This is a genomic window from Cytobacillus sp. T106 (assembly GCF_040492155.1).
GTDB lineage: Bacteria > Bacillota > Bacilli > Bacillales > Cytobacillaceae > Bacillus_AB > Bacillus_AB infantis.
The window spans coordinates 57,672-169,626 of the sequence record NZ_JBEUMK010000004.1 but is presented as its reverse complement, the minus strand read 5'-3'; the positions used below and the strand labels follow the sequence as shown (position 1 = coordinate 169,626).

Here is a 111,955-nt window from a genome sequence, read left to right as displayed (position 1 = left end):
GCATCCATCGACGACATCGTTGCAGAATCAGGCATCAGCAAGGGTGCCATCTACAACTATTTTAAAAGCAAGGATGATATTTATATCACCCTTATGATGGAGCAGACGGAGGAAGCTAATGACCGCCTCCTGAAGGAAATCGAGGCACTTGATTCCGCCGGTGCCAGGCTTTCTTATCTTTTTGACCGCTACAGCCGCTCAAGGCCGGATAAAGACATGAAAGATTACATCGTCGTCCATTATGAATTTACACTTCATTCTTCGCGGAATGAAGAGATCAGCAGAGTGCTGAAACAGCGAGGCAATCAATTCTTTATTGACCTTATCCTCAAAATTGTAGAAGAAGGCAAGGAGTCGGGAGAATTTGCAGCTGAAACCGATTCCCGTCTTATCGCCAATATGTTCTGGGTGGTGGTTGACGGAACGAATATCCAGCGCATCCTCTTTGATGATTTTCCTTCAGATAAAGTTTTTCAGACGTTTAAGCAGTTTATGATGTCGTATATTAAGAGTGGATGAGGCTGAGAATTACCTCACCGGTATATCCCTGAAAATCTGCCGCCGGCAGGTTTTTTATTTTTTCAGCAGCTGATGCAGAGAGAGGATAATTATCGCCAAAAGGGGTATAATGCCAAGGTGCATAATCGAAAAAATTAAGGGTAAAATTATGCTTTTCAAACTGTATGGTGTTAAAATTATGAAGGAAGCTTATTTCCTATATTAAGGAAAAAGTAATGGACAGTTTTGAATTGAGCGTCAATTTTATTAATAGGATGATGGGTATGAAAAGAGCAAGAATCATTTATAATCCAACCTCTGGACGGGAAATTTTCAAGAAGAATCTGGCAGAGGTGCTGCAGAAGCTGGAGGAAGCGGGCTATGAAACCTCGTGCCATGCTACAACCTGTGAGGGTGATGCCACTAAGGCGGCACGTGTAGCAGTGGAACGGAAATATGATTTGGTCATAGCAGCCGGGGGAGACGGAACGATCAATGAAGTGGTCAATGGGATGGCCGAGCAGGAGTACCGGCCGAAGCTTGGCATCATTCCGTGCGGCACGACCAATGACTTTGCCCGTGCGGTCCATATTCCCCGCGATGTACAGGCTGCAGTTGATATCATCATACAGGGCGATACGATTCCTGTTGATATCGGCCGGTTCAATGATAAATATTTCATTAATATAGCCGGGGGCGGAAGGCTGACCGAGCTTACGTATGAAGTGCCGAGCAAGCTGAAAACCATGCTGGGGCAGCTGGCCTATTATCTGAAGGGCATTGAAATGCTTCCTTCGATCAAATCCACGGAAGTCAGCATTGAATACGATGGGAAGCTGTATGAAGGTGAAGCCATGCTCTTTTTGGTCGGGCTTACCAACTCGGTTGGGGGCTTTGAACGCCTGGCCCCGGATGCGTCGATCAATGACGGGCTGTTTTCCTTGCTGATCCTGAAAAAGACGAATCTCGCCGATTTCATCCGGATTGCATCCATGGCAGTAAGAGGAGAGCATATCCATGATCCCCATGTCATCTATACACAGGCCAACCGGATAAAAGTTACCTCCAAAGAAAAAGTCCAGCTGAACCTGGACGGAGAATTCGGCGGATTGCTTCCTGCTGAATTCGTCAATCTTTACCGCCATCTTGAAGTATTCGTGCCAATCGATAAAATCCGCAAGGAAGACCGGCCGTACGAAACTGTGGAGGAATAAGAAACAGGGAAGAGAGCTGGTGTCTCTTCCCTGTTTTTTTTGTTTTACAAAAGGCGCGGAAAAGCTCCCGCGCCTTGTCTCATCTTATTTATGCTTTATGCTTAATCAAATCAGTAATTGCGTGGTAAATCTCCATTCCCTGGTAAAGAAACAGAGTAGACGCCGTTAATGAAAAAGCGCCGATCATTAAGAATCGAATCCACATAATATTGTCCTCCTTATTGTTTGTTTAGCTTTAGCTGAACAATGCAGGAGAACGGTCCACATAGTTGGACTGATAAAAGACGCTTTTCAGGAAAAAATGATGAAGTGCGAAAGCAAGATGGCGGACAGCCAGGAATACCATGATAGCTGCCAGCAGGATAACAGTGGAACTGCCGGGTAATGCGGAAGGTTCGTGCTTTTCATCCGCAGTCAGCTGGAATGATTCCCCGGTTTCTCCGAGAAGGGCTGCCTTGCTTTCATGGACGGGCTGGTGATCCTGATGGATTGGCTGATAATGAACGAACAAAAATGACAGGATTGTCATTAAAAGCAGTGCTGAAACAGCTCTCGCCTTTCTCATCTTCTCACACCCCTTCGCCAAATAGAATATTACCATCATATCGCCTTTGTTCATGTTTTAAAACAAAAAAGTTTTGACAAAATCCCCAGTTTTGACGCGATTTGGGGATGAAAAGGTTTACTTTGCTGCTGTATCAGGGGTGGGGAAACTTTGTGTGTTTTTCATGTGCATGCGGTTGGTTTCAGCTAGTGAGAATGTGGCAGGGGAGGCGGTTATTTGCGAGTTTTGGGATTTATTTGCGGGATATGATTTTTATTTGCGAGTTTTCAATAATATTTGTGACTTTCGGCATATATTTGCGACTGTCCTTAGATCGGGGGACTCTGCAAGCAGGCCGCACATTCCGGTTATTAGCAACTTTTCAAGTTTATTAGCAACTTTCCCGTTTTATTAGCAACTTTTCCCATATACTAGCAACTTTCCGATTTTATTAGCAACTCCTTCAATATATTAGCAACTCCATTCCGCCTATCCCTCAAACCCAGCCCAGCTCACTGCTAACCCCACTCTCCCCAAAATCTCCACCACCTTCGCTTTCCCCCACCCTTTGTGGTACAATCTTGCTAGTCAATAGAGCCACGGAAATTAACACAGCAAAGGACGAACGTGATGAAGGGTACTGTTCCAGTTCAGAAGAATGATTATATAGATGTAATGTTTGAAGATTTGACGCATGATGGGGCGGGAGTCGCGAAGGTGGATGGCTATCCGCTGTTTGTGCCGAATGGCCTGCCGGGCGAGAGGGCCCAGGTGAAGGTGACGAAGGTGAATAAAGGGTACGGGTTTGGGCGTTTGATGGAGATTTATGAAGAGAGCCCGCACCGTGTCGTTGCTCCCTGCCCGATTTATAAGGAGTGCGGCGGCTGCCAGCTGCAGCATCTCAGCTATCAGGGCCAGATGCTGGCAAAGAAAAAGCAGGTGCGTGATGTGCTTACAAGGATCGGAAAGCTTGAGGACGTGAAGGTTCATCCGGTTCTCGGGATGAGTGAGCCGTGGAGATACCGGAATAAGGCACAGGTGCCGATAGGCGAGCATGAAGGCGGTCTGATCGGCGGCTTCTACCAGCAGCGATCCCACCAGATCATCGATATGAAAGAGTGTCTGATCCAGCAGGAAAAAAATGATGAAGTCGTCCAGACAGTCAAAGAGATCTGCGCCAAGTATGGAGTCAGGGCTTATGATGAAGGGCGCCATAAAGGTGAGCTCCGCCACATCATGGCGCGGCATGGACTTGTAACCGGAGAAGTGATGGTCGTGCTGATTACAAGGACCAATGAGCTTCCGAACCGGAAAAAGATCACCGAGGAAATTGCAGCGAGCATAAAAGGAATCAAGTCGATCGTCCATAATGTGAACCCGAAGAAAACGAATGTGATCTTTGGAGACGTCACCCGTGTCATCTGGGGCGAAGAAGTGATCTACGATTATATTGGCGATATCAAGTTCGCCATCTCAGCCCGCTCTTTTTACCAGGTCAATCCGGAGCAGACGAAGGTGCTTTACGAGAAGGCGCTTGAATATGCAGATCTGTCAGGCGAAGAAAGCGTCATAGATGCTTATTGCGGAATCGGCACTATTTCTCTTTTCCTCGCTCAAAAGGCAAAGAAGGTCTTTGGAGTGGAAATCGTGCCTGAGGCAATTGAGGATGCCAAACGCAATGCGGCTCTTAACGGGATAACAAATGCGGAGTTTGCGGTTGGGGAAGCGGAAAAGGTCATCCCTGATTGGTATAAGGAAGGAAACCAGGCGGATGTCCTGGTTGTCGATCCGCCGCGCAAAGGCTGTGATGAAGCCTTGCTGCAGACGATTCTAAGCATGAAGCCGAAAAAAGTGGTCTATGTTTCCTGCAATCCTGCCACGCTTGCCCGCGATTTGCGGATCCTTGAAGACGGCGGGTATAAGACAGAGGAAGTCCAGCCGGTTGATATGTTCCCGCAGACGATGCATTGTGAAGCAGTGGCAAAAATCACCCTAAAAGATCAATAATCCATAAAACTGAGGCAGCCCCAACCAGGCTGCCTTTTCACATACTTCCAAACACTCTGACCAATACTAAAACGGGTGATGAAAATGGCATGCCGTTCTAGTGATGAATTAAAAAAACTGGTTGAGGAAGCGCGGAAGGAGACGGTGCACGGAAGGGTGGCCGATTATATCCCTGCGCTTGGTAAGGCGGATCCGGGGGATTTATCCATTGCGATCCAATATCCTGGCGGCGAATGCGTCTCTGCCGGTGATGTTGAGGAAAAGATTACGCTTCAAAGTGTGTCAAAAGTAATCAGCCTGGCCTATGTTTTAATGGAAAGGGGCCCTGATTATGTGTTCGACCGTGTGGGGATGGAGCCGACGGGCGATCCGTTCAACTCGATTGCCAAGCTTGAGACCATGGCGCCTGCCAAACCGCTGAATCCCATGATTAATGCAGGGGCGCTTGTCGTTACACACATGGTGGAAGGAAGTTCTCCTGATGAGCGTTTCGAGAAGCTTCTTGGTTTCGTCCGGCTGCTCGCAGATGATGAAACGATCGGCTACTGCCGGGAAGTAGCAGAGTCCGAATTGAGGACAGCCGACCTGAACAGGGCGCTTTGCTATTTCCTGAAGCAGCATGATGTTATCCAGGAAGAAGTAGAACATCTGCTCGACTTATATACGAGGCAGTGTGCTATTGAAATGAACTGCCTGAACCTGGCGAGGATTGGCCTTGTTTTTGCGCTGGATGGAAAAGACCCGCGGACAGGCGGGGAAATCATGCCTAGGGACATCGCGCGGATCTGCAAGACCTTTATGGTAACCTGCGGCATGTACAATGCTTCAGGCGAATTTGCGATCAAAATCGGGATCCCGGCGAAAAGCGGTGTTTCAGGAGGGATCATGGGTGCGGTCCCTGGCCGTTTTGGCATTGGCATCTTCGGGCCGGCCCTTGATGAGAGGGGAAACAGCATTGCAGGGATCCGGCTTTTGGAACTGCTGTCGAAGAATTACAGTTTAAGCATGTTTTAATCCAATCATAAAACCCGCTGCAATTACAGCGGGTTTCTGGCTTATGCCGGTTCCTTGATCTGGTCAAAAAATGCCGAAATAAGCTGTTCAAGTTTGTCGGTATCCATCGGTTTGAATAAGCCGCTTGCCTTAATGGTTGCCAATGTGCTCTCAATCAAAAACCTTCTCGGATTCTTGGATCTTAGAAGCTCTTCCTGTATAAAATCAAGAAGCTCCACATATTTAGGCTCTTCTTTGTTGATTGCTTTTTTCAGCGTTAGGACCGTGTGGTGGAGATCCTTTTGGAAGCCGGGATTTGGGTGTCTGCAGTCTGGCGCCCATTTATCCAGAAGTTCAGGCTGAAACAGCTGGTCTTCTGTACTGGATACCTCTTCAACCATTTTCACAATTCTCTTTACACTGTACTGTACCACCTGGTGGATGCTGGCATTCACTTCATTCGCAATTGTGTGATATTTCAAGTTCTGATTAAGGATCCCGAGAAATATGATCGAGCAGTCAAGAAGATAGTATTTCTTGCTTTCGCCGAACAGGTCGATGAACCGCTGATACAGCCAGCGCAGCATGCGGAGCTGTCCGCGTTTGATGAATTCCTTCAGGTCTTCATCATTTAAGATGTAGACTTCTTCGAAAAGGGCGATCAGCTTATTCGCTCGGTTCGTTATCAGCTGAAGCTCGATCTGCTGGATGAATATATCTATATCGGCAGGATCCTGGCCAATGAGCAGTTCATTGCGTTCTTTTTCCAGCTGGGAATAGATGCTTCTGACCATTTCAATCAGGAGTTCATTCTTAGATGGAAAATAATTATAGAAGGTTCCTTTGGAGATGCCGCTGTACTCCAGGATATCCTGAATGCTGGTGGCCTGGAAGCCTTTATCGATAAACAGCTGGTGTGCCATTTTGATCACATGCTGTTTCCTGTCATTCATAAAATCACCTTTTTTAAGTAGTATACTGCCTGTATAAATTTTATAGTACACCATTTATTATGCCAAAACAAATCCAGTTATTTCAACGGAATTTAATGATTGCAATCTTTGTACCGATGGTATATGATATGTTTTGTGAAACAGGAGTCCAATATATTGGACTTAAAGTATAGGAGGAAAAAATGGAACAAAAAATAAATAATACAGGCAGGCCGCCGTACGGTATGATCGCGGTTCTGATGATTGGCGCCTTTATTGCTTTCTTGAATAATACGCTCTTGAATATCGCGCTGCCTTCTATCATGAAGGAGCTTGAAATCGGCGCATCAACCGTTCAATGGCTGACTACCGGCTTCATGCTCGTAAACGGAATTCTAATCCCGACAACTGCTTTCCTTATTCAAAAATATTCTGTACGCAGGCTGTTCCTTGCAGCCATGCTTTTATTTACAGCGGGGACTGTGCTGGCCGGAACTGCGCATATTTTCCCGGTATTGCTGGCTGGAAGGATGCTTCAGGCATCAGGTTCGGCTATTCTTATGCCGCTTTTGATGAATGTTATGCTGATCAGCTTCCCTGTTGAAAAAAGGGGAACGGCGATGGGTGTATTTGGACTGATCCTCATGTTTGCACCTGCAATCGGCCCTACGCTGTCAGGATGGATCATTGAGCACTATGATTGGAGAATGCTGTTCCACTTCATTACTCCGATTGCGGCAGTAGTTCTGCTTGTCGGATTCTTCCTGCTGAAGGATAAGAAGGAAAAAGTGAACATCCGCCTGGATATGCTGTCTCTTATCCTGTCCAGCATCGGTTTCGGCGGAATCCTTTACGGGTTCAGCTCCGCGGGGGACAAAGGCTGGGACAGCCCGCATGTGTATGTAACCATTACAGTGGGTGTTATCTCGCTGATTATTTTCATCCTGCGCCAGACAAAGCAGGAGCGCCCGATGCTGAACTTCGGGGTTTATAAATATCCGATGTTTGCTTTATCATCAGCCATTACAATGGTAGTCAATATGGCACTGTTCTCAGGGATGATCCTTCTGCCGATCTATGTGCAGACCCTTCGCGGAATCTCGCCTATGGATGCAGGGCTTCTGCTTCTGCCTGGAGCCATCATCATGGCATTCATGTCGCCTATTACCGGCCGTTTGTTCGATAAATTCGGAGGCCGCGTGCTTGCGATCATCGGACTTGCGATCACTGTAGTAACGACTTACCTGTTCTCAAAGCTTACTCTTGATACAACTTATACAAATTTGATCATTCTTTACTCTGTCCGTATGCTTGGGATGTCCATGGTTATGATGCCGGTATCAACTAATGGCCTTAACCAGCTGCCAGCCCAGTACTATCCGCACGGAACAGCGATGAATAACACTTTGAACCAGGTATCTGGCGCGATTGGAACAGCGTTGCTTGTGACAATCATGTCAACGCGGACCAAAACCCATGCTGAAGAGATTGCTGCTGATGCATTGCAGCAGTCGGCAGGGTCAAATGCCGGCGTCCAGCCGACAGAAGCTGCGCTTGCCCAAATGGAGCAGCAGATCGGCATGCAGGCTATGCTTGAAGGCATCAATGATGCTTTCCTTGTGGCAACCTTCATTGCTGGTGTTGCCCTTGTGCTTGCCTTCTTCATCAAGCGTGCCAAGCCGGCTGAAGAACCATCTGAAGCAAAATCTTCACAGGAAAAGACTGCACCAAAGCTGGCTGAAAACTAATAGAGAAAAGGAGAATGTCCATGGGGCATTCTCCTTTTTACATTAAAAAAAGGAAGAGCAGAATCTTCCTTTTCCCTTTTAATATGTTTTTACCACATCATCGAAAGCCCTTCTTGATTTCGGACGCGGATCTTTTGTACGGTAGCCGAATGCAACCATGACGGATATGCCGAAGTGGCCGTCCTCGAGGATGCCTTCCTCCTGGAGCAGTTCATTCATTTTTTCAATATTAAAGCCTTCGATCGGACAGGAATCGATGCCAATCTGGGCAGCAGCTGTCATCATATTAGCAAGGGCGATGTAGGTCTGCTTGGAAGCCCAGTCATACAGCGGACGGTCTCCTTCAAGAAGCTTGAAATCATCTTTCTGGAATTCCTCAACCCGGCCAAGGTATTTTTCGAGTATATCAGAAGGCATATTCAGAACATTGGTGAATTGGTCTTTTAAATAATCCGAGTCATACTTAGTATCCATTTTGGTCCGCGCCAGAATGACGACGAAATGGCTCGCATCAGGCAGCTTGCTGTAAGCACCCCAGGAAGCGTTTTTAATTTTTTCCCGAAGTTCCGGGCTTTCAATGACAGCAAAGCGCCAAGGCTCAAATCCGAATGAGCTTGGAGAGAGACGGCCGGTTTCCATGATGAAGCGGAAGTCATCCTCCGGGATTTTTTTATCTGGATCAAATTCCTTTGTTGCGTGGCGGAAATGGTAAGCGTCCAGAATCTCCTGCTTTAATTCTTCTTTATTGCGCATCTCGTCAACTCCTTCTATTTTACTCTCATTAAAATTACCATAATCCATTTTTTAATTCATGAAATCGGCTCGGCGGGAAATGGTAATGGAAAAATCTGTTTGATATTCCTCTATTTCCATAAATTATTTGACAGGCAGTGCGGGTACATAACAACTACACCTGAATAATAGAACATCTTGGAAAGGCTGGATGAGGCAGAACTTTTTTTGTATGTTTCCAGCAGAGTCCATCGGGTAATTAAAAAGCATATTAAAATCTAAAAATACAGGAGGTAATCATGATGAATGACAACAAAAAGTTCATTGGAGTATTCGATACACAGGAAGAAGCAATCAAGAAGATTGACGACTTAAAACTCCAGGGCTACGGAGAATCGGATATTTATGCGGTTGCGAAGGATGCCGATGATATCTCTATGGTAAGAGGGCGAACCGGTGCAGAAGTGGAAGGAACGGATGCAGACGGCGGTTCATGGCTGGACAAGTTCATGTCATTCCTGACCGGTGAGGATGAGGTCCGCGGAGGAATGCAGAATATGGGACTGACAGATGCAGAGGCTGACCGCTATTACAGTGATATTCAGGCGGGAAAAATTCTGCTGTACGTTGATAAGGATTATGATCAATACTATGGAGACCGGACACTTGCTAATGAAGCAAACCCTACGAGCCCTGCTGCTCCGACCCTTGATGCCACAGGCTATGGGGCAGTAACCGGTCCGAATAATACAGCAGGTACAGCCGGCATGGCAAACACTGCAGGAATGCGTACAGGCAGACTGACCGACGAGCCGGACGGCTATGTAGAGGGCGTCAAGGCAGATGAATTGACCGGCTCTGCTGATGTAGAGGGTGTCAAGGCAGATAAATTGAACGGCTATGCTGATGAAGATGACTTGACTGACGAACAGCGCCTGCGCCTGCGTGAGGAGCGCCTGCAGGTTGACAAAGAGCGCGTCCAGACCGGTGAGGTTCACGTTGAAAAAGACGTTGTAGAAGAAGAGCGTTCAGTTGATGTGAATGTCAGCCATGATGAAGTATATGTAGAACGGCGCAAAGTTGACGGGCAGGCCGTTGATGGAGATGCCGGACCGATTGTCGATGACAATGACGATATAAGAATTCCCATTACTGAAGAGCGTCTGGAAGTTACGAAGAAGCCTGTCGTGACTGAGGAGCTTGTTGTCGGCAAGCGGAAGGTTGAGGATACAGAGACTGTCAGGGATACAGTCAAGCGTGAAAAAGCCCATGTGGATGGTGCGGATGATTACGATGAAGATGACCGTGATTCCGGCACAGCCTATCTGGGCAGCGATCAGGACGACAGCCTGGCAGACCGTATGGACGATCGCGGCCGCTTCTAATCTGAATAAAGACGAAACAGCCAGCATCATGCTGGCTGTTTTTTCTGTGCAGAATTTTATTTACATTCACATATCGGTGGTATAAATTGGTATATAAAAAGAAAGCGGGTAAGCGTATGGTGAACTTCTATTTATTTGCTTTGATGTGCATTTTTCTGATCATCCTGCCAGGGCCTGATACAGCGGTTGCTACAAGAAATACACTCTCTGCAGGCAGGATGGGCGGACTCAAAACGGTGGCAGGTACATGCTCTGCGCTGGCAATCCATACACTTGCTGCGGTTGCCGGGCTTTCCGCCCTGATTGTCAAGTCGGCTATGCTTTTTTCTGTATTGAAATATGCCGGTGCTGCTTATTTGGTCTATCTTGGAATCAAAAGCCTGCTATCAATCAGGAATGGCGGACAGGAAAAAGATAATAGCAGCGGGCCGTTGATAAAAGGGAAAACGTTTTTCAGGCAGGGCTTTCTGACGAATTTGCTTAATCCAAAGGTCGCTGTATTTTTCCTGACCTTTCTGCCGCAGTTTGTTGAAGAGGGGACCGCGCCATTTTTCCCATTCCTCCTTATGGGAGCGCTCTATACCATTTTGACTGCTGTCTGGTTTTTCTTATATGTACTCTTAATCCAGCAGATTAGTTCTTTTATGAAAAAACCGAAAACTCAGAAGGCAATCGAAGGGCTGACCGGGACCATTCTCATTGGATTCGGTGTTAAGCTTGCTCTGGAGAAGGCGCGGTAGGCTCCTCATTTTCATTAAAACATGCTATTCTGTAAATAAGATCAGAACAGAAGGGCTGAGTCCATGTATTTAACCATTGAAGAAACGGCAGAATATCTGTCAATGCCAGCTGCTGCTGTCGAAAAGCTTGTGCAGCAGAAAAAAATCCGCGCCATTTTTGACGGCGAGCAGTATCTCATCTATAAAGAGCAATTCAAGACTCATTTGGAACAGATGGAGAAGTATAAAAGGCTGGTCGAGGAAGTACTGAATGAACCAATTCCGGAAGATCGGGATATAAAGGATGAAGACTAACACAAAGCGCCTGGGCTGCCGGGTGCTTTTCTATTTTTTAAAAGCTCTGTTAAAATCTGTTGTTGATAATTTGATTACATGGAGATATAAAAACAGGAAGTCGCCTTATGGAGTGGCCAGCAAGCTTTAAAATAAGCGGAAATTTTCCGGTTAAGCTGCTAAATATGGCACGAGTGGGTATAAATAAGCGGAGAATTTCCGTTTAAGCGGAGCAAAGTTGCCCATTTTCCTGTTTTTTGAGTTGATAGGCGGAATTTCTCCGTCTATTTGAGCTGTTTTTAGAGGTTTTAAGAAATTAGGGGGAATTTCTCCGCTTATTTTTCAGCCGGTCACTGATTCCCTCATATCAGGTCAAGGAAGGTTCACTCTTTTATGGCTGGAAATGAAGACCTGGGTGAAAATCACTTTAATATTGATATAAGACCACTAAAGAATAAGATTGAATTCAGGAATAAAGGTGGTCAAAAAATATACAGACTTCAAAATGGAGAAGAAGCTATTTACATTGTTGATAGGAACCATACATTGCTTGTCTTTGAAAAGGACCATTGGCAATACATGCTCGGTGTTTCAAAGAGGATTGCCGATAGAGTACCACCAGAAATGAAATGTTGGTTTCGATTGCTAACTCAACTTTTCTAGACTAATAAGACCTCTTTGTTATTAATAGCGATCACCGAAAAGGGACGCTTTTTTTCTTGGTAATTTGCCTTGTCAAAGTGATATTTAGTTTGTGTAAATAAAGAGTGCCTGTGTCTAATAGAAGCTGCCAATAGCATTAGGCGGCTTTTTTTTATTCTAGAAAAGGGGCAGGTTAGTATTGGAGGATAAGCCGATATAGAAACAATGAAACTTTTGTTTTATATAAGCGTATTAGTGTGTAAGAGGAACACATTAGGTTTTGTCAATGGCATTATTGAAGGAAATTGAGAAATAAGGGGATATTATATGTCACCATTTTCGTTAGGATTAATACTAGGTGCCTTTTTAGTTATAGGGGTACAACAAATTATTTACACTTTAATATGGGTATATACAGGGGAAAATATGGGGATGTTGCGAAACATTAGAACAGCTATAAAGATTCTAAAGAATAAGGAAAAAGAGAAAAGTGGAGAAAGTTATTAAGAAATTGTTGAATGACAACAAAGTCGGGAAAGACTTGAATTTGTCAATCAACTACCGTGTAAAAAAACGTTCAATAAAGACTCGTTACAAATTTAGGATTGAGTCTTATTTAATGAGAATTTGGAACAAAAATTGTAGATATTGTATTATTAAAATGCAATAGTTATTTATGTTAAGATAAACAATTGTGAAAATGCACTTAAACAAACGGGTGCTTTAGTCTACCAAGCAATTATTACAAAATGGAACTTCCAAAAATGAGGAAGTTCCATTTTTATTTATAATCTCAACATTGAACTTTAACAGTCTTATTTAAAAAGCAGAATGATACACCGATTAAACGGCCATGATTCCGGCCTATCAATTATGCACCAGCCTGGTGAGACAGAAAAAAGAGAAACTGTGACATTTCGGATAAGTTTATTGTTGTGCTGGAGGGTAAAAAGGAGTATATTTAAATGAGAATGATAATCAATTCTATTGGTTATGAGGAGTGAGCGGAATGAATCAGCAGGAGATTTTTGATGTCACCATTATCGGCGGGGGGCCAGCAGGCCTTTATTCAGCCTTTTACAGCGGCCTCAGGGAAATGAAAACAAAACTGATTGAATTTCAGCCGCAGCTTGGCGGAAAAATACATGTTTATCCTGAAAAGATGATTTGGGACGTCGGCGGCCTGACGCCAACTCCAGGTGCAAAGCTGATTACACAGCTGGTAGAGCAGGGGCTGACCTTTGATCCGGAGGTTGTGCTTAATGAAAAGGTGGAAGCGATCTCCCGCGGGGAGGATGGAATTTTTGTCCTTTCCGGATCTTCGGGAAGGCTGCATTATTCAAGGACAATCATTGTCGCTGTAGGCAGCGGAATTCTGAATCCTCAGAAGCTGAACATAGAGGGCGCTGAACGGTTTGAGGTTTCCAATCTGAATTATACGGTAAAATCACTGCAGCATTTCAAGGATAAAACGGTCATCATTTCAGGCGGCGGCAATTCTGCGATTGATTGGGCGAATGAGCTGGAGCCGGTCGCACGCCAGGTGTATATCGCTTTCCGGAAGGAGAACTTTTCCGGACATGAGGCGCAGGTGTCCCAGCTTCTTGGGAGCTCGGCCATCTGCCTTGGCTGCACGTCGATTACAAAGCTGATTGCAGGTGAAAGCCATGAGATGATTGAAAAGGTCGAGCTGACCAATTGTGAAACAGGAGAAGTTTCTTATCTGGATGTGGATGAAGTCATCATCAACCATGGCTATGAGCAGGATGCTTCATTATTGAAGAATAGCGGATTGAAGATTGATATTGCCCAGGATTTCTATATTTCCGGGAACAGTTGCAGTGAGTCATCCATTGAGGGTCTCTATGCAGCAGGGGATATCCTTCAGCATGAAGGCAAGCTCAACCTGATTGCAGGCGCGTTCCAGGATGCTGCCAATGCGGTGAACAAAGCAAAGCAATACATCCAGCCGGACGCCGGCAGGGCCGCGATGGTCTCGTCCCATAATGATGTATTTAAGCAGCGCAACCGCAAGATTGTCCAGCAGATGATTAAATAATAGACGTAAAGGCAGGTACCCTGATTTGGGCGCCTGCCTTTTTTTAGTATTCTTGATACTTGATTTCCGTTCCTCTTCCCACATACCATTCATAGAAGTCTGCCGCCATTTCTTTCGGCACATCATCAAGGCTGGAATGGAGGACCGGCTTGGCTCTGTTGACGGTTTCAATTGAAGCAAGTCCGAGCCACTTTTGAAAAAGATTGCTTGTTACGCTGACCTCGATCACCTTTTCCCGCTTAGAAATGAACAGTGAAGTGGATAGGCTTCCGGATTTCATCTGGATGAACTGGCTGTTCAGAGTGTATCTTGTATTCCAGTAATCCAGGATTCTTAACAGGGCTATGATGATTAGGAGGCCAGCAGAAACGAACAGCCAGGCTCTCTCTGTATCAAGGATTTCAGGCTTGAACCATGCCAGCCCTGCAGTGGCCAGAATCCACACCCAGCTTGGCTTTAACAGGCGGATCCAGAAAGACTTCCCTGGCAGCCGCTTCATTTCCCTGGTGACCTCGTATTGCGGCAGGATTTCAGAAATCATTTCATAGGCCCTTTTAACAGGGAGGAACGGATACAATGTGCTGATTTCAGGCGAATCCTCACCGAGGCTTACACCGCCTGCGCTTGTCAGCTTTACTTCTGCAAGCCCCAGCAGCCTTTTGATGGGCGGCTGTTTCACCTCAATAGCCTGCACCCTCTCTTTTAAAATGGAAAATCTGGATTCATCGAGCACTCCCTGGACGATATAGATCCGTTCCTGATCTGAGGAAATTTCATATTTCCCGTATTTAAGATAAGTCCTTGCCACTCCGATCCCGGTCGAAACGAGCAGCAGAAGGATTAGGATGCCAGCAAGAAGAAGACTTGAACCCATCAATGCGGCAAAAAGACCCTGGGCCTGCTCATCCAGGTCGAATACTTCATCGATTTTAAAATAAATGGACACAATGGCGGAAAAAAGGACAAGAAAGCTGAAGGAAGTGAATGATGCTTTAAGGATGTCCTTTTTTCCAGGGGTAAAATGGACGATCCTCCCGGCAGGAAGCACAGGCTGTGCAGTTTGCTCGTTTCCGGCTTCCTGGCCAGCCGGAGGAGCGTCCGCCGGATCCACAAGTGAAATGCCTTCCTCCTGCGGACGGGAAACATGTTCTTCCAGCTTTTCAGCTTCTTCCTTGCGGATGACCTTGAATTCAATCGCTGAATCTGCGCCTGTCATTCCTGTTTCAAACCGGATTGAAGTCAACCCGAATATCCGGTGAAAAAGGGAGGTGCGGTAATTCACATTCTGTACCTTTGAAAAAGGGATGGTCTGATTCGATTTGGTAAAAATCCCTTCTTTTAAATGAAAGGAACTGCCGTCCAGCTTATAGGTGCTTGTCAGCCATTTCAGGACAATTGAAACAGCGGAAACAGCCATGAAAAGGAAGAATACCAGCCTTCCGTATTTAACATACGCAGCATCAGAGCCAAATTTGATGACAAACAGAAAGAAAACGATGAATATGGAACCCTTCACCAGCTGGTAAAGATTCATCAGCATGATAAGCGGGTGATGGCGTTTTTCCTCGATCATTGTTCCACTTCCTTTATTTTGGCGAAACGGGCAATCGTATCCCGCAGCTGCATAGCCACTTCGTCAGGCAATGCAGGAATAGTGTGGGAAGAGCCCATCGTTTCAATCGAGATGGAATAGAGGCCATATCTCCTCATCAATGGTCCCTGGCTGGCAGATACAGATTGGATTTTTGTCATAGGGACCAGCTGGTGCTTCTCGGTAATCGCCCCGAACTTCAGCTTCAGGAATTCCTCGTCCACTCCATACCGCCAATTTTTATAAAGCAGCATCGGCCTGATGATCGACCAGGGAATAGAGAGAACTGTAATCACCACTAACCCGATCAGAATCCAGCCGATCCACTCTTTCCATGCAAAATAATGATCCAGATACAATAGTATGCCGAGAACGGTGAAGGCAATAATGTCGCCGATCATATCGGCCGTAATCCAAACTTTTACCGCGTTTTTTGATAATCTGTTTTGAGGCGGTGCGATCCGCGATTCCAAAAATACCACTCCTGAAAACAATTTAATAGAAAGATTAAGTCCTTATGTTACTTACGTCGAAGGTTCTCATAAAGATTCATTTAATTTTGCGGATAAGAGGGGGATTTCTAGTTTACAGCCTGTTTCACACGAAAAATGGAATGTATCTGTTTTCAAAAGATGTTTCACTTGTAAAATACGAACATTATTATGAGTTGACTTTTTATCGTTCGTATATTAAACTCTTTAATGGGTTGGGGCAATAAATGCCCGCCGAATAATAATAATAATAATAATAGTTGACTCTGGATGCTTCCGAGGAAGCAGGACTTGATTTTATACACATATAAGGAGTGTTACTCATGGATAATGTATTTGATTACGAGGATATTCAATTAATTCCGGCAAAATCAATTGTGAACAGCAGGACTGAGTGTGATACAACGGTTGAGTTTGGAGGACGCACCTTTAAGCTGCCGGTTGTGCCTGCCAATATGCAGACCATTATTGATGAGCGCATTTCCATTCAATTAGCAGAAAAGAATTATTTTTACATCATGCACCGCTTCCAGCCTGAGAAGCGCCTTGCATTTGTAAGGGATATGAAATCACGCGGATTATATGCGTCAATCAGCGTCGGTGTTAAAGAGGAAGAATACACTTTCGTTCAGCAGCTGGCTGAGGAAAATCTGGTTCCTGAATATATTACAATCGACATCGCCCATGGCCATTCCAATGCAGTGATTAAAATGATTCAGCATATCAAGCAGCTCCTTCCGGGAAGCTTTGTCATCGCAGGAAATGTCGGCACGCCTGAAGCAGTCCGTGAGCTGGAGAATGCGGGCGCTGATGCAACGAAAGTTGGAATCGGGCCAGGGAAGGTCTGCATTACGAAAATCAAAACCGGCTTTGGAACCGGCGGCTGGCAGCTGGCGGCATTAAGATGGTGCGCCAAGGCAGCAAGCAAGCCGATCATTGCGGATGGGGGCATCCGCACACATGGCGATATCGCCAAATCAGTCCGTTTCGGCGCTTCCATGGTCATGATCGGTTCCCTTTTTGCGGGACATGAAGAATCCCCTGGAGAAACAGTCGAAGTCAACGGGAAGCTGTACAAAGAATACTTCGGATCTGCTTCCGAGTTCCAAAAAGGCGAAAAGAAGAATGTTGAAGGCAAGAAAATGCACGTAGAATACAAAGGTGCTTTAGAAGATACACTGATCGAAATGGAGCAGGATCTTCAGTCCTCCATCTCCTATGCGGGAGGAAACAAGCTGTCCGCCATCAAGAATGTGGACTATGTGATTGTCAAGAACTCCATCTTCAATGGAGATAAAGTATACTAATCAGCAAGCCGCCTGTCCTGGATAGGCGGTTTTTTGCTGCATTCTGAGGATAAAAATAAAATAAGAGGGACTTTTTTGAAACCAAAAACGGTTTGGAATTGTCTAACTGCCAGGAAGAAGGGGGGAAGGAATTGGAGAAAAAAGAAAGAGACCAATTGCTGACAGAAGCCATGGATGAATATGGGCATTACCTGACCCGGCTCGCTTATGCTTTTGTAAAAGACGAAGCGAAAGCGGAGGATATCATCCAGGAGGTCTATATCCGCTATTATCTGAAACTGGAACAATTCGAAGGCCGGTCCAGTGTTAAAACCTATTTATACAGAATGACCGTGAATGAATGCAAAAACTACCTGAAAAGCTGGGGTTTCCGAAAAATAGATTTTTTTAATAGAAAAAGTGTGATGCCTTCATCCGATTTTACGCCTGAAGAGGAAGTGCTGAGGCGGGAAGAGGAAAGCAGGACTTTCCGGCTGATTGACAGGCTGCCGGTCAAATATAAGGAAGTTCTTTGGCTTCATTATTATGCAGAGCTTTCTGTAAAGGAGATCGGGGATATTTTGAAGTGCCCGGCCAATACGGTGAAAACCAGGCTGGCCAGGGGAAGGAAGATGGCTCGTCTGACAATGGGAGAGGAGGAGATTGATGATGCCAAAGAATATTAAACAGGAACTTGAGGACAGCATCCCGGATCATATCACCATGTCAGGCAGGCAGAAGCAGACAATTTTAACAGAGGCAGCCAAACGCTTCGAACGCAAGCCCCGCCGCACCAGCAGGCTCATTCTGCCCCTTGTCAGTGCTGCCGCTATCCTCGGGCTGTCGGGCATACTTGCCGCACCCTATGTCCAGGAGGAGTTGAAAGAGAGTGAAGTCCGGCAGCAGCTTGACGCCTCTTTAGAAAAAGTGACGGTTCCAGACGCAAGCTATCCTTCTTTAATCAACTCTCAATATATTGGGGACACCAAAGAGCTGGTCTACACAGACGGAAAAGGGTTCTATTCCTTTAATAAGGAAACGAAAACAACCGAGATGCTGGTCAAGCCGGAAGAGGGGGCGGGTTTGTATGAATTTGCGGTGAATGGAGATTGGCTTGTGTGGGACAGCAGGAACAAGCTGTACGCCTTTGACCGTCATACTAAAGAAATTGAAGAGATTCCTGGTAGTGCTGCTGCAGGCGATTTTCAGATTGAAGAGGATAGACTAAGCTACCTTTCGGCTGATGGCCAATCATGGGGATATAAACTGCTGGATTTGTTTACATTTTCTGAATCTAATTTCCATGAGATTACAGGAGAAGGCACAAACAGCCAGGCATCCTTAAATGAAGGATATATTGTCATACCAGAAACCATTGTGGAAAATGATAAAAAAAATATTCTTTTTACACTCTATAACTTGAAAAGCGGGGAAGAGAAAAGGGAATTCACAGTTCCTTATGATCGGGCTGCAAATGTTACACTGACGGATGACAAAGTCTATGCGGAGCTGTCAAATGACGGGAAAGCTTCGGTTTTGGCGTATATCAGTCTGGATGACGGAAAGCTCCACAAAGTAAAGACTCCTCCCTTCGATGCTTTTGCTGTATACGAAGATTACCTGGCTTTAAGTATACCGGAAAAAGAAGATTCAAATTCGGTTAAACTGTACAGGATCATTGATAATCGTGCAGTGGCCCTGCCTGCCTTCGAGCATGTAGAAGAACGGCTGGTCAAACCGAGGTTTACAGCTGACGGGGTGCTTGTGGTGAACGGAGAAGGCGAGGACTTTTCTATGTATCTTCTGGATACAGAAAAAATTAAAAATTGAAGGAGAGATTACTTCAGCTTGGTGCTGAGCAGAGAAAATCTCTCCACCCATTCGTCGCTGGCGCTATAATAATTGTAAATGGGAGATAAAAGAGGAGAGGGGCGGTTTCAATCGATTTGTTTGAATTGTTCTATAAAAAATACAATGAAACGGTGCAGGCGGAGGATTATATTGAGTGGGCCAGCGGCTGCCTGGAGCTTGATACACGCGAAATCCTGAAGCTCGCCGGGATGAGGGCACCCTTAAATTTATTTGAAGTGGAAAGCATGTTTGCGGATGCAATGAAAAGTGCTGGATATGAAGCTCCTCCTGAAGAAGAGTGCCTTGAATACTATCTAGAGCAGCTGCATGCAAAGTTATTGATGCCTGCAGAGAATGCCATTGAAAGGGTTAAAGAGATTTATGTCTGTACGGCGCGAAATGGCTTATCAGAAGAACAGATGGATTGGCAGGAGGTGAGCGATGCCATTGATGACTTTGAGTTCGGTGATAATATCCCTGGCTATAACATGGATAAGATCCATGAACTGATCATGACAAACGCCAGGAGGCTCTGGCATACTAAATTCAGCAAAATATCTTTCGGGGATTTCATTGGGCAAAAAATTACTAAAGTCGAGACAGAAGGTCAATTTATAATTGAATTTGAGAAGGGATATCTCAGTATCGAGTGCCCCTGGAGGATACGAAAGACAGATGGAATTCTGCTGGGAGAAACAGATATACGCTCATCTTCAAGAGAATGGAAGTCTGTCATAGAGCTTTTGGCCGGCAAAAAAATTGAGGATGTCAGGCTGCTGGAGCAGTGTCCGTTTCTTATAGTACAGTGCGGTGACCTGTTCCTGGATTTATTCCATGCAAGTTCTTTTTTCGACGGATGGACCTTGGCTGACGAGGAAGATTTCTATCTGTTTTCCATGCATGGCGGGAGTATAGCTTAACTATAAGAAGGAACAAGAAAAACGGCACCCATCCAGGTGCCGTCTTCTATTATCCGGCTTTCTCAGCCAGCTCCATCCCGTTTTTCAGGCTCTTGAACCTCAGGTAAAAGGCGCATGTCATGACCAGGGACAAGGCTCCGAAGATGACGCTCATATACTGCAGGCCGACCGCATCAAGCAGGAACCCTGTCATAAGGAGGACGATCTGGAAGACCAGGCGGTCGAGCATGTTCCGGAAAGAGAAAAAGCGGCCGTGGAAATCCTTTGGCACCCGTGTCTGGAAGATGGTGGCGGCAGTCGGGAAGAAGCAGCCGACCGCAAAACCGAAGATCAGGAAAGCCAGGACAGACAGAACAGGTATATCAGCAAAATAAAGGATCAGCTGCGATATGCCGATGATAAAGGAAAAGAAAAACAGGATGCTGTATGGCGAGCTTTTGCCGCTGATCTTTTTCACCACAAAGGCGCCAAGCATGAAGGCAACTCCCTCAGCAGTATAAATCCACCCTTTAATGGCCGAGCTGTCCTGAAGCTCGCTGATATTGATGACCATCAGGTTAAATCCGCCAAGAAATAACAGCGGGACAAGCGTCAGCACGAGTGTCATGAATACAATCGGAAGCCCCTTGATGACAGGGAAGACCTCTGAAAATCCTGCAGGCTTCTGTTTGACATCCTTCTGCTTCTCCAGCTCCTTTTTCTCATCAAAGCTCAGGAAGCATGTGAGAATGAATAAGCCCAGATAGGCAGCGAGGGACAAGAGATACAGCATGGATAAAGACATGATGACCAGGAATACCCCGGCAACGGCCGTTCCAAGTACTCGTGAAAGAGTGGATACATTCATGTACACGCCGTTCAGCTGCAAGAGATCGTTCTCGCCGACTACCATCGGGATGGCTGCCTGGAGGGCAGGGAAATAGAAGGCAGCCGAAATCTGCAGGCAGACGAGGAAGACGACCATCCACCAGACTGAGCCGGTGTGGATGGCGATCAGCATAAATACAACGCTCACAGAGCGGGCGAAGCCGGAAACAAGCATGACGGTTTTCTTGCTTGCCTGATCTGTAATCCTGCCGGCTGCAGGACCGACTGCAAGGCCGGCAAGCAGGCCTGCTGCAAGTATTAAAGATTTCAAGAAATCTGACGGCACTTTTTCCTGCATAAATTCAAGGTTTCCGATGATTCCGAGCCACAGGCCGAGCCCTGCAATGAACTCCCCTGTCAGTAAAATCCACACATTCTTATTTCTCCACATATCTGCAGCCTCACGTTTCTGAATTATTTCGTTTCTCTAAAGATACTACAGAATTGAAATTTAATGAATGGGTTTACAAAAACTTCTTGCTTTATACAAAAATAAAGAAAAAATTAGAAATGGAAGTCTTTTTGCGCTTGTGCCCTGTCTAACAGATAGAAATAAAAAAAGGGGGTATCTCCTTGGATACAGCAAAGTTCATTAAGAAAGCCAGGAAAGGGGATGATGAAGCTTTTTATGAGCTGATGCAAGTGCACAAAGTGCAGCTGCTCAAAATTGCCTATTCTTATTTAAGAAACGAGGAGGAGGCGCTTGAAGCCCTGCAGGAGGTCACATTCAGGGCATACCGGTCAATCCGGAGCCTTAAGAAGGCAGATTATTTCTCCACCTGGCTGATCCGGATCATGCTTAACTACTGCCATGATCAAAGCAGAAAGAAGAAAAGAGCAGCACCTTTGGATCTTACAGAGTCATTGGCAGAAACATACAATTACAGCCAAGCGCTTGAAATTGAGGAAGCATTGGAAAAAATAGATTCAAAGTGCCGGGAAGTTATTATCCTGAAGTATTATCATGATATGAAAATAAAAGAAATCGCGAACCTGCTGGAAAGTCCGGAAAGTACCATTAAAACATGGCTGTATAAAGGGCTCAAGGCTCTTCGTGAGCAGCTGGGGGAAAGAGGTGAAGCCAATGTTCAGTAATGAAGAGAGAGAGCTGGACCGTTCAAGGAAAGAACTCGACCGTTTGATGGTTTCGAATGAGCTGGCAGACCAGGCCATCATGGCTGGAATCAGGCAGGCTAAAGCGGCAGGCAGGAAAAGGAAAAAGTATGCCTCTCTTTTTACTGCAGGGGCCGCCGCTCTCATTTTGCTGTTTTCTGTTAAAGGAGGCAGCACGATGGCTGAGTATTTCTCTAAAATGCCAGGCCTTGAGAAAGTTATGGAGCTTGTCAGCGGCGACAGAGGTCTGATGGCAGCAGCTGAAAATGAATATATACAAAAAATCGGAGCGTCTGCTGAACATAATGGCATAAAGGCAACCCTGGACTCTGCGATTTACGATGAACAGGCATTGATTCTTTTTTACAGCTATGAGGCAGAAAATAAAACTGCAGATGTTTACACGACAGATATAACCCTGCTTGACCGGGAAGGAAATAAGCTGCCATACCAAGCGAATCATGGGACTTTTTGGACTGCGGATAGAGAAGATTTGCATGAAATCCGTTTTCAGCTGGATGATGCGGCAGATCTTCCTGATGAATTGAGCCTTTCAATGGGGTTCACAGTGAATGATAGCCGCCAGTCTGAATCTGTCGTTCTGCCGTTTGCACTGGATAAAGAGAAGCTGGCTGAGAAAAAGGTGTACAGCCTGAATAAAACAGTAACGGTTGAAGGGCAGAAGATGACTGTAAAGGATGTCAGCATCTATCCATCACAAACAGCGGTGAGTATTGCTTTTGATCCGGATAATACGAAAAAAATCTTTGGGTTTAACGATCTCCATATCGCTGATGAAAATGGGGGCAAGTGGAAGGCCAATCATGTAAAAGATGAAAAAGTGAATGACAACGAAACAGTCATATATTTAGAAAGCAGCTATTTTGCAGATCCGAAAGAATTGTATCTGCGCTTCAACAGCATCCGTGCCCTGGATAAAGATGAACTCATTGTCCGGGTGAACCCCTCAGATAATAAAATCATAAAGGCGCCGAAGGATGGAAAGCTGAAATCAGCAAGTGTTTTTAAAGACGAGCTCCAGCTTAAACTGGAAGCACCTTTCAGCTTTTTGGATACAATGATTTTCATGCATGCAGCCGATCTGGAAGGCCGGACTATTGGAGAGGGGCTGTCTTTTGGGGCAGGCGGTTCGCCAGTCGATCAGGAGATCACCTATTATGTTCCGTATCCAAAGGAAGAAGCCGGTGATCAAGATATCCTTCTCGAGCTTCTTGACTACCCTGCATCCATCAATGGGAATGCAGAAATAAAATTGAAATAAGAAAAGGGGTATCCTCACATCTGAAGGATACCCCTTTTCTAATTACACTGCATCAGCAGCTGACCGTAAAGCAGAATCCTTCCTGCCATGCAGGAAATAATACAGCACAGCAGACAACAGGATCAGTGCAGCCATCATGATATACAGGCTGCTGTAGCCTGTTATTGGAATGACGAGTCCAAGCAGGTAAGGGCCGAATCCAAGGCCGGCATCAAGGAAAATAAAGAAAGTCGATGTGGCCAGCCCCAGCCTGTGCGGAGCCGTCAGCTTGACGGCGATCGCCTGTGTGCTTGACTGCATATTCCCGAAGCCAAGGCCAATCAGGACACCTGATACGAGCAGGACAAAGCTTGACCCTGCTGTGCTTAACAGAATCATACCGGCTGCGAACAGGATGAATGCCGGATACATGATATAGTTGGCGCCCTTCAGGTCCATCATGCGCCCTGTAAACGGACGGGACAGCAGGACGGCAACTGCATAGACAATAAAGAAAAAGCTTGCCGCGTCCACAAGATCAAGCTCCATCGCATAGAAATTGATGAAAGAAAGGACGCTGGAATAACAAAATGCGATTGCCAGGGTGATGACCGCAATCGGCAGCGCTTTTGGTTCCACAAAGTCCGAAATCCTGAAGCCTTTTGCTTCTGCGCTCTTCGGAGAGCCTGTGACAGGCGGGACAGTGACAAGAAAGGCAGTCACAAGACTGATAATTCCCAATGCCAGACAAAAGCTGAATATCATTTCAAAGCTTGTATGCTGGCTCATATAAATCCCGATAAATGGTCCGACGGCTGTCGCCAGTGTCGCGCTCATGCTATAGTAGCCAATCCCTTCGCCTTTCCGGGCTGCCGGAATGATCTGCGCAACGATTGTGCCTGTAGCGGTGCTGGCCATGCCAAGCGTAATTCCGTGAACGAAACGGTTGGCAAGAAGAAAGGCAACCCCGGCGTGGACAAAATATAAAAGAGTCGTCAGCGTAAAGAAAATCAGTCCGATGAACAGCATTCTTTTGCGGCCGACCAGATCGATATAGCGCCCGATGAACAGCCTCCCGATGAGCGTCCCGATAATAAAGATCCCTGTTACAAGTCCGGCCTGGCTTGTCGAGGCATCATATTCATTGACGGCATAGACAGAGATGGTGACCATCAGCAAGTAAAAGACAAGTGTTAAAAAAAAGTTGATGGAGGATACAACGATGAAGTCCTTCGTCCAAAGTTTTGCTTCTGAGCTGTTCAATGTGCTTCCCCCTGTTCCATTAAGTTGCTGCGGATGCCTTCCATGATGCGAATGGCTTCGAGCTGTTCTTCTTCTGTAAAACCTTTAAGGATTCTCTGCTCAAATTCATCAATGCTCAGCCGCACTTCACTGTAGACTTTATGGCCGAGCCCTGTGAGCTGCATCCTTTTTTCACGTCGGTCTTTGCTTGGCACCTGCTCTACAAAGCCGAGCTCCTCCAGTCTGGTGATCGTCCGTGTGACGGTCGGTTTTTCGACACCCTGATAGTGGGAGAGCTCCACAAGAGTGGCTGAACCGAAATTAGCGATATAATATAAAATCGTCCATTGCGCCCTCTGAAGCTGATGCTGTGCAAGAAGCTGGTTAAGCTTATTTTCAAACGGGCGGTAGAGCATCAATAGCTGATGAAAAAATTTCTGAAACGTTTTGATAGCAAACACCTCTATATAGTTATCAATAATAATAGTTACCGTGAGTAACTATAATAATATAACAGAAAATGTCTGCCTCTGTCCAGGGAACAGGCTTTTTTTTACAATTTTAAGGCGGGGCGGCAGGAAAGAGACATGGGGTTTTCCCTTTCTCTATGATAAAATTTTATTATCAAAAACGGACGAGGGGATATAGTTGAACATTCAATTGGACAGCAAAAAAATAAAAGAGGCGTGCGGGCTGGTTTCTTTTAGGAAAGGGGATTCTTTCTACCGTTCCAAAAAAGTAGTGTTCAGCCTGTATGAGCCGGAATATTGCGAGGCAGAAGTGATGGCTGCCGAGGATTTCCATGTGATCATCCAGGGGGATGGGAAAGGCGGCTATCATGCGGACTGCAGCTGTCCGAGACTTGCTTCGGTCAAAACAGACTGCCAGCATATTGCCGCCGTCCTGCTGGCCATTCTTGACCATCAGAAAAAGGGCACATCCCCATTGATGGATGTGGAGAGAGAGGGGCATGAGTCGCTGGCAGAAGGGCTGCTGACGATTTTTGAAAAAGAGCCTTCCCGCTCAAGCGGGGAACAGCTGCACTTCGAGAACAGGCAGCCTGCAGAAGCCAGCTTTACATGCATGCCGATATCTCTTGCGGATGGAAGCACCATGCTTGGAATGGAAGCCAGCATAGCTATGCACCCGGTCAGGGACATTAGGAAATTCCTTAAGGATGTAAAAGAAAGAAGCCAGAGTGCAGTTTCCCCCTTCTTTACATACGAACCTGCCGGGCATTATTTCCGGAAAGAAGATGATGCTGTTCTCCAGGAGCTGATTCGGATCATTGAGGATGAGCAAGCCCATAAAGAAGGACAGACTTTAGAAGCTGAACCGTCTATCCTGCTGATCCCGCCTACCTCCTGGAGGCGGCTCCTTTCCCTTCTCACAGCAGCCCCGATGGTTCAGCTCAAAAATAAAGGGCAGGTATACGAAGGCATCAGCTTGCCGGTGGAGCCGCTGCCGCTGTCGTTCCGTTTTGAATTGAACGAAGATAAAGGCGGCCGGCTTGTGGTGAAAGGCATGGACAAAATCTTAATTCTGCAGGCATATCAGTCTGTTTTGTACCGGGGGATGATCTATCAGCTGGAAAATGAGGACTGCAAGCGCCTGGCGGACCTGAAGGGAATGCTCTCGGCTTCAGGGACAGACCGGATTCCCATACAAAAAGAACAGGTCGGCTTTCTGCTGGAAAAGGTCGTACCAGGATTGAAAAAGCTGGGAGAAGTGCATCTTCCAGGCGGGATCAATACTCAGCTCATCCAGTCGCCGCTGACAGCCAAACTCTACTTGGACCGCCTGAAAAACAGGCTCCTTGCAAGCCTTGAATTTCAGTATGATAATGTCGTCTTTAATCCGCTTGAGGAGAAGGAATTCCATACAGATTTCCTTCTGATCAGAGATGAAGAGAAGGAAAGAAGCATCCTGGAAGTGATGGAGGAAAGCAGCTTTGCCAGAACCGACAGCGGCTACTATCTCCAGAATGAAGAGCTGGAATATGAATTCCTGTACCGGCAGCTTCCAAAGCTTCAGACGATGGTCAAGGTCTATGCGACAACTGCGATCAGGAACCGCATCTTCAGGGAAAGCATTCATCCGCGCATTTCCGTTAAAGTGAAAAAAGAACGGACCAATTGGCTGGAATTCAAATTTGCTATGGACGGGATCCCTGAGCATGAAGTTCGCGGCCTTTTGGCTTCGCTTGAGGAAAAAAGGAAATATTACCGGCTGCGGGACGGGGCGCTGCTCTCCCTTGAATCCAGAGAGTTTGATGAAATCAGACGGTTTTTGAATGAGGTTCCTGCCCAGGATGAGGATCTGGAAGAGGGGCTGAACGTCCCCATGGTCCCAGGGCTCCGCCTTATGGGATCACTGGAGGAAGGGGAGGTATTCAGCTTTGAAGATTCTTTCCGGAACTTTATTAAGGAGGTCCGGACCCCTGGCAGCCGCCAATTTGCCGTACCTGAAAGCCTTGAGCATGTACTGCGCGACTATCAAAAACAAGGCTATCAATGGCTGAAAACATTGGCGGGCTATGGTTTCGGCGGCATCCTTGCAGATGATATGGGACTGGGAAAGACGCTCCAGGCTATCGCCTATATCCTGTCCGAGCTTCCGGCAATCCGGAGGCTGCAGCAGCCTGCCCTCATCGTATGCCCATCCTCCCTGACCTATAACTGGCAGAGTGAATTTGAGAGATTTGCACCGGAGATCAAGAGCATAGTGATGGACGGCAGCAAATCTGAAAGGGAGAAGATGCTCGCAGAAGCAGGAGACCTGGATGTCCTGATTGTGTCATACCCGCTGCTCCGCAAGGACATCAGCAGCTATGAGAAACAGCCTTTCAGCACAGTCTTTTTTGACGAGGCACAGGCGTTTAAAAATCCTGTCACCCAAACGGCGAGGACGGTTAAGCGGCTCCAGGCTGGAAACCGGTTCGCGCTTACAGGGACACCGATTGAAAATTCACTGGAGGAACTATGGTCGATTTTCCATGTAATCTTCCCGGAGCTCTTCCAGGGGCTCCGCGAGTTCAGCTTTCTTGACAGGAAAACAATCAGCAGGAGGACCAGCCTGTTCCTGCTTAGAAGATTAAAATCGGATGTGCTTTCGGAGCTTCCGGAAAAAACGGAATATCTAGAGTCGGCCGAGCTGCTGCCAGATCAGAAAAAGCTGTATGCCGCCTATTTGGCCAAGCTCCGTCATGACACACTCAAGCATCTGGACAAAGATACGCTCCGAAAAAACAAGATCAGGATCCTTGCCGGACTCACCAGGCTGAGGCAGATCTGCTGCCATCCGGCCCTTTTCGTGGACGGGTACAAAGGAAGCTCGGCGAAATATGAGCAGCTGCTGCAGATCATTAAAGAATCACGTCTGTCAGGCAGGCGGGTGCTGATCTTTTCCCAATTCACAAAGATGCTCGATATGATTGGAAGAGAATTGGCCAGGCAGGGCATCGGCTTCTTCTACCTGGATGGCCAGACGCCCTCAGAGGAGAGGGTCAAGCTGTGCGGGCGCTTTAACAGCGGTGAGCATGACTTTTTCCTGATTTCCCTGAAGGCGGGCGGAACCGGCCTGAATCTGACCGGCGCCGACACAGTCATCCTTTATGATCTCTGGTGGAATCCGGCAGTCGAGACCCAGGCTGCAGACCGGGCCTATAGAATGGGCCAAAGGCATAATGTGCAGGTGATCAAGCTGCTGGCCCGCGGCACCATTGAGGAAAAGATGAACGAATTGCAGGATAAGAAACGGAATCTCATTGAAGAGGTCATCGAACCTGGCGGAAAAAGTCAGGGAATGCTCACAGAGGATGATATCCGGGAGATTTTGAATGTTTGATACTCTTTAAAATAGCGAAATAGACCTTGAGGACAGGACACAGTCTGCTAATAGAAATCTGGCTGCTGTTTAATTGGCTGGCCTGAGAAATGGCTCCGGGATTTGCAGAACCTGGACCATAACAGCAAGATTGAAGACGAAACCGGGAGCCTTATCCTGTAAAATGGCAGTACAAAGCTGAAGACAGGAGGGGAGAGGTTTGGAGAAAGTTTCTTTGTCATTTGAAGAAATGTGGGAGAAAATCCTTGCCTGTGACCGGAAGTATGACGGACTCTTTTTTACAGCAGTGAAAACAACCAAAATCTATTGCAGGCCATCCTGCCGGTCAAGGAAGCCGAAAAAGATCAATGTAGAATTCTATTTTAGTAAGGCGGAGGCGGAGCAGAAAGGCTACCGGGCCTGCAAAAGATGCCAGCCGGAAGTGGAGCATTCCCCTCAAGTCGGGCTGGTCCGGAAGGTCGTTGCTTTTCTGATCAATCATTACGGGGAAAAAGTGACGCTGCAGGATATTGCTGAGGATGCCGGAGTGAGCGCATTTTATCTGGAGCGGTTATTTAAGGAGGAAACTTCTGAAACACCGCGGGAATACCTGGAAAAGGTTCGGGTGGATAAAGCTGCCCATCTGCTGGCTCACTCCAAGCTGACGAATTTGGAGATATGCTTGGAAGCAGGCTTTCACAGTCCTTCGAGTTTTTATAAAAGCTTCCGGAGGTTGAATGGCTGCACCCCGAGTGAATACCGGAAACGAAAGCAGGTGCCTCAGGAATGAAGTGGAAGGATGATCAATCTTCAATGGAGCTGGAGCTGCCTGCACATTTTCACTTTAGAGAAGCCCTCGTCTTTCTGGACAGATCCAGCTATGAGATTCTTCACTATGTTGAAGGTTCTGCAGTTTTTAAAGGGATTATCACTGATGGGGAAGTGATCCTTCTGAAGATAAGCTCGACAGAAACCCATCTTCATGCGAGCTTTCTGCTTGGGGCTCCATCTGATAATGGAAGAAAGCAGGCAGCAGCCTTTATTGAAGAGTGGCTTGATTTAAAGCGTGATGCAAGTGGATTTGCAAGGATGGCCGCTGGAGACCCGCTCCTGAAGAGCCTGGCAGAACGTTATGCTGGGCTGCGGATCATAGGAATCCCGGATTTATTTGAAGCGCTTGTCTGGGCGGTCATCGGCCAGCAGATCAATCTCACCTTCGCCTATAAGCTGAAAAAGGCTTTCACCGAAAAGTATGGGACTTGCTTTTCTTATGAGGGCCGGTGCTTCTGGTTATTTCCTGAACCAGAAAAGATTGCTGCCCTTGAACCGGAAGAGCTGAAGCAGCTGAAGTTTACAGGCCGGAAAGCAGAATACATTATTGGAATTGCAAAGCTGATGGCAGAAAAAAAGCTGAAAAAGGATGATCTGTTAGGCCAGCCGGGGGCAAGGGATGTCCTGATGTCTCTTAAAGGAGTCGGAGCATGGACCGCAGATTATGTGAGGATGAAATGTCTGCTGGACCCTGCCGCTTTTCCCATTGGGGACGCGGGGTTTCAGAACGCCTTAAAGCTGCAGATGGGCTTAGACAGAAAACCATCCATTGAAGAAGTTGAAAAAGCCGCAAGCCGGTGGGCTGGCTGGCAGGCTTATGCAGTCTTTTATTTTTGGAGGTCTTTATATGAATAAAATATACCGGGCTGATTATGAATCGCCAATCGGAACCATTGAAATTGCCGGCAATGACCAGGCTGTTGTCTCAATTTTATTTACTGATCGTGAAAAAGCAGAATACCCTTTGGAAAAAGGGCATCCTGATGCCATTAAAGAATGCTGGCAGCAGCTTGATGAGTATTTTAAAGGGGAACGCCGGGAATTTTCCTTCCCATACATGATGGAGGGGACTAATTTTCAGCAGCGTGTCTGGAATGCTTTGACTTCCATTCCTTATGCCAGCACAGGCACTTACAAGGATATTGCTTCCCTGATTGAAAACGAAAAGGCGGTAAGGGCAGTAGGGACAGCAAATGGAAGAAATAAGCTGAGCATTGTGCTCCCCTGCCACCGGATCATTGGCACAAATGGGACGATGACCGGCTATGCCGGTGGGATATGGAGGAAAGAGTGGCTTTTGGAGCATGAGCGGAAGCATTTCAGCAAAAAGAGCTGAGAAAAAGCTGTCCGGCAGTCTTGCACCTTATGTTAATATTTTGAAAATAATGGTAATATAATAGGGAAACGCTATGATGGGAGGCCTTCCATGGACAGGAAATACAACGATTTAATCGGCGATATTCTTGAAAATGCAGGTGAAAAAGATAACTTCAACGGTAAAGGAAAGCCGTTGCCTAAAGGGTATTTGGAGCAGGATACCTACCAGCGCTTCCAGAAAATTGCTAAGGATGCCGGCTATCTGCCCCCATGGCTCAAGCTCCAGAAAGAAATCTCCGAAATGGTCCATGCATGCCAATCAGAGCAGGACGCTGCTGCTATTAACGAAATGATCAGGAAATACAATATGGCATGCCCCCCGCCGATGCAGAAAAACATTATCCGTTTCCATGACCTGGAACAGGCAAAGAGGATATGGCAGGTATAGGGGACTTTAACAGCTGCTTGCGGGCGGCTTTTTATTTTGTAAAAAGAGAAAAATTTGTGCACAGGCCATCACTCCTTCGACTTTGTTTTCCAGTAAATAACACGAATCCTTGCAGTGAAAAAGGGAAAACCCCAATGGGAGGGTGATAGCATTGCAGATTGAAAAAAAGGTACATGAATTTGATGAAGACGTGCATATCCAGATTGGGAAATATAAAATGATTGTTGAGAAAAGGTATAAGGTGCTTTCCTGGCTGAATGATTTTTTTCTTGGCGTCTTATATCTTATCGGCAGCAGCCTGTACCTGACAGATGTGGACCAAAGAATAGCCATATCATTTTTTCTCGCCGGCAGTGTCCTCATGATTGCCAGGGCGGTTTTGAATATATTGAAGGACTTGCATATCAGGAGTATTAAGCCGGGCAGCGGTAAAGGGAGATGGAAGGAACGGGATGATGATGAATAGGAGAGAAATTGGGAGAGGCAGGCAGCTATCTCTCTTTTTTATTGTCTAAATAAACTCCATTAGTAAATTTTAAAACTGTTCGGAGAAGTCAGCGTGAATGCGTACGAAATAAAAATTAAAACTTTGTAAATATTTTAGTAAAAATATTGATTTATTTACTAAAAGTAATAAAATAAATGTAAGCGATTTATTCGTTTGTACGGAAGGAGGCTGAGTATGGCGACAATCAAGAAAATAGCAGAAAAAGCAGGGGTATCGATTGCCACTGTTTCCAGGGTGCTCAATTATGATGCTTCCCTGTCAGTGACAGATGATACCCGCAAAAAGATTTTTGAAGCCGCGGAAGAGCTTGATTATAAGAAAAAACCTGTCAAAAAGGATGCCGCATTAAAAATTGCAGTCGTTCACTGGTATACAGAGAAAGAAGAGCTGGAAGATCTGTATTATATGTCGATCCGCTATGGCATTGAGCAGCGCTGCCAGCAGCTCGGCATCCAGTATGCCAACTATTTTTATGATGACCTGGAAAAAGCCAGAAGTGAAAGCCTTCAGGGCATTATAGCTGTCGGAAAGTTCAGCAGGGCGCAGGCTGATGCTTTGGGGGAAATTACGGACGCTGTTATTTTTGCAGACTACAGTCCGGATGAAGACCGGTATGACTCTGTTGTCGTAGATTTTGAAAAAGCGGCAGTGAAAATACTGAATTATTTAACAGGTAAAGGCCATCAAACCATTGGCTATATCGGCGGACAAGAGGTTTTTAAAGACGAATCGGGCGGAATTGAAGATGCACGTGAAAGAGCCTACAGAAATTATATGGCAAGCCGCGGGCTTCTGGATGAAGGTAATATCTATATCGGAAGCTTTACGGTGGACAGCGGCTATACGCTGATGAACAAGATGATAGAGGATAAAGGGGAGAGTCTCCCGACCGCGGTATTTGCAGGCAATGATCTGATTGCCATCGGCTGCCTGAGGGCCCTCCACGAAGCCGGCATCCAGGTTCCGGAGCGTGTCAATGTGATCGGGATCAATGATATCAGTGTATCCAAATATATATTCCCGGCGCTGACCACCTTGAAGGTGCATACAGAGCCGATGGGCGAGGTGGCCGTCGACTTATTCTTGGAAAGAAATCAGGGCAGGAAGATCGCAAAGAAGGTGTTTCTTGCGACTGAACTGATTGCCCGGAGCAGCAGTTTCTAACTTTGTGAAGCAGGAGATGACGATATGGAACTTCAAACAATGATTAATGACTTTCAAACCATATATACTGACTCTATGGTAGGGGATGCCAGGCTTTTCTTTTCTCCAGGGAGGATCAATCTGATCGGGGAGCACACTGACTATAATGGCGGCCATGTATTCCCCTGTGCCATTACGCTTGGGACATATGGAGCGGTTAAGAAGCGGAACGACAGGATTGTCCGGGTATATTCAAAGAATTTCCCTGATGCAGGCATCGTCGAATTTTCCCTGGATGAACTGAAATATAAAAAAGAACATAGCTGGGCGAACTTCCCGAAAGGCATGATAGGCTATATTGAAAAATCCGGCTGGAATCTTCCTTCAGGAGTGGATATATACGTGTACGGAAACATTCCAAATGGTGCCGGACTATCTTCATCTGCTTCTCTTGAAATGCTTGTTGGGGTCATGGTTAATGAGCTATTTGGGTTCAATATCAGCAGGATCGACCTTGTTAAGCTGGGGAAAAAGGTTGAAAACGAATTCATTGGCGTCAACAGCGGTATAATGGATCAATTTTCCATTGGCATGGGACAAAACGGCAGTGCCATCCTGCTTGACTGCAATACCTTGAAGTATGAATATGCTCCTATTAATCTGGAAGGCTATCAGATTATTATTATGAACACAAATAAGCGCAGGGAGCTGGCTGATTCTAAATATAATGAGAGGCGGAGCGAGTGTGAAGCAGCGCTTGCTAAGCTTCAGTCTAAGCTTTCCATTTCATCACTTGGTGAATTATCAGAGGATGAATTTGAACAGCATAAGCAGCTGATCGGAAATGAAATCCTTCAAAAAAGGGCAAAACATGCCGTCTATGAAAACCAGAGGACGCTAAAGGCATTCAAAGCTTTGCAGGAAGGGCGCCTTGAGGACTTCGGCAAGCTGATGAATGAGTCGCATCAGTCGCTCAAGAGTGATTACCAGGTAACAGGAAAAGAGCTTGATGCTCTGGTGGAAGCCGCCTGGCAGCAGGAAGGCACACTTGGGGCCCGTATGACTGGTGCAGGGTTTGGCGGATGTGCGATTGCGATTGTTGATAAAGACAAGGCTGCTTCTTTCATTGAAGAGGTAGGCAATAAATATATGGAAAGAATCGGCTATGCTGCAGATTTCTACGCAGCGAGTGTCGGGGATGGAACCAAGGAAATCATTTTGGAGGTGCAGGGATGAGTATTTTAGTTCTTGGCGGTGCAGGATATATCGGTTCACATGCTGTTTATCAGCTGATCGACCAGGATTATGAAGCGGTAGTTGTCGATAGCCTGGAGACAGGCCACAGGGAAGCGGTTCACCCTGATGCAAAGTTTTATCAGGGAGACATCCGCGACAAGGAGTTTCTGCGCAGTGTGTTTGAAAAGGAAAGCATTGACGGCGTCCTCCATTTTGCGGCCAACTCGCTTGTAGGCGAATCTATGGAGAATCCGCTGAAATACTTTAACAATAATGTTTACGGTACTCAGGTGCTGCTCGAAGTTATGACTGAGTTCGATGTGAAGAATATTGTGTTCTCTTCGACCGCTGCCACCTATGGAGAGCAGAAAACAATGCCGATCACGGAAGAGATGCCTGCCAATCCTACGAATGCCTATGGCGAAACCAAGCTGACGATGGAAAAAATCATGAAATGGTGTGAAACGGCCCATGATTTGAAATACGTATCACTCCGCTATTTTAATGTAGCGGGAGCAAGATCGACAGGAGAGATTGGCGAAGACCATCAGCCTGAAACACATCTGATCCCGATCATTCTCCAGGTCGCCCTTGGACAGAGGGAGCATATTTCAATATTCGGCGATGACTATGACACAGAGGATGGAACCTGCATCCGCGATTACATCCATGTCGAAGATCTAATCAATGCCCACCTGCTTGCCCTCCAGTATCTGCAGAATGGCGGAAAAAGCGAGATCATTAACCTTGGAAGCGGGCAGGGTTTTTCTGTTAAGGAAATGATCGAGGCAGTCCGTGAGGTGACCGGACATGAGATCCCGGATAAAGTCGTTACTAGAAGAAGCGGGGACCCAAGCACCCTTATCGCTTCCTCGCAGAAAGCAAAAACGGTTCTCGGCTGGAATCCACAGAGAACAAGCATCAAGCAGATCATTGAAGATGCCTGGAGCTGGCATCAGGCACATCCGCACGGCTATAACGATTAAGGAGGGCTCGGAATGGATGTATATGCGAGCATAGAGACGCTGGTCAATAAGGCCGCTGCCTTAGGCATGATTGAGGATCGCGACAGAATATATGCACGAAATCAAATCATGTCTTTGCTCGGGCTAGTCGAGTATCCGGAACATGCCGAAGCGGTGGAAAAGGCCATTCCTGATGTATTGGAAGACCTTATCGGGTTTGCGGTTGCTGAAGGCAGGATAGCCGGCCTTGAAAGTGATAAAGATATTCTCTCAAGCAAGATCATGGATGTGCTTGTTCCAAAGCCTTCTGCCGTAAATAGAGAGTTCTATGGAAAGTATGAAGATAGCCCTGCAGAGGCTACCAGGTATTTTTACGACCTCAGCCGGAACAGCAACTATATTCAGACCAAAAGCATCGCAAAGAATATAAATTATAAAATCGCCACCGAATATGGCGAGCTGGACATCACGATCAATCTGTCCAAGCCTGAGAAGGATCCGGAGCAGATAGCACGCGAACGGGAGATGAAGATTGTTTCCTCCAATTATCCGAAATGCCTGCTATGTGCAGAAAATGAAGGATATGCAGGGCGTCCGGGGCATCCGGCACGCTCCAACCACCGAATTATCGACCTGGAGCTGTCTGGTGAATCGTGGTTCCTGCAGTATTCGCCGTATGTATATTATAACGAGCACTGTATCGTCCTTTGCGGGGAGCACCGCAATATGAAAATCGACCGCAGCACTTTTGCGAGACTGCTGGAGTTTACAGGGAAATTTCCGCATTATTTCGTTGGCTCCAATGCGGATCTGCCGATTGTCGGCGGATCCATACTCAGCCATGATCACTATCAGGGAGGCAGCTATGAGTTTGCTATGGCTGGTGCAGATGAAATCGGCTCGTTCCAGCTAACCCGTTTCCCCGATATAAGCGCCAGCATGCTAAGATGGCCGTTATCTGTTATACGCCTGAGAGGCCAAAAACAGGAAGAGCTCGCTGATGCTGCTGAAATGATTCTTGAAGCATGGGTTCAATACAGTGATACAGAAGCTGAAATAGAGGCATTTACTGAAGAGACGAGGCATAACACCATTACACCAATTGCGAGAAAGCGGGATGGCCTCTATGAATTGGATCTTGTCCTCAGGAACAACCGCACGAGCACTGAGCATCCGCTCGGCATTTTTCATCCGCATGCCGACGTCCATCATATCAAAAAGGAAAACATCGGCCTGATTGAAGTAATGGGACTGGCCGTTCTGCCTGCGCGTCTGGAAAAGGAAATCAGTGAGATAGAAAAGTTTCTGCTCGACCAGCCTGCAGAGGTAAAAGATTACCATCTGCCATGGGCTGCTGAAATGAAAGTGAAGTATGCAGCTGAGTTAACCGGCAAAACAGCGGGATCTATTATACGGAAAGAAATCGGGTATAAGTTTGTAAGGGTTCTTGAGGATGCAGGCGTGTTCAAGCAGACTGAATCCGGCCTGGCGGCATTCCGCAGGTTTGCTGATCTCCTGGAGGGACTTGATTGATTGGAGCAATGAATTACATTTTTTAAAAGAATGGGAGTCTTGCAAATGAAGGCAGTTAGAGAGAAGTTTGCAGAGCTGGATGGACGGACAGTTTCCATCTTTACACTGGTGAATAGGCAGGGAATGGAGGTTTCCTGCCTCGATTATGGGTGTATCATCACGAAAATCCTTGTGCCGGACCGGGATGGGCGGATGGAAAATGTGGTCCTGGGCTTTGATACTCTGGAAGAATACCAGCAGCATTCCCCTTACTTTGGAGCAGTTTGCGGGCGCCATGCCGGGAGGATTGCCGGAGGGGAATTCGAGCTGAACGGGAAAACCTATAAGCTTGCCAAAAATAATGGCGGAAATAATCTTCACGGCGGCGTGGAAGGTTTTGATAAAAAGCTCTGGGATGCAGAAGTCACAGAAGGCCCGGATTCAGCAAGCGTCATTTTCCGGTACGTCAGCAAGGATGGCGAAGAAGGCTATCCAGGAAACCTTGAGATGAAGGTTACTTACACATTGAATGACCGGAACGAACTGGAGATCAGCTATGAAGGAACCAGTGATGAAGATACGATCGTCAATGTAACGAATCATTCGTATTTTAATCTGAGCGGAGATTTGAAAAGGGAAATCCTTGATCATGAATTGACGCTTAAAAGTGACCGGTTTGCGGAACTGGACGAAGCACTCATTCCGACCGGCAAGCTCGTGCCTGTCAATGGAACGGTATTTGATTTTACAGAAGGCCGAAAACTCAAGGATGGGAACACTTCGGATAACCCGCAGAATATACGGGTCGGCAGCGGCTATGACCATCCGTTCCTGCTTGCTGAAAACGAGAATGAAGAAATCACCTTATACGACGCAGAAAGCGGCCGTCGCCTTGTCGTGGAAACAGACCAGCCTGCCGTTGTCCTGTATACAAGCAATACACTGGAGGGGCCATTCTCCATACGCGGTGTAACAGCCGCCAATCATTTGGGCGTCTGCCTGGAGACCCAGGGGCTGCCGGATGCGGTGCATCACCCTGAGTTTCCATCCTGTATTTTGAAAGCAGGGGAAAGCTTCCGGTCAGTTACTGCTTTTAAGTTTTCACAAGAATAGTAAGGAGCGCCATAGGCTAAGCCTGTACAGTATATCTGTGCAGGCTTTTTCTTTTAGTGCGGGGAATCCCAAGGTTTGATGAATCGGTGTACCTGAGTTTTCTTATGGAAGCTAAAGCAAAGCATTCTTATAGAAATCTGTTCTGCATTGAGGGGTAACGGGATAACTGGTTACCGAAAGAGTTTTCTGAAAATTTTGCTGGTTAGAACGCAACTTAATTGAATTTCATTCGTAATATAGAGACAGATATTCCGCTGGAAGGATTTTCTATAAAACATAGAAACTCCAAAGGCTCTTAAAGATTCTCTCTGATGCAATCCTTTTTTAAACCAATGTTTCCTATCTTGGAAGGGGGTTATGACCAATGAAAAAGATAAAGCTGTTTGCGGGTCTATTCTTAAGAGAACCGCTGTGGTTCAAGATTTTGATCACAGGATCTCTGTTTTTATCGATTCTATTCAGCAGTTCTGTTTTTGCAGATGGTGGCGCATTTTTTCAAGGAACTTCGAAAATTGCGGCTGCGGTATTCTTCGGTGCTTGGGGGATAAAGCTTAAGGCAAGCCGGGGGGCTTCAGCTGCTTTATTCATAGCAGCAGTTTGCCTTGGACTCGGTGCAGCGGCCTTTTATTATTAGATAGGGGTAATCAAAAAGATGAAAAACATAAAGATTAGAAGACCCGTTTATGAAGATACAGCTGAACTAAATGATTTTTTTAATATGGTCATAACCGATACGTTTATCAAGGAAGGCATCGGCGGACTTTTAGAGGATATGGAGAAAGAGATTGAAGTGAAAAAAGAGTACCTGCTGCAGGATCTATCAAGCCGGGGAGAGGCCCGGTATTTTTTGCTTGCGCAGGCAGGCGGGAAGATAATCGGGACTGTTGAATTTGGGCCGGCCAGCAGGCTGATTCTGGAGAACACCAATCAGGAGTACAGCCATTTATTTGAAGTTGGCACCGTCTTTGTTCATCCTGATGTTCAGGGAGAGGGTGTCGGCAGCAAGTTGCTGACCAGCCTTTACCCTGTTTTTTGCGAAAGGGGAATTGAAGAATTCTGTATGGACAGCGGGTACAAAAGGGCCCAGGAAATTTGGAAGATGAAGTTCGGACAGCCTGCGGTTGTAATAGAGAATTATTGGGGAAAGGGTTCCCATCATATGATTTGGCGGCCGCGGACGGATGAACTGCTGTGAAGTTTCATTTAAGGTAGCAATCAAGATTAGCGGAATGTTTTCGTATTTAATACAAAGGAGTGCTAAAAAGGGGAGGAATTCCGATGAAAAAAATAGCAGGGGAATGCCCAAAATGCGAAGGGAAGGAATTGGGCAAAGGCAGTCAGCACGGATATGGGACAATCATACCCGACAATAGGATGAGCTTTGGATCACCCGTTGAGCATATCATCTGCACGGGCTGCGGTTACATAATTGAGAGCTATGTTACAAAGCCGGAAAAATTTAAGGGGACCATTTTCTAGAAGAATGCTGCCAGTGCCAGGCACCGTCTGTGGACAAATAGCGGGTAGTTGTCTTTTTGTGGTGCCAGGGCACGCTGAATGAGGAAAAGGCATGATCTCAGCCGATCATGCCTTTTCCTGCTGCTTCCACTTATAGTAGTTATAGCAGAACTGGCCAATGAACACGAAGAACAGCAGGGCGGAAAGTGACAGCATATAGATAGTTTCAAGATCCGTGAGATAAAACATCAGGATCAGGAAGAGAATGAGGAAAGGGAGCTCCCATAAGGAGCGAATCACTTTTCTTCTATGGCTCAATTGATAGTAAGACAAAACAAATCCCTTGTCCTTCTTTTCTCCATTCTTCGTAATATAGGACATAATAGCAGACAGAACTAAAACAATGCAAAGGTTAACAACAAGAAAGGTTGGCATAGGCGTTCACCTCTTTCATGATTACCAGCAGGGATGTAAGAATTGTGATTACATAATCTTCCTATAATTATATACGAACGAGCAGCCATTTTGTTTCACCGTGTCTGGCATCCTTCGTGGACAAAAGGCCGGAAACTGTCTTTTTGAGGTGCCTGGCACGGCGGGAGGACGCTGGGTATTTCGTCGGGATGTGCGGAAGCTGGCCCTTCAAGATTGAATCACCATTCATCAATATGGTAAAGTGCAATTATCATTTAAGAGGAGGATAACCATGCTACCGAATACTCAGCAGCAAATTCAGCTTGCTTCACGTCCGAAAGGGACACCTGTGAAGGATGATTTCCGTTTTGCCGATGTTAAGGTCGAGGAGCCGAAGGAAGGAGAGGTTCTGCTTCAGACGGTCTACCTGTCTGTGGATCCTTATATGCGCGGGCGGATGTCTGACGCAAAATCGTATGTAGAGCCATTTAAGCTCGATGAGGCGCTTCACGGCGGAGGGGTGGCCAAGGTTGTAAAGTCCAAATCGGCTGCATTTAATGAAGGTGATTATATTGTCGGAATGCTGCCTTGGCAGGAATATTCCGTTGCCTCAGAAAAGGCTGTCCGCAAAATTGATCCTCAGGTTGCACCGGTCTCAACTCACCTTGGGATCCTGGGAATGCCAGGTTTGACTGCCTATTTTGGGCTTCTTGATATCGGGCAGCCGAAGGAAAATGAAACCGTCGTTGTTTCAGGTGCGGCAGGTGCAGTAGGATCCGCAGTCGGCCAGATTGCTAAGATCAAGGGTGCCCGGGTAGTCGGGATTGCAGGGTCTGATGAGAAGATTTCTTATCTGAAGGATGAGCTTGGATTCGATGAAGCCATCAATTACAAAACAGCTGGCGATATCCGCGAGGCTTTGGAAAAGGCCTGTCCGGACGGCATTGATGTTTATTTTGAAAATGTCGGCGGAGAAATTGGCGATGCAGCCATCAGCCTTTTGAACAAATTTGGCAGGGTGCCGGTATGCGGAGCTATCTCAGCTTATAACAAGCAGGGTGAAGATACAGGTCCGCGCGTCCAGGGCCAGCTGATCAAAACGAGCGCGCTCATGAAAGGCTTCACAGTCGGGGATTACGCCAGCCGCTACAAAGAAGCAGCTGCCGACCTCGGCAAATGGGTCAGCGAAGGAAAGCTCAAATACGAAGAAACAGTAACGGAAGGATTTGATAATATCCTTGATGCCTTCCTTGGACTATTTGAAGGAAAGAATATGGGCAAGCAGCTGGTGAAGGTTGCAGAAGATAAATAAAAATGAATGAAGGGAAGCGCTGGTCCAGAGGGGCTGGCGTTTTCTTGTTTTTACCATAAAATGTATTATTTGTTGAATCAAGTGATTTTTATGTAGAAAAAAGCAAAATTTATGTAGAATCATTCAGTTTTTATGTAGAAATATTAAAAAATTTGGTAGAATCATATTCATTTAGATAATCTATCGCTATCTTACATCGGAATTTTCCTGTATTTAATTATGAAAACGTTTACGGCAGTGATTTATAATAAAGAAAAACACAAATTCCTGCATGGAGGGGTCAATTATGCCAAAGGAAGAGCTGTGCAGAGTGCTGATTGTAGATGATGAGGTTTTAATCAGGCAGGGAATTAAGCATTATATGGATTATGAGCAGGCTGGATTCAGGATTGCGGGAGAGGCATCGAATGGGCAGGAGGCACTGGACATGATTGAGGCGTTGCGGCCGCATATCATTCTGACAGACATTGTCATGCCAATTATGGATGGAGAAGAACTCACAAGGATTGTGACTGAACGTTATCCTGATATAAAGATTGTTGTATTGAGCAGCTATGGGGAGTTCGACTATGTCAGAGCAGCTTTCCAGAACGGGGCGGTTGACTATATATTAAAACCGAAGCTTGATGCGGAAGGGCTGCTGAAAGTACTCCAGGCAGCTGCCAGCAAGATTCCCTCCCTCCTGCAAACCGAGGGAAACAGCAGCCATTCAATAGAATCAGTGATAGAAAAGCTGGCTGCAGGCTATGAAGCTTTTATGGACCAGTCAGCTATAGAAGAAAGTTTTCCCTTTGGAACTTTTTATCTTCTTGGCATTGAGGCAAAACGTGCAGCAAGTACTGCCGCAGAGCTTGTCCATCAAGTTAAAGCAGGGATCAGTCAAAAGGCGCCTAAAGCCGCTGCAATTCCCTTTTTTACAGACGAAAGCATTGCAGGGATATTGATCAATATAGAAAAAGAAGAGGAAGCCCGGCTTTTCCTTGTGATTGAGGAAGCTGCTGCACGTGCAGATACGGCTGCAGTGGCGCTCAGCCGTAAATTTGAAGGCTTATCCGATCTCGGTGCTGTGTGGAAGGACAGCATACTGAATCTGCTTCCCTATTCCTTTTATTTTCCTGAAAAAGGGGTCTTAAAGGAAGAAGATCTGCCTGCAGCTTCTTCAGAGAGGAATGAGTTCAGCCTGGAACGGTTTACAGAGGAATTCAAGAACGGAAATGTTCATTCTGCACTGGCCTATCTGAGTGAGCATACCTCTTCCCTGGCGAAGGACAGTTCTATTGCGCCTTTTGAATTTAAAGCATTTTTAGGGAATGCGATTTTTAATATTACGGTCATTCTGGGAAATATGACTGTTGAAGCGGATGCGATCCAAAAGAAAAAATATGAATACTTTAAGGCTGTTGAAGATGCAGGGACTGCCTCAGAGGCACTTGATGTTCTGGCACGTTTTATAAAAGAGGTGGATGAATTACTGATTCCTGCTGACAACCAAAACGGGATTACCATAAAAAAAATTATTGAATACATGAAAGAACACTATGCCGAGCCTATTACACTGACAGAAGCAGCCAGACACTTTCATTTTAATCCGTCCTATTTATCCAGCTACTTTTCGGCCCATAACGAGGGAAGCTTTATTGAGCAGCTGAACAAAATCAGGATTGAGGAGGCCTCTAAGCTATTGCTGAAGGGGGAGGCCACGATATCGGAAATCAGCGGGCTGGTCGGATTTTCAGATCACAGCTATTTCTGCAGGGTGTTCAAGAAAAGGACGGGGCTGTCGCCAAGCCAGTATAAACGAAAATATTTTACAAGATAAGAGATGAGCGACTATGAGACTTAACGGATTATTTATGAAGCAGTTCCTTTTCACAGTGTTTATTATTATATCGGTTGCCGCTGTGCTGACTGTCACAATCGTCAGGATGTCAGAGCAGTTTTTTATCGACAGGTTCAGCATAACCAACTCAAAGGTAATGAATCAGGTGAAGGACAGCTTTGAATCCTTCCATTACTCTATCGTGACAGCTTCCAATAATGTTCTGCAAAATGGGACTGTCAAACGGATACTGACAGATGAAGAAACAGAATATGAGCAGATGGTTTCATATTTTAATATGTACCAGCAGATGAACAGGATCAAATCCTATCTTGACGCCTATGAAATTGGCATTGTCGTGACAGGCAAGAATGGAATAGACTATGCGACCGACCGTCCTTATTGGCCCATAACCGATGAGGAGCTTAGAAGGAGTGCCATCCGGAAAAACACCCTCCGGAATCCCAAGAGGCTTTTGTATCAGTATGACTATAGGCCGGGGAAGGATATTGAGTCGGATGACAGGAATTTCATCGTCGCCACGAGAGCCATCAGGGAGCCGATTTCGGGGAGGGATTATGGTGAGATGTATTTTGCCATCCAGGAAAAAGAATTCAAAAAGTTTTATGCCAGTTATACCAGTCCTGGAAATCATGTCTTCATTACCAATAATTCGGGTGTGATACTTTCCAGCAGCCGGCCGGACCTGATTGGCCGGACGTCAACTGATCTGCGCCGCTATACGGAGGAATTGAAAGGACCTGAGCCTTATAAAGTGGGGAATTTCATGGGAAAGGATCACATCATCCTCATGGAATATCTGCCTTCCTTTGATTTGTATCTATTCAATGTCATAGATAAGGAAGTAGCGTTCGGAGATTTGATTGATAAAAGCGATATCGCGCAAATTGTCATTTTAATTGTAATTGCCGTCCTGTTTATCGTGTTTTTTGCTTCACGCCGGCTTACAAATTCTCTTTCCACTTTAGCACGGCAAATCTCAGGGGCTGCGAAGCATGACTTTGTCCAGTATGTGACTGTGGGAGGGACCTATGAAACAAAGAAAATCGCCTATGCATTCAACAGTATGCTGGACGAGCTGCATGATTATGTCGAGGAACTGATGCAGACACAGAAGGAAAAGCGCAATGCCGAGCTGGCAGCCCTTCAGCAGCAGATCAATCCGCACTTCTTATATAATACGCTCACATCAATCCGTTTTATGGTTCAGCAGGGCGGCAGGCAGGAGGCGGAAAACACCATCATGGCGCTGATATCACTGCTTCAAAACACAATCGGCTCTCCGAGTGAAACCGTGACGGTTAAGCAGGAGCTCGATAATCTTAAAAATTATGCTTTTATTAATCAAAAGCGTTATGGAGACCGAATTAAGACCAATTATTTTGTTTCACCGGACTGCCTGAATGAGCCTATTCCAAATCTGATCCTTCAGCCTTTTATGGAAAATGCCTTTTTCCATGCGTTCAATCGGAAGGATGGAGGCTATATCAATGTACTGATCTGGAAGGAGAACAGCAGGCTGATTTGCGAGGTAGTGGATAATGGTGACGGAATGGAGATTGAGGAAGATAAGCAAATGCCTGCTAAAAGCAAGCAGCAGCTTTTCACCGGCATTGGCGTGAGAAATGTGCATGATAGACTGCAGCTCATTTATGGAGACGATGCGGGTGTATCCATCTCCAGTAAGGCGGGAGACGGGACAACCATCCGGCTCACCATACCGCTCCCACAAGCTTAAAATCGTCCAAATTTCTAAAGAAAGTCCAAAGAACAACCGGTGAAAACGCATTCATGAGACAAAGATATTACAAATGTAAAAAAAAATCCTCCTAATACTCCCTCCTTTTAAGATGCTACGATAAAGACAGAAAGATAACGCTTACAAAAATAGATGGAGGGGAATCAATGAAAAAGCTGCTGGCCTTTTTATTAATTGCGGTATTGATGCTGTCTGCCTGTTCTTCAGGGTCAGATACTGAAGATGCTTCAGGAGAATCAAAAGATACAAATGAAATAACAGTTTGGGCATGGGATCCAAACTTCAACATCAAAGCTCTCGAACTGGCAAAAGAAGCCTATCAGAAAGAGGATTCTGAGCTTGACGTAAAGATTGTTGAGAATGCACAGGCGGATATCATCCAAAAGCTAAACACAAGCCTGAGCTCAGGGACGGCAAAGGGTCTCCCGAACATCGTCCTGATCGAGGACTATCGGGCGCAAAGCTTCCTGCAGGCATATCCTGATATGTTCTACGAACTGACAGATTCATTCAATGCAGATGATTTCGCACAATACAAGATCGCGCCGACGAGCCTGGATGGCAAGAATTACGGGCTCCCGTTTGATACAGGTGTCACAGGGCTGTATTTCAGAACTGATTACCTTGAGCAGGCAGGCTATACGCCTGAAGATATCCAAAACATTGACTGGGACAAATATATAGAAATCGGTAAAAAGGTTAAAGAAGCTACAGGCAAACATATGCTGACTCAAGACCCGAAAGATCTTGGGCTGATCCGCACCATGATTCAGTCCAGCGGCTCCTGGTATCTGAAGGAAGATGGAAAATCACCTGATTTGGCAGACAATGAAGCATTGAAGGAAGCTTTCAAGACGTACAAGGCAATCCTGGATGCAGACCTTGTTAAACCGGTTTCAGACTGGAGCCAGTTCGTGGCAGGCTTCAACAGCGGAGATGTGGCAACTGTTCCTTCGGGCAACTGGATTACTGCATCCATCAAAGCAGAAGCTGACCAGTCCGGCAAATGGACAGTAGCAGCACAGCCGAAGCAGTCCGGCGTTTCCGGATCAGTAAATGCTTCCAATCTCGGCGGCAGCTCATGGTACGTGCTGAACATCCCTGGAAAAGAGAAAGCTGCAGAATTCCTGGCAAAAACCTTTGGTTCTGATTCAGAGTTTTATCAGACTCTGAATACCGAGATCGGGGCAATCGGCACTTATAAACCAGCTGCTGAAGGAGAGGCATATACATCAGGCGATGACTTCTTCGGCGGCCAGGAGGTTATTTCTGACTTTGCCAAATGGACAGAGCAGATTCCTCAAGTAAACTACGGATTGCACACATATGCCATTGAAGATATCCTTGCAGTTGAAATGCAGAACTATCTGAAGGGCAAAGATTTGGATAAGGCACTTGAAGACGCACAGGCACAGGCAGAAGCGCAAATTCAATAAAATTAAATAAGAATTAAGCCTCGGGAATTCGCCGGCTACTCCTTTCGGTTTAATGGAGCTAACTGATTATCAGGCGGATGAACGGGGCTTTTTCCTACTAGAACAAGGTTGGGAGCTGATGAATATGATGCCGGCAAAAGCCAGCCAGACAGTTACAGCAGAAAAGCCAGGGCAGGGCCCAGGCACAGCAAGGCCAAATAGAAAATTAAAAATAAAGAATGGTGCAGTGGGATGGTCATTTATCGTCATTGCAGCAGGATTGATTTGCTTGTTTTATTTTTATCCGATGGTACAGGCATTACTTCTTTCGTTTCAGTCAGGGACAGGAGCAAATCTTCAATTCACCGGGATTGATAATTATACCCGGCTTTTGAAGGATCCTACTTTTCTGACGACTCTTAAGAATACTGTGATCTTCTTGATTGTCCAGGTGCCAGTGATGATTATTCTGGCTTTATTCCTTTCTGTATTGCTTAACAACAAAACACTTAAGTGGAAGGGATTATTCCGGACAGCCATCTTTTTGCCGTGTGTGACCTCACTGGTAGCCTACTCGGTCATCTTTAAGTACCTTTTCAGCCAGGATGGAATCATCAATATTATGCTGATGAAGCTGGCGCTTATTTCTGAGCCGATTTCCTGGCTCACTGATCCGTTCTGGGCAAAAGTAACGATCATTGTGGCCATCACTTGGCGATGGACGGGTTATAATATGATTTTTTATTTATCGGCTCTTCAAAATGTGGATCAGTCAATCTATGAAGCAGCCAAAATGGACGGGGCCTCTTCTTTTCAGCAGTTCTTCAGAATAACGGTGCCCATGCTGAAGCCGATCATTCTCTTTACATCTATTACATCCACAATCGGTACACTGCAGCTGTTTGACGAAGTCATGAATATCACAGCGGGCGGACCGGCAAATGCAACCATGACAATCTCTCAATATATTTATAATCTTTCCTTTAAGTACACACCTGATTTTGGCTATGCTGCAACGGTTTCATATGCCATTGTCATCTTGATTGTCATTTTCTCCATCATTCAGTTTAAAGTGGCAGGTGACAGAAATGAGTAAATCGAATCGTATAATAGGCTACACCGTTCTGATAGTGGCTTCTATCATTTCCATATTCCCATTTCTATGGATGATCGTCAGCTCGACAAACAGGTCAGCAGATGTAACAAAAGGCAGACTTCTTCCGGGCAGCCATTTTATGGATAATGTGACGAATCTCCTGAATACGGTTGATCTCGTTCCAGCCCTGATGAACTCAGCAAAAATCTCGATTTCTACGACTCTGCTGGCGCTTCTGATTGCTTCCCTTGCAGGCTATGGCTTTGAAATCTACCGAAGCCGGGCGAAGGATATTGTGTTCAATATCCTGCTCTTATCAATGATGATTCCGTTTGCTGCTTTAATGGTGCCTTTATTCCGCATGTTCGGAACCATATCGCAGACCATGCCGATGATCGGGATCGACACTCTCACGGCAGCCGTCCTGCCGACGATTACTACCGCTTTCCTGATTTTCTTCTTCAGGCAGAGCACAAAAATGTTTCCGCGCGACATACTCGAAGCCGGGCGGATCGATGGTCTTTCTGAGCTGGGCATCTTTTTCCGCATTTATGTGCCAACCATGAAAACGACTTATGCTGCAGCTGCAATCATCACCTTCATGGCAAGCTGGAACAGCTATCTATGGCCCCTGGTTGTCCTGCAGTCACCGGAAAACCAGACAATTCCGCTTTTGATATCCAACTTAGGTTCAAGCTATTCACCTGACTATGGTGTGATCATGACAGCTATTGTCATTGCGACCCTCCCGTCTGCACTGATTTTCTTCATTATGCAGAAGCACTTCGTGGCAGGGATGATGGGATCGGTTAAATAAACTTTTTATAAAAAGGAAGTGCAGGAAAAATGTCTTCAACTCCATCTTTAAATTGGCTATCGGATGTCAGTGTGTTTGCAGTGAACCGCCTCCCCGCACACTCAGACCATAAATACTATAAAACTCTGGAAGAAGCCAGGGCGGGTGCTTCCATGAGCATGCGACACAGCCTGAATGGCAGCTGGAAATTTAATTATTCGGTGAACCCCGATATGAGGCCTGCCGAATTTTACAAGGAAAAATTTTCGTGTGATGGCTGGGATTTCATCAATGTCCCCGGACACATCCAGCTGCAGGGCTACGGCAAACCCCAATATGCGAATACGATGTATCCATGGGACGGCCTTGCTGATATCCGCCCGCCTGAGATTCCGCAGGACGTTAATCCTGTCGGAAGCTATGTAAAAGAATTTACGGTGCCTGAATCTATGGAAGGCAAGCCTCTTTATATTTCATTCCAGGGAGTGGAGTCCGCTTTTTATGTGTGGCTGAACGGAGAATTCGTCGGCTACAGCGAGGACAGCTTTACTCCTGCTGAGTTTGAGCTGACACCATACCTTAAGGATGGTGATAACAAGCTGGCTGTAGAAGTATACCAGCGCAGTACAGGAAGCTGGCTGGAGGATCAGGATTTCTGGCGCTTCTCCGGGATATTCCGGGATGTGTATCTGTATACGGTGCCCGGCACTCACATCAATGACCTTGATGTCAGGACAGAGCTTGATGATCATTTCACCAGCGGTACGCTGAAGGGAAGACTGGAACTGCTGAAGGGCAGTGATGTTCCGTCACGGATTGCAGCAGATTTATATGACGACCTTGGGAACCGTGTTTCCTCAGGAGAGGCAGTTGAAAGCGGCGGGAGCTGGGAATTCACTCTCGGGCTCGACTCTCCTGCATTATGGAGTGCGGAGCAGCCTAACCTTTATAAGCTTTATCTTACGGTTTATGGAGAAAACGGAAGCATAGAAGAAGTTATACCGGAAAGGGTTGGGTTCAGAAGGTTTGAAATGAAAGATAAAATCATGACCCTGAACGGACAGCGGATTGTCTTTAAAGGAGTCAACCGGCATGAATTCAATTGCCGGACAGGAAGGGCCATCACCAGGGAGGATATGCTCTGGGATATTAAGATGCTTAAGCAGCATAACATCAATGCTGTGCGCACCTCGCATTATCCGAACCAGAGCCTGTGGTATGAGCTTTGTGATGAATACGGGATTTACGTGATTGATGAAATGAATCTTGAAACACATGGATCATGGCAGAAGATGGGCAAAGTCGAGCCTTCATGGAATATACCGGGGAATCTGCCGGAATGGCAGGATATCGTCATGGACCGGGCGATTTCCATGTATGAGCGGGATAAGAACCATCCATCCATCCTGATCTGGTCCTGCGGCAATGAATCATATGCAGGCGACGTGATCCTGAACGTCTCAAAATACTTCAAGGAAAAAGACCCCGGCAGGCTCGTTCATTATGAAGGGGTATTCTATGACCGGAATTACAGCGAAACGAGTGACATGGAAAGCCGGATGTATGCCAAGCCGGCCGATATTGAAAAATACTTAACCGAAGATCCCGAAAAGCCATACATCAGCTGTGAATATATGCATGCGATGGGCAACTCGCTTGGAGGCATGTACAAATATACTGATCTGGAAAACAAATACCCGATGTACCAGGGCGGCTTTATTTGGGATTATATTGATCAGTCACTGGTGAAAAAAGACCGTTTCGGCAAAGAATTTCTTGCCTATGGCGGGGACTTTGATGACCGGCCGACCGATTATGGCTTCTGTACGAACGGCATCGTTTATGCCAACCGGGAGCTGTCCCCGAAAATGCAGGAAGTGAAATTCCTTTATCAGGACTTTAAGCTGGAAGTAGAATGGGCCGGTGCCAGGATTAAGAATGAAAGCTTGTTTACTAATCTGGAACAGTATGATCTGCAGTATACACTGCAGCATGAGGGAAATGAGATTTTTAAAGGATTTTCGTCCTTGTCTGTAAATCCAGGTGAAGAAGGATATGCAGCCTTCGAATGGCCTGAAGCTATCAGAGAGAAGGCTGGTGAGTACTGCATTACAACTTCGCTTATCCTTAGAGAGCCGGAGCAATGGGCTGAGCAGGGGCATGAAGCTGCATTCGGCCAATATATTTTCGAGGTGGAAGGTGAGCAAAAAGCTGAAGCAGTGTCTGGGAAACTAAGGATTGTAGAAGGAGACGTAAATATCGGTGTCCATGGAAGCGGTTTTTCCATCATATTCTCTAAGCAGGCTGGAACACTTGTCTCGCTCAAATATGCCGGAAAAGAAATGATTTCGTATCCAGTCTTCCCGCTGTTCTGGAGAGCAACTACAGACAATGACAGGGGATTCGCACAGGGATTCACATCAGGGGCATGGTATGCGGCGAGCCTGGCAAGGCAGTGTACAGCGGTGGAAGTAAAGGAAGAAGAAGCGGGCTCTGCCGAAATTGCGTTCAGCTATCAATTTTCCATCAGCGAAAAAATGAGCGTAAAGGTTCATTACACAGTACGCGAAAATGGTTCCCTGCATGTAAGATCCGTATACAATGGTGCAGATAACCTTCCGCAAATGCCGATATTCGCCCTTTCCTTCAAGGTGCCGGCTAAATATGAAAAGCTTGACTGGTATGCCCTTGGGCCGGAGGAGAATTATGATGACCGCAGCCGTGGGGCCAGGCTTGGAAGATTCCAGAACACAGTGAAAGATAATGTCTCCGGATATGTGATGCCTCAGGAGTCCGGAAACCGTACCGGCGTCCGCTCAGTGGACATAACCAATCAGAATGGTTCAGGCATCAGGATTTCAGCAGAAGGGGAGCCGGTGGAGTGTACAGTCTCTCCATACACGGCATTCGAATTGGAGCATGCAAACCATCACTATGAACTGCCTGATATCCATTACACAGTGGTGACGGTTGCCGGCCGCCAGATGGGTGTGGGCGGCGATGACAGCTGGGGGGCTCCTGTCCACAGCGAACATACAATCCAGCCGGAGAAAGACATGGTATTCGAGTTTGTCATTGAACGGGTGTAAGAATTTTTTGAAGCAGGTGATCCTATGCTAATACATGCAAACAGTGAGACAAGACAGTTCCATCTGACAAATGGGCAGGTCAGCTATATTTTTCACGTCATGAAAAACGGCCAGCTTGGCCATCTTTATTACGGAAAGGCACTCCGCCACCGGGAGGATTTTTCCCATTTACAGATTTATGATGTACCGACCGCAGCAAGCTGCCACCCTTATGCAGATGATCCTGCCTTTTCCCTTGAGACATTGCGCCAGGAATATCCTGTCTATGGCAGCTCAGATTTCAGGGAACCTGCCATTTTGGTAAAACGAAATGGATTGAATCATATTCCTGACTTTCAGTTTGAACGTTTTAAGATAATGGAAGGGAAGCCCCTGCTAAAGGGGCTTCCGGCCACCTATACGGAAGAGAATGGGGAAGCGGCTACGCTCCAGATCTTTTTAAGGGATGAAAAACTTCAGGCAGAGCTTTTGCTGAATTACACCATTTTCAAGAATCATCCTGCGATCACAAGAAGCGTCCTTCTTAAAAATGAAGGAGAAGAGTCTCTTGAAATAGACCGTTTAATGAGTGCGTCCATTGATTTACCTGATAGTAACTTTCGCTTTCTTCATCTGGCAGGTACCTGGTCAAGGGAGCGGCATGTGAAGGAAAGAAAGCTCCAGGCAGGAATTCAATCCATTTCAAGCATAAGAGGTGCAAGCTCTCACCATCATAATCCGTTTGCCGCATTGGCGAGGCCTGATGCGACAGAGCATAACGGTGAGGTCTATGGCTTAAACTTTGTTTACAGCAGCAATTTCATCATTCAGGCTGAGGTGGACCATTATGAAGCGGTAAGGCTTACAGCTGGCATCCATCCTTTCGGGTTTCACTGGTCTCTGGGGGAAAAGGAGTCATTCCAGAGCCCGGAAGCAGTGATGATATACTCTGACAGCGGGCTGAACGGGATGAGCCAGGCCTTCCATAATCTTTACCGGAAACATCTGATTCCTGCACAATGGCGCAAAAAGGAAAGGCCGATTCTGATTAATAACTGGGAAGCCACCTACTTTGATTTTAACGAAGAAAAGCTGGTGAATATCGCAAAGTCTGCTGCAGAGCTGGGAATCGAGCTGTTTGTCCTGGATGATGGCTGGTTTGGCAAGCGCAATGATGACACAACCTCGCTGGGAGACTGGGAAACAGACGAAAGCAAGCTCCCGAATGGATTGGAGAAGCTCGCAGAAAAAATAAAGGAAACCGGAATGAAATTCGGCCTTTGGTTCGAACCGGAGATGATCAGCCCGAAAAGCAGGCTGTATGAAAAGCATCCCGACTGGGCGGTCGGCCAAACCCTGGGGAGGAATCAGCTGGTGCTGGACTTCTCACGGGAAGAGATCGTCGAGTATTTATATGAGAAAATGTCAGGCATTATTAAAATGACAGGATTGTCCTACATAAAATGGGACATGAACCGGAATATCACGGAAGCCTTTTCAGCGAATCTTCCGGCTGGGCAGCAGGGTGAGTTCTTCCATCGTTATATTCTTGGAGTGTACCGCTTGTATCAAAAGCTGACATCAGAATTTCCGGAGGTATTATTTGAATCGTGTGCAGGCGGGGGAGGCAGGTTCGATCCCGGAATGCTGTATTACGCCCCGCAGGCGTGGGCCAGCGATGATACAGATGCAGTCGAAAGATTGAAGATCCAATATGGGACCTCCTTTGCCTATCCTCTGTACAGCATCGGGTCACATGTGTCTGCCGTGCCGAACCACCAGACTTTAAGAGAGACTCCGCTGTCTACCCGGGCCAATACAGCCTATTTTGGAACATTTGGTTATGAATTGAATCCTCTTAGTCTATCAGATGAAGAGCGCAGCCGGATTTCAGAGCAGGTTTCTTTTTATAAACAGCACCGAAGCCTGATAAGGGACGGGCATTTCTGCAGATTATTGAGTCCTTTTGAAGGAAACGAAACAGCCTGGCTGACAGTGAATGAGGACAAAACGGAGGCGCTGGTTGGCTGGTATAAGGTACTGGCAATGGCGAATCCGCCGAAACAGCAAACGCTGAAGCTTTCAGGACTGAATCCTTCTATTATGTACCAGGTATCAGGAAGCAGCAGAAGCTATTACGGAGATGAGCTGATGCAGACCGGGCTGCAGCTTCCCGTTGAATTTAACGGCGTTAATGGAAAGACGGCCGAGCGCGGCGGGGATTTTCAGTCTTATGTGTTCCATTTAAGAGCAGTGGATTAAAAGGAAGGGCGGGAGAACCGCCCTTTTTCCTTTGAAGACTATTAAACTGCTGATCCTTCAATCTCCCTGCCTTTAACAACCTCTCGAATAGAAAGCGGACAAGACGCCCCATAACGAGAAGCTGCAGGGGGAGCGCAAAGATAAAGTTCTTAAAAGCAATTGATCCGTAGCTTTGCACCCATGAGTCCAAGCTTCAGAACCAAAATGCATATGCCCCAAGTGCTGAAGCCTCTTTAATCAAACGTTTGATTAAGAAGAAATCTCCTTACTTTTCCTGTGATGACACCTCTTTTTGAAAAAGAAAAGGAACCACCACAGCATCAAATAATAAATAACCTGCCAGCGAAAATAAGGTCCAGCCGATGCCCTGCTGCAGCTGGCCGATAAAGTATTCCATTTCATTTATTCCGGGTCCTCTTTCAGTGCTGGCAATAGGTACACTCAGTACAAAGAAAATCAAAATGACAGATGGAATCTTCAGCTGTTCTTTCATAATACAATAGACAGCGGCAACCATCGAGCTAAACAGAATAGAATAATAAATGGCCCAAAACCAGCCGGGCATAGTCTCCCAATACATAATGATCCTCCTGATTTCAGCCTTATAAAAAGCTCACTGTACCTGCTGCCTATCTATCATTCCTAAAGAAAGCTCTCTCCTAATTAGGGAGATATGCTTTTCCATGGAGAGCCTTGCTTCTTGGACCTGGCCTGAAGCGATGGCCAGAAAGATTTCTTTATGTTCTTCAATGGTATCCTGCCTTCTCGATGGATCGAGGAGCCTTTCCTTCCTAGTAGCACGGATGGTGTCATTCATATGTCCGCTTACCGTTTCAAACAGTTTGGCAAAGATGGAATTGCGGGCGGCATTGACAATGGCGAAATGAAAGTCGACATCCGCCTTAATCCCCAGCTCTGCATCATCCGTGCTCTCCATCAGGAGAAGGGCCTGTCTGATCGGCTCCAAATCCAGAGAGCCTGCCCTCTGTGCTGCAAGCCCGGCACATTCTACTTCCAAGGCGCGCCTGAGCTCGAGCATCTCATAGACAAGCTTGGTTTTTTCATTTTCGATGGTAAAAGAGACGCTCTCCGGCCGGGAATTCGGACGGGCTTTCAGATAGCTCCCGCTGCCCTGCCTGATTTCGAGCACCCCCTGTGCTTCGAGCTGCCTTAAGGCTTCTCTGACAGATGTGCGGCTCGCCTTAAAGCGGGATGCCAGTTCCCTTTCAGTCGGAAGCCTGTCCCCGGGCTGGAAGGCACCGGAAAAAAGTATATTCTGGAGGTGATCTATTATAGTTTCATAGGCCTTTTTTTTCATATTTTTCACTCCCTAAAAATGACAGGTAAAGCGATTTCATCATACAGAAAATCCAGGGAAAGCTCAATACTTTGAAAGAAGTTATTGATTTTTTCAGACAATTTAGTAAAATGGACGAAAAGGTTGGACCAATCTGAATATATAACTAATTGGTATGAACCATTATTCAGCAGGGAGAGAGATGCATGAATACAGTCAGCGCGGAAGCGATAGGAGAACTGCAGAGTATGTTAAAAGAAGGGCAGGTTTCTGTCAATCAAACAGAAAGGGAGCAGCGAAGCCGGGATGAATCCTATCATAAAGAAAGCCTGCCGGATGTCGTCGTCTTTCCGGAATCGACGGAGGATGTCCAAAAAATCATCATAACTGCCAGGCGGCATAAAATGCCGGTTATCCCATTTGGGCGCGGAACCAGCCTGGAAGGACATGTGATCCCCTATAACGGCGGGATAACTGTCGATTTTTCAAAAATGGATAAAGTGCTGGAGGTCAGGGAAAAGGATTTTCTTGTGCGGGTGCAGCCGGGCGTTACCCGGTCCCAGCTTAACAAAGTCCTGAAGAAATATGGTTTGTTTTTCCCGGTTGATCCTGGGGCAGATGCCACTTTAGGCGGGATGGCTGCGACCAATGCAAGCGGGACAACCTCGGTCAGGTATGGAGTGATGCGGGATCAGGTTCGCGATCTTGAAGTGGTGACAGCTGACGGGACCATTATACATACAGGCAATCTGGCAGCCAAATCATCCTCCGGCTATCATTTGAATGGACTGTTTGTCGGATCTGAAGGGACGCTGGGATGCTTTACTGAATTGACCTTGAAGGTGTATGGCATACCGGAAGCCATTCTGGCGGCAAGGGCTTCATTTCCCACCATCACCTCTGCGGTCGAAGCAATCGTCAGCATCCTCCAGGCAGGAATTCCGATAGCCAGGGGAGAGCTAGTTGATGAGGCTTCAATGAAGCAGGTTAATTTATTCAGCGGTACCGGGTATGCTGAAAAGCCGACGCTGTTTCTGGAGTTTCATGGAAACGGGGCCGGGCTGAAGCAGGATGTTGAATTCATGAAGGCGATCGCTGAGGAATGCCAGGCAGAACAAATTGACTTTGAAACTGACAACGCTTCCAGGACGCAGCTCTGGGAGGCGCGCCATAATCTCGCTTATGCTTATATTCACGGGTATCCTGGAAAGAAGATGATGGTAACAGATGTATGCCTGCCTATATCAGAACTGGCCGGAGCTGTGGAACACAGCAAGGTCCACCTCGATGCACTGGGATTGGCCGGGGGCATAGTCGGGCATGTCGGGGACGGGAATTTTCATGTGCTGCTGATGATCAATATGGATGATCCGCTGGAGGTGCAGCAGGCAGAGGAGTTCAATGAACGGATTGTCATGTATGCACTGGAGCGCGGCGGGACCTGTACAGGAGAGCATGGGGTCGGAATCGGCAAGCAGAAGTATCAGGAGAAGGAGCATGGCGCGGCCTATGAGGTGATGAAGAAAATCAAGCGGGCCATTGATCCAGAAGGCCTCCTGAATCCCAATAAACTTGTTTAAAAAGAAAGCGGGGGAAAATTGATGAGGGTTCTTGAAACAATCAGTACAATTGCCGGCAAATATTTTGCCATATGGGTCATCTGCATGGCGGTGATTGCTTACCTGCTGCCTGACCCATTCCTTGTGTTCGGCAGCTATATCACCATCCTGCTTGGCGTTGTTATGTTTGGAATGGGGCTGACCTTGAAAGGGACCGACTTTAATCTTATTTTTAAAAATCCGGTGCCTGTTATCATCGGTGTCTGTGCCCAGTTCATCATCATGCCGCTCGGGGCATTTGCAATTGCTTACCTTCTGGATCTGCCTGCAGAGCTTGCAGCCGGCCTGGTCCTGCTTGGGTCTGTACCAGGGGGAACGGCTTCCAATGTGATGGTTTACTTGGCAAAAGGGAATCTGCCTCTTTCCATCGCTATGACTTCGTTTTCAACGCTGCTTGCCCCGCTGGCAACCCCCTTTATCCTGCTGCTGCTGGCAGGCCAGTGGATGCCGGTGGATGCGAAAGCCATGATCCTATCGATTGTTCAGGTCATCATTGTACCGATCGTTCTAGGCCTGCTTATCCGCCGTTTTATGCCGCAGGCTGTAGAAAAAGGCATCACGATCATTCCGCTTATTTCCGTACTTGCCATCATTATTATTGTCGCAGCTGTGGTAGCAGGAAATGTAGCCAACATTGCATCGGCAGGGCTGCTGACCTTTGCAGCTGTAGCGCTTCACAATGGATTGGGGCTTTTATTGGGCTATTTGGCCGCGTCAGCCTTAAGGCTGGATGAAAGCACAAGGAGAGCCATCAGCATTGAGGTCGGAATGCAGAACTCAGGTCTTGGTGTGGCGCTTGCCACGGCCCATTTTGGCCCTCTCGCAGCACTGCCGAGTGTAGCTGGTGCTGTATGGCATAATATATCCGGCCCGATTTTGGCTACCTATTGGTCGAAGAAGCCTGTTTCCGAAAGAGCGGAAGAAGATTACCCCATTAGTGAAGGAAATGCGAAAACAAATGTATAGCAGAATTTGAGATTTAGGAGAAGCACTGCAGCAGCAGTGCTTTTCGTTTTCAGGAAAGAAAGCAGAAGCAAAAAAATGCCGGCCCGCTAAATCCGCCGGGGGAAGGCGGCCTTTAACGAGCCAGCATTTGTGTTATTAGCTGTTCAAACGTCTGATTCTCTCATCCAGATCAGGGTGGGTTGAGAATAGGGAACGCTTGCCTTTGTTATTAATTTTCAAGGTTGATATCGCTGTCTGCTCTTCGCCTTTCATACGGGCAGAGTAGGCTTTCAGCATGTGGAGGGCATGGGTCATTTTATCCCTGCCGGCAAGATCTGCGCCTCCCCGGTCTGCGTGGTATTCGCGATGCCTTGAGTAGGCGAACACGACCAGGCTTCCAAGGATCGAGAATGCGATCTGGAAGATAATCACTGCGATGAAGTGGACAATCGGAGCCATCTCTTCCCTTACAAAACGTGATGCCACCCAGGCAGCAATACGGGCCAGGAAGACGACGAATGTGTTCACTACACCCTGCAGGAGGGTCATGGTCACCATATCGCCATTGGCAATATGGGCAACTTCATGGGCAATAACGCCTTCAATGGCATCATCATCCATTTCCTGAAGCAGACCAGTCGATACTGCAACCAATGAACGCTTTTTGGAAGGTCCGGTCGCAAATGCGTTAACCTCAGGGGAATGATAGATTCCGACCTCCGGCATATGTGTGAGTCCTGCTGCCCTTGAGAGGCGGTGGACTTTTTCAACAATCTGCCTTTCAGAAGGAGATAAAGACCCTTCAGGCTTCAGCACCTGGACATTCATCATCCGCTTTGCCATCCAGCGCGACATTGCCAGGGAGATGAATGATCCGGAGAAACCAATGACAGCACTGAATATCAGCAGGGAAGCAAAATCAATCCCGCCCTGTGCATTAATGTAATTTCCGCCGCCGATCAGTGAAAAAATAATCGAGATGGTCAACAGAACCAGCACATTGGTCAATAAAAAGTAAAATATCCTTTTACCCAATTCTTCTCATCCTTTTTATATAAATTTTAAGGTCATTTGAACTTGTAACTTGACCTTATTTTATATGATTATGCACAAATAAGCAAGTATAAAACATCCTCCCCAAACACTCCGTGCCTGACACCGGAAAAAGACAAATACGCCATTTTTGTCCACATATGGTGCCAGGCACGCGGAAGCACCGTTGACGGTGTCAGGGGAAAGATTTAGGATAGGGTTACAAAGTATCGGTCGGGAGATGAATGAGTATGGAGTTGTTTCAGTTGTCGAGGGCCAGGATGGCGGAGCTTTTATTTGCCCTCAGGGGGGAAGGGGAGAAGAACCCGAAGGCTGTGCTGCAAGAAGCATGGAAATCGGGCCATCTGACCAATATATATGGAAAGAAGCTTGAGATATTTATAGAGACGGATATGCCTGCTGTATTTGAAAAAATTATGAGGCAGACTCCCCCGGTTCCGGGCTTCAGCGTCAATGAAATTGTCTCGCTCGGAAATCAGATCGAGTATACGAATCTTTCCTCCACAGCAGTCCAGAACTGGGTGAAAAGAGAAATGCGCGAACTGGTTGGGACGCCGCAGGCCGGGAAGAAGTATACCATTGACCAGGCGGCCATTCTTTTTATTGTGGAGGATCTGAAGTCGGCTTTGGATTTTGGCTCTATCCGTAAGATACTGACACTTCTTTTTAATAATCCGGAAGATAGGACAGACGATGTGATTGATCCGATCATCTTCTACGCTGGATATGCCGGCATTTTTGAAAAGGTGCATCCGCAGAAGCTGGCTGAAGGCACCGCGCAATTTCAAGTAGAACAGGAGATCCGGAGAGAATCGGCTTCAATAGTGGAAGGATACACGGATTTGACCAGACCTCAAAAAGAGATTGTATCCAATGTGCTGACAACCGCCGCCCTCACTGTGCTGTCAGCCTACTATAAGACACTGACAAGGAAATATGTGAGTGCGACCCTGTTTCTTAACGGAGAATAGGGTACCGCAGTGTATTTCTGTAAGAGTTTGTCGAACGGGCGGAATTGATGTTTGGAAGGATAAAATTTAAAATTGAATAGATATCTTATCTATCCTATTTCAGTTTTAATGGAGGTTTAACGTGGCAGAACAAAAGAATGTAAATCTTGTAGTGGCAGGGCTTCTGCTGGGCATCCTGATGGCAGCGATGGACAACACGATTGTTGCCACAGCGATGGGGACCATTGTGGCAGACCTGGGCGGATTCGAACAGTTTGTCTGGGTTACTTCAGCCTATATGGTCACCGTCATGGCGGGCATGCCGATTTTTGGGAAGCTTTCCGATATGTACGGCCGCAAGCGCTTTTTTATTTTTGGACTGGCTGTATTCCTGATCGGCTCTGCCCTTTGCGGGCTTGCCCAGTCGATGGTCCAGCTCAGCGTTTACCGGGCTATCCAGGGGGTTGGCGGAGGAGCCCTCATGCCGATAGCTTTTACGATTGTATTTGATATTTTTCCGCCTGAAAAACGGGGGAAAATGACCGGCCTTCTCGGGGCTGTGTTCGGGACAGCCAGTGTCCTGGGCCCGCTGCTCGGAGCATTCATTACAGACTGGATCAGCTGGCATTGGGTTTTCTACATAAATGTACCGATCGGGATCGTTTCCGTCTTCCTGATCATCAAGTACTATCATGAATCCAATGACTATCAAAGGCAGAAAATTGACTGGGCCGGTGCTTTCACCCTGGTGGCTGCAGTTGTCAGCCTTATGTTCGGCCTTGAGCTCGGCGGAAAGGAATTCGCCTGGGACTCTTTCCAGATTATCGGACTGTTCGCGGGCTTTGTCTTCTTTTTCATTGCGTTCCTGTGGGTGGAAACGCGGGCGGATGAACCGATCATTTCTTTCTGGATGTTCAAGCGCCGCCTTTTTGCAACTTCCCAGATCCTTGCATTCCTTTACGGCGGCACCTTTGTCGTCCTGGCTGTGTACATCCCGATTTTTGTCCAGGCCGTGTACGGGGGATCAGCCAAAAATGCTGGACTGATCCTGACGCCGATGATGCTTGGTTCTGTAGCAGGAAGCGCCATCGGGGGGATCTTCCAGACAAAAACCAGCTATCGGAATCTGATGGTCATCTCGGTCATTTCCTTTTTTGCAGGCATGCTTCTGCTTGGCAATATGACACCTGATACAGCCAGATGGGCTTTGACTCTGTTTATGATCCTCACCGGCTTTGGAGTAGGGTTTTCATTTTCGCTGCTTCCGACAGCATCCATCCATAACCTGGATCCGAGATACCGCGGTTCAGCCAACTCAACGAACTCATTCTTGCGTTCGCTTGGCATGACGCTTGGCATTACCATCTTCGGAATCGTCCAGCAGAATGTATTTGCTGACAAACTGCAGAATGCTTTTAAAGGCATGCAGGGCGGCGGGGCAATGCCGATGGGTGACCCGCAGCAGCTGTTCGAACCGGCAGAGCGGGCGAAAATTCCGGCTCCGGTTCTTGATAAAATCATTGCAGGGATGTCAGACAGTATCACCATCATATTTATGCTGGCCCTCATCCCGATCGGCATTGCGGCAGTGACCATTCTCTTTATGGGAAAAGAACGCGTGGAAATCAACAAGAAAATAGAAAAGCCGCAGGAGTAGCGGCAGGTGGCCGGCAGGGGGGAATCCTGCCGGTTGTTTTTTTGCAAAAAAGAAATAAAGTTCAAAACTAATTGCCGCCTTGTTACGAATATATAGATATAAGCTTATGAACCAACAGAATTCTGATAGGAATAGAGTGGTGGGAGATGCATCGGGACTTAAAGCTCATACAAAAGATAATTAAAAAGGGAAACGAAGAGGCAGCGAATGAGCTGGTGTCCCTTTATTATCGCGAAATCTATCATTATGTCTACAAACAGACTCTTGATCAGGAGCAATCCAAGGATTTGACCCAGGAAATTTTCATTAATATGCTGCATGGACTTCATCAGTTTGAAGGAAAGAGGGCCCTTTTCCGCACCTGGCTGTATAAAATAGCAACCTATAAAATTGTCGATTATTACAGGTCAAAGCACTACAAAGCAAGCAGGAGGATGGCGGATATAGAAGATCTTGAAATTGGCAGCCATGAAGATTCTTCTGAGTCTATTCTGCAAAAAGAAGAGATAGAAGCAGTTTTGGCCGTGCTGGATCGAATGGAAGCTTCGTATCAGCAGATATTCCGGATGAAGCTGTTTGGCGAGCAAACCTTTCAGGAAATTGCCTCTTCACTTCAGGTTCCAGAATCAACAGTAAAAACAAAGTATTATCGCAGCCTCAAATTTATCAGAGAGGAAGCTAAAAAGGAGGGATTTACGCATGCAGAAAGATAAAGACTGGCAGATTCCAGAGCTAAAGATTTCAAAAGAGGAAATAACGTCAATTGTCCAAAAGGGCAATGTCAGAAAAGAGTCATTCATTACTTTGATAAGGGGAATGTACAGGAGAATCGGCTTCAGGTTTCTTATGAAGGATTGGCTTGAAATGCTCCTGGCCGCCGGCATGCTGGCAATGCTAATGATTGGAATCACAGCCACAGCCAGTGAAGGAGAGGCAGCTGGCGGGGGAACAAGCTTTTACAGCTTGATCATGATTGTTTCCCCGCTTCTCTATGCCTTCCTCGCCTTCCTGCCATACTTAAAAAGCAGGGCCAGCGGGACGTACGAGCTGGAAATGGTCTGCAAATATAATCTTCACCAGCTGGCAGCTTTCCGGATGCTGATATTCAGTGTCTTCTGTTTTCTTCTTAATAGCATATGGGTGCTGGCTCTTGCTGTACGGTTTGCTGCTGTGGAATTTGTACAGGGCTTATTGATATCAACGGCTTCCCTGCTGATTTTTTCTGTGCTGTTCTTATATGTATTAAGCTTCTTTAAAACGAATATGGCGCGGGCGGCAGCTCTGGTTATTTGGATAGCCGGCAATATTATTCTTGTCATACTGAATAATTCCATATATATGGGCTTGCTCATATCTGTTCCCAGGTACTTATACGGGGCAGTCATCGTTCTGTTTTTCTATTTATATATGAACAAATTGAAGGAACTGCTTATTCATAACAAAAGAAGAGGGGGCTACACACTATGCTGACAGTGAATAGCGTAAGCAAACATTTTGGCAGCCATGCAGTATTGAAAGATGTGCAGCTGGAATTCTCAAACGGGGTATATGGTTTGCTTGCCCCGAATGGCGCAGGGAAAACGACCCTCATCAAGATGCTGACTACTCTTCTGCACCCAGGAAAAGGTGAAATCCTGTACAGCGGGCAGAATATCCTGAGCATGGGCGAGGCTTACCGCGAGTTAATTGGCTATCTGCCCCAGGACTTTGGCTATTACAAAAATTATACTCCCTATCAGTATCTCCAATATCTTGCTGCTTTGAAGGGCATATCTAAGAAGGAAGCGGATGAAAAAATTCCGCATCTCATGACGCTTGTCGCGCTTGAGGGTGCGGTTAAAAAGAAAATGGGGAAGTTTTCAGGAGGGATGATTCAGCGGGTGGGGATTGCCCAGGCGATGCTGAATGATCCGAAGATCCTGATTCTCGATGAACCGACAGCAGGCCTTGACCCAAAAGAACGGGTCAGATTCAGGAACCTCCTGTCTGATTTGGCAAGAGACCGGATTGTCATCCTATCCACTCATATCGTTTCAGATGTTGAGTCGATCGCCAATGAAATTATTATGATAAAGGATGCGAAGGTCCTTTATAAGGATTCAATCGCTAATATCTGCCGAAGGCTGGACGGGAAAGTATTTGAAACAGAAATCGAATTCAGTGAAGCAGCCGATTTTAGAAGAAACTTTTTGTCTCTGTCTGAACGGCAGGAACAGGGCCGGATGAATATCCGTTTTATGGCAGAGGAAAGACAGTCAGCTCACTGGAAACAGGTTCAGCCTGTTCTGGAGGATATTTTTCTCTATGAGTATAGAGATGAAGCAGGCATTACGGCTCAATGAGAGTTCTGCGCTGGGAAATCCGCAAAGCCTTTTTATCGCCTTCGGTCCTTGGTCTTGTTTTTCTGTTCATGGCCTTTAATTTGTATCTTGTGCTCAACAATTCGGTCATAAAAGAAGATTTGAAAAAAACATCAGCATTCGCGGCGGCCTACGGGACAGATATTACTGGCGAGAGCCTGGATGCAATGAAGGATGATTATGACTCCCTGATGAAGCAAGTGAATCTTGCGATAGAAGAGAAAGAATCAAAGACCTACAAGGATATGAATTCTTTTTTCACGGATCATGCCTTCGATCCATTAGAAAACTATACAAAAGAAGAAAGGGAGCTATTTAATGACGCAGGGCTGCTGGAATACTATTATTCAAGCAGTTTATATGCTGATGAAGAATACCGGAAGATAGATCCGGTGGGCATTGCTGAGTACAATATTCAGAAGTATGGATTGACAGGTTCGGCAGCAGAGCTGGTAAGGAGCCAGTATGGAAAGTTTGAGGAGCGGTTCAAGGAAGTCCTGGAAAATGGAGAGCATATGCATCTGTTCCATTCACAGGAGGCCTTCGGTACACACTTGCTTCTGTTTAAAACCATGTTTAAAGCTTTCCTGCTCGAAGGAGTGATTCTTGCGGCCCTGATTACAGGCCATGTCATTAATTTTGAATTTGATCGCGGAACCCACCTGCTGGCATACAGCTCCAGAAGGGGAAGGAGGCTTTGGCAGGATAAATTTTGGGCAGCCCTGACGGCAAATCTAGTACTGTTCACAGTCATGCTGGCAGCCGGGCTCGCTGTCTATTTTGCAGTTTTTCCCTACAGCCAGTTTTGGCAAGTCCCAATGTCGAGCTATTTTAATAAAGGGGAGCATTGGTTCATGACGGTGAGGGAGATGACGTTTTCACAGTATCTTGCTGCAGTTATCGGCCTTTCCTATGTCATGATGATCATCTTCACCCTTATGGCTGCCGTAATTTCTAGATGGATACGAAACAGCTATCTTGTTTTTTTTGCCTTTCTCTTGTTATTCGGCATGCTTTTTGCTGTTCAGAAACTCTTTCCAACCAGTCATGCCAGTTACTTTATCGGCCTTTTCACACCGGTGAATCTGGTGCTGAATTCTTTTGTCTGGTTTATGCACCGCGCCATGCACGTCATTTCAGGATTTGAGCTGGCGGTTTCAGGTGTCTGGCTGATTTTCCTGGCAGCAGCTGTGATGCTGTCCTGCAAGAGCTTTAATAGATGCGACTTAACATGAAGGGGATGAACCGGGATTTGAGAATTATCTGGCAGGAAATGAAAAAGATCTTCCGACCAATCATGCTAATCATGCTTGTCTTAATTAATTTGCTGATGTACTACATTTTTATAGACTTCGATATTTCTTATTTTGCAAATGGCCGTCCAGCCAAAGATTATTATGAAATCAGCAGTGAGATGATAGAAGATTACGGAAGAAAGCTGGATGAAAAAGAGTATGATGATTTCAAGCAGGCATACCAGGAGGCATTGGACCGTGCAGACGCCTATATACAGAAGCTTGACGAAGCGCAGCAAACTGATGTTGCTTCGTACGCAGAATTAGTAGAATTAAATAATAAGAATGATTTAAGCAGCCCTGAAAGACAATTGTACGACAAGCTTTTCTCTGAGAAGGAGATAGGCTGGGAAATTCAGACGCGGGAAGGCATCATGGAAGATATGGATTCTGCCGGCACAGACTTTGGTTACGGCTATATTTCAGGTAAGCCGTCTGAAAGGCAGGAAGCAAGGATCAATGATCTGCTAGAGGATGAATCCTTCCGTTCCATTTTCCCGGCATATCCTGTAGGTGATAATTTTCACAGCATCAGCCAAAATATCTGCCTAACAATCCTGGTGAGCATTCTTTTTATGATTCTCCCTATTACGATCAGAGATTATAAGAACCGTATGATTGATCTGCAGTATACCTCCAGGGCTGGGAGAAAATTGTTTATAAAGAAGGCAGCGGCAGGCGTCCTGTCAGCATTCATCATTGCAACAGTCCTTCTTTGTGTCTATTACGGGTTATATTTTACCAATAATATTACAATCTTTTTGAACAGTGATATCAACAGCTTTCTTGGGTATCCATACTGGTACAACCTTACTTTCTGGCAGCTTATACTGATTGTCATCGGGCTAACCTATATCCTGGCTTTGTCCACCGCTCTTTGTGCCATATTCATTTCAAGCATCAGCAAAAATTACATCAGCGTCATCGGCCTCCAGTTCCCGATTTTTGCATGTGCCTGCTTGCTGCTGACGCAAAGGATGCTCCTCGGAAACGCATTGGCAATTGATCATCCGCAGCCTCAATTCTTCTTTACTTATGGAGTGATCATCATATTGCCCGCAGTAGCTATTCTCTGGAAAAAGCAGCGGGAGCAGCAGCGAGATATCTTATAGTGGCCTGATATAGAAGATTTGAAGTAAATCTAAAGTCGGTTAAGCCCGGGCTGACAGGCACATCTGTCTGTGCATCTGACCGTCAATCAGGATATGCTTAAAGAATTTTAGTTGAAGTCCATGATAATAGCCAGGCACCTTTCATCGGTGCCTGGCTATTATTTCACTCCACCTTAACACTCACCATATCAATCGCATGATACCCATACCCCTTCCTATTCCAAAATGGGGAAGCCGGCTGTACACGGCCATGTGTATCATACGCTCTGGACATAAGAGTATATTCTCCTTTACCGGCCTTCCAATCATACACCCAAGGCTGCCACTCATACCCGCTTGCTGCCGGGCTTTCAAGCCTTGCCTCCTTCCAGTTTTCACCCCCGTCAGTGCTTATCTCCACTTTTTCGATTTTCCCTTTACCGGTCCATGCGATGCCCTTGACAGGATGGCTCCCGGTTTGAAGAATCTGTCCGTCCAATGGATGGCGGATGGAACTGTTGACATGGAGCTTCGTTACTGGCGCTGCTCCTTCATCCTTTTCTTTATGAGGATAATAGACATATTCGATTGTCTGGAAAGGTCCTGTAAACGGGGCATCTGCAACAGTGATGCTCTTGAGCCATTTTACGGAAGCCATTGCGTACCACTGGGGAACGATAAGTCTTAGTGGAAAGCCGTGCTTGAAAGGGATCGGCTTTCCGTTGTATTCGTAGGCAACCAGTGTATCCGGATGCAGGGCTTTTTCCAGCGGAAGGCTTCTTGTAAACGAATATACCTCGTCAAGATCGGTTCTTTCTCCAAAGTCATAGCCCTCAAAGATGACTTCTGCCGCTCCATTTTGGATGCCTGCACCCTCGAGGAGGGAGGCAAGCGGAACGCCCTTCCAGCTCCCCTGGCTGACCGCGCCTTTTTCCCATTGCTCACCGAAGGTTTTGGGTTCAAAAAGGCTCCTCTTGTTCCCGGCGCATTCCAAAACGGCGGTCACGGTCCTCGATGGGAGATTCATCAATTCGGTCAGGGAATAGAGCCGGGGTGAAGAAACTGACCCATTGACAGGCAGCCAATAGGCAGATGCTGAAAGCGAAGGATAGGCAAAATGATTTCTCCGGTAAAAAAGCGAATTGCCGACTCTCCTGCCTGAAATGAACTCAATGGGCGATTCCTGATTCTCAGGCTGCAGGCTATGAGTGGTCAAATAGGGCCTTACAAAAGGTTTTTGCATAATACGGCCTCCTGAATCGGTAAATATCCATTTATATGATAGAAACAGGATGATCATGCCTTTCCTATATGTAAAAAATTCCGGCCCTTAATGGAGATAATTCCTGTCCTGTGCGGGTATATGACTAAAAGATATGATTCTTGCGAAAGAAAATGGCAGCAGGGAGGATAAACCATGAAATGGAAGGGAAGAAGAGCGAGCTCCAATGTTGAGGATAGAAGGGGAATGGGCGGCAAAACGCTCGTCGGGGGAGGCCTCGGAGGTATTGTCATTGTCCTGATTATTACACTATTGGGAGGCAATCCCGGCGAACTTCTTGGCGGTCTGGGGATGACCGGAGGCGAGCAGTCGCCTGCACCTTATGAAGAAACGGCCGAGGAAAGGGAACTGGCCGATTTTGTATCAGTAGTGCTGGCGGATACAGAGGAAGTCTGGAGTGAGATTTTCCAGGAGCGGGGGATGGAGTACAAGGAGCCTACCCTTGTTCTGTATACCGGCAGCGTCCAGTCTGCCTGCGGAGCAGCAGGAGCATCGGTCGGGCCATTTTATTGCCCTGGGGACCAAAAGCTTTATATTGATTTAAGCTTCTATAGGGAGCTTCGGGAAAAATTCCAGGCGCCTGGCGATTTTGCCATGGCCTATGTTGTTGCCCATGAAGTCGGCCATCATGTCCAGACGCTCCTTGGCACTACGGATGAAATTATGCCTCTCCGCCAAAAGCTCAGCCAGGAAGAATTCAATAAATATCAGGTCAGGTTTGAGCTTCAGGCTGATTATTATGCCGGCGTTTGGGCGCATCATGCACAGGGAATGGGTTATCTAGAGCAAGGTGATCTGGAGGAAGCGATCCAGGCAGCCCATGCAGTCGGGGATGATACAATCCAGAAAAAGGCACAGGGCTATGCAGTCCCGGAAAGCTTTACTCACGGCACCTCTGAACAGAGGAAGCGCTGGTTCAATAGAGGCTTCCAGAGTGGAACGATAGAGGGCGGCGATACGTTCAGCGCCCGCAATCTATAACTTACAAAGGAGTGGATGCACATGGCAACGCAGGTCAGATCATTTTTTCTGCAGGACAATGGTGATATCCCGAACAATCAGGAATTGCCTGTCATCATCTATGAAGGGATCTTCAGTGACAATGCCAATACGATAGAGGGAACATTTACCCGCCATAACTGGCTCGGCACATGGACAGGCGGTGTGTTCGACTACCATCACTATCACAGCAACTCACACGAAGTCCTCGGTGTCCGTTCAGGCCGCGCTACTATTCTGTTAGGCGGGGACGGTGGAGAAAGAGTTGAAGTGAAAGCGGGGGATGTCATTGTGCTGCCTGCAGGGACAGGACATAAAAACGTCGACAGCTCAGAAGACTTTGAGGTTGTTGGGGCCTACCCGGATGGAATGAGTCATGATTTGAAAAAGAAAGATCCGGGAGGGCGCGCGCAGGCACTCTCAGATATCCGCAGTGTACCGGTGCCTGCAACAGACCCTGTCTATGGAGATACAGGCCCGCTGCTTGAAAAATGGGTGAAATAAACAAAAAAGCCTGGCACAAGATGAGTGCCAGGCTTTTGATTGCTTTAAAGAATTCCCCAAACGAACATATAATAAAACCCGAACACGGCGAAGATGAGCAGCAAAAGAGCTGAGAGGAGAACAATCATCCTTCTGGAAAACCTGAATGATTGGCTGTTGATTTCATGCCCTTTCCTGAAGTAGCCGATTGTCGTCATGATGATCGTCAATATACCCACAATAATGGAGGCAAGCCCGATGATCTGCGCCAGGGCGTCTCCTATCATCGAAGCAGCCGGAAGAGTGGAAAAGTGAAGATTTGTGATAAGGAAGCCGACTCCTATAATTGTGATGCTTGTCCTGACCCAGGCCAGATAGGTCCGCTCATTGGCCAAATGCTGCTGGATATACTTAGAATCCTTTGTAGGCTGCCCATTGTCCATCCTCAATCACCACACTATCAGTTTGTTGGATAAATGGTAGCATACACTGGGAAAATTGGCTAATCTGCAACCTGATGCAACTGGCTCCTTGTCCAAAGAGCAAGTAGAATAAGGGTAAACTCTCAATCTGGAAGGGGTACCACTAATATGCTGTCTGAAAAAGAAAAGATGCTTGCAGGTGAGCTATATGATGCGGCAGATCCAATCCTTGTAAAAGAAAGGGCCAATGCACGCAGACTGACACGGCTGTTCAATCTGACAGAAGAAACTGAAGAGAAGAAACGGGCAGCGCTTTTAAAAGAGCTGTTGGGATCGACTGGGAAGCAGCTTTATATTGAACCAAGCTTCCGCTGTGACTATGGCTATAACATCAAGGTTGGCGAAAATTTTTATGCGAATTTTGACTGTGTCATCCTGGACGTGTGTGAAGTGAATATCGGCGATCACTGCTTTATGGCTCCAGGTGTACATATCTATACAGCAGGGCATCCGCTGCATCCGGAAGAGCGGAATGCCGGTCCGGAGTTCGGGAAGCCCGTCACCATCGGAAATAATGTCTGGATCGGGGGCAGGGCGGTTATTAATCCGGGCGTTAAAATCGGGAATAATGCAGTCATCGCCTCAGGTGCAGTTGTAACAAAGGATGTGCCTGATAATGCTGTAGTAGGCGGAAACCCGGCGAGAGTGATTAAGTTTATAGACGTCTAATCTTCTTCATGATCAACTCTCAAAGATTCACTATAAAAAAAGCAGACTGGCCTATTGCCGGCTGGTCTGCTTCACATAATGCTCCCAATGATCCTCAATTTCCTTCTTATGCTTGTGGTCATGCTCAATCAATCCGGCAAAGTATTGGCCGATTGTCATGTCCCTCCCGGGGTACAGCTCCTGAAATCTTTCCGGCTCCAGTTTTTCCAAAAGTAAGAGAAGCTCTTTTCTTGCCTCAGCAAACTCACTGATCAGCATTTTTTTGCTGATGCCTGACCTCGCGTATTGTCCCGCTTCCATATTCATTGCATCTGCATCAATTTTTTCAGAAGGAATTTCCTCTTTGCTCAGCAGGGCAGACATACGCCGGCTGATGACAAATCGATCCCAGGTAATAAAGTGGGAAACCACATCGGCTGTTCCCCAGGAGCCTTCCCGGAAAGGGAGGAACCATAGTTCTTCATCCATTTGTGCCAGTGAGTTCACCCAGTTAATGAAACTTGATTTTTCTTCAATAATATCTTCTTTCCTCATAAGCTTCCCCCTTAATTAGTTATCACTCTCTTTTCTTTCTGAGCAGAGTGAATTCCTGCTTTTAAAAAGAAGAGGGACCTCCGTATGAAGGTCCCTGCACTATTAAAATTTGTGTCCTCCCATCAGAGGCTTCTCTACACCAAGCTCTTCCAGTTCTTCTTTGGCAGAATCCATAATGCTCTCGGCTTTAGCTTTCGTCTCTTCATCGAGATCAGCGAACGGATCTCCTTTGCCATGCCTCCCAGGAAGAGTGATGCCTAGTGCTTTTATTTGCTCATTAGCTTCATCACGAGTAAGTGAGCCATCTTTGACCTTATCTTGAATGGCCTGTACTTTAGCTTTCGTTTCTTCATCCAGATCCGCGAAAGGACCTCCTTTGCCATGATGGTCAGGAAGAGTGATGCCAAGAGCCTTCAATTGCTCATTAGCTTCATCACGAGTAAGGGAGCCGTCTTTGACCTTATCTTGAATGGCCTGTACTTTAGCTTTCGTATCCTCATCCAGATCCGCAAAAGGATCTCCTTTGCCATGATGGTCAGGAAGAGTGATGCCGAGAGCCTTTAACTGCTCATTAGCTTCTTCGCGGGCGAGAGAGCCAGCCATAACCTGATCCTGAATAGCCTGAGCTTTTGCTTTTGTCTCTTCATCAAGGTTAGCAAAAAGGTCCTCTTTTTCTCTTTTTGCAGGAACTTCAACACCGATCGCAGCCAGTTCTTCTTTCATTTTGTCCATGATCGCCTGAACCTTTGCCTTGGTGCTGTCATCCAATACTTGTCCGGCCGAAGCAGGTGCAGTCCCTGTCCCGCTTTCCTCTGCGGCCATTGCCTTGAATGCCGTTCCGCCAATGAGGCTTAGCGACAATGCTCCTGTAAGTGCATATCCAGCCCATTTTTTCTTCATCAATAAATACCTCCATTTTTTATTAGAATTTTGGATCGTCTTGCTGTGTACATGCTTTACTATAGGGAACCTTGGTGAAAAACAGGTGAAAAAAAAAGAATTAAAAATATGAAAGGATTTATTTTTTCTTAATTTTTGGTAATATAAGGATATGGTTGTGTGTAACCCCATAACGGCAAGCTTGCAATGTTCTTAATTGGGAGGTTTATATGCAAAAAGTGAATGTCTGGTCTTTCATTTTCTCTATCATTTGTTTCCTGCTGTTTATGGAGGCTGCTTTTTCAGGACCGATCGATGATTCCCTCTTCGGCCTTGACCCGTTCGAAATATTGCTTTACCTTACTCTGGCGGCCTTTGTTGTAGCTGTTATGGGATTTGGCGGCATCCAGAACAGGATGGGACTGGTGAGGAGTGTTGCTTCACTTGCAATAACACTGGGACTTTCAGGATTCTTAGCTTATATCGTTTTTTTCGGGAAACTGTTAAGCTAGCAGCTCAAAACATAATAGTTGAAAGCAGAAAGACTCATAAGCAGAGTCTTTTTTCTTTTGGACAATGAGGCAGATGGAGAAGTCTGATTTTTTCACTCGTTTTTCACCAACGTATGGTATCTTAATCATAAAGAATTGCGGGAAGGTGGACATATTGAAAATACTGCTTGCAGAAGATGATGAATATCTTGGTGAATTGATCGTCCATTTGCTGAAGAAGAAAGGGTTTGGAAAAGCAGATTGGGTGATGGAAGGCGAGGATGCTTATGAATATGCAAAGGCTTCCTATTATGATGTGCTCATCCTGGATTGGATGATGCCGAACGGAGATGGCATTTTCGTCTGCCGCCGGCTGCGCCGGGAAGGATACAGCGGTGCCATTTTGATGCTGACTGCGAGGGATGCAGTCTCTGACAGGGTCGAAGGGCTTGAAGCAGGCGCTGACGACTATTTGATTAAGCCGTTTGAAATTGATGAGCTGGCAGCCCGGCTGAAGGCTTTATCGCGGAGGATGCTTGCTCCGCTTCAGGAGGATGTTATCCAATGGAAAAGTCTTGAGCTGAACCGGACGAGCCATACGCTGTTCCTGAACGGAGAAGAAATCTTCCTGACCCCGAGGGAGTACCAGCTTCTTGAAATGCTCCTGCGCAATAAAGGGCAGGTCCTGACAAGAGAGATGATTTTGGACCGGATATGGGGCATTGAATCAGATGTTTCAATGAAAACGATTGATGCGACCATCAAGCTGCTGCGAAAGAAAATAGATAAGCACGGTACAAACAGCCTCATTGAAACCATCCGCGGAGTGGGGTATAAAATTGAAGCCTAGACCTTTCCTGGATAGATGGAAAAAGAAGCTGCCTCAGGAGGTGTTCGGCCAGACCAGCCTTCGCCTGACACTGTTCTACAGCGGCATCATCACTCTTTTTCTGATTATATTTGTTATCATTGTCCTCTTTATTTTATACGGTGTCATCTATGCCGACCAGGAACGGAAAATTACGGAGCTGGCTAACCGGGAAACAAATGAGTTTCAGGAGGATGGCTTCCGCCGGCACAGGCCTCAGCAAAGGGAAGTAGACAAGCAGGTGTTTCTCAGCGAGAATCAGCTGTTTTATTATGTTGCTGCCGGGGATGGCAGCCTGGTCAGTGCCAATGAAAGTTTTGGCCCGCTGCGGCCATTGTTTCTGGACCTTGTAAAAAACTGGACCCCCGGCCAGAGTGAAATCAGGCAGAAGACACTCCAGATTCCCGAAGATGATGCCGACTACAGCCAGTTCAGGGACTTTGACATCAGGGTCCTTATGCTTGCAAGGCCGGTCATTATAAATGGACAGGCAGCCGGGATGATGTATATCGGATTGGATATATCTAATTTAAATACCATTTTTAAATGGGTGGTCATCGTTTTAAGCAGCCTGGCCGCTGTTTTTATCGGCATTGGTGTCTGGCTCAGCCGGATGATGTCAAGGAGGGCGCTTATCCCGATTGAGAAGTCGTATAATCAGCAGCGTGAATTTGTGGCGAATGCCTCCCATGAACTCCGGACCCCGCTGAGTGTTATCTTTTCTTCGGTTGAAGCGATTGAAATGGAGCTGGAGGATCCGGATCCTTTTACAAGGAAAATGATGAATGGACTGAAGCATGAAGTAAAAAGGATGACTAAGCTGATCAATGACCTCCTGACCCTGGCCCGATCTGACTCTGCTGATGGTGCAGTGCTGGAACGGAAATGGGAGGATATGCGCCCATTGGGCGCGCAGGTCCTTGATTCTTTTGAAAGTTTTGCGGCTGAAAAACAGATCAGGCTCTCACTCCACGCTCCTGAACAGGTAATGGTCCATGCCGACAGCGGGATGCTTGTCCAGCTCTTATATATTCTGGTGGATAACGCTATCAAGTACAGCCCCTCTGGGGGAGAAGTCAGCGTGAATCTCGGTGTGAAGTGGGAGAAGCAGTCCGGCATTTTTGTTCTCTCGGTAAAAGATACGGGGATGGGCATGAGCAGGGAGGAGCAGGCCCAGGTGTTTGACCGCTTCTTCCGGGCAGATAAAGCCAGGAGCCGAAAGGAAGGCGGACACGGGCTCGGGCTTTCAATCGCCAAGTGGATTGCAGATGTTCATAGAGGGAGGATCACTGTGGAAAGCGAACCTGGTGAAGGAACAGAATTCCGTGTCGTGATACCATTTGAAAAAAACAATTAAGTATGATTGAAATGGTTCTTTAACTGCCATACTAAAAAGCGGGTACATGAGTACTTGCTTTTTTAGTATTTCGATATAACTAGGGATCGGTGTTTTGTACTTTAAAATATAGATGTGACAAAAGGTAATAGTCTGAACTGGATACTTTGAGGTGGAGATATATACCATTTATTTAGGAGATGAATGTCTTATGAAGATTAAAGCAGCTGTCACCCATGGCCAGGGAGAAGACTTCAAGATTGAAGAAGTTGAACTGGCTGAACCAAAGGCAAATGAAGTCCTGATTAAAATCGTTGCTTCCGGCGTCTGCCATACAGATGCAGTGGCTCGTGATCTGGGCCTGACTCCTTATCCGGTTGTACTGGGCCATGAAGGCTCCGGGATTGTAGAAAAAGTAGGCGCCGGCGTAAAAACAATTGAGCCGGGAGACCATGTTGTGCTTTCTTTTGCCTCATGCGGCCATTGTGAAAACTGCCTGACAGGCCACCCGACAGTCTGCACCGAATTCAATGATCTTAACTTCGGCGGCAAAATGGAAGACGAAACCCATCGCCTGCATCAGCATGACCGCAACCTTTCCACGTTCTTTGGGCAATCTTCCTTTGGTACATATGCAGTTGCCAATGAGCGAAATGTCGTTAAGGTCGACAAAGATGTTGATCTGGCACTGCTTGGACCTTTAGGATGCGGCATCCAAACCGGAAGCGGAACAGTATTGAACCGCCTGAAACCGGATTTTGGAACATCCATTGCTGTTTACGGCACAGGGGCAGTAGGCTTGAGCGGCATCATGGCGGCCAAAATAACCGGATGCAGGCATATCATCGCCATTGATATCCATGACAGCCGCCTCGAAAAAGCAAAAGAGCTTGGAGCTACACATGTCATTAACAGCAAAAACGAAGATGTTGTTGAACGCATCAAAGAAATTACAAAAGGCGGAGTGCATTACGGACTTGAAACCACCGGGGTTCCGGTTGTGGTGCGCCAGGGGCTTCGGGCTCTCCGTCCGCTTGGCACGCTGGCAATCGTCGGTGTGACACCGGAAATGGAAATCAATGTTCATGAAGAAATCATGGCAGAAGGCAAAACCATGGTCGGCGTCATCGAAGGCGATGCTGTGCCGCAATTATTTATTCCTCAATTGGTCGATTATTATAAAAATGGCCTGTTCCCATTCGACAAACTAGTGGAATTCTATGACTTCAGCGACATCAACCAGGCGTTTGAAGATTCTAAAAAAGGCCTTGCGATCAAGCCGATTGTCAAAATTGGATAACAGAGAATAAACCCTCGCCGCCTGCGGCGGGGGTTTATTTGTATACAAAAGCAGCGGGGAGAGCTGGCGGGAATAATTTCATTGCTGACAACCAAACTAATAGCAGGATGGAATCACAATGAAAGGACATCACAGATGAAAAAACAACTAGCTGTTTTACTTAGTGTTCTTCTATCGGCCTCGGCATTGGCTCCCCCCGCCAGTGCAGCGAATAATCCCCGAAACATGTACGATGTAAAGCGGGGGGATACCTTGTGGAGAATATCGGAAATTTATAAGACAACAACCGAAGAATTAAAGAAAATCAACGGGCTGCAGACGTCCCTTCTTTTGCCGGGCCAGAAACTGCGGGTGCCCATCATGTATGAGGTCAAATCCGGGGATACATTATGGAAGCTGTCACAGAGCTTCAGCTCTGATGCCGCGGCCATAAAGAAAGTGAACCGGCTTGCTTCTGACCGGATTTATACGGGGCAGAAACTGAGAATCCCTCCGAAGAAACTTCAAATGGAAGGACAGTTTATCCTGATGACAAAAGAAGAATTCCAGGATTGGATCTTCAATCAGAAATTCACAAGGAAGGTCGGCAAGGTTCAGCAGCATCATACGTTTCAGCCTTCTTACGAGCAATTCAACGGCACCAATCATTTTTCCATGCTGAAAGGCATGAAGGAGTATCATGTGACGGGAATGGGCTGGAGTGATATCAGCCAGCATCTCACAACCTTCCCGGATGGAAAGGTAGCGGTCGGGCGCCCATTCAATATCGCACCTGAAGGGTCATTCGGTCTTCAGAATGAGGCTGCCATGCACAGGATTGAAGCAGATAGCATAGCAATCGAAAATGTCGGCAATTTTGACAAAAACAAAATGACAAAAGAGCAAAAGGAGACCATCACTGCAGTTACAGCCCTGCTTATGCTCAAATACGGCCTTTCCCCATCAGTGGACACCATCACCTATCATCATTGGTGGGATATTAACACCGGTGAGAAAGTGCTGGACAAAAGCAGCGGACATGCAGTCAAGACATGTCCCGGAACAGAATTCTTCGGCGGGAATTCCACTGAGGACGCCAAGAAAGGCTTTTATCCGCTGGTGGTGAGGAAAATGAAAGAAATATCGGCTTCCATTCAGTAGTAGGAAAGGCCTGGACTTCTAAGAGTAATCATGCACTGGGGGAATGGGACATAGATTTAACGACCTTTCCCCGTGCATGCCCTTCAGCAAAGTACCGGAATGCCTCCGGAACGGCTTCAAGACTATAGATGCGGTCAATGATTGGCCGCACCTTGCCTTCTTCAATAAGATCGGCCAAAAATATCAGGTCCTTCTGATTGTGCCTTTGAAGAAAACTGCCCACCTTTTGTCTTCCTGTTAAGGAAACCCACGGACCCATCATCAAAGCTTGAAACATCTGCTTGCCTGATCCGCCGACATGGACAAACTGCCCGTCTGGCCGCAATGAACGCCTGTACGTCCTTATTGAATTAGACCCGTTCACGCCAAGAATCAGGTCGTACTGATCATTGAGTACAGTAAAGTCTGTCTTCTTATAATCGATGCATCGGTCAGCGCCAAGCGACTGTAAAATATCTATATTCCCTGTACTGCACACCCCGGTTACCTCAGCTTCGAAGGATTTGGCAATCTGTACGGCAAATGTTCCGACACCTCCGGATGCTCCGTATATCATCACCTTTTGCCCCTTTTTAATCTTTCCCTTATCACGCAGGCTTTGCAGGGCAGTGGCAGCTGCCATCGGCACAGCGGCTGCTTCCGTGAAGGATATTCCTGCAGGCATCAGCGCTAATGAACTTTCCGGAACAGCAGCATATTCCGCAAAGCTGCCCCAGCCGCTCCCCGAAAGATCGCCGAACACTTTATCGCCAGGCCTGAACTGTTTAACCTTTTTGCCTGCTGCTTCTACCACCCCGGCCATATCCCCGCCGGGTATGAGGTAATTCGGCTTGAAAAGCCCAAAGGCAAAACGCGCAAGAAACGGCTCCCCTTTCAATAAAACCAAATTGCCAAAGTTGATGGAAGCAGCATGTATCTTAACCAGGACCTGATCATCTCCAGGAACGGGCTTATCAATCTCTGCTAATTTTAGTACTTCGGGCGAGCCATATTTTTCGCTTATGATGGCTTTCATTTTGTGCCTCCTTCTATTTCTTTTGGGAAAAAGATATTCCTGAAACTAATGAATAAGACTATTGCTTTAGGAAAAATATATCTTGTATTTATGCGTTTGCGAGAAGAACAAGGACCAGATTGGTCTTTTTTATATCTCCTGAAAAAATCTGTTTTTTTCACCAGATTTTCTCCTAAGCACTTTAATATTCTCTTTGCAGCCATCAACTGACAAGGAGGTGAAGAAAATGAAAATGAAGATGCTTATCGGAGGCGCTATCGGTGCTGCCGGAGTATACGCCATTTATAAATCAGCAGAGGGCTGGTTCTATGGACAAGCTTCAAGGCCGATGGCAGCAGAGGGTCAGATCCACTTTGCTCCTCATCACCGGGGCCGCGGATTCCACCAGCATGTGATCGAGTTTACATCAGCCGCGCAGCCTCACTCCTGGATGCAGGCAGGAAGCTTTATGGCGGTTATCCTGCAGCTGCTTTTGATTGCAGCAGGCTTTCTTTTATGGAAAACGACCCGGAATGGAGGGCTGAAGAAATGGGCTGGCATACTTCTCGCGGGTCTGGGATTATTCCTGCTCCTTCCTGAGATTGTGTTCATTCCAGCGGCACTCATTGGACTGTACACGATCTATAAAATCCGCAGAAATGAGGAGACAGCCGCTTTTTCATATGAATGGACAAGCACCGTCTTTCAGGTAAACAGAGACTTCCTGGATGAGTGGGAAAAGAAAACGAAAATGGAGGAATAGGAGAAATGGGCGTATTAAAAAGAATGAAACGCATCGTTACTGCTGACTTGCATGATGCAGTTGATAAAATGGAGAATCCAATAAGCCTTTTGAAGCAGTATATAAGGGAAGTGGAGGAACAGCTGGAAAAAGGAAAGCAGGCAATGGCCCAGCAGTATGCTGTTGAACAGAAATACTCGTTACTGATTGCATCGGAACAGGAAACAGCAGAGAAGCGCAACAGACAGGCGGAACTGGCCGTATCAAAGGGTGAGGAAGATATTGCAAAGCTTGCCTTGCAGGAGAAGATCGTCAGCGAGCGGAAACTTTCGGTCTACGTCCAGCAATATGAAATGATTCAGGAAAAAACAAATGAACTGGCAGGGCAGCTTGAATGGCTCCACCAGCAATATGAAGAGCTGAAGCTGAAGAAAAATGAGCTGGCAGCCCGCTATCAGGCTGCAGCAGCCATCAGGAACATACAGGAAAGCACAGTTTCCTTTAAGGCGGAACAGGCTCTTAGCGGGTTTGCCAGAATGGAAGAAAAGGTACTTGAACAGGAATCTTATATAAAGGCAGGGCGGCTGCTCTCTGCTAATGCTTATAAACCGTCTGTCAGCCCGTATCTGGCAGATGAAGTGGAGCTTGAGCTGGAAAAGCTGAAAACAAAGGGATAAAGGTAAGGGACTCCGGTTCCTTGCTTTTTCAAATTTTGGGAATATATCCTTGGAGATTTCATCATACTAAGGCTTATCTATGATTATGGGAGGCTATGCTTTGATGAACAGGGAGCCAGTAAAGATTGATGCAATCATAAATGGAGAGAAAACACCGACTGGGAAAAACTTTCCCCGTGAAAATCCTGCCCATCCGGAGGAAATCGCAGGATATGCACCTGTCAACACAAAAGAGGAGGCCATCAGAGCGATAGATGCAGCTTATGATGCATTCAGCGGGTGGAAAGTCAGCAAGGTAGAAGACCGGGTCGAACGTATGGAGCGCGCTATCCGGAAAATCAAAGATGCCACCCCGGAAATTGCGGAGCTGTTGTCGCGGGAGCATGGCAAGGCACTGTGGGATTCGAAAGGGGAGATTGCCGTTTCCCTGATGTGGATGGAATTTGCCTGCCAGAATGTAAAAGAGGTAACAGAACCGCAGGTGAAGGAGCATGACAACGGAAGAACCCTTATTACCTATGATCCCATCGGCGTGGTGTCAGCCATCACGCCGTGGAATTATCCGATATCGCTATCAACGATTAAAATAGCCCCTGCACTGCTGACAGGAAATACGATGGTGCTGAAGCCAAGCCCATTTGCGCCCCTTGCTGTCAGCCGGGTGGTGGAGATCATTGCTTCCGAATTCCCGCCGGGGGTCCTTAATCTTGTTCATGGGGAGGCAGATGTCGGGGTTGAGCTTACATCCAATCCAAAGGTAGCAAAAATTGCGTTTACTGGCGGAACTAAAACAGCTAAGAGCATTATGAAGGCTGCCTCTGAGACGATTAAGAAAATGACACTTGAGCTGGGCGGGAATGATGCTGCCATCGTGCTGCCAAGCTTTGATGTTAATGATGGGAAGGCGATGCGCCGTATGGTCATCTCCAACTTCCTGACGTCAGGCCAGATCTGCATGATTGCCAAAAGAGTGTATGTGCATCAATCCATTTATAAAAGTTTCGTGGAGAGATACAGGGAAGCCGCAGATAAATGGATCCGGGTTGGTGATCCATTTAACCCGAAAGTAACCGTCGGGCCGGTCAATAACCCTGGACAGGTGAAGTATGTGAAAAGTCTGGTTGAGGATGCAAGGAGCAAGGGTGCAGAAGTTATCCAGCTCGGCAAAATCCTTGACCCGGATCTGATGGACAACGGCTACTTCCTTCAGCCCACACTGGTCCTCGGTGCAGATCCGCATGACCCGATCGTAGTGGAAGAGCAATTCGGGCCGACTGTCCCGATCATTCCCTATGATGACGAAGAGCAGGTGATCCAGCTTCATAATGAAAGCATTTATGGACTGACCAGCTCTGTCTGGGGAGATGAAGAAGAAGCGATCAAGGTTGCGCGCAGGATTGAGGCCGGCACCACAATGATCAATACCGCTGCCGTACAGGGACTTGATGTCCGCTTTCCTTTCGGAGGCGTAAAGCAGTCCGGTGTGGGCCGCGAATACGGCAAAGAAGGGCTGAAATCCTATCTCGAAGTGCATGTCATCAATATCCCGAAGACATTGGAGCTGCCATATATCCCAGAATAATGAACGAAAAAAAACGAAGGCTGCTAAAGAAGCAGTCTTCGTTTTTTGTGAGTTTACATAGTTGGAACGCGAATGTATAATTATGGAAACTTGTATAAAGGAGTTGTGCTATGAAGAGGCTGATATGGCCATGGTTCCTTGCTGCGGCCGGCTTTATTTTTACAGCTATGGGAATAATCTTCGGAATCATTGGAGCAGACGTACTAAACATACCATTTACAAGGATGGATTTAGTTCCAATCGCAGTCAGTTTCCTTGGGATCATGCTTTTGTTTGCAGGCATTATGTTCATTATGGATAAAAGATTTGAAACTTTGAAAGAAAAGGACAAAGGAAGTGAAAAAATCGTCCAAAAGGCAAAATCCAAAGCATTCAATTTAATGATTGGGCTATATTCCATTGGCACCATTACACTGGCACTGCTTGGTTACTTGAATGAAGTTTCTTTTTTCAGCCTGATTGGCCTGTACATCATTGGCCTGCTTTTCTATAGTTATCAGCTTGTGATGAATAGGCGTGCTGCTTGAATAAGGTGATAGGGGGGGGTAGAATCTCTCCATTAACTGATATTTTTTTAAAAGGGAGGCAGGGCTCTTTGATCCGTGAAGCCGAAGAAGCCGATCAGAAGCAAATTTCCGAACTTTATGGAATGCTGGTTCCTCATAGCAGGAAAAGGAATGTTTTGGGAGAACAAATTAAGATAATTAAAACTGACCCCAATAATTTTTTGCTTGTCTACGATGAAGAAGGAATCCTTCTCGGAACGCTGACACTCAATATATGTCTGCAGGCCTTGCATGGCTTAAGGCCTTATGGCGTAATTGAGAACTTTGTGGTTCATGAACATCATCGCGGCTGCGGGATTGGGCAGAAGCTATTGCAATATGCAGAGAATTACTGCAGATCGCTGGATTGCCATAGAATTATGCTGTTAAGCAGCTCCAAGCGGCAAATGGCCCATCAGTTTTTTGAACATGAGGGATTTGACGGGGCAGTGAGCAAGGGATTCAAGAAGTACTTATAGAAGTAAGATATCAACCTGGCTATATGGGAGGGTTTCGATGAAGAAGTACTTCCTCGCAGCTGTAATTGCCATACTGGGTATTGCGTTTTGGTATTATTCTCCGAAAAACATTCATAGGGATCTGAGCGGATTGATTTACCAGTTGGGAGAAGCTGAGAATGGAAAGAAAGTTAATATTAAAATAGACGGGCAGCAGCGCTTTACAATGACTGGGGATAGAATCTTTGAAGGAACGATTGAGATTGAGGGGCAAAGCATTTCTGTGCCGCCCGAGGACAGGAAATTGGAGCTGAAATTTGATCAAAACAATTCTGCACACGTATCCTATGTCCACTTCCCTCACAAGAATGGCATTTCAAATACTGAAATCATTCCTTTTGGCCAGATTCATGCTGCCAAGTCCTTTAGCCGGCTTACAATTCAAAAATTCAATAAGGACGGTGTTTGGACTGGTTCTGAAGGAATGATGATTGCAGCTCCGGCAGACAATTGGAAGGAAGCCATCAGGCTGTCTGATGACCTAATTGAAGAATATCAGCTGAACGGGAATGTTTTTATGGAGGCAAAGACAGAATAAATGGGCTGAAAGATCCTCTGTACTTTTTAGAAAGGGTGAAGGCTATGAATGAGAAAAAGCGGGAAACCTGGAAGCTTTGGGATGCCATGTTCACCTCTGGTATTTTATCTCTTCTTAAGGACGGGGAAGAAGCTCAAACAGACGATAAAAAGTTCAGGCAATTATTATGGCAGCTGTTGTTTGGGGTTATTTTTACGTTCTTATTGTTTATTATTCTGGCTATCTTTTTCTATTAGAGAGAGCCTTTCGGCTGAGGGTCAGCAGATAGAGCGATTATTTATGTAAAAATCACAGCGTCTGAAGGAGTGTCAAATATGACAGCAAACAAAGTAAATCATGCTAAAATTTCTTCCAGATTAATAGAGCAAAAAGAAACAGCTGATAGCCTGGCGATTATTTTGCCGGGGGCAGGGTATACGGCACAGGCTCCGCTGCTTCATTTTTGTACAGGGTTATTTTACTCCAAGGGCTTCGATGTTCTTCATCTCAACTACACATTTAATCGTGAAGAGCAGATGGCCTTATCTGGAGAAGGCCTGGCTGAAGCGGTCCGGCCTGCGATTGAAGATGCACTGAAAAATAAAGGGTATGACCATTATTATATCGCTGCTAAATCGATAGGAACCATGGCACTGCCTTATCTATTGAAGGATCAAAGCTTTCTGGATGCGAAAGCAGTATGGCTGACCCCTTTGCTTCAAAAAGAGTTTGTATTGACTAGCATGGCGGCGGGCAGCCATAAAGGGCTCTGTATCATTGGGGATCAGGATCCTTTTTTCACTTGGGAACGGATTGAAAGGATTAAAGGGAATCCCAATCTTTCTATTAAAGTAGTGGAGGGAGGCGATCACAGCCTGGAACTTAGCGGTGATCCCATCCAATCTATCGATCTGTTAAAGAACATCATTTCTGATATTCGTCAATTCCAGTCTTTCTAAAGGAGTTCCTATGAATTATATTCAATCTTTACGGAAATATATCGGTACAGAGCCAATCATTGCTCCCGGTTCAGCGGTCATCGTTCTCAATGATAAGGGAGAGATTCTGCTTCAATTGAGGTCAGATACACTGGATTGGGGGATTCCTGGAGGCGGGATGGAATTGGGCGATTCTTTTGAAGAGACGGCACGGAAAGAGCTTTACGAGGAAACGGGCTTAACGGCCCAATCTTTGGAGCTGCTGTCGCTCGTCTCAGGGAAAGAGTTTTATTATCAATTTCCCCATGGAGATGAAATTTATAATGCAACGGCAGTCTATAAAGCGGTTGACATAGAGGGCATCTTAAAAAAAGACGGAGAAAGCCTGGAGCTGGCCTACTTCCCCCTGCACTCCCTTCCATCACTGAATAGTACAGCCCGGAAAATGCTTGAAAAGACAGGATATATCTAATAAGTATTCTTTCATGTGAAAAAGAGCCTCTGCGGTTCTTTTTTATTTTAGGGAAATGTAAAACATGTTTGACATGTAAAATCCTGTCATGTTATTCTGTAAATGTAAAACATGTTTGACAAAAATACGGCAGAGTGGTGTGAATGGAAAATCAAATCAAAGAAGTGAGAAAAAGCAGCGGCCTTTCCCAGGAAGAGCTGGCTAAAGCATGCGGCGTTTCACGCCAGACGATTAATGCAATCGAGAACAATAAATATGATCCCAGCCTTGCACTTGCCTTTCAGCTGGCAGAGTCCCTTGGCATGACAGTGGATCAGCTATTCCATTTTAGGAGCAGGGGGAATGAGAGATGAAAGGTAAAGAAATAGCAGCGCTCGTATTACTGATAGCGGCAACACTTTATTTTGGGGGAACCTTCATCAGTTATATTAAAATTGATGGAGCATCTATTGGGTCAGCAGAGCTGCTCGTGATCATCGCCTTGCTGATTGGATGGGTCCAGTTCATCACATGGGGAACGAGGAAGGAAGTTCAGAAAGATGAAATGGGCAGGCAAATCATTAAGGACAGTGCCAGAGTCAGCTATTATGTTGTATTAGCGGCACTAATGCTGTTATGGATCATCGACTTCTTCCTTGTCAGCAAGGGAGAGAATTACACACTTTTTATCGCTTTGTGCATCGCCTATATTACGTATCCAATCATCCAATATGTACTTGTTAAAAGATTTGCGGATTAATATCATTCCAAAACCACAGTGCCTGCTGTGGTTTTTATTTTTGAGCAAAAACATTGATATTTCGTTATTGGTTTTATAAAATTTAATTGTACACAACTGAAATATAGGAGTGATTCACATGACAAAACCATTATTCACAGCATCAGTAACAGCAGTTGGCGGACGAGAAGGCCGGGTTTCATCAGCAGAAGGGAATTTGGCTTTGGATGTAGCGATGCCCGGAACTCCAAGAAAAAAGGAAGTTCCTGAAGCTACAAATCCTGAGCAGCTGTTTGCGGCCGGCTATGCAGCCTGCTTTGACAGTGCGCTGCAGATGGTTGCAAGGAAAGAAAGAGTCTCTTTTCAATCTGAAGTGACTGCAAATGTTAGTCTTTTAAAAGACGAAAGCGATCAAGGCTTTAAGCTCGGGGTTGTTCTGCAGGTGAAAGGAACAGGCATCGAGGACAGCCTACTGAATGAACTGGTAGAGAAAGCACATGGGGTCTGCCCATATTCAAAAGCTGTGAATGGGAATATTGAAGTTCAGCTTGAAGTAGTTCAGTAAAATAAAAAAGGATGCCCGCTTGGCTGGCATCCTTTTTTATTGCTCATGTTTATGATGAAGGATCTGTAAAAGCTGCAGAAGGGAGGTTTTCAGCGAGTTGTATTCCTCTTCGTTTGCGCCGCTCATTTCGAAGATCTTCCCAGGGATGGATTCTGCCTGACCCTGAAGAGATATTCCTTTTTCTGTCAGTGTCACAAATACAGAGCGCTGATCCTCAGCAGATCTTTCCCGGTTCAGGAGCCCCTGCTGCTCCATCCTCTTCAGCATGGGAGTAAGGGTGCCGGAATCGAGGTAGAGAAGCTCCCCAAGTTTTTTCACGGTCAGGCTTTTCTTTTCCCAAAGAAGGAGAAGGACAAGGTATTGAGGATAGGTGACTTCAAGCTTATCTAAAAGTGGCTTATACTGCTTGGTCATCTCTCTTGAAGCAGCATAAAGAAGGAAGCAAAGCTGATTTTCGAGCTTTAACTGGCTGTACTCGTTTGTCATTTTTTCACCGCTTATCGTTATAGTCTGTATATATACTATAACCTCCGCACTATATTTAATAAACTAAACTGCATACCGTTTTCCTTAATAGGGAGTCGGAACATCAAATATAAGATAGAGAGCTGCTATAAAAATCCCGCCAAGGAGCCAGGCGAGCCATGGCTTGCGATAATGGGCAATCAGAAGTGTGAAGGTCACGATATTGAACAAAAAGGACCAGCGGAAGGACCAGCCATGATGATGGATAATGCTGTCATTTATATAGGCGATGAGCTCCACACCAGTGAACAAGATTGACCAAAGAAGAATCCAGCCAGCCTGTGCCTTCAGCTTTTCCGGAAGCCGCCCGAGAAAAATGGGCAGGACGAAAGGGTAGATAATAAAAGCAATCGCCATCGAAATGGAATTGTGAGTAGGCAATAATAAATGATCAATCCAAACAGGCTTGAATTCCCAGACCCGATAATTATACAGGAGAAGCTCATAAGCAAGATTGGCAATAATCCAGAATAAGAGCGTGCTGTAGTATTGTGCAAAGCTTCTCCAGACTCCAAGGACGAGCCCTGCAATAATGAAAAATATAACGAATGATGACTGCATTTTTTTACCCTCTTATCAATGATATAAGAATAGGTTTTCCAATAACCTGGAAAATAACCTGCTCCCAAAGGCCTGCTGAAAAAGGAAATACGCCAGCTGGCGGCGAATTAGAAGAAAGCAAAAGTTTATCTCAAGACAACAGAGGTGCAAAGAATGAAAGCCAAACTAATACTCGTTGAGGGGCTTCCCGGCTTCGGTAAGTCAACAACTGCCAGATATACAAAAGAGATACTCGATGAGGCAGGGCTGGAGACCAGATTATTTCTGGAAGGCAATCTCGACCATCCTGCCGACTATGATGGAGTCGCTTATGCGGCGGAAGCAGAGATGGAGAAACTGCTGAAGGAAGCAGGCGGCCAAGGAGAACTTATTAAACAATATACAATCAAAAAGAATGGCTATTATCTAGTTCTATATGAAAAAATGAAACGGAAATATCCTGATGCATTTCCTGAAGGCCTGCTGGATCCTATTATCCGGACTGATATTTACGAACTGCCTATGAAGCTGCATATGGAGCTGATGGAGGCCAGCTGGCTCAGCTTTGCAGAAGAAGCAAATGGAGATGCGGTGTATATATTCGAATGCTGCTTCATTCAGAATCCTTTAACCATCGGGATGATCAAGTACAATGAGCCGGCAAATGAAATCATGGCTTATGTTAAGCGGCTTGGCGAAACGATTAAAGAACTTGATCCGCTTCTTATTTATCTGGAGCAGGACGATCCTGAGTCAGCCTTCAGAAAGGCTGTGAAAGAGAGGCCGGCAGAGTGGTTCGAGGGCTTCACCGAATATTACACTGGCCAAGGGTACGGACTCAGCCGCGGATGGAAAGGCCTGGAGGGAACGCTGAAGGTACTGGAGGCAAGGAAGCAGCTGGAGCTGGACACGATGAAGCAGCTTGATCTGAAAAAGGCTGTGGTGAATAATTCCTGGTTCGATCCGGACAGCCATAAGGAAATGATCAGGCAGGTGCTGAAGGAACAAGGCGTAATTTAAGAAGAATTCCTATACCAAAACAGCCTGATGTGTTTGATAAAGCAGCTGTCCGGGAATATCCCCAAAAAACAGGCAAGGGGGATTAGAATTGAAGTTCAATAAAGATGACCTCACGAAAGTAATTAAAACGGCGGCAGATAAAGTAAGTGGAGACAATGCAGGCCAAACATCCAACAATGATGTTCAAACCCAGATAAACAGCATCAACAGACGGCTCTCATTGCTCGAGGAAGAGCTTAGGCAGATAAAGGAGAAGGTGTAAGGGCCATTGAGGCCCTTTTTTGTTTAGGACAGTAATAATAATCCTGGTCAGGAACGGGCTTCAAGCCACCTCAAAATTTCTTTTACTATTAAATCCTGCTGTCTTTGAGGCGGAATGCTAGCATGATTGTCTCCTTTTTGAGGTCCATACATGCCGAATTGTGCATGGTTGCCGCCTTCTATTCCATATAAGTCTGCTCCATCAGAAAGCAAATGCCGTGTTTTCTCAATCTTCCCGGGTGTGGTCAGTCCATCTTTTTCCGCATAGATCGAAAGCATGGGCATCGTGGAATCTGAAAAGTCAGAGCCGCTGCTTGGATAGGAACCGAGCAGGATGACCCCATCAATCTGGTCCGCATGGTTAAACGCATAAGTAGCAGCGGAAACTCCTCCGAGGGAATGTCCTCCAATATACCATCTCTCAATCTCTGGATAATGCTCGATTAGTTCGTCTGCTTTATTTCCCTCGAGGATGGAGAAATTCAGGCGCATTTCCGGCACCAGCACCAGGTACCCATTCTCAGCAAGCCGCCCGCCCAAATAGCTGTATGCCTCTGGCTCCACCTTGGCTCCAGGGTAAATGATGATCCCTGCTTTCTTCACTGCACCCGGATCAAAGACAATCCAATCATTCTCATGCCGGATATTTTCTTCACCGATTAATTTAAAGAGTTCTTCAGACGGTTTATACGTTGCCTGGGCCCAAATGTAAAATCCCGCACCGCCTGCGATGATAACAGCTAAAACAATGATAAGGGCAACTTTAATGATCTTTTTCATAAAAAAGCCTCCTGCCCGCTGGATATATCTTTTATTGTATTTTAAAAAAGGAGAAGGTTCCAGATTTGCGTGTACAGCCTGAAACCTTCCCTGAGGTCAGCGCGTATATGAAGGAAAGCTATGGGAGGGTTTCAAATGAAAAGGTATAGAGTGATGGCTGCGGCTGCTATTCTAATCATTTTCTTCCTGCTGGCCGGAAACCATTTCATCATACATACAGGAGAAGCAGAAGCGGCGGCAGTTGAAGATAAAGGAAAAGAGGGCACAGAATATTATATTCTCCTTAATGGGCGGAAGCTGATGGTCGAGGACGAAAACGTCTGGAATATGATTGAAGTTGGCGGAATCTACGACATTGCTTATGAATGGTATGGAAATAAAGATCCTGTCATAACAAGCATTACGTTTCCAGGGTATGAGGGCAGCCATTGATGGGAAGCGGGATTAGAAGATGCAGATTCTCCGGGTTAAGGAATGGCTGCAGGCTTGCTCAAAAGGCTATTATGGGGCGTTTTAATTAGAAATTCCGGTTAAGCGGAGCGCAGTAGCCCGTTTTCCTGTTTTTCTAATCGATAGCCGGAATTTCTCCGTCTATTAGAGCTATATTTTGAACTTTTTTGAAAAAGGAAAATTTATCCGCTTATTTTTTAGCCTGGCGATGATTCCCTCATTCAGGTCGGGTAAGGTCCGCTCTTTTTGGTTGGGCGGGGACCCTGCAATCAGAGCTTAAATATGTAATGTGTGTTTCATTGAGCTTTTTTTTATAAAAATATTGAGGAATTAGCAGGAATATGAGCCTGCATAATCGAATATACGTTCTTTAACGAAAGGCTGGGTACCCTAAGGTAATTGCGGCATCGGGGCCTGAAAGAAAGATAGAAGGTGATCTTATATGGAAAAAACAGCACTGATAAAAACAGTCTCCCTTGAATTTTATAAAAACGAAGATGAATCGCGGCTTAAGGGCTATCAGCTCCCGGAAGAGCAGCTCGGCTTTACCTCAATGCCGGTTCCTGCAATTGAGGCCTGCCTGCAGGAGGATGACCGCCATCCTATTATCATTCAATATGGAGAGGATATAGCAGGCTTCTTCGTCCTTCATGGCAAGGGCGGGGCCATCAAGTACAGCCCGAATGAACAGGCGATGCTGCTTCGTGCCTACTCGATCAGCTCCAGCTATCAGGGGAAAGGGATTGCGGGTGAATCATTGAGGCTCCTGCCTGACTTTGTAAAAAAGCATTTTCCTGATAAAAATGAAATCGTCCTTGGGGTCAATCACAGCAATCATGCGGCCCAGCATGTCTATAAAAAGGCTGGTTTCATTGACCAGGGCCTTCGAATCACCGGAAAAAAGGGCGAGCAGTATGTGCTGCACATGCAGCTTTAGAAAGGGAATGAAATCATGATCAAATATCCGATTTTAAAGGAAGAGGCCGTCATTGGCGTAACAGCAACATCGTCAGGGGTGCCGGAAGAGCTCCACGGCATGATCCGCTCCGCCTGCAGCCGCATGGAGTCAAGGGGATTCCGCGTAAAGCGCGGGGACACTCTGTGGACACAGGAAAAAGCAAAGTCGGCCCCTGCTTCTGTCAGAGCGGATGAATTCAATGAAATGATGGCAGACAGCGGGATAGACTTAATCATTCCTCCGTGGGGAGGGGAGCTTTTAGTAGAAATATTGGATAAAGTGGATTTCGCCGGAATGGAAGAAAAGTGGATATTAGGCTATTCGGATACGAGTTTGCTGCTGTTGGCCGTCACTTTGATGACCGGGATGGCGACAGCCCATGGAACCAATCTTGCTGACCTGCGCGGTGAGCAAATGGATGAAACAACAGCCAGGTGGCTGGATGTTTTGAAAACGGAAGAGGGCGGATCGGTCCAACAGGAATCTTCCAGCAACTATCAGAAAGAATGGCAGCATGAGAATCCTTCACCATATGTATTTCATTTAACAGAGCCGACGAGCTGGAAAACCATATCCGGCAGTCCGGAGAGGATGGAAGGCCGGCTGCTTGGCGGATGCATTGATGTCATCAGGCATCTGATCGGCACCACTTATGGCCGTGTCCGTGAATTTCAGCGGGAGCACCTTGGCGGGGATCCTATTGTCTGGTATTTTGAGAACTGTGAAATGACAACAACCGATCTGCGGAGGACTTTGGTTCATATGAAGATGGCCGGCTGGTTCGAAGGCTGTGCGGGAATCATGTTCGGGCGCAGCAGCGCCAACACAGCAGTTGGCGGCTATACTGCAGAGGATGTATACAGGGAGCTGTCAGCTGAGCTCGATGTTCCTGTTATTTATGACATCGATTGCGGCCATGTCCCTCCGCAGGTCACTTTGATCAACGGAGCATACGCGGAAATTGAGGTCCGGGACGGGAAAGGCAACATAGTTCAGCATTTTAAAGCATAAGAAGAGGCAGGCTGCGGAGTCTGCCTTTTTAATCATGCCTTAATGAGGCATGGCATTTAAGTTTCACCATAATACTCAGCAAAATAAAGGAAGCCGAATTTCCTTACAAGATAGTTTCTTAAAAGGCCTTCAGTTGCTTTTTCAATTGGAGGATCTGTAAGAGTATAAGCCTTGCCGTTTAGTCTGGCAAAGTCCTCTGAATCTGCTATGTTATGATAGTCATCCTCGATAATGCCTGAAGTTAAAGCAGCACCAGGATAGCCGCTTATAAAAACATGGGTTCTGAGGGCAAGGTGAGGGGTTGAATGCAGCAGCAGGAAAATGATCACTATACCGGCAAGAACCAGTTTCTCTTTTTTATACTTCATGAAAGATATTCTCCTTACCATTAAGTTCTTATAACTATTCAGTGATCCTTATGATAATCCTGCTAAAATCTAACAAAAAGGAGTGAAGCAAATTATGAAACGAATAGTGCTGTTTCTCTTTCTGACAGCCGCTGCCATTCTGGCTGCATGCGGAGCATCCGGCCAATCTTCGGGAAGTTATCAAGTCGTTATCATAGGGGGTAATGAGGATTTGAGCGGAGCATTCAGCGATTTTGCCGGCAGCGGCGGACCGGTTGGCGAGCTCCGGTATATTGCTGATCCTGAAGAGGCCCGCAAAGAATTTCCGAAGTATTCCTTTGAAGAGGTCCCGGCCATATTCATTTTTGAGACCGGGGGAAGCGAAATGAAAAAGCTTATGCTGGAAACGAACGATGTAGAAGAGGCACAGGCGTTTTTAGAGGGGAAGGACTAAAAAAGAGCAGTTGGTAAATTAACTGGTGAAGTTGGTAGAATAACGTATGAAGTCGGTAGATTATGCCATGAATCGGTAGAATAACCGTCGAATTTGGCAGATTATCAGGCCCGATTAATAGTATGAACCCATAAAGGGCCAGGCTGCCGGCTCTCCCAGCGCCATACTGCCTGTAAACCGGCTTGAAGAGCGCTATCCAAGCCGGCAAAAACAGCTTTCTTCATCCAGCAGCAGTCTTTCTTGGCCTCTTGACAAGCTCGCCGCCGCAGTTCGGGCAAATATTCTCCCTCTCTTCCGTGCAATCCCGGCAAAAAGTGCATTCATATACGCATATAAAAGCTGTATCGTCCAACCTCAAAGGAGCACTGCATCTTTCACATTCTTTTCTCATTTCCAAACCCATAGAAAGCCCTCCATCCGTCTATTTTCATAGCTAAGATTAGCAGAAATTCAGGCAATCATTCAGGGTCAGATCCCAACTATTTTCCGGGGTCAGCAGCGGCTGAAAACCTTATTGCGGAAGGAAGCCCTCTTTGCTGATCAGAACCTTTTCCGGAGGAAATACTTCTGTAAATCGCTTATATAGTTTCCTGTATGCGGTCCGGTTGTACCATTCTTTTAGATTCAGTTCTTCGTAAAGAGAAGGGATGCCGATCTTTTCCGTTCTTCGTCCTCCGCTTCCATCTCCCATAAAATAATCATCGATGCAGATCCGGTTTACAATGGGGAAAAGTAATTCCGGGAACTTCTCACTGCTGGGGAGCATAGGGGCAATGGCAGCCTGGACGGGTATTCCTGCTTCCTTCAGCTCCCGCAGGGCCTTCAGCCTTGCGGGGATCGGCGGGGCGGAGGGCGTAAAATGCTTTCTTATTCTCTCGCTGTCCGTTTCCACTGTCATGCTGATCCGGACCTTTTCTCCAAGCTTTTGAAACAGATCCGCATCCCTTGCTGCAAGGGGGCTTCTTGTTTGGACAAACAAGAAATCCGGCTGGTTTTCTGCCATAGCTTCAAGCAGGGAGCGGGTAATTCTCTCTGTGTGCTCAGCCGGCTGATAGGGGTCTGTGCTGGAAGACATAAAAATGGTCACAGGGCCTTTCTGTTTTGCTTTTGTTATTTCTTTATCAAGCAGTTCTGCCGCACCCTGTTTTACGTCGACCCAGCTGCCCCATTCTTCGCTGCGGAAGATGGAGACTGGCATTTCTCTGACATAGCAGTAGGAGCAGCCAAACGCACAGCCTGTATAAGGGTTAAGTGAGTGGCTGTAGCCGGAAAGGAACCCGGTGCCTTTAGTCAAAATGGTCTTAGGTGTTTTATAGCCAATATTAGCTTTCATTGTTATCATCCTTATTTTGCATTGTGGAAGATGATTCCCAATCCATACCTGGTACCAGAGGAGAGTGTACTGACACCGTGGCGGACAGTGTTTTTGTAGTAGCCTCTTTTCCCCTGGACCGGCCTGCTGCTCGTTGGGAAAATCAGGGCCTCACCCTGTTCGAGCGTAATTACATGCCCGCGGCTTTGTGCTCTTGGGCGCTGTTCTACGAGAAGAGACTCACCGCCGGTGTAATCCTGTCCTCTTCTGCTCAAAGTGAATAATACCTGGAAAGGAAAAAACACATCTCCGTAAAGATCCTGGTGCAGGCAGTTGTAGCCTCCCTGCTCATATTTCAGGATAAGCGGGGTTGTCCGTTCCTGTCCGTGCTGCCTGCACTCTTCCAGAAATTCCTCCAGGGTGCCGGGATAGGCAGGCTCTTTGCCAAGCAAGGCAAGCCAGCGGTTGGCAGCTTTCGCAAGCTCAGGGTAAAAAGCTGAGCGGAGCTCCTGCAAAAGAGGGGGAAGGGGATCCGCGAAGTACTTGTATTCACCTTCCCCAAAACGGTAGCGCTCCATATTGATGGTGCTTCGATAAAGGCTTTCATCCTCATACATACCGATAAGAGAATCGCATTGCGCGGGGGATAGGAGGGTGCCTAATTTTACAAATCCAGCCTCATCCAAGGATTGATGAAGCGCCTCCCAATCAAGTGTGCTTATCTTTTTGCCCATTTCGCTGTCCATGCTGCGGCCTCCTTTATTTCTAATGATATGTTCTATTATTAGCAAAGTCTTGTATTAAGAATGAGTTATATAGTGGTAAATAAAGGATATTTGAACTAATATTTAGGAAGGAGTAGTATGATGATTGTGCTTGCCGCTGTTACCGCACTACTTTCCATTCTGCTTAATCTGCGGAAGACAGTGAAACAAAATCTAAGGATATGAAGAAAGGAGAAGAGTAGTTTGATATATCTAAAACAAAAAGAAGCCGGCATCGGTTTGCCGGCTCCTATTTGAATTAAAGTGTACTGGCCATAATCTCCTTTAATACTTTCGCAGAGGTGCTGAACTGCTCTTTCTCTTTCTCATTGAGATCGATTTCAATTATTTCACGGATGCCTTCCCGGTTGATGATGGCGGGAACACCTATATAAAGGTCCTTTTCTCCATACTCACCGTCCAAATAAGCAGAAATGGTCAGAATGCAATTTTCGTTATGGAGGATTGCTTTCGTAATCCTGGCCAGTGACATTCCGATCCCATAATAGGTCGCACCTTTTCTTTGAATGATATCGTAGGCTGCATCACGTACATTGACGAATATTTTTTCGAGACAGTCCGGGTTCACGTCTTCTTTGCGCTTCAAAAAGCTGCCAAGAGATTCAATTCCAATGCTGCTATGGCTCCAAACAGGGAATTCCGTATCTCCGTGTTCTCCGATGATGGCTGCGTGGACATTCCTTGTATCCACTTTGAAATACTCGCCCAGCTTAAAGCGCAGCCTGGCTGAATCAAGTACGGTGCCTGATCCGATGACTCTTTCCTTCGGGAGGCCGGATTCTTTCCACGTCACATATGTCAGGATGTCAACCGGATTTGTTGCGACCAGAAAAATGCCGTCAAAGCCGCTCGCCATAATCTGTTTGACAATGGTTTTGAAAATGCCGGTGTTCTTCGCTACAAGGTCAAGCCTTGTTTCACCGGGCTTTTGGGGCAAGCCTGCAGTGATGACGACAAGATCAGCTTCCCTGCAGTCATCATAGGTTCCGTTCCACAGTCTGACTGGGGAAGGGGCAAACGGCATTCCGTGATTAAGATCCATTGCTTCACCTTCGGCCTTAGCTTCGTTCACATCGATCAGGACAATTTCTTCTGCGGCGCCCTGGTTGACCATTGAGTATGCATAGCTGCAGCCCACAGCTCCAGTGCCAATTACAACAACCCTGTTCACTTTGTTTGTTTTCATCTCGAATTTCTCCCTTCAATTGTAAGAGTTATATGTCTGCTATTCCCGCGAGGCGGTTAACTAAGATACTTTTATTATATATTAAAAATGTGAAATAATTCACAAACTCTATGGCTATTTTGTGAAATATTTCACAAGTTCTCTGCGGAATAACGGTTATGATCCTGTCATAACCGTTAAAGCAGCTTCAGAGCCTTTTATTCAGCACTTTCCAGCCTTTTTCTGAAATCTGAGGGGGAGAGGAGGGTGTGATCTGTATTTTCCTTCAATCCTTCCAGGAAACCAAGGTCGGCTTCGTAAAGATCCTCTTCATCGTATTTATTGCTGTAGTAAAGCTGTTCAGAGCCGGTTTGGAGAAGGAGACTAAGCTCCAGACCCATCGCGGAGCCGCTGGGACTGTCTTCGTCCCCGAGAACAGCACCAGGACGAGAGGATTCCTCCTGGCTGATGTATAAACGGGAACCAGCCGCATTTTCCGCCCTCTTCACCAATTCGGGAAGCGTCCCTATCTTTTTCAATGTCATTCTTCATCACCTCTGTTCTTTGTTTACCTAATTAGAGGGGGCCTCTAAACTTTCCGTTTGCAGGAATGTCCGGAGGGTAAAAGAATAATGAATATAAATTGGAAAGGAGAATGCTAAAATGGCAGACAAAAAACCACCATACAAAGGGTTCAACACAGAGCAGAACAACGGGCTCTCCGATACCCAGGAAGTGAACTACAGCAGTGATTTCAAGAAAGCCTATAAAGCTGAAAAGAAACAAGACTCCGATTCCAGCGAAAAAAGTGAATGATGGAAAGGAAGCCCTGCCGCAAGACGGCGGGGCTTTTTGCATCTTATAAAAAGGCCGTCTGCAGGAAGGAGAACAGCCCCTGCTGTAGAAATGTACACTAAGTAAAATAGAAACTTAAGGAGGGAAATGATGTACGAGCAGAAGACGAGGGAAAATGATAAAAGTGTAGAAGAATTCATTGAAAATGTAGACAGCCCGAAGAAACGGCAGGATGCATACAGACTGATTGAAATTTTTGAAGATACAAGCGGATACAAGGCGAAGATGTGGGGAGAGAGCATTATCGGATTTGGATCTTATCATTATAAATATAAGACCGGGCATGAAGGAGACGCACCGCTTGTCGGCTTTTCCCCGCGGAAGGCAAAGATCAGCCTCTATTTTGCCACAGGAGACACTCAAAGGGGAGAACTGCTTGAAAGATTCGGCAAGCATACAGCCGGCAAGGCCTGTGTGTACATCAATAAGCTGGCAGATGTGGATGAAGAGGTATTAAGGGAGCTGATCCTCCAATCGATCCGGTTTCTAAGGAATACATATCCGGAATCCTAGGGGGCGGGAGGGGCAAGAATGAAGATCAGGAGAGCGAAGGACCAGGATGCAGAAGGAATCGCCAAAGTCCATGTGGAAACATGGAGGACTGCTTATAGGGGCATTATTAATGATGAATATCTAGCAGCTCTTTCCGTGGAAAAAAGGACCGAACTGTGGCACAGGAATATCGCGATACCCGGAAATATTGTACTTGTGGCAGAGGAAAATGGCGGGATAGTTGGTTTTGCAGACGGAAGCCAAGAGGAAACAGGCGAGTATGGCGGTTTCAAGGGGAATGTCACCTGTCTATATGTGCTGGAAGAGCATCAGGGAACTGGCCTTGGAAAGGCACTCCTGCAAGAGCTTTTTCAAGCATTTCAAAAAGAGGGGATTCGTTCTGCTATCGTAAAGGTGCTGAAAGAAAATGATGCCTGCAGCTTTTATGAACACACGGGTGCAAGACTGCTGAAGGATGCTATCCCAATAAAAATCGGCAGCGGCCGGGAGCTCGAGCTCTGTGTGTATGGATGGAAGGATTTTAACGCTGCATTTTAGCAGCCAGAAAATCAAGAATAGGAGAGATGAAGCGATGAAGCTGGCAGTAAAGGCATGTATCCTTTCAGCATCATGCCATCTAATATATGCGGCTTATTCTATGGTGAATGGCTATATACAAACCAAAAACTATGAACCTGATATGGACAGGGCCTGGCATGAAGCTGCCTCAGCACCGGCCTTGGTTTCATTTGGACCGGCACCGTCCCCCTGGATATTACCTCTGACTTTTATAGCAGGTGCGCTCCTGTTTGGAGCAGTGCTGTCGTGGAAAAAAAGTGCCCGGTGACAGGAGCCGTAAAAAATCCTCCAGCATTATGCCCCGCTGGAGGATTCCTTTTTACTCTCATATTCACTTGAACTGGTTCTTTCTATACCTATATTTCCAAGCAGGATTTCTATTGCTGTTAAGTGCTTTTTATCCGGCACAGCAATGAGGCCTGGCTGAAACAAACGATTCTTCACCTTGAGTTTTAATTGATAGCCATTGTCTGCGCGGGAGTCCAGCCCGTAAAGAGGATGCCAGCGGACAATTTTCTCTGTTTCAAAAGAGCGGATTTCGGTCTGGCTGTAAAACCTTCCGTGCAGAATCATGCCGTCCTTCATGATAAATAGATTCTGCGGCTGGCGGATGAAGCTTGCAATGGCAAAGAATATATAAGCCGCATTCAAGAAGGCGGGGTCAAACCAATCGGTTAAAAGCAGGAGCAGGAGGAAGCCGGCCATGAGGAAAAAAGCACATACGGTTCCCCATTTTATATACTGATAGGATCTAGTATTTTTCGTGATTGGCTGCATTTCCTTCCATTCGCCTGGCAGCAGGATGCCTGAATATTCTTCCTGTGTGCGTGGGAATAAAGCTTGTCCCGACAAATCGGCCGCTTTTTTTATACGGAGCCGGAGCTGCAGCAGGTAGTAGCATCCGATAAGGAACATCATAATAAAAAACAGGTCAAGCCACATCGTTTTCCGCCCTTTCATTGTCTAAAATTTTTGCCCCTTGCCCTCCTAATTAATACGGAGAAGATGGAAAAAGGTTCCCTATTTTTAAAAATCAGAAGGAGGCTAAGAAAAATGAAGATGACAGACCGCCTGAAAAGGATCATCCACTTGGCAGAAGGAGAACGGGTGGAGACTGGCTGCCGGTTTATCCAGCCGGAGCATCTGCTATCAGGGTGCCTGCTTGAAAGGACCGGGGCATTTGCGGAACTGGCGAATAAGTGCCGTTTAGACATAAGCAGCCTCCGCTCAGCCTCAGTCAAAAATTCTGAAGAAGGGGGGAGCTTGCTGCTTGGATTTCCGGCAGAGATATCTGAGGAAACAAAGGTCGTGATGGAGGCGGCGGCTGGATATATGAAGAAATACGGCCAGATGATCCTTAATGAAGGCCATCTCCTGAAGGCGCTGCTTTCCTGTGATTCTCTTGCTGATTTGGCAGGGAAGGAAGATAAACAGCAGATGCTAGCAATCGGGGCAGCAGCCAGAGATTTAGCTGTACATCTGGCATCGTACTCACCGCCTGACAAGCTGTTCTCTGCGGTCAGGAGAGCAGGGAAAAAGGATAGAGAGATGCTTGCCGCATTTGCAGAAGCCCATTTTTCGGCTGAATGGGCCCAAACGGCTGAAGCTGGGATGGAGCAGGAGGAACCGCCGGTCTACATAGCTTTCAGTGGAGACGGGGAACTGATTGGGTTTGCAGTATTTGATTCATACAAGGGAAAAAAGGGATATTTCGGGCCGATGGGAGTGGCTGGAGGCATTCGGGAAAAAGGAACAGGAAGCGCCCTTCTCCATGCCTGCCTGAAGAATATGAAAGAAATCGGCTATGAATATGCGGTCATCGGCGGGGCGGGGCCAATTGAATTCTATGAAAAGTCGTGCCAGGCTGTCGTCATTCCATATCCAGATTAAAATAACCACTGTTCAAAAAATTGAAACATTTAGTCTGCTTTCTCTGTTTAGCTCTCTCTTCTACTGGGAATGGGTAAGGGACTTGTACATAGCTGCCAGTCAGCATGAGCCATTCTATATGAGGAGGAGACTGAATGAAAGATAACCGCAATGTAAATGAATCCAGCAAAAACAAACAGCTGGAGCAATTCAGGACAGACGACCGTGGAGAAAAGCTGACAACCAATCAGGGAGTCAAAGTATCAGAGGACGAGTTCTCGCTTAAAGCCGGTGTCCGGGGGCCTACCTTGCTGGAGGATTTTCATTTCCGGGAAAAAATGACTCATTTTGACCACGAACGGATCCCCGAGCGGGTCGTTCATGCACGCGGCTTTGCAGCGCATGGGGAATTCCAGGTATATGAATCTATGAAAAAGTATACAAAGGCAAAGTTCCTGCAGGACCCTGCTGTGAAAACCCCTGTATTTGTAAGATTCTCAACGGTTGTCGGCTTCCGGGGATCAGCCGAGACTGTCAGGGATGTGCGCGGGTTTGCGACAAAGTTTTATACAGAAGAAGGCAATTATGACCTGGTAGGAAATAATATGCCGGTATTTTTTATACAGGATGCCATTAAGTTCCCGGATCTTGTTCATGCAATCAAGCCTGAGCCGCATAATGAAATGCCGCAGGCTTCTGCTGCCCACGATACCTTCTGGGATTTTGTCGCCAACAATCAGGAATCCGCCCATATGATCATGTGGGCTTTGTCAGACCGCGCATTGCCAAGAAGCTTCCGCATGATGGAAGGGTTTGGCGTCCATACATTCCGCCTTGTGAATGAGGAGGGTATCTCGCATTTTGTGAAATTCCACTGGAAGCCAGTGCTTGGCGTCCATTCCCTCGTCTGGGACGAAGCACAGAAAATAGCCGGCAAGGATCCTGATTTTAACCGCAGGGATCTTTGGGAGTCTATTGAACAGGGCAACTATCCAGAATTCGAGCTGGGGATCCAGGTGATAAAAGAAGAAGACGAATTCTCCTTTGATTTCGATATACTTGATCCTACGAAACTCTGGCCGGAGGAGGACATACCCGTCCAAATCATTGGAAAAATGACGCTCAACCGGAATGTGGACAATGTTTTTGCGGAGACTGAGCAGGTCGCTTTCCACCCGGGCCATGTAGTGCCGGGGATTGATTTTACCAATGATCCGCTGCTGCAGGGGCGCTTGTTCTCCTATACTGATACACAGCTCCTTCGTCTGGGAGGGCCAAACTTCCATGAGATACCGATTAACCGCCCGGTTTGCCCTTTCCATAACAACCAGCGGGATGGTTTCCACCGGCAGACCATCAACAAGGGACCGGTGAGCTATCATAATAACTCAATCGCCAATAATACCCCTTCTCCTGCGTCAGAGGAAGAGGGCGGGTATGTTCATTACCAGGAGAAGGTCGAGGGTCGCAAGGTAAGGGCGAGGAGCGATAGCTTCAAGGACCACTTTTCACAGGCGAAGCTTTTCTGGAACAGTATGAGCGGACCGGAAAAGCAGCATATCATCGATGCGTTCAGCTTTGAACTCGGCAAAGTGAAGAGCAAGTCGATCCAGCAGCAGGTTGTGGACATGTTTGCCAATGTCGATCTTGAAATGACAAGAGAATTTGCAAAAAATATCGGGGCAGTCCCTCCTGAAGAGGGCGGTTCTGCTGTAACAAAATCCTCGCCTGCACTCAGCCAGGAAAAAACGAAGAAGCTCCCTGCAACACGCAAGGTGGGAGTCATTGCCGCTGATGGTTTTAATGGAGAAATCATGAAGGTACTGGAAGCCTTGAAGGCAGAAGGCATTATGCCCGTTATAATCAGCAGCAGGCTCGGGACGATTAAAGGCTCTGATGGAAGCGAGCTTGAAGTCCAAGATACATTCCTTACCACTGAATCTGTCTTGGTGGATGCCATATATGCCGCAGGAGGCAGTGGCGGGACAAAGAAATTTCAGCAGGATGCAGCCTATTTCATCCATGAGGCCTTCGCTCACTATAAGCCGATCGGAGCGACTCATGAAGGCAGGAACTGGCTTGAAAACAGAGGTAAAAACAATGCTGCAGGAATTGTACTTGGAGATGGAGCGGAAAGCTTCGCAGAGGAGTTTATCCAGGCAATTGCCCAGCACCGCTTTTGGGAGCGGGAGCTGGTATAAAAGGAAAGCAGCGGAACATGATTCCGCTGCTTTCTTTGTAATGCTAAGACCCTATAGCTTCCAGGCTGACTAAACCGTTCTTGGCCGAAACACGGTTCCTGCCAAGATCTTTTGCCTGAAAAAGCAGCTGGTCTGCCAGGATATAGGCTTTTTCCATTGGAGTTTCTGTGTTCACCTTCCCATAATAAAGACCGAAAGAGGCTGTATAGCCTATCTGAATCCTTTTTCCGTGGAAACCGGCTTCAGCCGGCTTTTCCAAAAGCCCCCGGTTAATATCTTCAATCAGCTTGCTGCATTGATTAAAGTTCCTGCCGCGGAGGAAAAGAGTGAATTCCTCTCCGCCGCTCCGGATAAGGACATCTTCCTCTGTGAGCACCCCTTTCAGGCAATCCGCAAAATGCCTGATAACGCAGTCGCCTACTGCGTGGTTATAAGAGTCATTGATCAGTTTAAATTTGTCTATATCGGCCACTATGATCCCAACCGTTTCCTGGGCCTTGTCCAATTCCTTCATTTTCTGATCCATGAAGGCGCGGTTATGGACACCTGTGAGAAAGTCGGTATATGCCATCTGCTCAAATTTATCGCGCTCATATTTATGCTGTGCACTCTGTGACTTGGAAAGGAAAGACCGGCTCACAAGATAATTCAGCAGGAACAGGCCAAGGAGCATATCCCATTTCCCTTGCTGGAGGAAAAGAAGGAGGAATCCGTTTGTAAAAGCGATCTTTCCCATATCAAGGACACTCCTGCTTTTTATAAAATCGATTGCCTCCCTGCGCGTATTGATTTCTCCAAGGAACGAGAAGAAAATGATCAAATAAAGGTCAGACAGGATGGCTGTCACGGTAATAAGCAGCAGCATCAGCAGCCAGAAGCCGAATGGGATGCCTTCCATCCTGGGATACAGAGATTGAAAGATGAAATAGGCAATGCTGTTATTCAGCGTAAAGGCACCGATATTGTAAAAGGTATGGACGAATTCATCAGGATCTGCTGTTTTGGTCTTCACTTTTGTAAAATAAACCGTAAAGCGATAGAGCGTCTCGAATATCAGCAGCCCTGCCGGCCCGGCGAAAAGTCCGAATGAAAGGCTGTAGGTAATGCCATAGTCAATGGTCGAGCTGCCCAGCTTGCTGTGTATCCTAAGATGGAAATAAGAAATAGAAAAGATCCAATAAAAAGCAAGGGCCAGGAGATATAGATTCATCTCCGGAACCGTCCAATCCGATTGGGAAGCAACAGCAAGTGAGGTGAAGAAAATAAAAAAGATAAATAATCGCGCCTTTAGCATAATTGGTATTTGGACCCCTTCCCCGCGATTGTTATAAAAAAATCGGTCTTAAAAAGTCAAACAGCTTAATTGCCACAAACCTATTTTCTAATTATATAGCAATTTAAAAATTCAGAACATAAAAAAAACAAATATTGCATGATTTTCCCAACTAGAATAGAAGGGTGCCAGGCACGGCAGATGGACATTTGTCCAACTAGGGTGTCTGGCACATAAGAAAATTGTCGAGATTTATCGGATTGTTACCGTTTCCATTTTTTTAACGAATAAATTTGCTTATCCTTTGTTAATCTGTTATCATAAAGTGAAATTATTTTTGTTCGGTATATAAGGAAAGAACAGTTTTGATACTTTTCGCCTTGATAACTTTGAGCAAGAATAGTAATACAATGTGTGTTTACACGCAAGGAGGCAACAAACATGGCTACAGGTAAAGTTAAATGGTTTAATGCAGAAAAAGGATTCGGATTCATCGAAACTTCAGAAGGTCAAGATGTATTCGTTCACTTCTCAGCTATCCAAGGCGAAGGTTTCAAAACTCTTGACGAAGGTCAAGAAGTTTCTTTCGACATCGAAGAAGGTCAGCGCGGACCTCAAGCTTCTAACGTAGTTAAAGGCTAATACGCAAAGAATGGGCACTCAATTGAGTGCCTGTTTTTTTTCGGCAAAAAGGAAAGGACACCCGCCCTATAAACGGCGGAGTCCTCTTTAACGGTCATTTCCTTTTAATATTGCTCATAATAAAGCCGCTCTCTGGAAATGTCGGCATCCTGGAAAGGCTGAAGCTCAAGTCCTGATTCTCCGGAACAGAATAGTCGATCTCGTTCACGAGGAAGTCAAGGCTTGCTTTCATAACCTCAATCGTTATGCCTTCTCCGGGACAGCGGTGGCCTTTCGAGGCATCGCCGCCGCCTTGAGGGATCAGGTCAAAAAGGCTGCCGTCCCAATTTCCGAAACGCTCCGGCCGGAATTCGTACGGTTCCTCCCAAAGCAGCGGGTCATGGTTGGTTCCATAAATGTCGAGAAGGACAAGCATCCCCTCTTTGAATTCCGCCTCATTCCAGATGAAGTCTTTGCGTACAATCGCTCCAAGGAACGGACCGAAAGGATAAAAGCGCCGCACTTCCTGGACAAACATTTCAAGCTCGCTGCCGCTGCGGGTCTGCAGCATCTCCTTATAGCGGGGATGACCGTGAAGGGCAAGGGCAGAAAAGGCAATGAAAGTCGAAATGGCAACAATCGGGCGGAGAACATTGATGAGCTCGACAGCGGCCATTTGTGAATCAAGATGAGTCCCATCCAGATTTTTGTGGTAGGCCATTTCATACAGGGCAGTACCTTCTTCTGCAGCCAGCTTTCCATCTCTGACATCCTCGATAAGACCCCGTATCCAGTCTTCTGAGCTGCCCCTCGCATGCCTGCCTTTCCAATGGCGGGGACCAACCGCCCCGAAGGCGTCTACCATATCGGCAAACTCTTCAGCTCTCTCTTTTTCATCCTCCTGCTTCAGCGGGACACCCGCCCATGCACAGGCTGTGCGGCAGAGAATAACCTTTGCTTCTTCCATCAGCACAACTTCACGGCCGTCTTCCTGCCATTTGGCTGCCGCTGCCTTCCATTCATTCATGACCATCCCGGCAAGCCTTTTTTGGTGGGGAGGCGTCATCAGGGACATGAACAACAGTTTACGGTGGATATGGGCGTCACCGTCCATCGTCTGGATGGCATTTTCACCAAACAATGTTTTTTGTATCCGTTTGGGAGCGGCCCCGTTTCTTTTGAAACGGTCTGTATCATAGAATAGCCGAGCCGCTTCTTGTCCGCTCATGCAAATCACCTTTTGCCCGAGCAGCCGGGCTTCAAAAAGCTCTGTTCCGTACCGTTCTTTTCTGTTAGGAATAAATTCGTAGCCTTCCTTCATTAAAGTAAGGCTGTTATCAAGACTTTTATCATGAGGAATCTGCCCGTTCATGGCCATCAGCATCTGCTCCTTTGTATACCTGCATTTGTCTTGTATTATTTTTCACTAATTGCAGGCGGTTAAACACCGGGCTTAAGTTTCTTTAATAGAAACTTCTGAAACCCGGCAATATTGTTTGCAGGAACAAAAAAACTCCCCATCAAGTAATGGGGAGAATGACAGATTATTTAATCATCCTTAAGTATTCATCCAGCTGGCTGAAGGTGCTGGAGTATTCCTGGTGCAAACCATCAAGTGCAGCTTCAAAGCTGCGCTGCTCATGATCTTCAGGATTTAGAGGGGACGCGAACAGCTCTATCTCGGTTTGATCCTCCGAACTGAGGAAGCTTACATGATTGACCACTTCAAGAGGCCATCCGGAATTAAAAGGAGCGCGGACAGCACTCCCTTCTTCATCTGAAAATGAATTTATAAATACGAGCTTATCCGGAGGAGAAATTTCATCAAAGATGAACCGGCCCCATATTTCATATCCTTCGGGAGACTTTTGGCTATAGTGGAACATTCCTTTTGGATGGAGTTCCAGCATGGTGACCTTCATGGCATAACCTTTTGGGCCCCACCAGTTCTTGAGGTGCTCTGCTTCTGTCCATGCTTTGAATACAAGCTCGCGCGGCGCATCGAATTTCCTTGAAACCACTAGCCCGGTTCGGGTATCTTTTAGCATTGTCATGTCCTCCTCCTTTGAAATATTCAGCCGAGGGAGGTGGGAAATAGAAGCTGCGAAGTCTGGCCCGGCCATAATTATACTATTCTAAATATACGTTAAAAGAATGAAAGCTGTAAATTTATTTATCAAAAATGAAGTTATATTTTTCCTGGAAAAGACTAATTCCCTATGCAATCATATGTTCTATTATGCTAGTATAATAAGTAACTTATAAAAATAGACAGGATGACAGCATGAACGGAACAGCGCATATGACAGTCGGGGCCGTCATTGGATTTATGGCAGCAAATGCCGTGCAATCAAGCCCTGCGGAAACTCTTGTACTAGTGGGGATCGGCACAGCTTCAGCCCTCTTGCCGGATGCCGATATCGACGGCAAGCTCAGCAATAAAATTACGATATCACATAAAGCAATCCGCTCGATTGCCCAGACGATAGGGCTTTTGATGTGTTTGTACAGCTTTCTTGAAGGAGGAGATCAGGAGCGCTGGCTCGGAATGGGGGCTGGTGCAGCCATTGTAATCCTGGCATCCTTCATCACGAAGAGGAGGATGCTGACGGTTACAGGAATCGGGATAGCGGCCGGCGGCTTGTCTCTTCAGGAAAGCTGGCTTTTGCTTTTGGGCATATACATCATTGCAGCATCATTTGTCTCCCATAGGACCTACACGCATTCAGCGGCTGGCCTGATTTTCTTTGGGGTGATTGCCTATCAGCTCGATAGCTCCCTTGGGATAGAAGGAGTCTTTAAGACCTGCATGGCTGCCTATGCGAGCCATCTTATCACCGATATGAAGTTTTTACCTTTTAACAGGCGCGGCATTAAATTATTGCTGCCATTTTCATCAAAAGAGATATGAAGAAGCAGTCCTGAAGGGGGCTGCTTCTTTTTATAAGCTGGAAAGTTATATCCTGAAAATGCCATCTTTCATTCCCTTCTTGAAAGTTTAGCTTTCCGGAAAAGAAGGAAAAATAATGTTCAAGCAGATAAATCATCTATGAATTGGGAGTGGACAACTTGAAAAAGGGTTTTGCAGGGATAGCGATTGCCGTTGTAGCCTTAGTTATCATTTTTATGATGCTGGGATCCAGCTATAATGGATTTGTAAATGCTGAGGAAGATGTGGACAAAGCGTATTCTCAGATCGAAAACCAGCTTCAGCGAAGGCTGGATCTGATCCCGAACCTCGTTAATACAGTCAAAGGATATGCAGCACATGAGAAGGAAGTCATCCAATCCATCTCTGATGCCAGGGCGAGGCTGGCAGGCGCAAGGACGCCGGAAGAAGAAGCGACGGCCAATACCGAGCTTTCAAATGCATTGAGCAGGCTGCTCGTTGTGGTCGAGAACTACCCGAATCTGAAGGCGGACAAGCAATTTACGCAGCTGATGGATGAACTTGCCGGAACAGAGAACCGGATATCGGTGGCACGCCAGGATTATAATGAGCAGGTAGGAAGCTACAACAAAAGAATTAAAAGGTTCCCCGGTGCGATTGTTGCCAATGTGACCGGCTTTGATGAGAAAGAATACTTCCGGGCCGATCCAGCTGCCGAAGAAGCGCCTGAAGTTGATTTTGGGGGCAATGAGTAATGATCCGGCATCGGGCATTCCCTTTTGTTCTGGCCCTTCTCCTGCTGTTCATCTCTGCAGGCGCAGCACACGCTGAAGAAAACGGAATTCCCGCCCCGTCCGGGGATATATATGTCCAGGATTTTGCAGATGTCCTAAGCCTGGAGCAGGAAAATGAAATACGGGCCCTCGGGCGCTCTCTTGAAGACCGGACCACTGCCCAGGTAGCAGTCCTGACAGTGGAAACAACCGGGGGAAGGCCAATTGAGGAATACGCGAACCAGGCATTCCGGCAATATGCAATCGGCAGTGCCGAAGAAAACAATGGCGTCCTGCTTGTTCTTGCCATGAAGGACAAAAAAGCCCGGATTGAAGTCGGCTATGGGCTGGAGGGCCGGATACCTGACGGCAAAGCCGGAAGGATACTGGATGAAATGACGATTCCGCTGCTCCAGGCCGGACAGCCGGGGCAGGCTGTCCTTGACACATATAAAACACTTGCCGGCGAAGCCGCAGCGGAGTATGGCCAGGGCCAGGGTACAGCACAGCCTGCAGGAGAGCAGGGCACAGGCATTCCTTCCTGGCTATTATTTATTATTATCGTCGGGGTCATTGTGCTGGATTTCATGTTCTTTGGCGGTACACTGACCTATATTCTTCTTTCTGTCATTTCGCGGGGCGGAGGAAGAGGCGGCGGAGGCGGACCACGCGGCGGCGGGGGAGGCTCATCCGGCGGCGGAGGTGCCAGCAGGGGCTGGTGAGAGAGAAAAGAAGGGCTGCTTGCGTGTGATTTTGCCGATTCGGTAGAAAAAGTCAGGAAATAATCAAAAAAACACCGGCTTTAAGTGAATGAATCCTTCAATCGGTAAATTCAAGCACCGCTCTGATTCTAAACCACTCACATTCAACCGCTGCAAACACGTTTTAAGGCTAACCCCGAGCTTTAGACGAACAGATTAATAAAAAGCCGGAAACTATGAATGATTAGTTTTCGGCTTTTCACCATTTTAGGATAATATTTTTGAAATCTTCTTCATCGCTTCGTCCGGGCAGAAACCGGAGAAATGCTGCAATAGTTTTTCTCTGGCATCCTCTCTGCTGATAGCGAGGCGCTCAATCCCGTATTTCTCCAGCCAGCTTTCCATCGTTTCATAGGAGGTGCTGTTCCATCCGTTCGTTTCCCCTGCTTCATTTTGTTTTTCCTTTATTCCGGAAATGACAATATCCATGCTTCCCTGCAGTTCCTGCAATCCTTGGTCGAAAGCCTTTTTGTGCTCTTTGCCAAGCATGTTCGCCTCTTTCCGCAAAAGGCGTGTATCAATTCCTTCCTGTGAGCGGATAAGGCTGTACAGAGTCAGCGCTTCTTTTGAAAGCTCCCCCTTATGGTATCTTTCTTCAGGCCCATCGTTTTTTCCCAGAACAGCGAGAAAAAGAGGTACCCAGTCTTTTGAAATGAAAACTGCCTTTTTACTGATGAACTTTCCGTAAGCGGCAATCCCTTCCCCCGCAAACCGGGTCCGCCATGTCCAAGGGTCTGAATCTCCTCCTGCATGCCAGCTTTCAGGATCCGTAATGGTATTGAGCGCCGGGTATCCCGGAATGAGGGGAGCCAGCGGCAGCAGGCCTGTCTCCTTGATGATGACTGCTGCTTCATTAAATTCCACTGCTTTGTAATCTTTCATGATTCAGCTTCCTCCTTTGGATAATATCTTTCTATGTATCTGCCTTTTTTCAATATTTCATCAGGCGAAGCGGCTGTCCACTCTTCGACGGTGCTGCCTGTTTCTTCAATGTAGGCTTTCACGATTTTGTATCCTTCGCTGTAGCCGTAATGGAGGGGAAGGGGGCCACCGCCAAAAAGCACCTCAATTGACCTGTTATAATCAGACTTATCCATGTCTTCGCTCGCTTTTCCCCAAAGAACTGGATCTGCTTTAGTATCGAGGGGGATGCCGGATGTTCCTGGATATACTGTTTCTTGAAACATCACTGCTTTTCCTTCAAAAATAAGATTGTCCAATACTGTTTGCTGATGGGAAATCGAAAAGTGCTGCTCAGTCCATGCGCTGTGATGATATTCATGGGCCATTGAACTTTTAATCATGGGATCTGTCAAATGTTCACTATAATAAACAATAATCCTGCCGGCGCCGGTGGCCACCATCGTTCTATGGAAGGTGTTATCTGTCGGAAAAATGCACACATTGATGTCTTTAGTGGATGGGAGAATTTCAGAAGATTTTTCGAGCGCTTCTTTAATCAGGGAGTCCAAATGCTCTTTGTCCATTGATTCAATTACTTTATTAAGGGTGCCTGGAAATTTGTTCACCTGATAATCCTGGATTTCCTCTCCCATATGAGGGTAATCAAGGTCTGTAAAACATTCCTTTTCAATAGGCTTAAGAATTTTTTCTTCATAAAGTGCCTGCCGTTCCTGGCGTGGTGTCTGTTCAAGATTATCCAGATAATCTTCATAGAGGTACTGTGCATGGACAATGTTGAAATTCTGGTTTCCGCCATCATTTTTGAAGGATGAGACGACCGGCTTAGTTGCTTCATCGGCCTCTTTTTCACATCCGGCAAAAACTGCAGAAATGAGTATGAGAGTAACCAGCGTAAGGAGGGGCTGTTTCATCACGGTGCCTGCCTTTCTGTTAAATTAGATATAAATATTATAGTTTAAATTTGGAAAAAATTACATGGTGTATCCCGTATCTCCTTTCACCTTGAAAACGTTAAGCATATGTCCAGGAAAATGATTGGAGGCCGACTATGAAAAAACTGCTCATTTTAGGAGCCAGCGGGCTTATAGGAAAAGCTTTGGCGGAACAGGTAAGGGAGGATTTTAAGATTTATGCTACTTATCATTCTGCGGTGAATAGAACTGTGTCCGAAAGGGACATTCAGCTTGATGTCGGTGACCCTGGTGCTGCAGGGAGCCTGATTTCATCCATCAGGCCGGATATCACGGTTTCCTGCTTAAGGGGGGACTTTTCCGCTCAGCTGAAGTTCCATCAGGAGCTTGCGGAAGCAATGAAGGATGGAAACTCCATGCTTTATTATTTTTCAACAGCCAATGTTTTTGATGGGGATTTTTCAAAGCACCATAACGAGAATGATATGCCTCAATCACAGACCGATTATGGCCGTTTTAAGATCCGGTGTGAAAGCATGCTGCAGGGGGTTCTGGGGGAGAGGGCAGCGATCATCCGGATTCCTGCAATATGGGGGAAGAAATCTCAAAGGTTAAGCCATCTTAAAGATGCGCTTCAGAAGAAGGAAGGGATGGAGGCTTACACTAATCTGGCATGCAATCATTTAACGGATGTGCAGCTGGCGAGGGCGGTGAGTTATATGATGGAGAACAGGCTGAAGGGAATCTTCCATTTAGGAACAAAAGATATGCTTTCCCAGTTTGCATTTGCCGCCAGGCTGGCAGAGCGTCTGCCAGGAAATCAGGAGAGTATCCGGCCTGTCATTTTCGAGGACGAACATAACAGCTATCATTTTGGCCTTGAGTCCATTAGGCAGGATATTCCTCCGCATCTGGTATTCTCTCATGACGATATGATCGAAGAATTATTGAAGTAAACAAAAAAGGGCCGAGGCCCTTTTTGTAGTTTATGCCGCGCGGAAATCCTTGCTGTTCACCCGCAGCTGGCGGTATTTGAATATCTGGCTGATATACCAGGCGAGCACGGCGGCCGCCAGTGAGAAGCCAATGATCATGGACAGCCGGTAATCCATCCCCAATCCTTCCGGTGCGTAAAAAATATACGTGCAGACGACGCCTGTCATAAACAGGGCCGGCACCCCGCAGATCCAGTGAAAGCGGCTGTTCTTCAGAAGGTATACAGTGCCTGTCCACAGCATGACGGTAGCAACCACCTGATTGGTCCAGCCCACATATCTCCAGAGGAAAGTGTAGTCAATGGTTGCCAGGAACAGAGCCGGCACTGCAACCAGCACGGTTACTAGGAGAATCTTGATTTTGCTTTCCATATTAAAGAATTTGGCAAAGATTTCAGTCAGGATCATACGGGAAGAGCGAAGTGCCGTATCTCCCGTGGTGATAGGCAGAATGATAACGCCAAGAATGGCCAGGATTCCGCCAAGTGTCCCAAGAAGGGAGGTGGAGATTTCATTCACGACTCCGGATGGGCCTCCTGCTGCGAGTGCCTCTCCCAGGCCGGCTGTTCCATTGAAAAAGGTCATGCCGGCTGCTGCCCAGATAAGGGCGATGACGCCTTCAGTAACCATGGCGCCATAAAAGATTTTGCGGCCGTCTGATTCTTTTTTCATCGTACAGGCGACAATCGGGCTTTGCGTACAGTGGAATCCTGAAATGGCTCCACATGAAATGGTGACCATCAATAGCGGCCAGATCGGCAGCTCCCCTGGATGAAGGTTCTCCAATGTCAGGTTGGGGATGCTTTTACCGGAAAAAAGTAATGAAATGCCGATTGCCAATGCCATGAAAAGCAGGATGCCGCCGAGCAGAGGGTAAATCTTCCCGATAACGCGGTTGATCGGCAGGATGGTTGCCAGCAGGAAATAGGCAAAAATAATCAGCAGCGAGACCGTAAAACTGAGAGGTGTCAGCTGGGCGATCAGCTGGGCGGGGCCGGCGGTGAACGCGGCTGCCACCAGCACCATCAATACAAGCGAAACGACGCTGATAATGGTTTTAACGGTTTGTCCGAGATAACGGCCGACAAGGGAAGGGTATTGTTCTCCCTGATGGCGGAGGGACATCATGCCTGAAAAATAGTCATGGACGCCTCCTGCAAAAATTGTTCCTGCCACTATCCAAATAAAGGCTGCAGGACCGTATAAGGCTCCGGCCACCGCTCCGTAGATCGGCCCGAGGCCAGCTATATTTAAGAGCTGAATCAGGTTTCCCTTCCACCAGCTCATCGGTACATAATCGAGATTGTCCCTTTTCGTATATGCAGGTGTCGGAGTGCTGTCATTAATGATGAATACGCGTTCCACAAATTTAGAATAAAAAACGTAGCCGAGTACAAGCAGGACTAGTGCTCCAAAAAAAGTAGCCATTATTGTTCTCCTCCTGTTGATTGCTTTTGGAATATGAAACATTTTAACACTTTTATGCATAAAAACAACGGATTTTTCAGAAAAAATATAAAATTTGGTTTATTGGCTCTGGACACCATTCTTGCACTAGAGCCTATTTAATCATAAAGAAAGCCCTTACTGCCCAGCGGACTTTTTTCCTGAATTCCAATAAGCTATGGGCTGTTGCTTCTAGAGAAATGGGGAAGATGCATGTATGATATTCCGATAGTGCGGGACACTAACGGCTATTAAGACACATGACGGCAGGAGCATTAAATATGAGCCACACAGCAGCCCATTACGCCATTTTATGGACCGTTCTGATTGCTACCGGTGCAGGCAGTCTATATTTGATAAGGTATAACACTCTCCGCTATGGGATTATGTTCATATTGAGCAGCATCACTGCCGCACTATTCTGCGTAATGTTTTTCAGGATGGGCTTTTACCGCTATGCTCTGCCAATGAAAGAGGTTCTGCCGGCAGCAGCCGTCAGCTTCAGTTTCCTGGCAATATTATTGATTAGGTACAGACCTGAAAAAAACACTTTTCCTTTCTTTTTTATCAGTATCACAGCCGTGTTTTCCATTGAAGTCCTTTTAAAGGATTATGCGGGCTTTATAAGGTTTCGCAATGGCTGGGATTATTGGGACTCTTATTCCCTTTATTGGCTTTTCCTCCGCCTGATGGGGTTTGTGGGCGAGTTTTTTATCCCAAGAGCCTACCGGACCCCAATCAGAACAAATACAAAGGGTTATTGGCTTCTTTTTATTGCCATGTTGATTTATGCCTGCTTTGGTGTGTATATACTAAATAAAGGATGGGCGGAAATAGTGTAGTTGTGCAAAAGCTGCTGCCAGGCAGCTTTTTTTAATTGATTAAGGTAAATATATCCACTTTAGAGAAAAGGATGTAAAATGGGGGGAACGAAGTGATCGGGAGGAGCTGTAATGAAAGCTGTTTTCTTTGATCTGGATGGGACCCTGCTGGACCGTGATGCTTCTATAAAAGAATTCTCAATTCAGCAGTATCAGAGATATTACGATAAACTCAGCCACATCCCTCAAGCTGTGTTCACGAATAGATTCAAAGAACTGGATGCCCGGGGATATGTCTGGAAAGATAAAGTCTATCAGCAGATGGAAGCGGAATTCACTTTCCAAGGGATTGCGGCTGAAGATCTTTTAATGGATTATCTTAATCATTTCCACCAAAGCTGTGTTCCGTTTCCCCATCTAATTGAAACATTGTCTGATTTGAGAGACAGGCAGATAAAGATGGGGATTATCTCGAATGGCAGATGGGGTTTTCAAATGGCGAGTATCCAGGCTCTTCAGGTTGAGGAATATTTCGGAGTGATCCTGATTTCGGAGCGGGAGGGCATCAGCAAGCCGGATCCGCAAATCTTTCACAGAGCTATGGACAGGCTCTGCGTTTCTCCATATGAGAGTGTGTTTGTCGGAGACCATCCGGTTAACGATATAGAAGGCTCAAAGAGGTGCGGAATGGAAGCTGTATGGAAGAGGGATCCAAACTGGAATAATACGGCTGTGAAGTGGAAGATTGATGATTTAAAAGAACTTCCGTTGTTGATAGATAGAATGAGAGGCGGCGAAGATGATGGACTTGGTGCAAAAGCTGCTGAATAAAAATATTCGGGTGACTGAGCTTCAGGCTTGGGGCGCCTATTTGCGTTTTCAATGGGAATATAGCTTCGCAGGAGGGCTGAGCGCTGCTGAGAAGGCGGGCGTCTACCTGCACGATTCGGACGGAGCGTGCGGATATCTCTGGCATCTCTTCAGCTGGAAGAAAGCGGAGTGTCTCGAAGGGGACAGTGCGGATGCGGCATTCAGCTGGGCAGAAAAAGCAGGCTGCTATCTTTTTTACCAACATTGCGACAAGGCTCTGATTCTCGATGATGCCTTTGCCCTTCAAACCTGCGATCTGCTGGGAGAGGAAGATGTGTATATAACGGACAGGCAGTTTCGCTGGACCTATGTCAGAACACATGAGACAGGTTTGTGCGGGCCGTATTTCCATCATCTTGAC

At 46.5% G+C, this 111,955-nt stretch carries 123 protein-coding genes (2 of these 123 only partly in view); 88 read left to right on the top strand and 35 right to left on the bottom strand.

Annotation, left to right across the window (positions count from 1 at the left end):
* Both ABU165_RS11220 and ABU165_RS11215 read left to right on the top strand, forming a co-directional pair.
* Positions 1 to 519, top strand: the 3' portion of a protein-coding gene (locus ABU165_RS11220; RefSeq protein WP_009792509.1) for a TetR/AcrR family transcriptional regulator. The gene continues 96 nt to the left of window position 1, outside the view; 519 of the gene's 615 nt are visible here — the last part of the coding sequence; its start codon lies off the left edge, out of view; the stop codon is at positions 517 to 519.
* Positions 520 to 782: 263 nt separating this feature from the next.
* Positions 783 to 1,712, top strand: coding sequence for a diacylglycerol kinase (locus ABU165_RS11215; RefSeq protein ID WP_022543268.1), 930 nt, complete (start codon positions 783 to 785; stop codon positions 1,710 to 1,712).
* 235 nt (positions 1,713 to 1,947) lie between these two features.
* Here the strand turns inward: ABU165_RS11215 and ABU165_RS11210 are convergent, their stop codons facing one another.
* Complete coding sequence (locus tag ABU165_RS11210; RefSeq protein WP_022543270.1) at positions 1,948 to 2,277, bottom strand: hypothetical protein; 330 nt, start codon at positions 2,275 to 2,277, stop codon at positions 1,948 to 1,950.
* Positions 2,278 to 2,886: 609 nt separating this feature from the next.
* Here ABU165_RS11210 and rlmD point away from each other — a divergent pair.
* Both rlmD and glsA read left to right on the top strand, forming a co-directional pair.
* Positions 2,887 to 4,263, top strand: a complete 1,377-nt coding sequence (rlmD, locus tag ABU165_RS11205; protein ID WP_148950652.1) for a 23S rRNA (uracil(1939)-C(5))-methyltransferase RlmD — start codon at positions 2,887 to 2,889, stop codon at positions 4,261 to 4,263.
* Between the two features lie 84 nt (positions 4,264 to 4,347).
* On the top strand, positions 4,348 to 5,277 hold the full coding sequence (gene glsA, locus ABU165_RS11200; RefSeq protein ID WP_148950651.1) for a glutaminase A: 930 nt from the start codon (positions 4,348 to 4,350) through the stop codon (positions 5,275 to 5,277).
* 41 nt (positions 5,278 to 5,318) lie between these two features.
* Here glsA and ABU165_RS11195 read toward each other — a convergent pair whose 3' ends face one another.
* Positions 5,319 to 6,209: a TetR/AcrR family transcriptional regulator gene (locus tag ABU165_RS11195; RefSeq protein WP_148950650.1), complete on the bottom strand. Its 891-nt coding sequence runs from the start codon at positions 6,207 to 6,209 to the stop codon at positions 5,319 to 5,321.
* A 182-nt stretch (positions 6,210 to 6,391) separates the two neighbouring features.
* On the opposite strand from ABU165_RS11195, the gene ABU165_RS11190 reads away from it, so the two are divergent.
* On the top strand, positions 6,392 to 7,936 hold the full coding sequence (locus ABU165_RS11190) for a DHA2 family efflux MFS transporter permease subunit (protein WP_009792502.1): 1,545 nt from the start codon (positions 6,392 to 6,394) through the stop codon (positions 7,934 to 7,936).
* A gap of 78 nt (positions 7,937 to 8,014) precedes the next feature.
* Here ABU165_RS11190 and ABU165_RS11185 read toward each other — a convergent pair whose 3' ends face one another.
* Positions 8,015 to 8,689, bottom strand: coding sequence for an NAD(P)H-dependent oxidoreductase (locus ABU165_RS11185; RefSeq protein WP_009792501.1), 675 nt, complete (start codon positions 8,687 to 8,689; stop codon positions 8,015 to 8,017).
* Positions 8,690 to 8,970: 281 nt separating this feature from the next.
* Between ABU165_RS11185 and ABU165_RS11180 the strand changes: the two genes are divergently transcribed.
* The 6 genes from ABU165_RS11180 (at position 8,971) to ABU165_RS11155 (ending at position 13,767) form a co-directional block, all read left to right on the top strand.
* Entirely contained in the window at positions 8,971 to 10,053 is a 1,083-nt protein-coding gene (locus ABU165_RS11180) for a YsnF/AvaK domain-containing protein (protein WP_353762662.1), read from the top strand.
* 116 nt (positions 10,054 to 10,169) lie between these two features.
* Positions 10,170 to 10,793 (top strand): LysE family translocator, encoded by a 624-nt coding sequence (locus ABU165_RS11175; RefSeq protein WP_148950649.1) that lies wholly within the window; start codon positions 10,170 to 10,172, stop codon positions 10,791 to 10,793.
* A gap of 63 nt (positions 10,794 to 10,856) precedes the next feature.
* On the top strand, positions 10,857 to 11,087 hold the full coding sequence (locus ABU165_RS11170) for an excisionase family DNA-binding protein (RefSeq protein ID WP_009792498.1): 231 nt from the start codon (positions 10,857 to 10,859) through the stop codon (positions 11,085 to 11,087).
* Between the two features lie 372 nt (positions 11,088 to 11,459).
* Complete coding sequence (locus ABU165_RS11165; protein ID WP_148950648.1) at positions 11,460 to 11,729, top strand: hypothetical protein; 270 nt, start codon at positions 11,460 to 11,462, stop codon at positions 11,727 to 11,729.
* A gap of 306 nt (positions 11,730 to 12,035) precedes the next feature.
* Complete coding sequence (locus ABU165_RS11160; RefSeq protein ID WP_009792495.1) at positions 12,036 to 12,215, top strand: hypothetical protein; 180 nt, start codon at positions 12,036 to 12,038, stop codon at positions 12,213 to 12,215.
* A 502-nt stretch (positions 12,216 to 12,717) separates the two neighbouring features.
* On the top strand, positions 12,718 to 13,767 hold the full coding sequence (locus ABU165_RS11155; RefSeq protein ID WP_148950647.1) for an NAD(P)/FAD-dependent oxidoreductase: 1,050 nt from the start codon (positions 12,718 to 12,720) through the stop codon (positions 13,765 to 13,767).
* A gap of 43 nt (positions 13,768 to 13,810) precedes the next feature.
* Here ABU165_RS11155 and ABU165_RS11150 read toward each other — a convergent pair whose 3' ends face one another.
* The gene (locus ABU165_RS11150; protein ID WP_101552083.1) at positions 13,811 to 15,340 is read right to left on the bottom strand and encodes a PH domain-containing protein; all 1,530 of its coding nucleotides are present in this window, start codon (positions 15,338 to 15,340) and stop codon (positions 13,811 to 13,813) included.
* Complete coding sequence (locus ABU165_RS11145; RefSeq protein WP_148950646.1) at positions 15,337 to 15,831, bottom strand: PH domain-containing protein; 495 nt, start codon at positions 15,829 to 15,831, stop codon at positions 15,337 to 15,339. The genes ABU165_RS11150 and ABU165_RS11145 overlap by 4 nt, the downstream gene beginning before the upstream one ends.
* Positions 15,832 to 16,172: 341 nt before the next feature.
* On the opposite strand from ABU165_RS11145, the gene guaC reads away from it, so the two are divergent.
* The 4 genes from guaC (at position 16,173) to ABU165_RS11125 (ending at position 19,906) form a co-directional block, all read left to right on the top strand.
* Complete coding sequence (gene guaC, locus ABU165_RS11140) at positions 16,173 to 17,156, top strand: GMP reductase (RefSeq protein WP_094767991.1); 984 nt, start codon at positions 16,173 to 16,175, stop codon at positions 17,154 to 17,156.
* A gap of 131 nt (positions 17,157 to 17,287) precedes the next feature.
* A complete protein-coding gene (locus tag ABU165_RS11135; protein WP_187445486.1) occupies positions 17,288 to 17,821 on the top strand; it encodes a sigma-70 family RNA polymerase sigma factor in 534 nt (177 codons plus the stop codon).
* Complete coding sequence (locus tag ABU165_RS11130) at positions 17,805 to 18,965, top strand: hypothetical protein (protein WP_148950644.1); 1,161 nt, start codon at positions 17,805 to 17,807, stop codon at positions 18,963 to 18,965. The genes ABU165_RS11135 and ABU165_RS11130 overlap by 17 nt, the downstream gene beginning before the upstream one ends.
* Before the next feature lie 116 nt (positions 18,966 to 19,081).
* Positions 19,082 to 19,906, top strand: a complete 825-nt coding sequence (locus ABU165_RS11125; RefSeq protein ID WP_148950643.1) for a hypothetical protein — start codon at positions 19,082 to 19,084, stop codon at positions 19,904 to 19,906.
* Positions 19,907 to 19,955: 49 nt separating this feature from the next.
* On the opposite strand, the gene ABU165_RS11120 is transcribed toward ABU165_RS11125, so the two are convergent.
* Positions 19,956 to 21,164, bottom strand: coding sequence for an MFS transporter (locus ABU165_RS11120; protein WP_318060657.1), 1,209 nt, complete (start codon positions 21,162 to 21,164; stop codon positions 19,956 to 19,958).
* A 182-nt stretch (positions 21,165 to 21,346) separates the two neighbouring features.
* Here ABU165_RS11120 and ABU165_RS11115 point away from each other — a divergent pair, with 182 nt between their 5' ends.
* Both ABU165_RS11115 and ABU165_RS11110 read left to right on the top strand, forming a co-directional pair.
* Complete coding sequence (locus ABU165_RS11115; RefSeq protein ID WP_148950641.1) at positions 21,347 to 21,868, top strand: sigma-70 family RNA polymerase sigma factor; 522 nt, start codon at positions 21,347 to 21,349, stop codon at positions 21,866 to 21,868.
* Positions 21,858 to 23,168 (top strand): DUF4179 domain-containing protein, encoded by a 1,311-nt coding sequence (locus ABU165_RS11110; protein ID WP_148950640.1) that lies wholly within the window; start codon positions 21,858 to 21,860, stop codon positions 23,166 to 23,168. Before ABU165_RS11115 ends, ABU165_RS11110 begins: the two co-directional genes overlap by 11 nt.
* A gap of 42 nt (positions 23,169 to 23,210) precedes the next feature.
* Here the strand turns inward: ABU165_RS11110 and ABU165_RS11105 are convergent, their stop codons facing one another.
* Positions 23,211 to 24,410, bottom strand: a complete 1,200-nt coding sequence (locus tag ABU165_RS11105; protein WP_148950639.1) for an MFS transporter — start codon at positions 24,408 to 24,410, stop codon at positions 23,211 to 23,213.
* Positions 24,407 to 24,805 (bottom strand): MarR family winged helix-turn-helix transcriptional regulator, encoded by a 399-nt coding sequence (locus ABU165_RS11100; protein WP_187445484.1) that lies wholly within the window; start codon positions 24,803 to 24,805, stop codon positions 24,407 to 24,409. Before ABU165_RS11100 ends, ABU165_RS11105 begins: the two co-directional genes overlap by 4 nt.
* 232 nt (positions 24,806 to 25,037) lie before the next feature.
* Between ABU165_RS11100 and ABU165_RS11095 the strand changes: the two genes are divergently transcribed.
* The 14 genes from ABU165_RS11095 to ABU165_RS11030 all read left to right on the top strand — a co-directional run bounded on the left by ABU165_RS11095 (position 25,038) and on the right by ABU165_RS11030 (position 38,766).
* Positions 25,038 to 28,235, top strand: a complete 3,198-nt coding sequence (locus ABU165_RS11095; protein WP_148950637.1) for a DEAD/DEAH box helicase — start codon at positions 25,038 to 25,040, stop codon at positions 28,233 to 28,235.
* Positions 28,236 to 28,464: 229 nt separating this feature from the next.
* Complete coding sequence (locus ABU165_RS11090) at positions 28,465 to 29,004, top strand: bifunctional transcriptional activator/DNA repair enzyme AdaA (RefSeq protein WP_148950676.1); 540 nt, start codon at positions 28,465 to 28,467, stop codon at positions 29,002 to 29,004.
* A complete protein-coding gene (locus ABU165_RS11085; RefSeq protein ID WP_148950636.1) occupies positions 29,001 to 29,900 on the top strand; it encodes a DNA-3-methyladenine glycosylase family protein in 900 nt (299 codons plus the stop codon). Before ABU165_RS11090 ends, ABU165_RS11085 begins: the two co-directional genes overlap by 4 nt.
* Positions 29,893 to 30,381, top strand: a complete 489-nt coding sequence (locus ABU165_RS11080; RefSeq protein ID WP_009792479.1) for a methylated-DNA--[protein]-cysteine S-methyltransferase — start codon at positions 29,893 to 29,895, stop codon at positions 30,379 to 30,381. Before ABU165_RS11085 ends, ABU165_RS11080 begins: the two co-directional genes overlap by 8 nt.
* Before the next feature lie 90 nt (positions 30,382 to 30,471).
* The gene (locus tag ABU165_RS11075; protein WP_094768002.1) at positions 30,472 to 30,810 is read left to right on the top strand and encodes a DnaJ family domain-containing protein; all 339 of its coding nucleotides are present in this window, start codon (positions 30,472 to 30,474) and stop codon (positions 30,808 to 30,810) included.
* A 151-nt stretch (positions 30,811 to 30,961) separates the two neighbouring features.
* Positions 30,962 to 31,276 (top strand): YrhK family protein, encoded by a 315-nt coding sequence (locus ABU165_RS11070; protein WP_009792477.1) that lies wholly within the window; start codon positions 30,962 to 30,964, stop codon positions 31,274 to 31,276.
* A 216-nt stretch (positions 31,277 to 31,492) separates the two neighbouring features.
* The gene (locus ABU165_RS11065; protein WP_009792476.1) at positions 31,493 to 32,482 is read left to right on the top strand and encodes a LacI family DNA-binding transcriptional regulator; all 990 of its coding nucleotides are present in this window, start codon (positions 31,493 to 31,495) and stop codon (positions 32,480 to 32,482) included.
* Between the two features lie 24 nt (positions 32,483 to 32,506).
* Positions 32,507 to 33,697: a galactokinase gene (locus ABU165_RS11060; protein WP_396349987.1), complete on the top strand. Its 1,191-nt coding sequence runs from the start codon at positions 32,507 to 32,509 to the stop codon at positions 33,695 to 33,697.
* Positions 33,694 to 34,683, top strand: a complete 990-nt coding sequence (gene galE, locus ABU165_RS11055) for a UDP-glucose 4-epimerase GalE (protein ID WP_224952106.1) — start codon at positions 33,694 to 33,696, stop codon at positions 34,681 to 34,683. The genes ABU165_RS11060 and galE overlap by 4 nt, the downstream gene beginning before the upstream one ends.
* 12 nt (positions 34,684 to 34,695) lie before the next feature.
* Positions 34,696 to 36,195: a UDP-glucose--hexose-1-phosphate uridylyltransferase gene (galT, locus tag ABU165_RS11050; protein WP_318060656.1), complete on the top strand. Its 1,500-nt coding sequence runs from the start codon at positions 34,696 to 34,698 to the stop codon at positions 36,193 to 36,195.
* A 45-nt stretch (positions 36,196 to 36,240) separates the two neighbouring features.
* On the top strand, positions 36,241 to 37,287 hold the full coding sequence (locus ABU165_RS11045; protein ID WP_318060655.1) for an aldose epimerase family protein: 1,047 nt from the start codon (positions 36,241 to 36,243) through the stop codon (positions 37,285 to 37,287).
* 364 nt (positions 37,288 to 37,651) lie between these two features.
* Complete coding sequence (locus ABU165_RS11040) at positions 37,652 to 37,921, top strand: hypothetical protein (protein WP_318060654.1); 270 nt, start codon at positions 37,652 to 37,654, stop codon at positions 37,919 to 37,921.
* A gap of 18 nt (positions 37,922 to 37,939) precedes the next feature.
* A complete protein-coding gene (locus tag ABU165_RS11035) occupies positions 37,940 to 38,482 on the top strand; it encodes a GNAT family N-acetyltransferase (protein ID WP_148950630.1) in 543 nt (180 codons plus the stop codon).
* Positions 38,483 to 38,565: 83 nt separating this feature from the next.
* Positions 38,566 to 38,766 (top strand): hypothetical protein, encoded by a 201-nt coding sequence (locus ABU165_RS11030; protein WP_009792469.1) that lies wholly within the window; start codon positions 38,566 to 38,568, stop codon positions 38,764 to 38,766.
* Positions 38,767 to 38,871: 105 nt separating this feature from the next.
* Here ABU165_RS11030 and ABU165_RS11025 read toward each other — a convergent pair whose 3' ends face one another.
* Entirely contained in the window at positions 38,872 to 39,180 is a 309-nt protein-coding gene (locus tag ABU165_RS11025) for a hypothetical protein (RefSeq protein WP_148950629.1), read from the bottom strand.
* A gap of 271 nt (positions 39,181 to 39,451) precedes the next feature.
* On the opposite strand from ABU165_RS11025, the gene ABU165_RS11020 reads away from it, so the two are divergent.
* The 8 genes from ABU165_RS11020 (at position 39,452) to ABU165_RS10985 (ending at position 52,707) form a co-directional block, all read left to right on the top strand.
* On the top strand, positions 39,452 to 40,471 hold the full coding sequence (locus ABU165_RS11020; protein ID WP_009792468.1) for an NADP-dependent oxidoreductase: 1,020 nt from the start codon (positions 39,452 to 39,454) through the stop codon (positions 40,469 to 40,471).
* Between the two features lie 286 nt (positions 40,472 to 40,757).
* Entirely contained in the window at positions 40,758 to 42,290 is a 1,533-nt protein-coding gene (locus tag ABU165_RS11015) for a response regulator transcription factor (protein WP_318060653.1), read from the top strand.
* Positions 42,291 to 42,303: 13 nt separating this feature from the next.
* Positions 42,304 to 44,049 (top strand): cache domain-containing sensor histidine kinase, encoded by a 1,746-nt coding sequence (locus ABU165_RS11010; protein ID WP_248138479.1) that lies wholly within the window; start codon positions 42,304 to 42,306, stop codon positions 44,047 to 44,049.
* A gap of 167 nt (positions 44,050 to 44,216) precedes the next feature.
* On the top strand, positions 44,217 to 45,506 hold the full coding sequence (locus tag ABU165_RS11005) for an ABC transporter substrate-binding protein (protein ID WP_129613873.1): 1,290 nt from the start codon (positions 44,217 to 44,219) through the stop codon (positions 45,504 to 45,506).
* A gap of 124 nt (positions 45,507 to 45,630) precedes the next feature.
* The gene (locus ABU165_RS11000; RefSeq protein ID WP_374703166.1) at positions 45,631 to 46,581 is read left to right on the top strand and encodes a carbohydrate ABC transporter permease; all 951 of its coding nucleotides are present in this window, start codon (positions 45,631 to 45,633) and stop codon (positions 46,579 to 46,581) included.
* Positions 46,574 to 47,398 carry a carbohydrate ABC transporter permease gene (locus ABU165_RS10995; protein WP_022543283.1) on the top strand — a complete coding sequence of 275 codons (825 nt, stop codon included), beginning with the start codon at positions 46,574 to 46,576 and terminating at the stop codon, positions 47,396 to 47,398. The genes ABU165_RS11000 and ABU165_RS10995 overlap by 8 nt, the downstream gene beginning before the upstream one ends.
* A 29-nt stretch (positions 47,399 to 47,427) precedes the next feature.
* Complete coding sequence (gene lacZ, locus ABU165_RS10990; RefSeq protein ID WP_253616152.1) at positions 47,428 to 50,466, top strand: beta-galactosidase, LacZ type; 3,039 nt, start codon at positions 47,428 to 47,430, stop codon at positions 50,464 to 50,466.
* Between the two features lie 24 nt (positions 50,467 to 50,490).
* A complete protein-coding gene (locus tag ABU165_RS10985) occupies positions 50,491 to 52,707 on the top strand; it encodes an alpha-galactosidase (RefSeq protein ID WP_253616154.1) in 2,217 nt (738 codons plus the stop codon).
* Here the strand turns inward: ABU165_RS10985 and ABU165_RS25200 are convergent.
* The 3 genes from ABU165_RS25200 to ABU165_RS10970 all read right to left on the bottom strand — a co-directional run bounded on the left by ABU165_RS25200 (position 52,637) and on the right by ABU165_RS10970 (position 54,025).
* A complete protein-coding gene (locus ABU165_RS25200; protein ID WP_478236546.1) occupies positions 52,637 to 52,885 on the bottom strand; it encodes a hypothetical protein in 249 nt (82 codons plus the stop codon). The two genes, ABU165_RS10985 and ABU165_RS25200, sit on opposite strands and share 71 nt — an antisense overlap.
* Positions 52,886 to 52,972: 87 nt before the next feature.
* A complete protein-coding gene (locus tag ABU165_RS10975; protein ID WP_253616155.1) occupies positions 52,973 to 53,287 on the bottom strand; it encodes a hypothetical protein in 315 nt (104 codons plus the stop codon).
* 33 nt (positions 53,288 to 53,320) lie between these two features.
* Positions 53,321 to 54,025, bottom strand: coding sequence for a FadR/GntR family transcriptional regulator (locus ABU165_RS10970; protein WP_165352694.1), 705 nt, complete (start codon positions 54,023 to 54,025; stop codon positions 53,321 to 53,323).
* Between the two features lie 185 nt (positions 54,026 to 54,210).
* Here ABU165_RS10970 and ABU165_RS10965 point away from each other — a divergent pair, with 185 nt between their 5' ends.
* Together ABU165_RS10965 and ABU165_RS10960 are read left to right on the top strand one after the other, a co-directional pair.
* On the top strand, positions 54,211 to 55,584 hold the full coding sequence (locus ABU165_RS10965) for an FAD-binding oxidoreductase (protein ID WP_022543287.1): 1,374 nt from the start codon (positions 54,211 to 54,213) through the stop codon (positions 55,582 to 55,584).
* A gap of 21 nt (positions 55,585 to 55,605) precedes the next feature.
* The gene (locus ABU165_RS10960) at positions 55,606 to 56,589 is read left to right on the top strand and encodes a bile acid:sodium symporter family protein (RefSeq protein WP_009792456.1); all 984 of its coding nucleotides are present in this window, start codon (positions 55,606 to 55,608) and stop codon (positions 56,587 to 56,589) included.
* A 135-nt stretch (positions 56,590 to 56,724) separates the two neighbouring features.
* Here the strand turns inward: ABU165_RS10960 and htpX are convergent, their stop codons facing one another.
* Positions 56,725 to 57,603 (bottom strand): protease HtpX, encoded by an 879-nt coding sequence (gene htpX / locus ABU165_RS10955; protein ID WP_009792454.1) that lies wholly within the window; start codon positions 57,601 to 57,603, stop codon positions 56,725 to 56,727.
* A 248-nt stretch (positions 57,604 to 57,851) separates the two neighbouring features.
* Here htpX and ABU165_RS10950 point away from each other — a divergent pair, with 248 nt between their 5' ends.
* From ABU165_RS10950 to ABU165_RS10920, 7 genes are all read left to right on the top strand, one after another.
* On the top strand, positions 57,852 to 58,592 hold the full coding sequence (locus tag ABU165_RS10950) for a DUF1836 domain-containing protein (protein WP_022543288.1): 741 nt from the start codon (positions 57,852 to 57,854) through the stop codon (positions 58,590 to 58,592).
* Between the two features lie 121 nt (positions 58,593 to 58,713).
* On the top strand, positions 58,714 to 60,228 hold the full coding sequence (locus ABU165_RS10945; RefSeq protein WP_009792452.1) for an MDR family MFS transporter: 1,515 nt from the start codon (positions 58,714 to 58,716) through the stop codon (positions 60,226 to 60,228).
* Between the two features lie 146 nt (positions 60,229 to 60,374).
* The gene (locus ABU165_RS10940) at positions 60,375 to 60,941 is read left to right on the top strand and encodes an RNA polymerase sigma factor (protein ID WP_009792451.1); all 567 of its coding nucleotides are present in this window, start codon (positions 60,375 to 60,377) and stop codon (positions 60,939 to 60,941) included.
* Positions 60,928 to 61,698, top strand: coding sequence for a hypothetical protein (locus tag ABU165_RS10935; protein WP_009792450.1), 771 nt, complete (start codon positions 60,928 to 60,930; stop codon positions 61,696 to 61,698). Before ABU165_RS10940 ends, ABU165_RS10935 begins: the two co-directional genes overlap by 14 nt.
* Entirely contained in the window at positions 61,692 to 62,570 is an 879-nt protein-coding gene (locus ABU165_RS10930; protein ID WP_009792449.1) for an ABC transporter ATP-binding protein, read from the top strand. Before ABU165_RS10935 ends, ABU165_RS10930 begins: the two co-directional genes overlap by 7 nt.
* Positions 62,567 to 63,823: a hypothetical protein gene (locus tag ABU165_RS10925; protein ID WP_009792448.1), complete on the top strand. Its 1,257-nt coding sequence runs from the start codon at positions 62,567 to 62,569 to the stop codon at positions 63,821 to 63,823. The genes ABU165_RS10930 and ABU165_RS10925 overlap by 4 nt, the downstream gene beginning before the upstream one ends.
* A complete protein-coding gene (locus tag ABU165_RS10920; RefSeq protein WP_318060652.1) occupies positions 63,808 to 64,995 on the top strand; it encodes a hypothetical protein in 1,188 nt (395 codons plus the stop codon). Before ABU165_RS10925 ends, ABU165_RS10920 begins: the two co-directional genes overlap by 16 nt.
* Positions 64,996 to 65,158: 163 nt before the next feature.
* Here the strand turns inward: ABU165_RS10920 and ABU165_RS10915 are convergent, their stop codons facing one another.
* Positions 65,159 to 66,217, bottom strand: a complete 1,059-nt coding sequence (locus ABU165_RS10915; protein ID WP_094768024.1) for a sulfite oxidase — start codon at positions 66,215 to 66,217, stop codon at positions 65,159 to 65,161.
* A gap of 174 nt (positions 66,218 to 66,391) precedes the next feature.
* Here ABU165_RS10915 and ypfJ point away from each other — a divergent pair, with 174 nt between their 5' ends.
* Positions 66,392 to 67,237 (top strand): KPN_02809 family neutral zinc metallopeptidase, encoded by an 846-nt coding sequence (ypfJ, locus tag ABU165_RS10910; protein WP_094768025.1) that lies wholly within the window; start codon positions 66,392 to 66,394, stop codon positions 67,235 to 67,237.
* Between the two features lie 21 nt (positions 67,238 to 67,258).
* On the top strand, positions 67,259 to 67,759 hold the full coding sequence (locus ABU165_RS10905) for a cupin domain-containing protein (RefSeq protein ID WP_022543290.1): 501 nt from the start codon (positions 67,259 to 67,261) through the stop codon (positions 67,757 to 67,759).
* Between the two features lie 44 nt (positions 67,760 to 67,803).
* Here the strand turns inward: ABU165_RS10905 and ABU165_RS10900 are convergent, their stop codons facing one another.
* Positions 67,804 to 68,181 (bottom strand): YidH family protein, encoded by a 378-nt coding sequence (locus ABU165_RS10900; protein ID WP_094768026.1) that lies wholly within the window; start codon positions 68,179 to 68,181, stop codon positions 67,804 to 67,806.
* A gap of 147 nt (positions 68,182 to 68,328) precedes the next feature.
* Between ABU165_RS10900 and ABU165_RS10895 the strand changes: the two genes are divergently transcribed.
* Positions 68,329 to 68,889 (top strand): sugar O-acetyltransferase, encoded by a 561-nt coding sequence (locus tag ABU165_RS10895; protein ID WP_094768027.1) that lies wholly within the window; start codon positions 68,329 to 68,331, stop codon positions 68,887 to 68,889.
* Positions 68,890 to 68,940: 51 nt separating this feature from the next.
* Here the strand turns inward: ABU165_RS10895 and ABU165_RS10890 are convergent, their stop codons facing one another.
* Together ABU165_RS10890 and ABU165_RS10885 are read right to left on the bottom strand one after the other, a co-directional pair.
* Positions 68,941 to 69,423: a DinB family protein gene (locus ABU165_RS10890; protein WP_094768028.1), complete on the bottom strand. Its 483-nt coding sequence runs from the start codon at positions 69,421 to 69,423 to the stop codon at positions 68,941 to 68,943.
* Positions 69,424 to 69,525: 102 nt separating this feature from the next.
* Positions 69,526 to 70,323, bottom strand: coding sequence for a hypothetical protein (locus ABU165_RS10885; protein WP_094768029.1), 798 nt, complete (start codon positions 70,321 to 70,323; stop codon positions 69,526 to 69,528).
* Positions 70,324 to 70,532: 209 nt separating this feature from the next.
* Here ABU165_RS10885 and ABU165_RS10880 point away from each other — a divergent pair, with 209 nt between their 5' ends.
* The 5 genes from ABU165_RS10880 (at position 70,533) to ABU165_RS10860 (ending at position 75,437) form a co-directional block, all read left to right on the top strand.
* A complete protein-coding gene (locus tag ABU165_RS10880; protein ID WP_094768030.1) occupies positions 70,533 to 70,814 on the top strand; it encodes a hypothetical protein in 282 nt (93 codons plus the stop codon).
* Between the two features lie 154 nt (positions 70,815 to 70,968).
* Entirely contained in the window at positions 70,969 to 71,643 is a 675-nt protein-coding gene (locus ABU165_RS10875; protein WP_094768031.1) for a response regulator transcription factor, read from the top strand.
* Entirely contained in the window at positions 71,633 to 73,018 is a 1,386-nt protein-coding gene (locus ABU165_RS10870) for a sensor histidine kinase (protein WP_094768032.1), read from the top strand. The genes ABU165_RS10875 and ABU165_RS10870 overlap by 11 nt, the downstream gene beginning before the upstream one ends.
* A gap of 190 nt (positions 73,019 to 73,208) precedes the next feature.
* Positions 73,209 to 74,297 (top strand): NAD(P)-dependent alcohol dehydrogenase, encoded by a 1,089-nt coding sequence (locus ABU165_RS10865; RefSeq protein WP_094768033.1) that lies wholly within the window; start codon positions 73,209 to 73,211, stop codon positions 74,295 to 74,297.
* A gap of 225 nt (positions 74,298 to 74,522) precedes the next feature.
* A complete protein-coding gene (locus ABU165_RS10860; RefSeq protein ID WP_094768034.1) occupies positions 74,523 to 75,437 on the top strand; it encodes a peptidoglycan recognition protein family protein in 915 nt (304 codons plus the stop codon).
* 28 nt (positions 75,438 to 75,465) lie between these two features.
* Here the strand turns inward: ABU165_RS10860 and ABU165_RS10855 are convergent, their stop codons facing one another.
* Positions 75,466 to 76,452: an NAD(P)-dependent alcohol dehydrogenase gene (locus tag ABU165_RS10855; protein WP_094768035.1), complete on the bottom strand. Its 987-nt coding sequence runs from the start codon at positions 76,450 to 76,452 to the stop codon at positions 75,466 to 75,468.
* Entirely contained in the window at positions 76,449 to 76,613 is a 165-nt protein-coding gene (locus ABU165_RS10850) for a hypothetical protein (RefSeq protein WP_170939470.1), read from the bottom strand. The genes ABU165_RS10855 and ABU165_RS10850 overlap by 4 nt, the downstream gene beginning before the upstream one ends.
* Before the next feature lie 65 nt (positions 76,614 to 76,678).
* Between ABU165_RS10850 and ABU165_RS10845 the strand changes: the two genes are divergently transcribed.
* From ABU165_RS10845 to ABU165_RS10790, 12 genes are all read left to right on the top strand, one after another.
* On the top strand, positions 76,679 to 77,194 hold the full coding sequence (locus ABU165_RS10845; RefSeq protein WP_094768036.1) for a hypothetical protein: 516 nt from the start codon (positions 76,679 to 76,681) through the stop codon (positions 77,192 to 77,194).
* 5 nt (positions 77,195 to 77,199) lie between these two features.
* Positions 77,200 to 77,850 (top strand): PspA/IM30 family protein, encoded by a 651-nt coding sequence (locus tag ABU165_RS10840; protein ID WP_022543294.1) that lies wholly within the window; start codon positions 77,200 to 77,202, stop codon positions 77,848 to 77,850.
* Between the two features lie 103 nt (positions 77,851 to 77,953).
* On the top strand, positions 77,954 to 79,432 hold the full coding sequence (locus ABU165_RS10835) for an aldehyde dehydrogenase family protein (RefSeq protein WP_094768037.1): 1,479 nt from the start codon (positions 77,954 to 77,956) through the stop codon (positions 79,430 to 79,432).
* Between the two features lie 110 nt (positions 79,433 to 79,542).
* A complete protein-coding gene (locus ABU165_RS10830) occupies positions 79,543 to 79,959 on the top strand; it encodes a hypothetical protein (protein WP_094768038.1) in 417 nt (138 codons plus the stop codon).
* A 68-nt stretch (positions 79,960 to 80,027) separates the two neighbouring features.
* Positions 80,028 to 80,456, top strand: a complete 429-nt coding sequence (locus tag ABU165_RS10825; protein ID WP_170939471.1) for a GNAT family N-acetyltransferase — start codon at positions 80,028 to 80,030, stop codon at positions 80,454 to 80,456.
* Positions 80,457 to 80,493: 37 nt separating this feature from the next.
* Entirely contained in the window at positions 80,494 to 81,033 is a 540-nt protein-coding gene (locus ABU165_RS10820) for a hypothetical protein (RefSeq protein ID WP_101552015.1), read from the top strand.
* Positions 81,034 to 81,077: 44 nt separating this feature from the next.
* Positions 81,078 to 81,269, top strand: a complete 192-nt coding sequence (locus ABU165_RS10815) for a hypothetical protein (protein ID WP_094768041.1) — start codon at positions 81,078 to 81,080, stop codon at positions 81,267 to 81,269.
* A 78-nt stretch (positions 81,270 to 81,347) separates the two neighbouring features.
* Entirely contained in the window at positions 81,348 to 81,971 is a 624-nt protein-coding gene (locus tag ABU165_RS10810; protein WP_224952132.1) for an alpha/beta family hydrolase, read from the top strand.
* A 10-nt stretch (positions 81,972 to 81,981) separates the two neighbouring features.
* Positions 81,982 to 82,422 (top strand): NUDIX hydrolase, encoded by a 441-nt coding sequence (locus tag ABU165_RS10805; protein ID WP_148950613.1) that lies wholly within the window; start codon positions 81,982 to 81,984, stop codon positions 82,420 to 82,422.
* Positions 82,423 to 82,565: 143 nt separating this feature from the next.
* On the top strand, positions 82,566 to 82,775 hold the full coding sequence (locus ABU165_RS10800; RefSeq protein ID WP_009792421.1) for a helix-turn-helix transcriptional regulator: 210 nt from the start codon (positions 82,566 to 82,568) through the stop codon (positions 82,773 to 82,775).
* Positions 82,772 to 83,161 (top strand): hypothetical protein, encoded by a 390-nt coding sequence (locus ABU165_RS10795; protein WP_009792420.1) that lies wholly within the window; start codon positions 82,772 to 82,774, stop codon positions 83,159 to 83,161. Before ABU165_RS10800 ends, ABU165_RS10795 begins: the two co-directional genes overlap by 4 nt.
* A 118-nt stretch (positions 83,162 to 83,279) precedes the next feature.
* Entirely contained in the window at positions 83,280 to 83,705 is a 426-nt protein-coding gene (locus tag ABU165_RS10790; protein ID WP_009792419.1) for an organic hydroperoxide resistance protein, read from the top strand.
* A 36-nt stretch (positions 83,706 to 83,741) separates the two neighbouring features.
* On the opposite strand, the gene ABU165_RS10785 is transcribed toward ABU165_RS10790, so the two are convergent.
* Positions 83,742 to 84,191 (bottom strand): MarR family winged helix-turn-helix transcriptional regulator, encoded by a 450-nt coding sequence (locus ABU165_RS10785; RefSeq protein ID WP_009792418.1) that lies wholly within the window; start codon positions 84,189 to 84,191, stop codon positions 83,742 to 83,744.
* A gap of 84 nt (positions 84,192 to 84,275) precedes the next feature.
* A complete protein-coding gene (locus ABU165_RS10780; protein ID WP_009792417.1) occupies positions 84,276 to 84,791 on the bottom strand; it encodes a CBO0543 family protein in 516 nt (171 codons plus the stop codon).
* Between the two features lie 153 nt (positions 84,792 to 84,944).
* On the opposite strand from ABU165_RS10780, the gene ABU165_RS10775 reads away from it, so the two are divergent.
* Positions 84,945 to 85,790 carry a P-loop NTPase family protein gene (locus tag ABU165_RS10775; RefSeq protein ID WP_101551994.1) on the top strand — a complete coding sequence of 282 codons (846 nt, stop codon included), beginning with the start codon at positions 84,945 to 84,947 and terminating at the stop codon, positions 85,788 to 85,790.
* Between the two features lie 88 nt (positions 85,791 to 85,878).
* Complete coding sequence (locus ABU165_RS10770) at positions 85,879 to 86,052, top strand: hypothetical protein (RefSeq protein WP_009792415.1); 174 nt, start codon at positions 85,879 to 85,881, stop codon at positions 86,050 to 86,052.
* Between the two features lie 47 nt (positions 86,053 to 86,099).
* Here the strand turns inward: ABU165_RS10770 and ABU165_RS10765 are convergent, their stop codons facing one another.
* Entirely contained in the window at positions 86,100 to 86,831 is a 732-nt protein-coding gene (locus ABU165_RS10765) for an alpha/beta hydrolase (protein WP_094768042.1), read from the bottom strand.
* A gap of 135 nt (positions 86,832 to 86,966) precedes the next feature.
* On the opposite strand from ABU165_RS10765, the gene ABU165_RS10760 reads away from it, so the two are divergent.
* From ABU165_RS10760 to ABU165_RS10750, 3 genes are all read left to right on the top strand, one after another.
* Entirely contained in the window at positions 86,967 to 87,263 is a 297-nt protein-coding gene (locus ABU165_RS10760; protein WP_318060650.1) for a hypothetical protein, read from the top strand.
* A 460-nt stretch (positions 87,264 to 87,723) separates the two neighbouring features.
* Positions 87,724 to 88,218, top strand: coding sequence for a GNAT family N-acetyltransferase (locus tag ABU165_RS10755; RefSeq protein ID WP_148975994.1), 495 nt, complete (start codon positions 87,724 to 87,726; stop codon positions 88,216 to 88,218).
* Positions 88,219 to 88,233: 15 nt separating this feature from the next.
* Positions 88,234 to 89,250 (top strand): S66 family peptidase, encoded by a 1,017-nt coding sequence (locus tag ABU165_RS10750; RefSeq protein WP_318060649.1) that lies wholly within the window; start codon positions 88,234 to 88,236, stop codon positions 89,248 to 89,250.
* Positions 89,251 to 89,306: 56 nt separating this feature from the next.
* On the opposite strand, the gene ABU165_RS10745 is transcribed toward ABU165_RS10750, so the two are convergent.
* Positions 89,307 to 89,618 (bottom strand): hypothetical protein, encoded by a 312-nt coding sequence (locus tag ABU165_RS10745; RefSeq protein ID WP_148950606.1) that lies wholly within the window; start codon positions 89,616 to 89,618, stop codon positions 89,307 to 89,309.
* A 94-nt stretch (positions 89,619 to 89,712) separates the two neighbouring features.
* On the opposite strand from ABU165_RS10745, the gene ABU165_RS10740 reads away from it, so the two are divergent.
* Positions 89,713 to 90,051: a hypothetical protein gene (locus tag ABU165_RS10740; RefSeq protein ID WP_248138685.1), complete on the top strand. Its 339-nt coding sequence runs from the start codon at positions 89,713 to 89,715 to the stop codon at positions 90,049 to 90,051.
* A gap of 220 nt (positions 90,052 to 90,271) precedes the next feature.
* Here the strand turns inward: ABU165_RS10740 and ABU165_RS10735 are convergent, their stop codons facing one another.
* From ABU165_RS10735 to ABU165_RS10715, 5 genes are all read right to left on the bottom strand, one after another.
* Entirely contained in the window at positions 90,272 to 90,454 is a 183-nt protein-coding gene (locus ABU165_RS10735; protein ID WP_318060648.1) for a DUF1272 domain-containing protein, read from the bottom strand.
* A gap of 108 nt (positions 90,455 to 90,562) precedes the next feature.
* Positions 90,563 to 91,384, bottom strand: a complete 822-nt coding sequence (locus ABU165_RS10730) for an SPL family radical SAM protein (RefSeq protein ID WP_318060647.1) — start codon at positions 91,382 to 91,384, stop codon at positions 90,563 to 90,565.
* A gap of 11 nt (positions 91,385 to 91,395) precedes the next feature.
* The gene (locus tag ABU165_RS10725) at positions 91,396 to 92,109 is read right to left on the bottom strand and encodes a 2OG-Fe(II) oxygenase (protein WP_009792404.1); all 714 of its coding nucleotides are present in this window, start codon (positions 92,107 to 92,109) and stop codon (positions 91,396 to 91,398) included.
* Between the two features lie 277 nt (positions 92,110 to 92,386).
* Positions 92,387 to 93,334: an L-lactate dehydrogenase gene (locus ABU165_RS10720; protein ID WP_101551986.1), complete on the bottom strand. Its 948-nt coding sequence runs from the start codon at positions 93,332 to 93,334 to the stop codon at positions 92,387 to 92,389.
* 197 nt (positions 93,335 to 93,531) lie between these two features.
* Positions 93,532 to 93,858 carry a hypothetical protein gene (locus ABU165_RS10715; protein ID WP_009792402.1) on the bottom strand — a complete coding sequence of 109 codons (327 nt, stop codon included), beginning with the start codon at positions 93,856 to 93,858 and terminating at the stop codon, positions 93,532 to 93,534.
* Positions 93,859 to 93,976: 118 nt separating this feature from the next.
* On the opposite strand from ABU165_RS10715, the gene ABU165_RS10710 reads away from it, so the two are divergent.
* The 4 genes from ABU165_RS10710 to ABU165_RS10695 all read left to right on the top strand — a co-directional run bounded on the left by ABU165_RS10710 (position 93,977) and on the right by ABU165_RS10695 (position 95,507).
* Entirely contained in the window at positions 93,977 to 94,129 is a 153-nt protein-coding gene (locus ABU165_RS10710) for a YfhE family protein (protein WP_009792401.1), read from the top strand.
* 129 nt (positions 94,130 to 94,258) lie between these two features.
* Positions 94,259 to 94,681, top strand: a complete 423-nt coding sequence (locus tag ABU165_RS10705) for a DUF1801 domain-containing protein (protein ID WP_094768049.1) — start codon at positions 94,259 to 94,261, stop codon at positions 94,679 to 94,681.
* An 18-nt stretch (positions 94,682 to 94,699) separates the two neighbouring features.
* Complete coding sequence (locus ABU165_RS10700) at positions 94,700 to 95,218, top strand: GNAT family N-acetyltransferase (protein WP_009792398.1); 519 nt, start codon at positions 94,700 to 94,702, stop codon at positions 95,216 to 95,218.
* Positions 95,219 to 95,252: 34 nt separating this feature from the next.
* Positions 95,253 to 95,507, top strand: a complete 255-nt coding sequence (locus ABU165_RS10695; RefSeq protein WP_022543303.1) for a hypothetical protein — start codon at positions 95,253 to 95,255, stop codon at positions 95,505 to 95,507.
* Positions 95,508 to 95,533: 26 nt separating this feature from the next.
* Here the strand turns inward: ABU165_RS10695 and ABU165_RS10690 are convergent, their stop codons facing one another.
* Positions 95,534 to 96,199, bottom strand: coding sequence for a hypothetical protein (locus ABU165_RS10690; protein WP_318060646.1), 666 nt, complete (start codon positions 96,197 to 96,199; stop codon positions 95,534 to 95,536).
* 93 nt (positions 96,200 to 96,292) lie between these two features.
* On the opposite strand from ABU165_RS10690, the gene ABU165_RS10685 reads away from it, so the two are divergent.
* Both ABU165_RS10685 and ABU165_RS10680 read left to right on the top strand, forming a co-directional pair.
* Positions 96,293 to 97,129, top strand: coding sequence for a GNAT family N-acetyltransferase (locus tag ABU165_RS10685; protein WP_180827419.1), 837 nt, complete (start codon positions 96,293 to 96,295; stop codon positions 97,127 to 97,129).
* 134 nt (positions 97,130 to 97,263) lie between these two features.
* Complete coding sequence (locus ABU165_RS10680; protein ID WP_224952146.1) at positions 97,264 to 99,309, top strand: catalase; 2,046 nt, start codon at positions 97,264 to 97,266, stop codon at positions 99,307 to 99,309.
* Positions 99,310 to 99,352: 43 nt separating this feature from the next.
* Here the strand turns inward: ABU165_RS10680 and ABU165_RS10675 are convergent, their stop codons facing one another.
* Positions 99,353 to 100,603: a GGDEF domain-containing protein gene (locus ABU165_RS10675; protein WP_318060645.1), complete on the bottom strand. Its 1,251-nt coding sequence runs from the start codon at positions 100,601 to 100,603 to the stop codon at positions 99,353 to 99,355.
* 420 nt (positions 100,604 to 101,023) lie between these two features.
* Between ABU165_RS10675 and ABU165_RS10670 the strand changes: the two genes are divergently transcribed.
* Complete coding sequence (locus ABU165_RS10670; RefSeq protein ID WP_009792392.1) at positions 101,024 to 101,224, top strand: cold-shock protein; 201 nt, start codon at positions 101,024 to 101,026, stop codon at positions 101,222 to 101,224.
* 94 nt (positions 101,225 to 101,318) lie between these two features.
* Here ABU165_RS10670 and cypC read toward each other — a convergent pair whose 3' ends face one another.
* Together cypC and ABU165_RS10660 are read right to left on the bottom strand one after the other, a co-directional pair.
* Entirely contained in the window at positions 101,319 to 102,575 is a 1,257-nt protein-coding gene (gene cypC / locus ABU165_RS10665; protein WP_318060670.1) for a CYP152 family fatty-acid peroxygenase CypC, read from the bottom strand.
* 172 nt (positions 102,576 to 102,747) lie between these two features.
* Entirely contained in the window at positions 102,748 to 103,257 is a 510-nt protein-coding gene (locus ABU165_RS10660; protein ID WP_224952150.1) for an SRPBCC family protein, read from the bottom strand.
* Between the two features lie 230 nt (positions 103,258 to 103,487).
* Between ABU165_RS10660 and ABU165_RS10655 the strand changes: the two genes are divergently transcribed.
* The 3 genes from ABU165_RS10655 (at position 103,488) to ABU165_RS10645 (ending at position 105,588) form a co-directional block, all read left to right on the top strand.
* Positions 103,488 to 104,114, top strand: a complete 627-nt coding sequence (locus tag ABU165_RS10655; RefSeq protein WP_009792389.1) for a metal-dependent hydrolase — start codon at positions 103,488 to 103,490, stop codon at positions 104,112 to 104,114.
* A 158-nt stretch (positions 104,115 to 104,272) separates the two neighbouring features.
* Entirely contained in the window at positions 104,273 to 104,848 is a 576-nt protein-coding gene (locus ABU165_RS10650) for a LemA family protein (RefSeq protein ID WP_094768056.1), read from the top strand.
* A complete protein-coding gene (locus tag ABU165_RS10645) occupies positions 104,848 to 105,588 on the top strand; it encodes a TPM domain-containing protein (protein ID WP_009792386.1) in 741 nt (246 codons plus the stop codon). The genes ABU165_RS10650 and ABU165_RS10645 overlap by 1 nt, the downstream gene beginning before the upstream one ends.
* A gap of 246 nt (positions 105,589 to 105,834) precedes the next feature.
* On the opposite strand, the gene ABU165_RS10640 is transcribed toward ABU165_RS10645, so the two are convergent.
* Both ABU165_RS10640 and ABU165_RS10635 read right to left on the bottom strand, forming a co-directional pair.
* Positions 105,835 to 106,509, bottom strand: a complete 675-nt coding sequence (locus ABU165_RS10640; protein ID WP_248138690.1) for an AlkZ-related protein — start codon at positions 106,507 to 106,509, stop codon at positions 105,835 to 105,837.
* The gene (locus tag ABU165_RS10635; protein WP_248138691.1) at positions 106,506 to 107,462 is read right to left on the bottom strand and encodes a DUF2268 domain-containing putative Zn-dependent protease; all 957 of its coding nucleotides are present in this window, start codon (positions 107,460 to 107,462) and stop codon (positions 106,506 to 106,508) included. The genes ABU165_RS10640 and ABU165_RS10635 overlap by 4 nt, the downstream gene beginning before the upstream one ends.
* Before the next feature lie 137 nt (positions 107,463 to 107,599).
* Here ABU165_RS10635 and ABU165_RS10630 point away from each other — a divergent pair, with 137 nt between their 5' ends.
* Positions 107,600 to 108,418 (top strand): sugar nucleotide-binding protein, encoded by an 819-nt coding sequence (locus tag ABU165_RS10630; protein WP_009792382.1) that lies wholly within the window; start codon positions 107,600 to 107,602, stop codon positions 108,416 to 108,418.
* 30 nt (positions 108,419 to 108,448) lie between these two features.
* Here the strand turns inward: ABU165_RS10630 and ABU165_RS10625 are convergent, their stop codons facing one another.
* On the bottom strand, positions 108,449 to 109,885 hold the full coding sequence (locus ABU165_RS10625; protein ID WP_022543309.1) for a carbon starvation CstA family protein: 1,437 nt from the start codon (positions 109,883 to 109,885) through the stop codon (positions 108,449 to 108,451).
* Positions 109,886 to 110,184: 299 nt separating this feature from the next.
* On the opposite strand from ABU165_RS10625, the gene ABU165_RS10620 reads away from it, so the two are divergent.
* The 3 genes from ABU165_RS10620 to ABU165_RS10610 all read left to right on the top strand — a co-directional run.
* Positions 110,185 to 110,745 (top strand): CBO0543 family protein, encoded by a 561-nt coding sequence (locus ABU165_RS10620; RefSeq protein ID WP_318060644.1) that lies wholly within the window; start codon positions 110,185 to 110,187, stop codon positions 110,743 to 110,745.
* A 111-nt stretch (positions 110,746 to 110,856) separates the two neighbouring features.
* On the top strand, positions 110,857 to 111,555 hold the full coding sequence (locus ABU165_RS10615; RefSeq protein WP_224952157.1) for an HAD family hydrolase: 699 nt from the start codon (positions 110,857 to 110,859) through the stop codon (positions 111,553 to 111,555).
* On the top strand, positions 111,524 to 111,955 hold the 5' portion of the coding sequence (locus ABU165_RS10610; protein WP_224952159.1) for a DUF4275 family protein. It continues 30 nt past the right edge of the window; the window shows 432 of its 462 coding nt (coding positions 1-432); the start codon lies at positions 111,524 to 111,526; its stop codon lies beyond the right edge, outside the window. Before ABU165_RS10615 ends, ABU165_RS10610 begins: the two co-directional genes overlap by 32 nt.

What these genes read in the sequence shown, in the direction of transcription:
- ABU165_RS11215 (WP_022543268.1), top strand. Translation starts at nt 783, where the DNA reads ATGAAAAGAGCAAGAATCATTTATAATCCAACCTCTGGACGGGAAATT.
- ABU165_RS11210 (WP_022543270.1), bottom strand. Translation starts at nt 2,277, where the DNA reads ATGAGAAAGGCGAGAGCTGTTTCAGCACTGCTTTTAATGACAATCCTG.
- rlmD (WP_148950652.1), top strand. Translation starts at nt 2,887, where the DNA reads ATGAAGGGTACTGTTCCAGTTCAGAAGAATGATTATATAGATGTAATG.
- glsA (WP_148950651.1), top strand. Translation starts at nt 4,348, where the DNA reads ATGGCATGCCGTTCTAGTGATGAATTAAAAAAACTGGTTGAGGAAGCG.
- ABU165_RS11195 (WP_148950650.1), bottom strand. Translation starts at nt 6,209, where the DNA reads ATGAATGACAGGAAACAGCATGTGATCAAAATGGCACACCAGCTGTTT.
- ABU165_RS11190 (WP_009792502.1), top strand. Translation starts at nt 6,392, where the DNA reads ATGGAACAAAAAATAAATAATACAGGCAGGCCGCCGTACGGTATGATC.
- ABU165_RS11185 (WP_009792501.1), bottom strand. Translation starts at nt 8,689, where the DNA reads ATGCGCAATAAAGAAGAATTAAAGCAGGAGATTCTGGACGCTTACCAT.
- ABU165_RS11180 (WP_353762662.1), top strand. Translation starts at nt 8,971, where the DNA reads ATGAATGACAACAAAAAGTTCATTGGAGTATTCGATACACAGGAAGAA.
- ABU165_RS11175 (WP_148950649.1), top strand. Translation starts at nt 10,170, where the DNA reads ATGGTGAACTTCTATTTATTTGCTTTGATGTGCATTTTTCTGATCATC.
- ABU165_RS11170 (WP_009792498.1), top strand. Translation starts at nt 10,857, where the DNA reads ATGTATTTAACCATTGAAGAAACGGCAGAATATCTGTCAATGCCAGCT.
- ABU165_RS11165 (WP_148950648.1), top strand. Translation starts at nt 11,460, where the DNA reads ATGGCTGGAAATGAAGACCTGGGTGAAAATCACTTTAATATTGATATA.
- ABU165_RS11160 (WP_009792495.1), top strand. Translation starts at nt 12,036, where the DNA reads ATGTCACCATTTTCGTTAGGATTAATACTAGGTGCCTTTTTAGTTATA.
- ABU165_RS11155 (WP_148950647.1), top strand. Translation starts at nt 12,718, where the DNA reads ATGAATCAGCAGGAGATTTTTGATGTCACCATTATCGGCGGGGGGCCA.
- ABU165_RS11150 (WP_101552083.1), bottom strand. Translation starts at nt 15,340, where the DNA reads ATGATCGAGGAAAAACGCCATCACCCGCTTATCATGCTGATGAATCTT.
- guaC (WP_094767991.1), top strand. Translation starts at nt 16,173, where the DNA reads ATGGATAATGTATTTGATTACGAGGATATTCAATTAATTCCGGCAAAA.
- ABU165_RS11130 (WP_148950644.1), top strand. Translation starts at nt 17,805, where the DNA reads ATGCCAAAGAATATTAAACAGGAACTTGAGGACAGCATCCCGGATCAT.
- ABU165_RS11120 (WP_318060657.1), bottom strand. Translation starts at nt 21,164, where the DNA reads ATGTGGAGAAATAAGAATGTGTGGATTTTACTGACAGGGGAGTTCATT.
- ABU165_RS11110 (WP_148950640.1), top strand. Translation starts at nt 21,858, where the DNA reads ATGTTCAGTAATGAAGAGAGAGAGCTGGACCGTTCAAGGAAAGAACTC.
- ABU165_RS11100 (WP_187445484.1), bottom strand. Translation starts at nt 24,805, where the DNA reads ATGCTCTACCGCCCGTTTGAAAATAAGCTTAACCAGCTTCTTGCACAG.
- ABU165_RS11090 (WP_148950676.1), top strand. Translation starts at nt 28,465, where the DNA reads ATGTGGGAGAAAATCCTTGCCTGTGACCGGAAGTATGACGGACTCTTT.
- ABU165_RS11085 (WP_148950636.1), top strand. Translation starts at nt 29,001, where the DNA reads ATGAAGTGGAAGGATGATCAATCTTCAATGGAGCTGGAGCTGCCTGCA.
- ABU165_RS11080 (WP_009792479.1), top strand. Translation starts at nt 29,893, where the DNA reads ATGAATAAAATATACCGGGCTGATTATGAATCGCCAATCGGAACCATT.
- ABU165_RS11075 (WP_094768002.1), top strand. Translation starts at nt 30,472, where the DNA reads ATGGACAGGAAATACAACGATTTAATCGGCGATATTCTTGAAAATGCA.
- ABU165_RS11065 (WP_009792476.1), top strand. Translation starts at nt 31,493, where the DNA reads ATGGCGACAATCAAGAAAATAGCAGAAAAAGCAGGGGTATCGATTGCC.
- ABU165_RS11060 (WP_396349987.1), top strand. Translation starts at nt 32,507, where the DNA reads ATGGAACTTCAAACAATGATTAATGACTTTCAAACCATATATACTGAC.
- galE (WP_224952106.1), top strand. Translation starts at nt 33,694, where the DNA reads ATGAGTATTTTAGTTCTTGGCGGTGCAGGATATATCGGTTCACATGCT.
- galT (WP_318060656.1), top strand. Translation starts at nt 34,696, where the DNA reads ATGGATGTATATGCGAGCATAGAGACGCTGGTCAATAAGGCCGCTGCC.
- ABU165_RS11045 (WP_318060655.1), top strand. Translation starts at nt 36,241, where the DNA reads ATGAAGGCAGTTAGAGAGAAGTTTGCAGAGCTGGATGGACGGACAGTT.
- ABU165_RS11040 (WP_318060654.1), top strand. Translation starts at nt 37,652, where the DNA reads ATGAAAAAGATAAAGCTGTTTGCGGGTCTATTCTTAAGAGAACCGCTG.
- ABU165_RS11035 (WP_148950630.1), top strand. Translation starts at nt 37,940, where the DNA reads ATGAAAAACATAAAGATTAGAAGACCCGTTTATGAAGATACAGCTGAA.
- ABU165_RS11030 (WP_009792469.1), top strand. Translation starts at nt 38,566, where the DNA reads ATGAAAAAAATAGCAGGGGAATGCCCAAAATGCGAAGGGAAGGAATTG.
- ABU165_RS11025 (WP_148950629.1), bottom strand. Translation starts at nt 39,180, where the DNA reads ATGCCAACCTTTCTTGTTGTTAACCTTTGCATTGTTTTAGTTCTGTCT.
- ABU165_RS11020 (WP_009792468.1), top strand. Translation starts at nt 39,452, where the DNA reads ATGCTACCGAATACTCAGCAGCAAATTCAGCTTGCTTCACGTCCGAAA.
- ABU165_RS11015 (WP_318060653.1), top strand. Translation starts at nt 40,758, where the DNA reads ATGCCAAAGGAAGAGCTGTGCAGAGTGCTGATTGTAGATGATGAGGTT.
- ABU165_RS11010 (WP_248138479.1), top strand. Translation starts at nt 42,304, where the DNA reads ATGAGACTTAACGGATTATTTATGAAGCAGTTCCTTTTCACAGTGTTT.
- ABU165_RS11005 (WP_129613873.1), top strand. Translation starts at nt 44,217, where the DNA reads ATGAAAAAGCTGCTGGCCTTTTTATTAATTGCGGTATTGATGCTGTCT.
- ABU165_RS11000 (WP_374703166.1), top strand. Translation starts at nt 45,631, where the DNA reads ATGATGCCGGCAAAAGCCAGCCAGACAGTTACAGCAGAAAAGCCAGGG.
- ABU165_RS10995 (WP_022543283.1), top strand. Translation starts at nt 46,574, where the DNA reads ATGAGTAAATCGAATCGTATAATAGGCTACACCGTTCTGATAGTGGCT.
- lacZ (WP_253616152.1), top strand. Translation starts at nt 47,428, where the DNA reads ATGTCTTCAACTCCATCTTTAAATTGGCTATCGGATGTCAGTGTGTTT.
- ABU165_RS10985 (WP_253616154.1), top strand. Translation starts at nt 50,491, where the DNA reads ATGCTAATACATGCAAACAGTGAGACAAGACAGTTCCATCTGACAAAT.
- ABU165_RS10975 (WP_253616155.1), bottom strand. Translation starts at nt 53,287, where the DNA reads ATGTATTGGGAGACTATGCCCGGCTGGTTTTGGGCCATTTATTATTCT.
- ABU165_RS10970 (WP_165352694.1), bottom strand. Translation starts at nt 54,025, where the DNA reads ATGAAAAAAAAGGCCTATGAAACTATAATAGATCACCTCCAGAATATA.
- ABU165_RS10965 (WP_022543287.1), top strand. Translation starts at nt 54,211, where the DNA reads ATGAATACAGTCAGCGCGGAAGCGATAGGAGAACTGCAGAGTATGTTA.
- ABU165_RS10960 (WP_009792456.1), top strand. Translation starts at nt 55,606, where the DNA reads ATGAGGGTTCTTGAAACAATCAGTACAATTGCCGGCAAATATTTTGCC.
- ABU165_RS10950 (WP_022543288.1), top strand. Translation starts at nt 57,852, where the DNA reads ATGGAGTTGTTTCAGTTGTCGAGGGCCAGGATGGCGGAGCTTTTATTT.
- ABU165_RS10940 (WP_009792451.1), top strand. Translation starts at nt 60,375, where the DNA reads ATGCATCGGGACTTAAAGCTCATACAAAAGATAATTAAAAAGGGAAAC.
- ABU165_RS10935 (WP_009792450.1), top strand. Translation starts at nt 60,928, where the DNA reads ATGCAGAAAGATAAAGACTGGCAGATTCCAGAGCTAAAGATTTCAAAA.
- ABU165_RS10930 (WP_009792449.1), top strand. Translation starts at nt 61,692, where the DNA reads ATGCTGACAGTGAATAGCGTAAGCAAACATTTTGGCAGCCATGCAGTA.
- ABU165_RS10925 (WP_009792448.1), top strand. Translation starts at nt 62,567, where the DNA reads ATGAGAGTTCTGCGCTGGGAAATCCGCAAAGCCTTTTTATCGCCTTCG.
- ABU165_RS10920 (WP_318060652.1), top strand. Translation starts at nt 63,808, where the DNA reads ATGCGACTTAACATGAAGGGGATGAACCGGGATTTGAGAATTATCTGG.
- ABU165_RS10915 (WP_094768024.1), bottom strand. Translation starts at nt 66,217, where the DNA reads ATGCAAAAACCTTTTGTAAGGCCCTATTTGACCACTCATAGCCTGCAG.
- ypfJ (WP_094768025.1), top strand. Translation starts at nt 66,392, where the DNA reads ATGAAATGGAAGGGAAGAAGAGCGAGCTCCAATGTTGAGGATAGAAGG.
- ABU165_RS10905 (WP_022543290.1), top strand. Translation starts at nt 67,259, where the DNA reads ATGGCAACGCAGGTCAGATCATTTTTTCTGCAGGACAATGGTGATATC.
- ABU165_RS10900 (WP_094768026.1), bottom strand. Translation starts at nt 68,181, where the DNA reads ATGGACAATGGGCAGCCTACAAAGGATTCTAAGTATATCCAGCAGCAT.
- ABU165_RS10895 (WP_094768027.1), top strand. Translation starts at nt 68,329, where the DNA reads ATGCTGTCTGAAAAAGAAAAGATGCTTGCAGGTGAGCTATATGATGCG.
- ABU165_RS10890 (WP_094768028.1), bottom strand. Translation starts at nt 69,423, where the DNA reads ATGAGGAAAGAAGATATTATTGAAGAAAAATCAAGTTTCATTAACTGG.
- ABU165_RS10885 (WP_094768029.1), bottom strand. Translation starts at nt 70,323, where the DNA reads ATGAAGAAAAAATGGGCTGGATATGCACTTACAGGAGCATTGTCGCTA.
- ABU165_RS10880 (WP_094768030.1), top strand. Translation starts at nt 70,533, where the DNA reads ATGCAAAAAGTGAATGTCTGGTCTTTCATTTTCTCTATCATTTGTTTC.
- ABU165_RS10865 (WP_094768033.1), top strand. Translation starts at nt 73,209, where the DNA reads ATGAAGATTAAAGCAGCTGTCACCCATGGCCAGGGAGAAGACTTCAAG.
- ABU165_RS10860 (WP_094768034.1), top strand. Translation starts at nt 74,523, where the DNA reads ATGTACGATGTAAAGCGGGGGGATACCTTGTGGAGAATATCGGAAATT.
- ABU165_RS10855 (WP_094768035.1), bottom strand. Translation starts at nt 76,452, where the DNA reads ATGAAAGCCATCATAAGCGAAAAATATGGCTCGCCCGAAGTACTAAAA.
- ABU165_RS10845 (WP_094768036.1), top strand. Translation starts at nt 76,679, where the DNA reads ATGAAAATGAAGATGCTTATCGGAGGCGCTATCGGTGCTGCCGGAGTA.
- ABU165_RS10840 (WP_022543294.1), top strand. Translation starts at nt 77,200, where the DNA reads ATGGGCGTATTAAAAAGAATGAAACGCATCGTTACTGCTGACTTGCAT.
- ABU165_RS10835 (WP_094768037.1), top strand. Translation starts at nt 77,954, where the DNA reads ATGAACAGGGAGCCAGTAAAGATTGATGCAATCATAAATGGAGAGAAA.
- ABU165_RS10830 (WP_094768038.1), top strand. Translation starts at nt 79,543, where the DNA reads ATGAAGAGGCTGATATGGCCATGGTTCCTTGCTGCGGCCGGCTTTATT.
- ABU165_RS10820 (WP_101552015.1), top strand. Translation starts at nt 80,494, where the DNA reads ATGAAGAAGTACTTCCTCGCAGCTGTAATTGCCATACTGGGTATTGCG.
- ABU165_RS10815 (WP_094768041.1), top strand. Translation starts at nt 81,078, where the DNA reads ATGAATGAGAAAAAGCGGGAAACCTGGAAGCTTTGGGATGCCATGTTC.
- ABU165_RS10810 (WP_224952132.1), top strand. Translation starts at nt 81,348, where the DNA reads ATGACAGCAAACAAAGTAAATCATGCTAAAATTTCTTCCAGATTAATA.
- ABU165_RS10805 (WP_148950613.1), top strand. Translation starts at nt 81,982, where the DNA reads ATGAATTATATTCAATCTTTACGGAAATATATCGGTACAGAGCCAATC.
- ABU165_RS10800 (WP_009792421.1), top strand. Translation starts at nt 82,566, where the DNA reads ATGGAAAATCAAATCAAAGAAGTGAGAAAAAGCAGCGGCCTTTCCCAG.
- ABU165_RS10795 (WP_009792420.1), top strand. Translation starts at nt 82,772, where the DNA reads ATGAAAGGTAAAGAAATAGCAGCGCTCGTATTACTGATAGCGGCAACA.
- ABU165_RS10790 (WP_009792419.1), top strand. Translation starts at nt 83,280, where the DNA reads ATGACAAAACCATTATTCACAGCATCAGTAACAGCAGTTGGCGGACGA.
- ABU165_RS10785 (WP_009792418.1), bottom strand. Translation starts at nt 84,191, where the DNA reads ATGACAAACGAGTACAGCCAGTTAAAGCTCGAAAATCAGCTTTGCTTC.
- ABU165_RS10780 (WP_009792417.1), bottom strand. Translation starts at nt 84,791, where the DNA reads ATGCAGTCATCATTCGTTATATTTTTCATTATTGCAGGGCTCGTCCTT.
- ABU165_RS10775 (WP_101551994.1), top strand. Translation starts at nt 84,945, where the DNA reads ATGAAAGCCAAACTAATACTCGTTGAGGGGCTTCCCGGCTTCGGTAAG.
- ABU165_RS10765 (WP_094768042.1), bottom strand. Translation starts at nt 86,831, where the DNA reads ATGAAAAAGATCATTAAAGTTGCCCTTATCATTGTTTTAGCTGTTATC.
- ABU165_RS10760 (WP_318060650.1), top strand. Translation starts at nt 86,967, where the DNA reads ATGAAAAGGTATAGAGTGATGGCTGCGGCTGCTATTCTAATCATTTTC.
- ABU165_RS10755 (WP_148975994.1), top strand. Translation starts at nt 87,724, where the DNA reads ATGGAAAAAACAGCACTGATAAAAACAGTCTCCCTTGAATTTTATAAA.
- ABU165_RS10750 (WP_318060649.1), top strand. Translation starts at nt 88,234, where the DNA reads ATGATCAAATATCCGATTTTAAAGGAAGAGGCCGTCATTGGCGTAACA.
- ABU165_RS10745 (WP_148950606.1), bottom strand. Translation starts at nt 89,618, where the DNA reads ATGAAGTATAAAAAAGAGAAACTGGTTCTTGCCGGTATAGTGATCATT.
- ABU165_RS10740 (WP_248138685.1), top strand. Translation starts at nt 89,713, where the DNA reads ATGAAACGAATAGTGCTGTTTCTCTTTCTGACAGCCGCTGCCATTCTG.
- ABU165_RS10735 (WP_318060648.1), bottom strand. Translation starts at nt 90,454, where the DNA reads ATGGGTTTGGAAATGAGAAAAGAATGTGAAAGATGCAGTGCTCCTTTG.
- ABU165_RS10730 (WP_318060647.1), bottom strand. Translation starts at nt 91,384, where the DNA reads ATGAAAGCTAATATTGGCTATAAAACACCTAAGACCATTTTGACTAAA.
- ABU165_RS10725 (WP_009792404.1), bottom strand. Translation starts at nt 92,109, where the DNA reads ATGGACAGCGAAATGGGCAAAAAGATAAGCACACTTGATTGGGAGGCG.
- ABU165_RS10720 (WP_101551986.1), bottom strand. Translation starts at nt 93,334, where the DNA reads ATGAAAACAAACAAAGTGAACAGGGTTGTTGTAATTGGCACTGGAGCT.
- ABU165_RS10715 (WP_009792402.1), bottom strand. Translation starts at nt 93,858, where the DNA reads ATGACATTGAAAAAGATAGGGACGCTTCCCGAATTGGTGAAGAGGGCG.
- ABU165_RS10710 (WP_009792401.1), top strand. Translation starts at nt 93,977, where the DNA reads ATGGCAGACAAAAAACCACCATACAAAGGGTTCAACACAGAGCAGAAC.
- ABU165_RS10705 (WP_094768049.1), top strand. Translation starts at nt 94,259, where the DNA reads ATGTACGAGCAGAAGACGAGGGAAAATGATAAAAGTGTAGAAGAATTC.
- ABU165_RS10700 (WP_009792398.1), top strand. Translation starts at nt 94,700, where the DNA reads ATGAAGATCAGGAGAGCGAAGGACCAGGATGCAGAAGGAATCGCCAAA.
- ABU165_RS10695 (WP_022543303.1), top strand. Translation starts at nt 95,253, where the DNA reads ATGAAGCTGGCAGTAAAGGCATGTATCCTTTCAGCATCATGCCATCTA.
- ABU165_RS10690 (WP_318060646.1), bottom strand. Translation starts at nt 96,199, where the DNA reads ATGAAAGGGCGGAAAACGATGTGGCTTGACCTGTTTTTTATTATGATG.
- ABU165_RS10685 (WP_180827419.1), top strand. Translation starts at nt 96,293, where the DNA reads ATGAAGATGACAGACCGCCTGAAAAGGATCATCCACTTGGCAGAAGGA.
- ABU165_RS10680 (WP_224952146.1), top strand. Translation starts at nt 97,264, where the DNA reads ATGAAAGATAACCGCAATGTAAATGAATCCAGCAAAAACAAACAGCTG.
- ABU165_RS10675 (WP_318060645.1), bottom strand. Translation starts at nt 100,603, where the DNA reads ATGCTAAAGGCGCGATTATTTATCTTTTTTATTTTCTTCACCTCACTT.
- ABU165_RS10670 (WP_009792392.1), top strand. Translation starts at nt 101,024, where the DNA reads ATGGCTACAGGTAAAGTTAAATGGTTTAATGCAGAAAAAGGATTCGGA.
- cypC (WP_318060670.1), bottom strand. Translation starts at nt 102,575, where the DNA reads ATGAACGGGCAGATTCCTCATGATAAAAGTCTTGATAACAGCCTTACT.
- ABU165_RS10660 (WP_224952150.1), bottom strand. Translation starts at nt 103,257, where the DNA reads ATGACAATGCTAAAAGATACCCGAACCGGGCTAGTGGTTTCAAGGAAA.
- ABU165_RS10655 (WP_009792389.1), top strand. Translation starts at nt 103,488, where the DNA reads ATGAACGGAACAGCGCATATGACAGTCGGGGCCGTCATTGGATTTATG.
- ABU165_RS10645 (WP_009792386.1), top strand. Translation starts at nt 104,848, where the DNA reads ATGATCCGGCATCGGGCATTCCCTTTTGTTCTGGCCCTTCTCCTGCTG.
- ABU165_RS10640 (WP_248138690.1), bottom strand. Translation starts at nt 106,509, where the DNA reads ATGAAAGATTACAAAGCAGTGGAATTTAATGAAGCAGCAGTCATCATC.
- ABU165_RS10635 (WP_248138691.1), bottom strand. Translation starts at nt 107,462, where the DNA reads ATGAAACAGCCCCTCCTTACGCTGGTTACTCTCATACTCATTTCTGCA.
- ABU165_RS10630 (WP_009792382.1), top strand. Translation starts at nt 107,600, where the DNA reads ATGAAAAAACTGCTCATTTTAGGAGCCAGCGGGCTTATAGGAAAAGCT.
- ABU165_RS10625 (WP_022543309.1), bottom strand. Translation starts at nt 109,885, where the DNA reads ATGGCTACTTTTTTTGGAGCACTAGTCCTGCTTGTACTCGGCTACGTT.
- ABU165_RS10620 (WP_318060644.1), top strand. Translation starts at nt 110,185, where the DNA reads ATGAGCCACACAGCAGCCCATTACGCCATTTTATGGACCGTTCTGATT.
- ABU165_RS10615 (WP_224952157.1), top strand. Translation starts at nt 110,857, where the DNA reads ATGAAAGCTGTTTTCTTTGATCTGGATGGGACCCTGCTGGACCGTGAT.